The sequence below is a fragment of the Candidatus Caccoplasma merdavium genome, assembly GCA_018715595.1.
Lineage (GTDB): Bacteria > Bacteroidota > Bacteroidia > Bacteroidales > UBA11471 > Caccoplasma > Caccoplasma merdavium.
Genome location: DVLI01000007.1, coordinates 57,672 through 141,407, shown reverse-complemented (window position 1 = coordinate 141,407; position 83,736 = coordinate 57,672). Strand labels below are relative to the sequence as shown.

Genomic DNA, 83,736 nt, shown 5'->3' with positions numbered 1-83,736 from the left:
ATCGGGAAAGCGGGTGCAAAGATAGAGGCTTTTTTATTCCCCTCCAAATCTTTTTGCCACTTTTTTTGAAACTTTTTTCCAACCTTCCCCCTTCCCCCTATCCGTCAGCCATTTACACGCGAAACTTTTTTCGCCTTTTTTCAACCACTCTCTGCTCCCAAGGGCTTTTTGCCCCTCTTTTGCCCCGCACCCGCTTCTTTTTCTTCTCCCCAAAAGGGGTGTTCCTCCCTTCCCTCCCCCTAAAATACGCCGCAAATTGGTCGGATTTCTGAGAAATCCATCAAAAAAATATTGCTCTTGGAGGCGATTCGGGGTAAAAATCGTATCGGAGTGGCCGAAAAATTCCGGAGCGACAGGGTACTTATTTTCGTCCGGAGGTGAAATTTTCGAGAAAAAGCGTGATTTTCGCCCAACGGTGTTTCAAAAAAAGGAAGGACTCGGCTCTAAAAAAAGCGGAGCCGCCAAGAATTTGCAGCTCCGCCCAAGAGAGGGATTCATTTTTCCCCGTTTTCGAGGTACTCGGTGATGTAGCGGGCGACAGACTCCATGAGCCACTTGGGGGTGGAGGTCGCCCCGCAGATTCCTATACTGTCGGGGCCGATGAGCCAACGGGTATCGATTTCGGAAACGTCACTGACCAAATAGGTATTGGGATTTTCCTGGCGGCACTCCTCATAAAGCACCTTGCCGTTTGACGATTTGCGTCCGCAGACAAAGAGCACCAAATCGTGCCGCCGCACGAAATTGCGAATGTTGGGTATGCGGTTGGCCACCTGCCGACAGATGGTGTCGTGATATTCGGGGGGTACATTGCCGTTGCGGCGGGTGATTTCATTGACAACGGTTTGGAGCCCTTCGACCGACTTGGTGGTCTGTGAATAGAGGCGAATTTTCTTGGAGAAGTCGATGCGGTCAAAATCTTCGACCCCTTCTATCACTACGGCATGGCCGTCGGTCTGTCCCACAAGGCCGTTCACCTCGGCATGGCCGCGCTTTCCGTATATGACGATTTGTTCGCTATCGGGATTGCTCTGCTCATAGGATTGCTTGATCTTGCGCTGCAACTGCAACACCACCGGACAAGTGGCATCGATAATCTCGATGCGGTTTTCGCGGGCGATGCGGTAGGTCTCGGGGGGCTCGCCGTGTGCCCTGAGGAGCACTTTCACATCGTGCAGGCGGGCAAAGGTTTCATGGTCGATGGTGATAAGCCCCTTTTCCTGCAATCGGGCCACCTCGCTGTTGTTGTGCACGATGTCGCCCAGGCAATAGAGACGACCGCTCTTGGCCAGTTCTTCCTCGGCTTTGCGTATGGCATTGACCACCCCGAAGCAGAATCCCGAATTTTCATCGATTTCTATGCGTGCCATAACAATTTCATTTGTCGAGACCGACGGCCCGGCGATATGCCCGCAGGAGCCACTCGTCTTGTTGTTGCAGGGTCATCGCCGAATTATCTAGCAACAGGGCATCATCGGCACGACGCAGGGGGTCGACCTCACGGGTCTCATCGATGCGATCGCGTTCCTTGACATTGTGCAGCACCTCTTCATAAGAGACCGTCTGCCCCCTGCCCCGGAGCTCATCGACCCGGCGCTGCGCGCGCACCTCGGGCGATGCCGTCAAGAATATCTTCAACTCGGCATCGGGGAAAACGACGGTTCCGATGTCGCGGCCGTCCATGACAATGCCCTTTTCTTTTCCCATCGCCTGCTGCAAGGCGACCAGTTTACTCCGCACAAAACCGACAGCGGCCACATGGCTCACCTTGGAGGAGACGGCCATGCTGCGAATTTCGCGTTCGACATTACGACCGTTGAGATAGGTCTCGGGACGGCCGGTCCCGGCATTGAGACGGAACGAGATGTCGATATTGTCGATGCGACGACGCAACGCGTCGAGTTGCAACGCATCGCCCTCGAAGAGACCTTCTTCGATGCAATACAATGTGACGGCGCGGTACATGGCACCGCTGTCGATATAGACATATCCTATTTTGCGCGCCAACTCCTTGGCCATGGTGCTTTTACCGCACGAGGCATAGCCGTCGATGGCAATGACAATTTTCTTGGGTGAATCCATTCTTATATTATATATAGATTATCGATGGAGGAATTGCGAGATATCGGCCGTGAGATTGGTCATGAAAGTGAAACCGTTGGCATGGTGCTGGGCCATGGAGACTCCGATGCCAAACATCTTGACGCGTATGCCGGCTCCGGCCGTGAAGCCCGACAAGATGCGACGGCCGGCGGTCGCCATGTCGCTCTTGCGCTTGTAGTCATACCCTATGGCCAGGTAGAAATTGCGGCTGGGTATGTAATCGACGCCAAAGACCAGATGGCGGAAAAGGTTGGAAGCAAAGTTGTCCTTGACTTCGAGCTCTCCGGCATCGTCGACCGTCTCAAAGGGCAGATGCCAACGGGTCAGGTGTTGTGCCGTGAGCGAAAAGCGGAACGGGGCATGCCGGAGGGTCTTGGAAAAGCCGAGCTGTATGTCCCAGGGCATGGCGATATTCTCGGTATCGTATCTCTTCAACTGTCCACCGAGGTTTTTCACCACCAGGGAGAGTGAAAATTCTTTTTCGGCATGGTAATAGTTGATACCCAAATCGACAAACATAGCCAAGGCCGTATAACTCTCATAGGTGGAATAGAGCATCTTGGCATAAATGCCGCCCCGCAACGAGGAGGTGATGTCGTGGGCATACAGGCCGCCGAAGAGAATATCCTTGGGGTTGAATGTCCCGGTTATGGTACCGGCGGCGTCGGTCTGCCGCATCGTCCCGTAACCGGCAAACTGCAATCCGGCCGCCCAAGTACCGTGCGCGCCCGCCGCTTGCGCATACGACACGCCGCCCAGGTTGATGCCGGCCACATAACGCATATAATTGGCCGCCATCTGCATGCTCATTTCCTGCCCCACGAGCGCCGGATTGTGATACATCACGGTGATGTCTTCTTCGACAATGGAGATGTTATTCCCACCCAAGGCATTGATATGCGACGATACCGGCAGATTGAGAACGTCGAACGAACTCTTGCCCTCTTGCGCCACCACGCAACCGAGGGGCAACAGGGCCATTGCCACAGCAAAAATTCGGGCATAAAGGGAGTGGGAACGTGCGTTCATCATGCGGTCAAAGATACACAATCTTTTTGGTATAACGGGAAAATGGCTTCGGAAGTATGAGGAAGGTAATTTTTATAGGTTCTTTTTTTCGTTGACTTTTACCGTTGAATCGGAAAGAAAGATGTACTTTTGGGAAACTGTTTATTCAATCGTATTATACTTATATGCACACACCGGAAGAATTCATCGCCATTGTACAAAAAACGCTCGATGCCGTTGCCTACCCGCCGGCACCGGCCGAACTCTATAACCCCATACGCTACGAACTGGCTTTGGGAGGGAAACGCATACGCCCTGTCCTGACGCTCTTGTCGTGCGAACTTTTCGACGGCGACTACCGCGAGGCCCTCGATGCCGCCGCCGGCATCGAAATCTTCCACAACTTCACCCTGCTGCACGATGACGTGATGGACAAGGCCGACCTGCGCCGCGGGAAACCCACCGTGCATGTGAAGTGGGACGAGAACACGGCCATTCTCTCGGGCGACGCCATGCAAATCCTGGCCTTCATGCAAGTGGTGAAATCGCCTGCACCAAGCCGCAAGGCGGTGTGCGACGTGTTTCTGAAAACCGCCCTCGAAATATGCGAAGGCCAACAATATGACATGGAATTTGAAAGCCGCAGCGATGTGTGCGAGGAGGAATACATCGAGATGATACGGCTGAAAACCGCCGTACTGCTGGGCGGCGCCCTGAAAATCGGCGCCCTCATTGCCGGAGCGACCGACAACGACGCCAAGGCGATATACGACTTCGGCGTGAACTTGGGACTGGCATTCCAATTACGCGACGACTTCCTCGATGTGTATGGTGACGCACGGGTTTTCGGGAAAAATATCGGGGGCGATATTCTCAACAACAAAAAGACCTACATGCTCATCAATGCCCAACGTCTCGCCCAGGGAGCCGATCGCGAAGAACTCGACCGCTGGCTCTCGGCCACAGACTACGACCCGGCCGAGAAGATCGCCGCCGTCACGGCACTCTACAACCGGCTGGGCGTCGACCGGCTCTGCCTCGAAAAAATCGAGCAATACGACACCTTGTCCCTGCAACAGCTCGACTCGCTGAGCGTCCCGGCCGACCGCACGGCTCCGTTGCGTGAACTGGCCGCCCGCCTCATGCAACGCAACTTCTAAACGGGAAGACGATGATTTTCGACACCCACACCCACATCTACCTGCCCGAGTTCGACCCCGACCGCGACGCGGTGGTGCACCGCGCCCTCGCAAACGGCATCGGCCGCCTCATGCTCCCCAATGTCGACCTCGACACCGTCGATGCCCTGCACCGCACCCTCGACGCCTACCCCTCCTTGTGCATCGCCGCCATGGGTCTGCACCCCACCTCGGTGACCGAACATTATTCTGAGGCGCTCGACCGCACGTTCGAGCTTTTCGACCGTTACCCCTATCGTGCCGTGGGAGAGATAGGACTCGACCTGTACTGGGACAAAAGCCATCTGCACGAGCAACTCGACGCACTGGAAGCCCAAGTGCGCCTTGCCACCCAACGGTCATTGCCCGTCATCATTCACTGCCGGGAGGCATTCGAGCCCATCATTTCGCTCCTGGGCCGGCTGTCGCACCTCGGCCTGCGCGGCGTTTTCCACAGTTTCAGCGGCGACATCGATACCCTGTCGCAGATTTTTGCGCTGGGCGACTTCTACATCGGCATCAACGGCACCGTCACGTTCAAGAAAAGCACCCTGCGCGAAGTGCTCCCGGCTATCCCGTCAGACCGACTGCTGCTCGAAACCGACGCCCCCTACCTGGCGCCCGTCCCCTACCGCGGGAAACGCAACGAGCCGGCCTACATCGCCCAAACGGCCGATTTCATCGCCGCCGAATTGCATCGAGACAGGGCCGAAATCGAAGCCGAGACCTATGCCAACGCCTGTCGGTTGTTCGGGCTCAGCGAGCAATAAAAGCGTCAAGAAGGGAATCGGCAGGGAGAATCGTATTAAAATATGTAAAATTCTTTTGCCGTATTCACAAAACAACTACCTTTGTGGCGTCTTAAATGATGGCGATGTAGTGTAGTGGCCTAGCACGTATCCCTCTCACGGATGAGACCCGGGTTCGATTCCCGGCTTCGCTACAAAACCTTACAATTCCGGTTGTAAGGTTTTTTCTTTTTTATAGCCATTCCCCCCAAACAAGAACCGGCACAATCACATGAAACAACCGCTGCAACTGAGAGACAACGAAGGCATCTCGGCATCGCTGCTCTTTACCATGGCTTGCATGGCCGCCATCTCGGTAGCCAACATCTATTACTGCCAGCCCCTCCTCTCGCTCATGGGCAATGACCTGGGCGTCGACGAGTGGAGAGCCAGCCTCATCGCCATGATTACCCAGGTGGGCTATGCCTGCGGGTTGTTTTTTGTCATTCCCTCGGGCGACATGTTCGACCGCAAGAAAATCGTGGCAGGCAGCTTCACCCTGCTGGCAGCCGCCCTGCTCTGCATCGCCGTGTCGGGACATTATCTCCCGGTCATGGCCGCATCGTTTGCCGTGGGCGTCTGCTCGGTCATGCCGCAAATATTTATCCCCATCGCCGCCCAATATTCCCGTCCCGAGAAGAAGGGCGCCAACGTGGGTCTCATCGTCTCGGGACTGCTTACCGGCATCTTGGCTTCGCGGGTGATAAGCGGACTGGTGGGCGAATGGCTCGGCTGGCGCGCCATGTATGCCATTGCCGCCGGCGCAATAATCATCTGCACCTTTGTCGTGTGGCGCATCATGCCGGGCACCGAGCGCAACTACAACGGCACATACCGCCGGTTGATGAATTCGCTCTTCGCCCTTGTCCGCGAGCACCGGCTCTTGCGCATCTGCGCCTTGCGGGCCGCCTTGGCGTTCGGTTCGTTCCTCACGCTTTGGGCCTCTCTCACCTTCCGCATGGAGCAGGCGCCGTTCTATGCCGGCAGCGACGTCGTGGGACTGCTGGGACTGTGCGGCGTGGCCGGCGCCCTGACCGCATCGCTCGTGGGACGGCTGGTCACCCGCTTCGGGGTGCACCGCTTCAACCTGCTCGGTGCCGTCCTCATGCTGAGTGCCTGGGCCATCGCCTACCAATGGGGAGACACCTACGCCGCCATCATCGCCACCATACTCATTCTCGACATCGGCATGCAGTGCATTCAACTGAGTAACCAGACCGTCATCTTCTCCTTGAACCCCAAGGCGTCGAACCGCATCAACACGATTTTTATGACCGCCTACTTCATCGGGGGGTCACTGGGCACGCTCCTCTCGGGCACGGCATGGAGCCTTTGGGGCTGGGGCGGAGTGTCGGCCGTGGGAGGCATCATGGCCTTGCTCTCACTGGGCTTCACGGTATATACAAAAGAATAGCACTCCTTTTCTCTCGCTTGCTCACCCAAAAAGCAAGCATGGGCTTCTCCTCCGGCGAAACAAGCAGCCCCCCTCCAAACAAAAAATCGCACCGACCCTGACGGCCGGTGCGATTTTTTTGTTTTCGGAGTCGCAAAGCGCTCTGCCGGGAGAATCAATTCTTGCGGTTGGGCAATTTCTCGCCGTTGATGGTAACGTTCTTAATTTTGAGACCATCGATGATGTCTTCCTTCAACGCGGCATTTTTATCGACGGTGAGGTCGAGATTCTCAAACGTGAAATCGGAGAGGAAATAATCGTCCGAAGCGTTCACATCGAAGAACACATTGCAATGGAGCTTGATGTTACGCATCGTAACGTTGTTGGAGTAGGAATAGGGGGTATCTTCGCGACCTTGCAAATCGAAGAACTGACGCCAAGGTTTCACATAGAGGAAGCTGCGGGCATCGCCCTCGATGTCTTCGACGAGGATATACTCATACTTCTGCGGCGTATCGGGACGCATCTTCAACCACAGGAGGCGGGAAGCATTGTTGATTTTGATGCGACGCAAAATGATGTTGCGGTCGTGGACCGACTCACTGCCGCAGGTAAGGGCACTGTGGCAGAAACCGTAGACACAGTCCTCGATAATGATGTTGTAGTTACCGCCGTTGTTCTTGTCCTTGTCGGCCCAGGGACCTTTGCCGCCTTTGAGGGCAATGGCATCGTCATTGACCGAGAGGTAGCACCCCTTGACGAGCACATTGGTGCAAACGTCGATGTCTATGGCATCGGAACTGGGCGCCTTCACGGGAGCCGACGGGGCGAAGATGTGCAGGTTGAACAACTTCACGTTCTCGCATTTGTAGAGATGGGTCGTCCAGAAAGGCGAATTGATGAGGCTTACCCCTTCGAGTTGGACGTCCTTGCAGTTGGAGATGTGCACGAGACGGGGACGCAACTCGTCCATGTTGGTGCATTTGGGAATAACCTTGCGGCGAAGCCAGAACGACTTCCAGTAACGCAACCCGTTACCGTTTATCGTGCCTTTGCCCGTGATGGTAAAACCATTCACGCCATCGGCATTGACAAGTGCGGCAAAGTATTTGAGCGACTGCCCCTCGATGCGGGTGTCGATGATGGGGAAGTTGCTGATGTCGTCACTGCCTTTCAACACGCCGCCCTCTTCGAGATGGAGGTGCGTACCGGGCTTGAAGAAGAGAGCTCCGCTAAGGAACGTGCCGCGCGGAATCACCACCACGCCACCCCCTTCGGCTGCGGCTTTGTCGATAACGGCCTGTATGGCCTGGGTCTGAATGAGATTGCTGTCGTTGGCCACCACGCCGTAATCGGTGATGCGATAGGCTTTACCCAGTGAGGCCACATCGACCGGGTCATACTGGTAGAACCAATCGGGTATGGTCGTACCGTCGGGGAATTTCTCTTTTCCGGCAACATTCATGCACAAGAATATCGCCATAAACAAAAACAGATGTTTCATGGTTTTGGAGATTTGTTGATTCATATATACTTTCTTTCTTGTCATGCGGCGCCGGGTTTCTACCCCGACTCATTGCGCGCATATCGGACAAAGATAATAACTTGACCTGCACGCACCAAATTAAATGCCGCAAAATCGAAAAAAAGCACGCCGCCCGTCCCGTTTTGTTTGGGACGGGCAGCGATTCATCAACGATTATCACAGAATCGCAACAAGCACTCGGGCACATCGAGTTGCCGCATGTCGATGGCATCGAGCTGTGCCCGGCCTTTGGCCGAAAGCGAGAAATACATCTGGCGTTTGTCGCTCTCCCCCAAACGTCGCGAGAGCAACCCCTTTTTCTCGGCCGACTTGATGACCTTCGACATATTCGAAGGAGAAAGGTCGAGCGCCCCGGCCAGCTCGCCGCAAGTCATGCTCGACGGGGCATGCGAAAGCGTGCACAGCAACATGCCCTCGTTCAAAGTCAGTCCGAAAGTCTCCTCAAAGAGGTTCTCAAACCGCATGATACACAGGTACAACTCCCTGATGTTGCATAATGTGTCGGTATCCATCTTTTTCACTTTTTAGAGATTGCCTGCATGCCGCACTGGCGGGCACACTTACCGCACGCGATGCACAACGAGGCATCGATACGCGGCAACGAAAAGTCTTCCTGCGAAATGGCTCCGACGGGACACACGGCCAACAACGGGCACCGATGATTTTGCGGACATTTGGCCGCATCGACAACATAAGCCATATCACTCCGCATTTGCGTTCGACAACAAGACATTCTCAATGGCCTCTTTCAAGGCATGTTTGGGCAAAGCACCGGCAGCCATCTGCGGCCCGCCCTGCATGGGGACAAACAAGAGGGTGGGAATGCTGCGTATGCCAAAGACCGCGGCCAGTTCCTGTTCCTGCTCGGTATTCACCTTGTAAATGACGATGCGGCCCTTGTACTCGGCAGCCAGCTCTTCGAGCACCGGAGCGAGCATTTTGCAGGGGGCACACCAGTCGGCATAGAAATCGACGATGGCCGGCTTGTCGCCCAGGTACTTCCACTCGGTGGGATTGTTCTCGTAATCGACCACTTGTTTCAAAAATTCTTCTTTGGTTAAATGTACTACTTCCATTTTCTTATCCTTGTTTAATTGTTTGTTTTCCTTTCCGACGGCGGCATGCCGGCACGACACCAGCAACACGGCCGCAACGACCAACGGCACCAGCTTACTCATGGCACGACCCTCCCCGTCCGCTGCACGGACGAAAACCGTCGACCAGCAGGCCACCCAGGGCTGCCCCCCATAGCGTACTCAGATAGGGCGACGAGGTTATCATACAGGTGCCCGAGGCACAACCCACATACACATTGTAGAGATAGCCGGCTATCCCGCCGAGCAACAGCCCCACCAGGAGGGGCCAGCGCCGTTGTAAAAATCGCTTGATCATCTTCTGCTGTTTTATGCGTGAGACATCTTTCCTTTTCAGGACAAGACAAAGATATAAATTATTTTCCATTAGAATATATTTCCATAAGAATATTATGATTAAATAAGGAGCTTTTACAAAAAATCACACAGAAGATTCCCGGAGCAAATCACGGCAAAAAATTCCGTGCGATTATACCGCACCACGATGCAGTAAGCATCGATTGTTTGGCAACGCATAACCCCAGATGACTCCTACCCGATAATCTCCGGCAAAGAAGATGGAGTAACCCGAGGAAAGGACGGACTACTACATGTCTCACACAACCCCTAAAAACATGTTATCAAATGTAATAAATCAAGAAATCGCGAAACATTTTTGGGGTATCTTTACATTTATAATTATTGTTTCACTTTTTTCCTTGTGTAATGTGTAAATAGAAGAGGCATGACAGAAAAAGAAATTACATCGGGTTCACTATAAAAAATCGAGCCATTCCCGACTTTTATAAAAGCTTCCATCGGGGGGAGGGAAAGCCCCCCCCCCTCTCAATCTTATTTATTATTCACACTCAATTCGAAGTTACAATCACAATCATGACAGAACAAGAGTTGACAAAACATTTAATCGCCAAACAAAAATTTCTATATCACTCGGCCTACCAGCTGACAAAGCAGAGAGACGATGCCTTGGACTTGGCACAAACGGTCATTCTAAAAGCCTTGACGCAGTACGAAAAAATAACCAACACCTCCAATCTCAACGGGTGGTTATACACGATCATGAAAAACGTTTTCCTCAATCAATGCCGCACTTCTCACGAAGTACACCTCACGACAAAGGATTGCGCGGACGAACCCCGGCATGAAATAACCCTTAAAGCAAGCGACTCGGCCGACTCACGCTGCATCATGCAAGACATCACACACGCCATAGGCACTCTCGAAAAAGAATACCGCATACCTTTCGGCCTATATATTGCCGGATATAAATATGAAGAGATTGCCGCAAAAATAGGGATACCTCTGGGTACCGTAAAAAGCCGCATTTTCGTCGCCCGCAAGAAAGCACAAGGTTATCTAAGAGACGAAAAAAACGGCTCGGGAAACACACCCCGAATTATCGTTCAGAAAGCGCGCTCCTCGATTTTCGACAAAAAAGAGGGCTCGAAATAAAAAACGGAAATTCCGCGGAACAGGAAATCGAAGAGAGCCGCAGCGTTTTCAGCCCCTCCTGCTTGATGAGCGGGTGAAGACGACGGTCTACTGCTCCGCCACCGCACGCTGTTTCTTGGTCTTGACGGGAATCTGGTAATAGACCGAGTAGGTGAAGTCGAAACCGCCGCTACGCTTGCCCATGCCGGGGATTATCCACGGGCGGGTGGTGCCATAATCGGCGGCTTTGAGTAGCGCCTTGTAACGCACCGAGAAGCCCATTTTAAGCCCCTTGTAGAGGTGGACCCGTATACCGGCCAACAGTTCGAGCCACTGCGCCCGGGAGTGACAATCGTAAATGGCGGCCTGGTCGCTGGTGCCCCAGTAGCTCGACGTGAGGTCGATACTGGTGATGTCGTAGGAGAACACCGAGAAACCGTAAAGCAAACCGCCGTAGATATAGCCGGGTGCCGTGGAGTTGTAATTGAAATTGTAAAGCACGCCCAAGCGGTTGTAGAGCGTAGGCGACACCTTATAGGTGAAGTTCCCGTCGTCGGGGGTATCATCGGCCCACCCGATGCCGGTTTCCCATATCGGGAAGAAGCGATTGTGGAAACTCACTTCGAGCGAAGCCTGGTAGTTGGCATATTGCTGGCCAAAGAGAGAAACAACGGGCTGGAAAAGGTCGACCCCGACAATCAGGCCGTCGAGCAGGGGATAGCGATAGCGCGAGCCGTCTTCGAGGCGCTGGCTCTTCTTCTCTTGGGCCGCAAGGGGAGTAAGAGAAAACAGCGACAACAACACCGCCACCGCGACCGACAGGAAACGACTACTCGGGCACATAATAATAGAGGAGAACGTTTTCGACATCTTGATTGTTGAACTCTTGCGTCATGAGGCGGGCATCGACAATCTGCCACGTCGTGTAACGGAAATCGTCGATGACATAATTATACATGGCTCCGCACTCGGCCGACTCAAACTCGATATAGGTGTGGTAGACAAACGTGAGCGTGTCTCTCTTGTAACGGGGATTGAGATTGTGCTGGTCGTAGCGAATGACATATTGGGTCGTATCGCGGTCGCTGCGCAGGGTGGCCTGGAAAGAGGAGATGTTGGCCGTGTCGACCAGCAGGGAATCCTTGTACTGCCCCACGCCATAGACCGACACCGAGTCGATAATGACTTTCACCCCCGAGTCGCCATAGGCATAAAAGGCCGCGCTGAAAATACTGGTCTTGCTTTCGAGGCAAGCCTCGGTGTTGCAGGCCGTAGAGAAAAGCAACGGCAGCAGGCAGAGCGAAAGCGCCACAAAGGCCGCTGCACGGCCCATGGCCGCACGAGGGCGAGTATGGAGTCGACGACGCAGGTTAATCATCAATATCTTTTTCAATATTATAATGGTTGCGGCCGGGAGCATTGCGGGAGATGAGTTCGCCCAAGAATCCCGACAGGAAAAGCAGCGTTCCCAATACCATCATGGTGAGGGCGATGAAGAAATAGGGCGAATCGGTCACCAGCCGATAGGGCATGTCGTGCCACAAGGCATAGAGCTTGTAAGCACCCACGGCAGCCGCGGCAATGAAACCGATGACAAACATGAGGCTTCCCAGCAGGCCGAAGAAATGCATGGGTTTCTCGGCGAACTTGGAGAAGAACCACAGGGTCATCAAGTCGAGATAACCATTGACAAAACGGCTCATGCCGAACTTGGTCTTGCCATATTTGCGGGCCTGGTGATGCACCACTTTCTCGCCGATGCGGGAGAAGCCGGCACTCTTGGCCAGGAAAGGAATGTCGCGGTGCATGTCGCCATAGACCTCGATGTGTTTCACCACCTCGTTGCGGTAGGCTTTCAGTCCGCAGTTGAAATCGTGCAGATGTATGCCCGTAATCATGCGCGCCGTAGCGTTGAAGAGCTTGGTGGGGAGTGTCTTGGAAAGCGGGTCGTAGCGTTTCTTCTTCCAGCCCGATACCATGTCATACCCCTCATCGGCAATCATGCTGTAAAGCCCGGGTATCTCGTCGGGGCTATCCTGCAAGTCGGCGTCCATCGTAATGACCACGTCGCCCTGAGCGCGGGTGAAACCGGTGTGCAGAGCCGGCGACTTGCCATAGTTGCGGCGGAACTTCACCCCCTTGATGTGGGGATTTTCCTTTTTGAGCGACTCTATCACGCGCCAAGAATCGTCGGTGCTGCCGTCGTCGACAAAAATCACTTCATAGGTAAACCGGTTCTCGGCCATCACGCGGGTAATCCACGCCGCCAGCTCGGGCAGCGACTCCGCTTCATTATATAAAGGAACAATGACAGAAATATCCATGTTTGTCATCTATTGGTTCTAAAACGGGAATATATGCGAATGAAAAGAGCTACGAATATCGACACAATCGACCCGAGGAACACCTTGGCCCAAATCATCTGGTAGACCATCTCGATAGGCGTGGGATAATATCCCTGCTCATAGCTGGTGCGTACTATATCTACTATTTCCTGCATCTCGGCCGACCGTATCTCCGCGGTATCGAGAATTTGCAGCATGGCTTCGATTTGCGAAGAGATGAAATCGGGCACGATAAAGGTGCAATAGAGATACTCTCCCAATCCACTGATAAGCGATGCAAAAAAGAAGAGGTATATCCCCAGCAGCCAAAGGACGACAAAGCGCGACGAACCATATTCACTGCGCATGAAGTGACTCATGATGAGATACACGACCGCCGGTATGGCTATAATGGAGAATACCGTCAACGTATTGAATATTGCAGCGTAGCGCGACCAGGCCGAGAAGAGGAAGACTATCAACAGATAGACTCCCATATACACGCCATATTGCATGGCATAGAGGGTCAATGGCTTGCGGGGTTGCTCACTCATGGCGTTTTTCTTTGTTGCATCGTACAAAGGTATGATTTTTACCGTAATTGCATCATTTCGTCGCCATAAAAATATACAACCGAGACTTTTGCCAGGAAGCGAGCCATGTGTCAAGGCGCCGCATAAACGAGTATATATGAGCTCATTAACATCGCATCGACTATTTTTTTGAAAAGAATTGCTTGCCGATACAAAAAAAATATCTACTTTTGCGGCGGGTAAGTCCTACACGGCCAGCTCCCTGTCAACCCCCCCAGGGCTTGACCGCAGCAAGGGTAGCAGGTCGTAGCGGCGCGATGTAGATCGCTTACCCACCTGCCGATATAGCTCAGTTGGCCAGAGCACGTGATTTGTAATCTCGGGGTCGAGGGTTCGAATCCCCCTATCGGCTCAAAAGAAGAGCGGTCGATGTCAAGACATCGACCGCTCTTCTTTTATCATTTACCCGGCACTATTATTCGGCCAGCGCGTGAAGTTGGTTGCGCACGGGATAGGCATACATTTCGAGCAGACGTTCGCGCAAGAAAACCTCGTCTTTGGCGGGCACCTCTATCTTGTCGAGCCGACTTTGCAGATATTTGTCAAAGGTAGCTTTCTCCTCGGGGGTATAGTGTTGCGACATGGCGCCGGCGCCCCACAACTCGTCATAGGCGACATAGTTGCCCGGATAGAGCCGATAATGAGCATGAATCGACCGGTCGATGATATGCCCTACGGCCACGGCCAGCTCGGCGCGAGGGGTTGAGGCGGGGATTTTTTCGAGCAACGGATTGATGGGTGCCGAGGCCTCGAAATGGATACGGCCCTTGTACCCGATGATACCCGTCGCCATATTGGCCAAGTCGTCCGAAGGCTGTTTCTTGTAATCGGGGTCGTCACGTTTGAGCTGCATCTCCTTGGCTTTGAGGTAATCGCAGGGGTCATACTCATAAGAGATGGCCACCGGCGCGAGATTCAAGGCGCGAATGTTGGAAAGGAAATCGCCGCCGCCGCTCAACGCGAACATCTTTACCAGGCTCTCCTGGGTGCGGTCGTCGGAGTTTTTGGAACGGCCTTCGCGCTGGGCAATCCACACCGACTGTTTCTTGTCGTGCAAAGCGTGGTGGATATAGGCCGACAAACGGCAGGAGACTTCGAGCATCTGCCGGCGCGGGACACTGCGATTGACGATAAAACTTTTATTCAGTCGCACGAAGTCGACAATCCAGGGATAGATGAGCAGGTTGTCGCCGATGGCTATTTCGCAAGTGTCGAATCCATTAAGATGCAACACGACATTGAGGAACGCCGAGTCGAGCGTAATATCGCGATGGTTGGTGATGTAGGTATAACAGTCTTTTGAGGAAAGGTCGGAAAATCCGGCCGATGTAATGCCGGCCGATGTATTTTGCACCAGTTTTTGCAAGCAAGGCAACGCCAGTTGCATTTGGAAATCATCGACCGTGCGACAAGCCGCCAGTATGCGGAAAAACGCCTCGGTATCGGGCACGATATATGCGACGGCTTTGCGGAAAAGTTCTTCCTGGCACAACCGGGCGGCAGCGGCCGTCACCTCTTCGCCCTCATAGGGACGTATCGCGCTGAAATCAAATGTCTGTTCCATAATCTATCGGGGGTTTGAAAGTCGGAGTTCTGTCATGAGTAAATTAGCGACGGGCCAATTCGGTCTCTATCAGGTCGGTCAGCACGGTGGTCATGTCGAGACCGGCAGCCCGCACCTGTTGGGGTATGAAACTGGTGGCCGTCATACCGGGCGTGGTATTGACTTCGAGCAGATAGGGCACTCCGTCGACAATGATGTAATCGGCCCGGATAATGCCCTTGCAACCTATCAGGTCATATATGCGGGTCGTCAAGGTCTGTATCTCGCGGGTCAATTCGTCCGAAATGCGAGCCGGCGTAATCTCCTCGACACGCGAAGCCGTGTATTTGGCCTCGTAATCGAAAAATTCGTTTTTGCTCACCACTTCGGTGATGGGAAGCGCGGTCATACCCGCCTGTGTCTTGTAACAGCCACACGACACCTCGGTACCGGCGAGAAACGACTCGGCAAGCACCGCGCCGTCGTCTTCGGCTCGCGCGGCCGCTATGGCGGGCAATATCTCGTCGACGGCCTTCACTTTTGTCGTTCCAAAGCTCGACCCGCCTTGGTTGGGCTTGATAAAACAGGGAAATCCCACCGCCTCGGCGATTGATTGGGGGTCGACCTCTTCTCCGGCGTCGATGCGCACGGCCTTGGCGACATGGAACCCGAGTTGCGAGAGATAGCGGTTGCAGGCAAACTTGTTGAACGTGAGAGCCGCCGCAAAGACATCACAGCAGGAATAGGGAATGCCCAACATGTCGAAATATCCCTGCAAAATACCGTTTTCGCCGGGGTTGCCATGTATGGTGATGTAGGCCAGGTCGAAGGAGATTTTTTCTCCGTCCTTGACAAAGGAGAAGTCGCTGCGGTCGATGTCGATACTTTCGGCGCCCTCCATCTCGACCGTCCAACGGTCAGGCTCTATGTCGACCAAATAGATGGCATACCGCCGGGCATCGAGAAACGAAGCGATACCCTGCGCACTGCGACGAGAAACTACATTCTCGGAAGAATAGCCGCCGAAAACGACGGCGATATTACGTTTTTTCATTGTTTCAATGCTGAATTTTCACACACTATATAAGAGGGTAATTACTGGTTCATTCCATCGTCTCGCGGCCAGACACATAGGTGCGCCAGCGCTCGATGAGCGCCGTCATGTCGGCCGGCAACTCCGAATCGAAGAAAAGAGGCTTTCCGGTCGTGGGGTGCACAAAGCCCAAGGTCTTGGCATGCAACGCCTGACGGGGACACACTTCGAAACAGTTGTGCACAAACTGCCTGTACTTGGCAAAGGTCGTTCCTTTGAGCACCTCGTTTCCGCCATAACGGGCATCGTTGAAGAGGGTGTGGCCGATGTGTTTCATGTGCACCCTAATCTGGTGGGTACGCCCGGTTTCGAGCCGGCACTCGACCAGTGTGACATAACCCAGGCGTTCGAGCACGGTATAGTGGGTCACGGCAGGTTTCCCTTGCGAACCGTCGGGAAAGACGGTCATCTGCAAGCGGTCCTTGGGATTGCGGCCGATGTTTCCTTCGATGCGGCCACCGGGTTCTTCGATGCGGCCCCACACCAAAGCCACATACTTGCGCTGGGTGGTCTTCTCGAAGAATTGTTTGCCGAGGGAGGTCTTGGCCTCGGGAGTCTTGGCGATGACCAACAGTCCCGAGGTGTCTTTGTCGATGCGATGCACCAAGCCGAGCCGCGGGTCGGTAACGTCGAAGTCGGGGTCGTCCTTGAAGCGGTAGGCCAACGCATTGAGGAGAGTTCCCGTGTAATTTCCGTGGCCGGGGTGCACGACAAGGCCGGCGGGCTTGTTCACCACCAGCACGTCACGGTCTTCATACACGACATCGAGGGGAATGTTTTCGGGAAGGATTTCGTTTTCATAAGGAGGCCGGTCCATGACGATGGAGACGACATCGAGGGGCTTGACCCGGTAGTTCGATTTTACCGGTTTACCGTTGACCAGAATGCAACCGGCCTCGGCGGCTTGCTGTATGCGGTTGCGGGAGACATTGCCCGTGCGGGCCACGAGGAACTTGTCGATGCGCAACAACTCCTGCCCCTTGTCGGCGACAAACTTGTAATGCTCATACATTTGCCGGGAATCCCCGTCGTCGAGCTCTATATCTTCATCGTATCTGATCTCGTCTTCCATTTCGGAACGAGTTAAAGCGGGGGTAACAACGAGGGAACCTGAGAGAGCGAATCGACCCTCAGCGAATCGGCCGCCAGGGAGTCTTTCGGTGCAATCATCTTGCGAGTGGGTGCATATATGCCATTGCCCACCGAGAAGGTGATGCGAGCCGTCACGGGCAACCGGTCACCGGCCTCGACGGGACGCCCGTCGGCCATGACGTTCAAGACCAAATCCTTATACTCGGAGTTCCAATAGATAATCTGCGGAGCGGCCATTCCCAAGCCTTTGACAATGGCTTCGGCCTGACGGTAGGAGAGATTTTTCAACTCGGGTATCGTCACTTTGCGGGGACTGAGGGCATTGATGGTGAGGTAGACCGTGCGACCGCTCTTCACCGTACTTCCCGCCCGGGGCACCTGGTCGAGCACAAGACCTTTATCGACCCCGTCGATATACATCGAGTCGATGACCATCGAATGCATGCCGCCCTCGGCCAACGCCACATCGGCATCGAGATAATAGAGGCCACATACATCGGGCACCTCGACAGCATCACCGTGACGGGTGTACCGCCCGAGCCAAAAGAAAAGAGCCACGACAGCCACGACAGCGACCGCCAACATGATGAGGATATGTAATCCGAGCGACAAAAAACGAATACGCACTTTCACAGGGAGTTGTTTTTTTCGAAGAATTGCTGCAAAGATAACATATTTTCAAAGGAATAAAGGGCAACAGGAGTTTTATTTTAGTGAAGAATTTCCTAAAAAGTATTTTTTATAAAAAAAGGAGAGCTGCGGCTTTTTTCATGTAACAGAAGTGATTATCTTTGCCTTGTATTGTCTCTTCCCCCGAGCCATACACGCCTTAAAAATTCCGCAAGCCCCTACGGACGAAGTCTCCGGGAAGATTCACCTGCATCTCAAAACAAGAAAGAATGAAAAAACAGGTTTCTGTCATTTGGCTTATTATCAGTGCCGTACTGATAATACTTATCGGTGCGCTCCTGACCTATGTCTACTTACAACGCTCGGAAATGAAGAACTTCAAGGAGCAGGTGAACATCGAAAAGGAACGGGCCAAACTCGAAGAAGAATATACCGCCATCTTCGACGAATACAGGCAATACGAAAACAATCCCGTGTGGCTCCGCAACGACTCGCTCATATTGAGGCTCGACCGCGAAAAGGCCCGCGTGCAGCGGCTGCTCGAAGAGCTACGCAACCGCAAGAACATCGACGCCATCACCATCGACTCCCTGCAAGAGGTGTTGCACGACCTGCGCAGCAACATCAAAACATACCAGGCAGCCATCGACTCCCTCAACCGGGAAAACCGCCAGCTGCAAGCCGAGAAAAACGACGCCCTGCAACGCTACCGCAAAGCATCGGACGAAGCCTCGAAACTGCAAAAAGACAACCATGAGCTCAACGAAAAGGTATCGCAGGCTTCCCGCCTCGAAGCCATCGACATCGACATACAACCGCTCAACAAGCGCGGCCGCAAAACCGGCGACAAAGACAAAGTGTCGCGGCTGAGGATAAATTTTGCCATCGCCCGCAATATCATGGCCGCGACAGGCGAAAAGAAAATCTATGTGTGCATCGTAAAGCCCGACGGCTCGACCTTGGTCAAAGACCGCAGCAACACATTCACCCTCGACGGCAAAGAGTGTTATTATTCCTTGCAACAAATCATCGATTACACGGGTAACAACGAAAAAATGTATTTCAACTGGAAAGTCGAAGAATATCTGACCGCGGGTCGTTATGATGTAATCATCTATGCCGACACACAACTCATCGGGAGCCAACCGTTCGAGCTCAATGATTGATCAATTTTCACCAAACATCGGAAATTCCAACCCCCAAACACGACACCCAGGGGGTGACGGTTTGTTGTTCAATTTATCGCATAGTATTTTCTTTTGAGGACAAATCTGTAAAAATTTCTGAAATTAGTCGAAATTCGAGGCTAAAATCTGAATGAAAATCACATGCAAATACCTTATATTTGCCTACACGATAAGGTATAAGAGCCTTCACTCAGGAATATTTCATAAAAAACATTCGACAAAAGAGAGCGTCCAAAGCCCCGAAATATTCCTGTTTCGTCAAACAAACAGACCCATAAAATTGTATATAAAAAGACATATCAATATTATTCCGGAACAATGAAAAAACGTATCGTCATAGGAATTCTCGGTCTGCTCATCAGTCTGTCGGCACAACCGCAGCAACCGCTGACCCTTGACTCCTGCCGGCAGATGGCCTTGCACAACAACAAGCAATTGCGTATCGCCGAAGCTAAAATCAATGCAGCCCGCTACAACCGCAAAGCGGCTTTCTCGGCTTACCTGCCCGCTATTGACGCAAGCGGCGGATACATCTACAACTCGCGAGAAATATCCTTGCTCAACGACAACCTCAAAAGCACATTGCCCCAAATGGGTACCGCCCTGCAACAATCCCTAGCTGCGGTCATGGCAACCAACCCCGCCTTGGGACAATTACTGGCTTCCCTCGGGAACATCGACCTGGCCACACCGCTCAACAACATCGGGCAGCAGATTGTCGACGAGTTCCGCACCGACACCCGCAACATGTGGGTAGGAAACATCTCCCTCACACAGCCGCTCTATCTGGGAGGCAAGTTGCGAGCCTACAACAAGATCACCCGATATGCCGAAGAACTGGCACAGAGCCAACAAAGCACCGCCGCACAAGAAATTGTCTATCAGGTCGACGAACTCTATTGGCAGGTCGTCTCGCTCACCCATAAAAAACGTTTGGCCGAAAGCTACGCCGCCCTCCTCGACTCGCTCCAATACAACGTGCAGGCCATGATCGACGAGGGGGTCGCCACCCAATCCGACGGATTGACCGTCGCCGTCAAATCCAACGAAGCTCAAATCTCCCTCACCCAAGTCGACAACGGATTGAGCCTGGCCAAAATGGTCCTCGCCCAAATGTGCGGCATGCCCATCGACCAAGAATTTTCACTGGCCGATGAAACAATGGAACCGGAGACACCTTCGGCCCAGTTGCATACCCCGTTGCCCGACATGGAAAGCGTCTATGCCAACCGCAGCGAGATACAAAGCCTCACACTGGCGGGGAAAATCTTCCGGAGCAAACAAAAAATAGCCCTGTCGGGCATGCTGCCCACCGTTGCGCTCACGGGCAATTACATGATTTCCAACCCCAACCTCTTCAACGGTTTTGAAAAAGAGTTCAAAGGCTTCTTCAACGTCGGCGTACTGGTGCGCATTCCCCTGCTCCACTGGGGCGACAACGTCTACAAATACCGCGCCGCCAAGTCGGAAAGCCTCATCACCCAACTCGAACTCGACGAGGCCAAAGAAAAAATCGAATTGCAGGTAAATCAAGCCACTTTCAAAATCGACGAGGCCGGCAAACGCACCGGCATGACAGAGAAAAACCTCGCAAAAGCCGATGAAAACCTGCGCAACGCTCAAATCGGTTTTGAAGAAGGTGTACTCACCACCGACAATGTGCTCGAAGCCCAAACCGCCTGGTTGAAGGCCCGCTCGGAATATATCGACGCCCAGATAGAACTCCGGCTGTGCAAAGTCTACCTGGCCAAAGCCCTGGGCGAAATGAAATACTAACCTTCACGGAAAAACAAAAAAACGACATACAATGGACACCCCCAAAAGAGACAAAGAAAAAGGCTTAACCATAGGATTGGTTGCCGTCATCATCGTCATCATCATTTTAGCCCTTATCGGATTTTTCCTGCTCGAACCGAAAAGCGAAACCATACAGGGACAAGCCGAAGCCACCCAGGTACGCATCTCGGGAAAACTCCCGGGACGCATCGCCGAATACTGGGTCGAAGAAGGACAACAGGTACACAGCGGAGACACGCTGGTGCGCATCTCTTCGCCCGACGCAGAAGCCAAACTCCGGCAAGCCACGGCCATGGAAAATGTTTATAAGGCAACCAACGAAAAAGTGGACAAAGGCGCCCGCAGCGAAGTCATACAATCGGCCTATGACATGTGGCAACAGGCTTTGGCAGGACTCGAAATAGCCCAGAAATCATTCAACCGCATGGAAGCCCTTTATCTCAAAGGGGTCGTCTCGGCACAGAAACGCGATGAAGCCGAAGCGCAATACAAAGCCATGGTCGCCACCGAAAGCGCGGCCCGCTCACAATATGAGATGGTGCGCACAGGCGCCCAAGTCGAAGACAAAGAAGCCGCTGCCGCCATGGTAACCGCCGCACAAGGCGGCGTGGAACAGGTGAAATCGGTCCTCGCCGACTCTTACCTCACCGCACCCGTCGACGGTGAAATATCGGAGATATTCCCCCATGTGAGCGAATTGGTAGGTACCGGCGCCCCAATCATGAACGTGCTGCAACTCGACGACATGTGGGTGACCTTCAACGTGCGGGAGGAGTTGTTGCAATACTTCACCATGGGGAAAGAGATTACGGCCCAGATTCCGGCACTCGGAGACAGAACCGTCACCCTCAAAATCTACTATATCAAAGACATGGGCTCCTATGCCGTGTGGCGTGCCACCAAAGCAACGGGAGGATATGATGCCCGCACGTTCCAAATCAAGGCCCGGCCCACCCAACCGGTCGAGAATTTGCGGCCGGGCATGTCGGTCCTGGTAAAAAAACCGCTCGATTAAACACTTCTCGTCATGGGAACATTTGCAACAGGGCCTAAAATCTTATGGCAGGTTATCGTCAGGGAGCTTCACCAGCTTGTGTCGCGCCCCATCTACCTGTTCTCCATCGTCATAGCACCGCTGGTGAGCTATGTGTTCTTCCTCTCGCTCATGGCCGGAGGCCTGCCCGAGGAGCTGCCTACCGCGGTAATCGACCTCGACCACTCGGCCACGTCGCGCAACCTCACCCGGCAATTCACGACCGTCAGTTCCCTCGCCGTAACCACAGAATACACCAGTTTTTCCGAAGCACGGGAAGCCATGCAAAAAGGCCAGATCTTCGGATTTGTCATCATTCCGCCCGACTTCGAAGCCGACCTCATGGCCAACCGTCGCCCCGAACTATCGTACTACACCACCAACGCCTACCTGATACCGGGAGCCTTGGAATTTCGCAGCTTCAAGACGACCACCACCCTGGCGGCCGCCGCAGCCGTGCAGCAGACCCTCTTGGCCCGGGGTGAATACGAACGCGACATCATACCGCAAATTCAACCCATCACCGTAGACATGCACCCGCTGGGCAACCCGTGGATAAGCTACTCGGTCTATCTCAACAACACCTTCCTGCCGGGAGTTCTCGGGGTCATCATCTTGCTCACCACGATTTTCTCCATCGGCTCGGAAATCAAACACGCCACATCGCGAGAATGGCTGAGAACAGCCGACGACAATATCCTCTTGGCCGTAACCGGCAAGTTGCTGCCGCAGACTCTTCTCTTCTTTATCATGGGAGCTTTTTGCCTGTCGCTGCTCTACGGGTACTTCCACTTCCCGTTGCAAAACGGCATTTGGCCCATGCTGGCAGCCATGTTGCTCTTTGTCACGGCCTTGCAAGGTGTGAGCATCTTTTTCGTCTGCATTGCCCCGTCGCTGCGCATCGCGCTGAGCATGGGCGGGCTCTTCGGTGTCGTTTCGTTCTCTTTGGCCGGCATCTCATTCCCGGCCGAAGCCATGTATCCGGCCTTCCACCTGCTCACCGACATGCTGCCTCTCCGGCATTACTTCATCATCTATGCCGACCAGGCTCTCAACGGCGTCCCCCTCTATTACAGCCGATTGCACTATATGGTCTTGTTTATTTACACACTTTTGGCACTACCTTTCCTGCCGCTGCTCAAACGGGCATTGCGCCGGCAAGTCTATGTTGCCTGACCTCCAAGAATGCACCGCAATGGAAAACAGACTCTTGAAATCGATAAAAACGGGCCTTGCCGATATATGTTATATCTGGCGCAAGGAATATGTGGCGGTATTCCGCGACATGGGCGCGATGCTTTTCTTCTTTGCCCTGCCCTTTGCCTACCCGTTGCTCTATGCGTTCATATACAACCCCGAAGTCGTCAACGACGTGCCGCTGGCCGTGGTTGACAACTCCCGCACGCAACTGAGCCGGGAAATGTGCCGCCGCATCGATGCCTCGCCCAACACCAAAGTCCTCTCCTACTGCGCCAACCTCGACGAAGCCAAAGAGCTCATGTACCAACGCGACTGCTTCGGTATTTTGGAAATTCCGGCCGACTTCGACAAGAAACTGGCCCGGGGCGAACAAAGTCCCGTCGTTTTCTACTCCGACATGAGCCTGCTGCTCAACTACAAGAATTTCCTGATTACCCTCACCGATGTATCGCTCGATATGGGTCGGGAATTGCAAAGTCGCACGCTCACCGGCGCCACGCCGGCACAAATCGACATGGTAACCGACCCCATACCGTCTTTCTCGTTCACGCTCTACAATCCCACGGGTGGATTTGCCTCGTTTGTGATTCCGGCTCTCCTCATCGTCATCATACAACAAAGCCTCATACTCGGCATCGGCATGCTTGCCGGCGGATTTTACGAGCACGGCAAGCTGCGGCACTATTACCAGACGCGTGAGAAAATCCGCAACAACATACTGCACCTCGTTTTGGGAAAAGCCATTTGCTATTACAGCCTCTACATCGTCACGACCATGTATATGCTGCACATCATACCGTGGTTTTTCGACTACCCGCAACTGGGCGACCAGTGGGAGATATATGCCTTCATGGCACCGTTCCTGCTCGCCACGATATTCTTCGGCATGACCCTGTCGGTATTTGTACGCGAACGGGAAAGCGTCTTCCTCATCATCGTCTTCACGTCGATGATTTTCCTCTTCGTCAGCGGCATCACATGGCCCTATGACCGCATGCCAGCCGTATGGCAGGTCCTGGGCAGCCTGATACCCTCGACCTGGGGCGTTGAAGGTTTTATCCGCATGAATACCGAGGGGGCATCGATTTCCGATGTCAAAGGCCCCTTCCTGCACTTGTGGGGACTCACGATTTTCTATTTCATAACGACCTGCATCGCTTACAGCTACCAGATATGGAAAGACAAACAACGCAAGCGTATGGCAACGACATAAAGCCAAAGCGAGGGGTGAGAATCACGATTCTCACCCCTCGCTTTTCAACCGGGCCAGCCGGTACCTGACCGGCCGCGTTATGGAGCCGATAGCTTTATGCCCACCTCGGTAATACCGGGGAGGCAGTTGTCGCGCATGCCTTGCTGTATGACGATGTGCCACGTCCCCGACCGGTCGAAGCGCAAAGCCGACTTGATGGGGATTTCCTGCTGCAATCGCTCTCCTATGCCCGAACCCAACCAGCGCCCATAGGTGTCGCACAAGGTGGCATTGAGCGTATCGACACGCTGCGCGCCGTCGGGCGAGACGGTAGTGATAAAAAGCCAGAGATTGGCATAGTTGTAGTCATCGGTATGACGCAACTCCAATCGCATATCGTAGAGGGAGAGGGTATCGACGACGGGAAAATCTATCTGCACGAGTGAATCGGCATACCAACCTTGCGGGTCGATATGCCGGTAGGCCTGCACTTCGTTCGGGGCAAAGCGGCAAGCCGTCGCGAGCCCCATCAACACGACCAAACAGAGGGGCAGCCTACTCATTTTTTTCGGGTGCGTTTTTGGGCCGGGGCGCATTTTGCCCGGAGGCCGCCTCATTATTGCGACGATTCTCCCGTTCGGGATTTCCTTCATTGCCCCGGCGGTTGTTGTCCCGGCGGGGGGGATTATTGCGGCGGTTATCGGGTCGACGGTTGTTGTTGGAGCGCGGCCCCTTTTCCCGCTGAGGAGCATTAGGTTGCGACTCGGTGCCCGATGACGAAGGAGCCGGTGACGGAGCCGCACCCGTCTGGTTGGCCGACGGATTTCCCGAGCGGGAAGCGTCGGTCGATGCCGGAGCATGGTTCTCGCCGCCGCCTTTCTTCTTTTTCTTGCGGTTGCCGGCGGTATTCGGGCGGTTTTTCTTGTCAAATCGGGTAACGCTGTCCTGACCGACGACATCTTCAAACTCTTTGCGGACGGGTTCTTTTCCACTCTCGACGAGCAGTGTGTCGGGTTTTATTCCCCGCTTGTTGAGCGCAATCACTTCAAAAGCCCGGCCGGCGTCAATGGTCACGAGATTGGCGGCCACCTCCTTGGACGAGGAGTAGGTAATCTCCCTCTTGAAAATATCGGTCTTGAAATGGAAGAAGGTTCCTTCCTGTGTTTCAAGCGGTATCTCACGCGAGGGCAACCGTTTTTGCGCTTCGACGTAGGCGTCGACCTCGAAGTTGAGGCAACATTTGAGCTTGGCACATTGCCCGGCCAACTTTTGCGGGTTGAGCGAGATGTCCTGGAAACGGGCGGCACTGGTGGCTACCGACACGAAATTGCTCATCCACGACGAGCAACAGAGTTGTCGTCCGCAAGGGCCGATACCGCCGATGCGGCCGGCCTCCTGCCGGGCACCGATCTGCTTCATCTCGATGCGCACGCGAAAGACTTCGGCCAAGACCTTGATGAGCTGGCGGAAGTCGACCCGGTCATCGGCGATGTAATAGAAGATGGCCTTGTTGCCGTCGCCCTGATACTCGACATCGCCGATTTTCATATTCAGATGAAGGTCTTCGGCAATTTTGCGGGCCCGCAGCATGGTGGAGTGTTCCTTGGCCTTGGCCTCTCGGTATTTTTCGAGGTCGTTGGGTTTGGCTTTGCGATAGACCCGTTTGAGGTCGGGATTGTCGATTCTCACGCCGTTTTTCCTCATCTGCAAGAGAACGAGACGGCCGGTGAGCGAAACGACCCCGATGTCATGGCCGGGATTGCCCTCGACGGCGACGATGTCGCCTTTTTCGAGACGCAGGTGCACCGAGTTTTTATAGTATCCCTTACGCGTATTCTTGAATTGCACCTCGACCATCTCGGTGTCATCGTGCGACTCGGGTATATCCGACAGCCAGTCGTAGCAATGGAGCTTCCCGCCGCACTGTGCCACGACAGCGGCCGACTCGTCGGGTGTGGGTTGCTGCTCGGGCAGGGTATGGTTGAGGTTTTCGGGTTGTTTATTGTCCATGTTGATAACTTATATACCCACCTGTGCGCACGGGTCGGTACGCACAGGCGCGGGTGAATGGCTGTTCTTACTTGGCAAAACTTACGGCGCGGGTCTCGCGAATGACGGTGATTTTCACCTGCCCGGGATAGGTCATCTCGTCTTGAATGCGTTTGGCGATTTCGGCCGAGAGGGTTTCTATCTCGGAGTCGTCGATTTTGTCGGCGCCCACGATGACACGCAATTCACGACCGGCCTGAATGGCATAGGTTTTGAGCACACCGGGATAAGAGAGCGCCAGCTGTTCGAGGTCATTGAGACGCTTGATGTATGCCTCGACAATCTCGCGACGGGCACCGGGACGGGCTCCCGAAATGGCGTCGCACACCTGCACGATGGGTGCCAGCAGGCTGGTCATTTCGGTCTCGTCGTGGTGGGCACCGATGGCATTGCAAATTTCGGGTTTCTCCTTGTACTTCTCGGCGAGTTTCATACCCAGCAGGGCGTGTGGCAACTCGGGCTCGTCGTCGGGTACTTTACCGATGTCGTGCAGGAGACCGGCACGTTTGGCCTTCTTGGGATTGAGGCCGAGCTCCGAGGCCATGATGGCGCAGAGGTTGGCGGTCTCGCGTGAGTGCTGCAAGAGGTTCTGTCCGTAGGACGAGCGGTATTTCATCTTTCCGACGAGGCGGATAAGTTCGGGGTGCAGGCCGTGGATACCCAAGTCGATGGCGGTGCGTTTACCGGTCTCGACGATTTCTTCTTCGACCTGCTTGCGTACCTTGGCCACGACCTCTTCGATGCGGGCCGGGTGTATGCGGCCGTCGGTCACCAGCTGGTGCAAGGCCAAGCGGGCGATTTCGCGACGCACGGGGTCGAAGCCCGACAGCACGATGGCTTCGGGGGTGTCGTCGACAATGATTTCGATGCCGGTAGCGGCTTCGAGAGCGCGTATGTTGCGGCCTTCGCGTCCGATGATGCGGCCCTTGATTTCATCGGAGTCGATGTGGAATACGGTGACCGAGTTTTCGATGGCCGTTTCGGTGGCCACGCGTTGGATTGTCTTGATGACGATGCTCTTGGCCTCCTTGTTGGCCGTCATGCGGGCTTCGTCCATGATATCGTTTATGTACGAGGCTGCCTGTGTCTTGGCCTCTTCTTTCAACGACTCCACAAGACGGTCTTTGGCCTCTTCGGCCGAGAGTCCCGAGATATGTTCGAGTTTTTCGATTTCGGCTTTGTGCAGGCGTTCGAGCTCGGTTTTCTTTTTTTCCACGACTTCGACCTGCGAGGTGAGACTGGTGCGAATGGCTTCAACCTCGGTTTTCTTGCGCTGCAACTCTTGTTGTTGCTGATTGAGCTGCATCTCGCGCTGGCGGGCTTTGGCTTCGGCCGATTGCACTTTGGCGCTGCGCACGGCCATCTGCTTTTCGAGGTCGGCTTTCATCGAGATAAATTTCTCTTTGACTTCAAGCATTTTGTCTCTTTTTATCGTTTCGGCTTCGGCTCGGGCCTCATCGAGAATCGAGCGGGACCGGGCATTGAGACGTACCTTGTAGAGTATCAAGCATATGACCACTCCCACAACAAGACCTATCAAGGCACCGGCCGACAGTAATGTTATCATTTCCATCTGTTCGTGTTTTTAGGTTAAAAAAAGCACCGCATCAAGAGCGTATTGTCTTGTTGCAGTGCAGGATAAAGTATTGTTTTTATGTTATCAATCGTCTTCCGGCGAAGTTCCGGCATGTTGCATATAGCTTTCCAGTTCGGTATCGATACGTTCTAATTCCCGCGCCATCAGGTCGGCATCGTGCGTCGACTGCAATTTCAGAAAGTCATAAGCAATGTCCCAAGCGGCCATGGAGACCAAGTCTTGCACATCGAGCTTGGACGACTCTCCAAAACGGGTTTCATATTGACCGGCTCTTTTTCCCACCAACTCGGCGGCTCTCCGCGCAAGAGGTTCCTGCTCGGCGAGCTTGTCACGCTCGACATACAGGGTGTAAGAGCGGTTGGCTATTGTAACAGTTATACGTTGTCTACTTTGTTTATCGTTCATCGCATCTGTTCTATTCGTTCAAGAGAGAGATGCATTTGTCGATTTCCCGCACCAACTTATCAAATCGGCTACGCGCTGCGGCCACATCGGCTTCTTGCGTTGTCACGGCCTGCGCCATCGCCAGACTTCTGTATTTGGCATGGATTTCTTCCAATTCCCGTTGCAGGGTGGCAATCGACTGCTCTCGCTCCTGCAACAAGGCTTCGAGACGCGCACATCGCTCTACCAACGCGGTATGGCGAGACATCAACTCCGCCACATGATTCCGCAAGCTGTCGACTGCATTTCTCGGGCTACTTGCCATTTCACACAAAAATCTATACAAATATAGGGTTTCATTTCCAATAACGCAACTTATTGTCGGCTTTTCTCTACTTTTTTCATTTTATTTTCATTATTTCTCTCTATTATACACACATTATCCCTATCTTTGTCCCGTATTATACAAGGCCGGAAAATCCCTCTTCACGAGGAGTTTTGCCGTGCTTTTTGTTTAAGGCAGTAGGGGTTCGGGACGGCCTCATTTAACAGTTGTTGGCTATACGGAATCCGTCTACTTTGCAGAATGAGACACATCAATGATAAAATAAAGTGCAATTATCTATGAAATTGAAATCATCTATTCAGACTATCGCTTGTGCGATACTGTGCATTTCGTTGTTTTCCTGTGAAGGAAATAATTCACAAGGCATGGGCGGATTTGCCCGCGAATATGCCGTGATGACTTTGCAACCCTCCTCGATGGAGTGGTACACCAGCTATCCTGCCCGCATCAAAGGTAAACAAGACATTGAGATACGACCCAACGTCAGCGGGTTCCTCACCGAGCTTCTTGTCGACGAAGGCTCTCTCGTAAAGAAAGGCGACGTCCTTTTTGTTGTCGATACGATTCCCTACAAAGCCGCTTTGAAAATTGCCGAAGCCACCGTAGAATCGGCCAAAGCCACGGCCGAGACCGCACGTCTCACGGCCGAGAACAAACGGGTGCTGCAACAGAAAGGCATCATCAGCGAATATGACCTGCAAATGGCCGAGAACGACTACGCTTCGGCGCTGGCCCAACTGGCCCTGAGCGAAGCCCAACTGGTGAATGCCCGCAACAACGACTCCTACACCCGCGTGACCAGCCCGCTCAGCGGCATCGTAGGCTCGATTCCCTATCGGGTAGGAAGCCTCGTATCGTCGGCCATGGCCACGCCGCTCACCACGGTGTCGGACAACTCCGAGATGTATGTCTACTTCTCGATGACCGAGAAACAAATCATGGAAATGGCCGCCCAGTACGGAGCCAACAACTTCCTGTCGAAACTGCCGGCCGTATCGCTGCAACTGGCCGACGGCTCGACCTACCCGCTGAAAGGTAAAATCGAGACCGTAAGCGGTATCATCGACACCCAGACGGGCTCGTCGAGCATGCGCGCCACCTTCAAGAACCCCGACCGCTTGCTGCGCACCGGAGGCTCGGGCAACATTCTCATTCCGATGAAAAACGACCACGCCATTCTCATTCCCCAAAAGGCCACCTACGAAATACAGGACAAGAAATTCGTGTATGTACTGAACGATGACTCCACCGTGAAATCGACCGAAGTAGGCATCGCATCGATCGACAACGGCAAAGAGTACATGGTCGTTTCGGGATTGAAAGAAGGCGACCGCATTGTCATCGAAGGCGTGAATTCGCTCAAAGACGGCATGACCATCAAAGTGGCCGGGGCACAAGAGGCTCAACCCGCACAAAAGTAAGCCCCCAAATAACCAATAACACAAACTTCGCAAAATATCCATTATGAAGTTAGACAGATTTATCAACCGCCCGGTACTCTCGACCGTGATTTCGATATTCATGGTCATACTGGGTATTTTGGGGCTCCTCTTCTTGCCCGTCACCCAATATCCCGATATTGCACCGCCCACAATCCAAGTGTCCACCTCTTACACCGGTGCAAACGCCCAAACGATTCTGAACAGTGTCATCGCGCCGCTCGAAGAGTCGATCAACGGTGTGGAAGACATGACCTACATGACCTCTACCGCCACCAACACCGGTTCGGCCAGTATCACGATTTACTTCAAACAGGGCACCGACCCCGACATGGCCTCGGTAAAAGTACAGAACCGCGTATCCCAAGCACAAAACCTGCTGCCCAGCGAGGTAACCCAAGTGGGTGTGACCACGCAAAAGCGGCAGACCAGCATGCTCATGGTATTCTCGTTGTACAGCCCCGACGACCGCTATGACATAGAATTCATCGAAAACTACGCCAAAATCAATATCATTCCTTTGATTCAACGTGTCTCGGGTGTAGGTGAAGCCAACGTCATGGCATCGGACTACTCGATGCGTATTTGGCTCAAACCCGATGTCATGGCCCAATACGGCTTGATGCCCAGCGACATTACCGGCATATTGGCCGAACAGAACATAGAGGCTGCCCCGGGACAATTTGGTGCGCAAGGCGACCAGTCGTTCCAGTATGTGCTGACCTATAAAGGCCGCTTGACCACCCCCGAGGAATTCGGCAACATGGTCATCAGCGCCAACGATAACGGCGAGATTCTTTACCTCAAAGATGTTGCCGACATCGAACTGGGCCGGCTCTACTACAACTTCAAAAACTTCCAGAACGGGCACAACGCCGTATCGGCCATGATATACCAGACCGCCGGCTCCAATGCCACCGCCATCATCGAAGATATTACCGAACTGCTCGACGAGATAAGGCCAACACTTCCCCCGGGTCTCGAAATCGATGTGACGATGGACTCCAATGACTTCCTTTACGCATCGATCTACGAGGTTATCAAGACCCTCATCGAAGCCTTCATTCTCGTGTTCTTCGTGGTGTATATCTTCTTGCAGGATATTCGTTCCACGCTTATTCCCACCATCGCCATTCCCGTATCGCTCATCGGTACGTTCTTTGCCCTGTACCTCATCGGATTCAGCCTCAACCTGCTGACCCTCTGCGCCTTGGTATTGGCCATCGCCATTGTGGTCGACGACGCGATAGTGGTCGTCGAGGGCGTACATGCCAAACTCGACCAGGGTTACCAGTCTCCGCGCAAAGCCTCCATCGATGCCATGAGCGAGCTCTCGGGTGCCATCATCTCCATCACGCTTGTGATGATGTCGGTGTTCATTCCCGTGAGCTTCATGCCCGGCACGTCGGGAACCTTCTACCGCCAGTTCGGTCTCACCATGGCTTTTGCCATCGGCTTCTCGGCCATCAACGCCTTGACGTTGAGCCCCGCCTTGTGCGCCATGTTCCTCAAGCCGCACAATAAAGACGGTAAGCACAAGACGACATTCATCAGCCGTTTCCACACCGCCTTCAATGTGGCCTACAACAATATGTTGGCACGTTACAAGAAGAGTGTTTCCATCTTCGTCCATCACAAGAAGTTCTCGTTTGCCGGAGTCATTGTCGGCATCATCGTGCTTATTGTGCTGATGAACGTCACGCCTACCGGATTCGTGCCCAATGAAGACACGGGAACCATCATGGTTACGGCCGACCTACAACCGGGAACATCCCAAGAACGCACCGAAGAGGTGATGGCCCAAATCGACCGGATACTGGGCGCCCAGCCCGCCATGCAAAGCCGCACCCAGATCATCGGGTTCAGCTTCCTCGGCGGACAAGGCAACACCTACGGTTCGTTCATCTGCAAACTGAAACCTTGGGAAGAACGTACCGGAGAAGGCATGGACGCCAACTCTGTCATCGGCGCCATCTATGCCCAGTGCGCCATGCAGGTAAAAGATGCCCGTGTGCTCTGCTTCGCTCCGCCTATGATTCCCGGTTACAGTATCAGTAACGGTTTCGAACTGAACCTGCAAGACAAGACGGGAGGCTCGCTCGACGATTTCTACCAAGTTGCCCAGGAATTCATCGCCGAGCTATTGAAACGACCCGAAATCGCCATGGCTTCGACGACCTTCAACCCCAACTTCCCGCAATACCGCGTCGATGTAGATGTGGCCAAGTGCAAACAGGCCGGCATCAGCCCCAGCGACGTACTTGCCGCCCTGCAAGGCTACTTGGGAGGTATGTACTCGTCGAACTTCAACCGGTTCGGTAAGCTCTATCGTGTCATGATCCAGGCCGACCCCGAAGCCCGCGTCAGTCCCGAAAGCCTCAACAAAATCAAAATCCGCAACGGAAGCGAAATGGCTCCCATCACCAACTTCATCACCTTGCAGAAAGTGTATGGGCCCGACAACATCAAGCGGTTCAACATGTTCACCTCCATCAGCGTAAACGGTAACCCCGCCGACGGATACAGCTCGGGTGAAGCCATCAAGGCCATAGAGGAAGTGGCAGCCCAGACGCTGCCGGTAGGTTACGGATACGAATTCTCGGGTATGACCCGTGAGGAGCAAAGTTCGAGCAGCGGAACTACCGCCATCATCTTCCTGCTCTGCCTCGTCTTCGTCTACCTCTTGTTGAGCGCCCAATACGAAAGCTACATTCTGCCGCTCTCCGTTATCATGTCGATACCGTTCGGCCTTGCCGGCAGCTTCATCTTCGCATGGATTATGGGTGTCGAAAACAACATCTACCTGCAAATCGCCTTGATCATGCTTATCGGTCTGTTGGCCAAGAACGCCATTCTTATCGTTGAGTTCGCCCTCGACCGCCGGCGCACCGGTATGCCCATCATCAATGCCGCCATCGACGGTGCCGCAGCCCGTCTGCGTCCTATCCTCATGACCTCTCTGGCCATGGTCATCGGTCTGTTGCCCATGATGTTTGCCTCCGGTGTAGGTGCCAACGGTAACAGCACCCTCGGTGCAGGTGCCGTGGGCGGTATGCTCATCGGTATGATTTGCCAGATATTCATCGTGCCGGCCCTGTTTGTCGTCTTCCAAAGCATACAAGAACGCTTCAAACCGCTCGTATGGGACGACCTCGACAACAAGGACGTTATTTCTGAAATCGAACAATATGCGAAATAAGTTCGCCGAAACCCTCTAAAACGAAACGAATGAAACGAATCATCTCCTATACGGTATGCGGCATCTTGTTGGCGACCACGCTCAACAGTTGCCACATATATAAAAAATACGAACGTCCCGACATGGACGTCCAAGGACTGTTCCGCGACACGGTATCGGTTACCGATACCCTCGCGGCCGACAGCCTGAACATCGGCGACCTCCCTTGGACCGACATCTTCACAGACCCCATTCTGCAAGACCTTATCCGACAAGGTCTTGAAAACAACAGCGACCTGAGAACGGCCATGTTGCAAGTCGAATCGGCCCAAGCCAGTTTCCGTGCCGCCCAACTTGCATTCCTGCCATCTCTCAACCTGACGCCCCAAGGAGGGGTGAGCAGTTTCGATGGGTCGAAAGGCACTTGGACCTATAACGTGCCGGTATCGGCCAGTTGGGAAATCGACATCTTCGGCCGCGTGCTCAACTCCAAACGCAACGCAAAAGCCGCGCTGATGCAAAGCCGAGCCTACCAACAAGCCGTGCGCACACAACTTATCGCCACCATCGCCAACGGGTACTACACGCTGCTCATGCTCGACAAGCAACTCGCCATCACCGAAGAGACAGCCCTGCTGTGGCAACAAAGCGTCGAGATGATGAAATCGATGAAAGAGGCCGGCATGACCAATGAAGCCGCCGTTGCCCAAAGCGAGGCCAACTGTCATGCCATTGCCGCATCGATACCCTCGTTGCGCCAACAAATCAGAGAGACCGAGAACAGCTTGGCAACCCTCCTCTACAAAGCCCCACAAACCATCGAGCGGGGCAACTTCGAAGACCAGGTGTTGCCCGAAATTCTGCATGTGGGCGTACCGGTGCAGATGCTCGCCAACCGACCCGACGTACAATCGGCCGAACTAAGCTTGGCTGCGGCCTATTACAGCGCCAACATTGCTCGCTCGGCCCTCTATCCCAACTTGGTCATCTCGGGTTCGGCCGGATGGACCAATTCGGCCGGTAGTGCCATTGTCAATCCCGGGAAAATTCTCCTTTCGGCTGCGGCTTCGCTCGTGCAGCCCCTGTTCAACCACGGTAGCAACATCGCCAACTTGAAAGCCGCCAAAGCCCAACAGGAAATCGCCGCCATCAACTTCCAGCAAACGATTCTCAATGCCGGCAAAGAGGTAAGCGACGCCCTCTATGAGTTCCAAGCCAACAAGGAAATTTTATCCCAACGCACCCGCCAGGTCGAAGCTCTGCAAAGAGCCGTGGAATCGACCGAGTCGCTCATGAAGCTGGGAACCTCGACCTACCTCGAAGTTTTGACCGCCCAACAGTCTCTGCTGAGCGCCCAACTCTCGGAAGTCTCCGACACCTACCAATGCATGGTAGCTGTCGTGAGCCTGTACCACGCCTTGGGTGGCGGCCGTGAAATAGAGGAAAACGCCAAGTAAAACCTTAAAACGTCATACTATGATCAGTCCATTAGCATACGTCGACGCCAAAGCGCAAATCGGGAACAATGTCACCATTCACCCCTTTGCCTATGTCGACAAGAATGTTGTCATCGGTGACAACTGTGAGATACTGCCTTACGCCAGCGTATTGGCAGGAACCACCCTGGGCAAGAACAACCGCGTGTTCCAAGGAGCCATTCTCGGTGCCGAACCGCAAGACTTCCGCTTCAAAGGAGAAACCACTCGCCTCACCATCGGCAACAACAATGTCATACGCGAATACGTCGTCATCAACCGTGCCACCCTACCCGACGGAGAAACCGTCATCGGTAACCGCAACTACCTGCTCAAAGGTACCCGCATCGGCCACGACTGCCGCATCGACGACGATTGCATTCTCGGTATCGAATGCGACCTCTCGGGCGATTGCCACATACACAGCAAAGCCATCTTGGGCGGACGTGTCATCATCAAGGAGAATTGCCGTGTTGGCAGTTGGGCCCTCATCAAGAGCGGCTGCCGCACCGGCAAAGACATTCCGCCCTATATCCTGGCTGCTCACAACCCCATCACCTACAAAGGCATCGATGCCTTTGTGATGCGACGCAACGGGTTCGAAGAAGCCACAATCGAAAACATCGCCTTGGCCTATCGCCAAATCTATGGTTCCGGCACCAGTTTGGAAAATGCCATACTGCGTATCAAGGACGTATGTGCCGCCACACCCGAAATCGATTATATCCTGAACTTTATACAAGAGTCGAAGATGGGTATCATCGCCACCTACGGAGAAGAAGGATTGTAACCCTATCTCCTCCTTCCCTATATCAGCCGCCCTGCCGATTCATCGACAGGGCGGCTGCTTTTATCGAGAGAATACGACTCCCTGTCGAATGCCGTTAAACCTTTCACCCGGACAAATATCCAAACGACAAAACCACTTAACAACAAAAGCTTATGAAAAAAATGCTATTCGCCGGCCTTTTACTCGCCGGCACAATCACATTCTCGGCTACGGCTCAAACTCCCGGTCACGAAATGCGCCGCGACAGAGTGACGCATCAACAGGTCAAACCCGAGACAACGGCTCAAATCAAAACCGACAAAATGAAAGCCGAACTCGGCCTCTCCGACAAACAATACAAGAAACTCTACAAAATCAACTTGAAAGAGGCACAAGAGCTACAAGCCATGCAACCCAGAGGACCGAGAGGGGAACGCCCTGCCAACGGCATACGTCCGGAAGGACCCCGCGGCGAAAGAGGCATGATCGGTGCAAATGGGCCTGCCCGTCCCCCTCGTGAAGGCATGGGACCCGGAGCTTTCGGCCCGGAACGGCTCTCGCCCGAACAGTTGAAAAAGAATGTCGAGAAACGCGAAAAAAAGGTGAAAAAGATTTTAGGCGAAGAGAAATTTGCCCGATGGCAAAAAATCATGCAGGCAGAAGCCCAAAAACAGCATGATCTTCGTGCTCGCAAACAAGGCCCCCTGCCTCTCAAACCGGCAGAAAAACCTAATTCCGACAAATAACCCCACGGCAACAGCACAAACAAGGCGGCCTCCCCCATAAGGGAGGCCGCCTTGTCATTTACATCAACCGACCCGGGCACTATATCTCGTCGGGCTCGTTGAGTTTCTCGCCAATGAAACGAGCCGCGAGCTCCACATAATCGGCACACGGGCGACGCTTGTAATAAGCCTCGGTACGCTCCGACGGCACGGGCGAGTCGGGACCTTTGCCCAACCCCAACAATTCCCGGCAGATGATAGAGCCGTTTTCGCGGCGGAACCGCTCGGCCAACTCCTGCACCGCCGTGTAAGAACGGGTCTTGGCCGCCTTGTCGTCGGGCGTGGGATTGGGATATTTCAATCCCGTAAGCATAAACGCCGCGCTCACGGCTCCACACACTTCGCGCAAACGTCCCATGCCGCCGCCAAGCGGGGCCACCAACGTCGCAGCCACGACCGGATCGAGACCATACAGGTCGGCATAAGCCAAAAATACCGATTGGGAACAGTTATAACCTTCTTTGAAAAGTTCCCGGGCATGACGGGCACGCGCTTCTACATCAATTTTTTCCATATGCAATTACCATAAAACAGGTTCGATGCCGTGAGCCACGAGATATTCGTTGGCGCGGCTGAAATGGCGGTTTCCGAAAAATCCCCGATGCGCCGAGAGGGGCGACGGGTGGGGCGACTGCAACACCAAGTGGCGGGAGCGGTCGATAAACTCGCCTTTGCGCTGGGCATACGCCCCCCAGAGGATAAAGACAAGATGCTCACGGTCCTGTGCCAAACGGTGTATCACCGCATCGGTAAACTGCTCCCACCCCTTGTTCTGGTGCGACCCGGCCTGATGTGCCCGCACCGTGAGGGTGGCATTGAGCAGCAACACCCCTTGATGTGCCCACCGGGAAAGGTCGCCGCTCATAGGGATAGGGGTGCCGATGTCGTCGTGTATCTCCTTGAAAATATTCTGCAACGAGGGCGGAAACGGCACTCCGTCGTTTACCGAGAAACAAAGGCCGTGGGCCTGACCCGGCTCATGGTAGGGGTCCTGACCGAGAATGACCACCTTCACCTTGTCGAACGGACAGGCATCGAAGGCGGCAAACATCTGGCTCCCGGGCGGATAGACACGCGTCGTGGCATACTCGTGACGCACAAAATCGGTGAGTTGGGCAAAATAGGGGGCATCGAACTCCGATTGCAGCTTCTCTCGCCAACTCTCCTCGATACGGACATTCATTTTTCAAAGATTTAAATCGTTTCGTTTGGCAAAGCTACAAATAATTCTTACTTTTGCCAACCGAAAAGGCCCCGTAGTTTAGTGAATAGAACGTCAGATTCCGGTTCTGAAGGTCACAGGTTTGAGTCCTGTCGGGGTCACTACGAGAAAGCGCCTTGCAAGAGCATGCTCTTGCAAGGCGCCTTTTTTACGTCATTTTTCGACAGGCAGCCGGCCACCGCTACACGGAGTCGCCCGCCTTTCGGCTGGCAGAAACGACACCCCCGTCACGGGCAAGGCGACACGTCCCGCTCCCATCACATGCGACAACGGGAGTACCCGACAAGACGGTCGTAACGGGCTCCTTGCGGACGGTGATATACCCGCAACTGGTACTCGTTGCGGGTTTCGTAGAAATTGCCCTCTATGGGTGCGGCATCGGCCTTGGTGCCGGGACGTTGCAAAAGATAGCGGTAATTATAGGCTCCTTGTTTGAGCAACATGACTTTTTCGTAGGCCCGCGTCTCCGCATTATAGGTCATGCGGGTCGTCTCGTCACGGCGTCCGCGGGTAAACTCGCCATCGATATAAATCTCCCCGTCGACCGGAGCTCCCGTCGCCAAGGTGAAATGCACCACGAAGTAATCGGCCTCGGTGTCGGCCTCTTCGCTTTCGTCGGTGCGAATAAAGAAGCGCCCGTTTTGCGTCTCGTCATAAGCGTACATGCCTCCGGCTCTCGGCTCGTCGGGACGCAACAGGGCATGGTAATAGGGGTCGAAATAGCGCATGCTCTCGACACCTATCGTGTTGTAATGCCGCGAGACCGTCTCGAAACGGCGATATTCGTTCCCCGCCGGGAAAATGAGAGCCGGCACATGGGCATACTCGATTTCCTGGTTGCGCACATACAACGGCTGCGGCAGCAGCACGCCGGTCTCGTCGACATTGGCGGTCACATAGGCTTTGACTTCTTCGCGCGGGTTGCGTATCTCATATTGCGGATACATCACCTTGAACGAGAGTTGCTGGTGCGCCTTGTTATAATCGACATCGGTGCGGGTGGTTATTTCACAAGCGATGGCAACGAGGTTCTCGGTGAGAGAAAAACAGGCGGTAAGCAGCAACGAGTCGGGATTCCCTTCGGGATAGACGAGCAAGGCGTAATTGCCCGAGACGCGGAACCGCAGGTCGTCGTTGGGCAAGGCTATGCGGTAGTGCACATAGTTGCAATAGGTATTGAACGAGAGGGCGTAATCGTCGACCGGCAAACCGTTGAAACCGTTAAGATATTCGACCTCGGAGAGCAGCGAAGGCGTCCAGTCGGCATTGCAATGCACCACCCGGTAATAGAGATATTGCGGGTTGTCTTCGAGCATGTCGAAGGAAACCACGACTCCGTTGTCACTGCCCAACAACGCCACGGGAGGAGCAAGGCGGTCGCCCGAGAGGCGCACCTGCAACGTGTGCACGCTGGGGTTGAATACTTCGGTACGATAAGGGCGGGCAGCCGACAGGCCGGTCAAAGCCGCCACCAGAAGAACAAGGGAAAAGATATAACGCATAAGACAAGTTTACTCCGACAGATTCTTGTGCCGGGGACAAGCCGGACGTATAAGACCGGCCTCCGGCGGTAATAAAAAGGCTACGGCGTCACCACTCCACGACCACCGCCGCCTCACCGATTTCACCCGGAATGGGGGGCGTGAGCTTGGCAATGCGCAGACGTCCGCCCGAAACGGCAGGGAACGTGCGAGTGAGCGCCCGGCAAATGCGGCCGGCCACATGTTCGAGCAGCAACGAAGGGGTCGCCATCTCGGCCGCCACAAGCGCATAGAGGGCGGCATAGTCGAGGGTATCTTCGAGGGCATCGCTCTCCATGGATCTTTCTATGGGGCAATCGACGCGCAACGACACCACATAATCATTGCCCACCCGACGCTCTTGCGAGCCGACACCATGATAGGCAAAGAAACGCATCTCATTCAGTTCTATCGATGTTTTCATATTTCCAAGGCATGATTTACTCACAAAGATAAAGATATTATCGAGACAACCATGCAAGCACCCCACCCGTTTATCCTCCCCCACGATAAAAAGGAGGGAAAAGAGCCGCTTTCCCTCACGTCCTGTCCCGGCGGCGCCCGCCCCGGGAGGGGCACGGAGCAATAAAAATGTTTCGAGGCGCAGTTCCTGCAAGGAGTTTGATTACAAAAGGCATAAGACGACTTCACAAATCTTTTTGACGGAAAAGCGTGTTATTCTGTCGGGAAATTGTATTTTTGCATAGAAACTTGTTTTTAGAAAAACGATATGAGCAAAGAGACATCAAACGGAATGGTCCACAATAATTTCTCGGTCAATACCGCCATCGTAGGGAACATCAACGCCGGCAGCGACATACGCATCGACGGTTCATTGCAAGGAAACATCGAATGCGCGGGGAAAGTCATCATCGGCGAACAGTCCCATATACAGGGCAACATCATGGCCGCCAATGCCGAAATCAACGGCAAGGTCAATGGCAATCTCACCATACAGGACACCCTTACCCTGAAAGCGACCTCGACCGTCGAGGGCGACATCACCACCCAGATACTCATCATCGAACCGAAAGCCGTACTCAACGGCAGCTGCAAAATGCAAGACCCCAAACGAGCCGGAAAAGAAAGCAAATAAGTACCCGGAAGACCGGTCTTTTTCCTTGACGGGAACCGGCTCGGGGCACAACGTCACAGAACCATCACCCCCACCAACGGAGACCGTTCTGTTTTTTTAGCCGGCCGGCCGGACCGAGATGCGGGCAATTCCCGGCAACCGAACGCCGACAGACAAGAATTTCCATAAAAAACATCGACCCATGATCGAATACATTCGCGGCGAAGTCGTCGAACTCACCCCCACCCTGGCCGTCATCGATTGCCAAGGCGTAGGCTACGGCCTCAACATCTCACTCACCACATACAGCACGCTGGCCGTCGGCCGGGAAACTCGCTTGTATGTCTACGAAGCCATACGCGAAGACGCCCATCTCCTCTACGGATTCATCGACCGCCGCGAACGGGAACTCTTCTTATTGCTCATCTCGGTCTCGGGCGTGGGTCCCAACACCGCCCGCATGATTCTCTCCTCTCTTTCTCCGGCCGAACTCGAACAGGTCATTGCCTCGGGACAAGTGAACCTGCTCAAATCGGTCAAAGGAATCGGGGCAAAAACCGCCGAACGCATAATTGTTGACCTCAAAGATAAAATAAAAGCAGGGGGTGATACGTTACTTATAAGCCACACGACCCAACAGCAAGAGTTGCAGGACGAAGCCGTCGCCGCCCTGGTGATGCTGGGATTTGCCCAGGCTGCCTCCCAAAAGGTCGTGCAGAAGCTGCTTAAAGAGAACCCGGCCCTGAAAGTCGAAGAGGTCATAAAAACCGCACTGAAAATGCTGTAACCTCTCCATCGGCGGCCGGAAGAGACTAAAAAACGTTCGCCTCACGGCGGCCGCTCGATGATGGGAAAGAGAATTTTTTCGATATATATTCTTTTGGTTATAAGCGGGATAAGCCTTTATTCCGCTTTTGCCGCATCACAGGCTGTCCGTCCCGCCGGCCAAACGCCGGCAAGCGACACCATACCCCGCACGCCGTCTCGGTTCCCGGTGGCCAAGACCTCGATAGAGACCTTCGACGACCTGCACACACTCCCGCCGGCCGACCTGAAAACACCCGAAAACGTACATACCGACTTCGAATACGACGCCAAGACCAACTGCTACGTCGTACGCACCAAAGTGGGCGACATGACGGTCTCGACCCCCTTCATGCTCACAGCCGACGAGTACAGCGACTACACCTTCAAGAAGTCGATGCAGGAATATTATCGCGCCAAGAATGCCGAGAATTTTGCCAAAGGAGACAACGAGTTTGACTTTCTCGACATGCAATTCAACGTGCAAGCCCTCGACAAGGTATTCGGCCCGGGCGGCGTGAGACTGAAAACCAGCGGGTCGATGAGCCTCACCCTGAGCCTCGTCACCAACAAAATCGACAACCCGGCCCTCGCCGAGAGCGCCCGCAAGAAAACCTACTTCGACTTCGACGAGAAGATACAGGCCACCATCAACGCCTCGGTGGGCACGAAGGTGGGCTTCAACATGACCTACAACACCGACGCCACCTTCGACTTCGACGCCCAGAAAATGAGCCTCAAATACGAAGGCGACGAAGACCAAATCATCAAGACCATCGAGGGCGGCAACATCAGCATGACCACCGGCTCGACCCTCATTCGGGGCGGGACCTCGCTCTTCGGTCTGAAAACCACGCTGCAATTTGGCAAACTCACCGTTACCGGCCTCGTATCGCAACAGGAGACCGACTCCAAGACCGTAAGCAGCGAAGGGGGCAGCCAGACCACCGAATTTGAAATCGGAGTCGACGCCTACGACCAAAACCGGCACTTCTTCCTGGCCCACTACTTCCGCGACAACTACGACCAGTTCATCGCGCGGCTGCCCTACATCACCTCGGGCATCACCATCAACCGCATCGAGATATGGGTCACCAACAAACAGGGCTCCTACGACAACGCGCGCAACATCGTTGCCTTTGCCGACTTGGGAGAGACCCAGGCCGGCAACCTGGCCAGCGACCACTGGACGACCAGTGGCGCACAATACCCGACCAACTCGGCCAACTCGCTCTACAACGAAATCATCACCTCCTACCCCGATGCCCGATACATCAACCAGGCGACACAGGCACTGAGCCCCCTCGAAGCCTATGGCATCTACGGCGGAGAAGACTATGCCAAGATAGAGAGCGCCCGGTTGCTCTCGTCCTCGGAATACACCCTCAACAGCCAGCTCGGTTATGTGTCGCTCAACAGCCAACTCACCAGCGACGAGGTGCTGGCCGTGGCCTTTGAATACACCAAGAACGGGCAGACCTACCAGGTGGGCGAGTTTGCAAGCGACATCACCGACACCGAACAGAGCCTCTATGTGAAAATGCTCAAAGGGTCGACCGTCACCAACAAGAAACCCATTTGGCACCTGATGATGAAAAACGTCTATTCATTGGGCGCCTACCAGGTGGAACAAGAGAACTTCCGCCTCAACATCTACTACCAAAACGACTCGGTGGGCACCAACACCGCCTACCTGCCGGTGGGCAACATCAAGGAAAAGACCCTGCTGCAAGTCATGAACCTCGACCGGCTCGACAACAACCAGGAGACCAACTCCGACGGTATCTTCGACTACGTCTCGGGCTACACGATACTCCCCTCGTCGGGGCGCATCATCTTTCCCGTGGTCGAGCCCTTCGGCTCCCACCTGCAACAAGCCATCGGAGGCCCCGAAGGTGCCCGCTACGCCTACCAGGAGCTCTACGACTCGACCCTCACGGTGGCCAAGCAGTTTGCCGACAAGAACAAGTTCATACTCAAAGGCGAATACCAGGCATCGAACAGCGCCGAGATACACCTCAACGCCTTCAACATTCCGCGCGGCTCGGTGCGCGTAACGGCCGGCGGCGTGACACTCACCGAGAATGTCGACTACACGGTCGACTACAACATGGGTGTCGTAACGATTCTCAACCAGAGTTACATCGACTCGGGCACCAACATCGACGTCTCGTTCGAGAACCAAAGCCTGAGCATGCAACGCAAAACGCTGGTAGGTCTCGACCTCAATTACGCCTTCACGCCCGACTTCAACCTGGGGCTCACCCTCATGCACATGAAAGAAAAAGCCCTCACCGAGAAGGTGAACATGGGCAGTGAGGTGCTCAACAACACGCTGTGGGGATTCAACACCTCCTACAACACCGAGTTCCAGTGGCTCACCTCGTGGCTCAACAAGATACCCACCGTGACGGCCACCGTCCCGTCGCGGCTGTCGCTCACCGCCGAGTTTGCCCAGCTCATTCCCGGCGAAAAGAAAAACGCCTCGACCCTCTCCTATCTCGATGACTTTGAAGGGTCACAGACGACCATCGACATACGCACGCCCTACTCCTGGACATTGTCGGCCACCCCGTCGATGTTTGTGGAATCGGCCCTGTCGAACAACCTCGACTACGGCAAAAACCGCGCCCTGCTCGCCTGGTATTACATCGACCGCATCTTCACGCAACGCAACTCATCGGCCACCCCGGCACACATCAAAAACGACCTCGAACAACTCTCGAACCACTATGTGCGCGAGGTCGAATACACCGAGGTATTCCCCAACAAGGAGCTCAACTACGGCGAGTCGTCGGTCATGCAGGTTCTCAACCTCTCCTACTATCCGCAGGAACACGGGCCCTACAACACCGACGCCCAAAACATCGACGAGGAAGGGCACCTGCTCAATCCCGAGAAACGGTGGGCCGGCATCATGCGCAAGATGGACATCACCGACTTTGACAACTCCAACATCGAGTACCTGCAATTCTGGCTCATGGACCCCTTCCTCTACAACGAAGACGGCAGCAACAAGGGGGGCATGCTCTACTTCAACTTCGGCGAAGTGTCGGAAGACATTCTCAAAGACGGCATGAAGTCCTACGAAAACGGCCTTCCCATCAACAACGACACCTCATACCTCTCGACCACGGTGTGGGGACGCGTCTCGCGGCAGCAATCGCTCACCTACGCCTTCGACAACAGCAGCGGCGCCCGCGTGCGGCAGGACGCAGGTCTCGACGGCCTCTCCGACGAGGACGAGCTCAACTTCTCCTCTTACCAAGGATTTGTCGAGGGTCTCCGCGCCAAACTCTCGGGCACGGCACTCAACCGCATGCTGGCCGACCCCCACTCCCCGCTCAACGACCCCGCCCGAGACAATTACCAATACTTCCTGAGCGAACGGTTCAATGAAGAAGAAACCGACATTCTCACCCGGTATAAATACTACAACGGAACAGAAGGCAACTCACTATCTTCCAGCGAAGTCGACGACCGCTACTACCAGTCGTCGCGCAGTGTCCCCGACGTCGAGGACATCAACCAGGACAACACGCTCGACGAGTATGAGCGCTACTACCAGTATGCCGTGAAAATCACCCCCGAAGACTTGCAGGTGGGAAGCAACTACATCACCGACATGCGCACCGTGACGGTACCGCTGCGCAACGGCGAGTCATCGACCGTGCGCTGGTACCAGTTCAAGATACCCTTGCGCGACGACAGCGAAGACGCTTCGCACGAACCGCGCCAGACCGTAGGCTCGATACAAGACTTTTCGAGCATACGGTTTGCCCGCATTTTCCTCACGGGCTTCAACAAAGAAACCCATCTGCGCTTTGCCACGCTCGAACTGGTGCGCGGCGAATGGCGTACCTATGAATACAAACTGCACTCCGACATCAGCGGCAGCAGCAATGCCCCCGCCGAGGGCGACATCGACGTGTCGGTGGTCAACATCGAAGAGAATGCCGGCCAGACGCCCGTCAACTATGTGCTCCCCCCCGGCGTGACCCGCATCATCTCTCCCGACCAGTCGCAGATCACCCAACTCAACGAGCAGGCCATCTCACTCACCATCAGAGACCTGCCCTCGAAAAACGCCCGTGCCATATACAAGACCTCCGGTACCGACATGCGCAACTACAAACGGCTGCAAATGTTTACCCACGCCGAGCAGCTCATCGACGATGATACTGACCTCAAAAACAACGAATTGTCCATCTTCATACGCTTGGGCTCGGACTATTGCAACAACTACTACGAGTATGAGATACCCTTGCAGCTCACCCCGGCCGGCCGCTACAACACATACAGCTCGGCCGACCAGGAAAAGGTGTGGCCCGAGGCCAACATGTTTGACTTCCCGCTCGAACTGCTCACCTCCCTGAAACAGGAGCGCAACGTCGCCCAGAACACCAACGGCTCGGGAGTGAGCAGCACCACCCCCTATTCGAGCTACGACCCCGACAAGCCGACCAACAAGATTACCGTCATGGGTAACCCGTCGCTCTCCAACGTGAAAACCATACTCGTGGGCGTGCGCAACAACTCGGGACGCAAGAAAAGCGCCACCGTGTGGATAAACGAACTGCGGCTCAAAGGCTTCAACGAAGAGGGCGGCTGGGCGGCCAAGGGCAACCTCAACCTGGCCGTGTCGGACATCGCCACCCTCAACATGAGCGGGCTGGTCGAGACCACGGGCTTCGGCGGCATCGACCAGAGCCTGAGCGAACGCCGTCTCGACGACCTCTACCAGTACAACTTCGCCGCCATGGTCGACCTGGGCCGCTTCTTCCCCGAGAAAGCCAAAATCAAAGCCCCCTTCTTCTACTCCTACACGATGGAGAAATCCCTGCCCAAATACAACCCGCTCGACCAGGACATCTTGCTCTCCGACGCCCTCGAAGCCGCCGCCAACGACGCCGCCCGCGACTCGATAAAGCAGCTCTCCATCACCCAGTCGACCGTGAAAAGCCTCAGCCTCTCGGGCTTCAAGGTCGACATCAAGAGCAAAAATCCCATGCCCTACGACCCGGGCAACTTCACATTCAGCTACTCGCAAAACAAGCAGCACGAGAACGACCCGACGACAGCCTATGAGAATACCAACACCTACAACGGGAACCTCATATACAGCTACTCGCCGCTCATCAAACCGTGGAAACCCTTCGAGAAAATAAAATCGAAATCGAAAAGCCTCGACGTCCTCAAAAAAATGGGCATCAACTACCTGCCCAACAACCTCTCGTTCGGCACCAGCATATCGCGTTACTACTACGAACAACAGCTGCGCAGCATCGACGAGAGCGACGTGACCTTGCCGGTGTCGGTGAGCAAAAGTTTCCTGTGGGACCGCCAGTTCGCCATACAGTGGAACCTCCTGCAAAGCCTCTCGATGAACCTCTCGACAGCCACCAACGCCCGCATCGAAGAGCCGTCGGGAGCCGTCAACAAACAGTTGTTTGCCGAAGAATACACCCTGTGGAAAGACTCGGTAAAGAACAGCCTGCGCGACTTCGGAACCCCGTGGGAATACCAGCAGAGCTTCAACGCCACCTTCAACGTGCCGCTCAACAACATACCCTCGCTCAACTGGATAAGCCTCTCCTCGACCTACAACGCCACCTACAACTGGAATCGCGGAGCCTCCATTGACGACACCACCTCGGTGGGCAACAGCATCAGCAACCAGGGGCGCCTCTCGGTCAACGGACGGTTCAACTTCGAGACCCTCTACAACAAATCGAAATTCTTGAAGTCGGTCAACCAGAAATTCAACAACCGCGGCAGCAACAGCCGCACCCCGCAAAAGCGCAACCGCTACCAGCGCACCATCACCCTGCGCGCCGACACCTCGACCCTGGTAAAGCACAACCTCGACAGTAAAAAGCCCATCGTATCGGCCACCCTCAAAGGCAAAGTCTACCCCATCGAATACAAAGTCGTCGACGCCAACACCATACGCGTCGAGACACGATCCGACGAGCGCATCATCATCACGGTGCTCCCGGGCAAGCGACGCGAAGAAAACAAGTGGTACCAGGTGGGCATGTATGCTACCCGTTTCGCCATGATGCTGCGCAGCGCCAACATACAATACAGCAACACCCGTTCGATGACACTGCCGTCGTTCGCGCCCTCAGTCGGCGACATGCTCGGCCAATCGACCGGTTACGGCGCCATGGCGCCGGGGTTGGGATTTGCCTTCGCCACCGTGGGCAGCGACTACATCGACCATGCCGTCGAGAACAACTGGCTCATGACCCAGGACTCGTCGCTCATAAGCCCGGCCATACACAACCGCACCAACGACTTGCAGGCCGACATCGTGCTCGAACCGCTGAACGGGCTCAAAATCACCCTCAACATCGCACGCAGCCAGAGCCACAACAACCAAATCTACTTCATGTACGACAACAAGCCCACCATACAGGGCGGCAGCTTCACCATGACGCACATGGCCCTGTCCACGGCCTTCAAGAAACTCTCGGCCGAGAACGGATACCAGTCCGACGCCTTCGACCAGTTCCTGCAAAACCGTCAGATTGTCGCCAACCGCCTCGAAAGCAACTACCGCAACACCTTCTACCCCGCAGCCGACTTCATCGGCGAAGCCAACCTGGCGGGACAACCCTACAACACCCTGTATGGCGGCGTCAACATCAGCTCGGCCGACGTGCTGATACCCTCATTCATCGCCGCCTACACCGGAGGCGACGCCCGTACAATCGACCTCACCGCCTTCCCCTCGTGGACGCAACTTATCCCCAACTGGAAACTGACCTACGACGGATTGTCGAAACTGAAAAAGATGCAGAAAGTCTTCAAGAGTTTCATCATCTCCCACGCCTACAAATGCACCTACAACGTCAACAGTTTCTCCTCCTACCTCAACTGGGTGAGCATCGGCGGCGATAGCGACATGGGATTTGTCAAAGACTCACAGACGGGCTATCCCGTACCCTCATCGCCCTACGACATCTCATCGGTCACCATCATCGAGAGCTTCTCTCCCCTGCTGGGCATCGACTTCACCCTCAAAAACAACCTCTCGGGAAGCCTGGCCTACAAAAACAGCCGCAACCTCAACCTGAGCATCTCCTCGGTACAAATCGTCGAAGCCGTCACCCAGGACGTGACCGTAGGCATCGGCTACAAAATCACCGGCTTGCGCGGCTTCTTCTCGGGCAAAGGGGGGAAACAAGGCACATACAGCAACGACATCAACCTGCGGGGCGACTTCTCCTTTGCCAAGACCCACTCCCTCATACGCCGCATCGAGCAGGAATATACCCAGGCCACAGCCGGAAACAAAGCCATCAACATGAAATACTCGGCCGAGTACAAACTGAGCCGCTACATCACCCTGCAAGCCTACTACGACCTGCAAATCACCACGCCGCTCATCTCGTCGAGCAGCTACCCCACCCTCAACAGCGACATCGGCATCACCATCAAACTCGACCTCGCCCGATGACGGGAGTTGTCACCCGGCCCCACAGCAACAGACCTCTCCGCTGTCGCGACCGCCTCATACGAAAGAGGGGAGAAACCCTTCCGGGTCTCTCCCCTCCTTGATACCGGCGTATCGGTCAAAGATTGAATGAAAAATCTTTTTTTGCAAGTTCTTGCATATATTGGGCATTGAGCGATTCATAATCGAGAAAATGCACTCTTTGCGAAATGGCGCCAAAAGCAGAGCACCTTATTTTTTGCAAATACTCCTCTTTCCGCCGCTTGTCGGCCACGATAACCATTCTCGCATTAAAATCTTGCAGGTCGCTGTATTTCAACAGCGAATTTTGTATGTCGGTCGAATGTTCCACTTCAAAAAGCGAATCGGGCATGCCCCGGCCGTTTATCCACACGACGTCGACGGTAGAGCATCGCTTTACCATGTGTGGGTATGAAAAAGAGGGCAACCCGCCAAGACTGGAAATCTCACTCAACCGCCGGCCATCGGAGAAACGATGGTTCTTGTCCTGATGAGGAGAGTAGGTGCCAAGACCACGGAGATTGCCTACCTCCAACAACAGTCCTTGGTAATAGGTATGGGTAAACAACAGATACGCTTTCGAGTCTCTGTTTTTATCAGTTTCAACCATGAAGCCATTCTCTTCGTTGATGTGTCTCATTTTTTCCAACCCATACAATCCCGGCTTTATTTTGTATATTCCTTTTGTCGTTTGTACGATGCGCCGAATACTGGCAAAAGGGGTTTTTGTTTCCCACTTGCACGCTTCTATTTTAAAAACTTCTTGATTCAACTGCCCGAGGGTGGCTACTCCACCCAATTTTTCGATGGTCTGTATTACGGCTTCGTATTGTTTCATAATCGCAAAAATATCAAAACTCCCTCCAACCGGAGTCTTTTTGAGAATGATAAGAAGCTCTTATCTGCTTGTGAATAACCTCGCCGGGGTCAAGAACAAATTCTCCCGACTTGTAATTTATGATAGCTGCATCTATGGCACGCTCCATCGACTCGGCTTCAACCTCAAAATCTTTTACCACGGTCTCTTCGATGGTGACTGTATATTTCATGGCCTTGGTCTCAACTCAAATTAAAACGGTAAAAAAGGAAAGAGGGGTACGCTCCTATCGCGGAGCCCCCTCTAAACCTTATTTTTGTGCGGGATAGGGATTGTCGGCGAGCGATTGCAGTACCTGACGCTCGGCGTCGGTGAGCGACTTGCCGCGACGGGCCATCATGCGCTGGGCCATCTCCATGACCTTTGCCACGGGAACGGAGGTGAACCCTTCGGCTCCGCCCTGCACAAAGGAGTCGATGACGGTGCAGGGGAATCCCGGCCCGTAGACGTTGGCGCCTACCCCCACAACGGTGGCGGTGTTGAACATCGTATTGATGCCCGAACGGGAGTGGTCGCCCATGAGCAGTCCGCAAAACTGCATGCCGGTGGGTTTGAAGCGGTGCGAGACATAATCCCAAAGCTTGATTTCGGCATAGTTGTTTTTGAGGTTGGAGCAGTTGGTGTCGGCACCGAGGTTGCACCACTCGCCGATGACGGCGTTGCCCAGGTAGCCGTCGTGGCCTTTGTTGGAATAGGCTTGCATGACGACATTGCTCAACTCTCCTCCCACCTTGCAATAGGGACCAAGGGTGGTGGCACCGTAGATTTTGGCATTCATGTTCACCGTGGCATGGGTGCAGGCGGCAAACGGGGCGCGTATGCACACGCCTTCCATCACCTCGGCGTCGCGGCCTATATACACCGGGCCGTTGTTGACGTTGATAATGACGCATTCGAGCTTGGCTCCCTCTTCGATAAAGAGTCGTGGGGTGCCGTCGGGGAAAGTCGGTTCGCCCACGAGACGGCACGACTCGGGCAGCGGTTGCGAAGTGCGGCCGGCGGTGAGAAGGCGGAAGTCTTTTTCGAGTTCCCGGCCGTTCTCCCTGAAAATGTCATAGGCCGCGGCGATGCGCACGGGCACACCGGTATAGGTGAGCGTGCGAGCGTAACGGGCCGATTGCATGTCGCTGCATGTCCCGCAGAAGGCCAACAGGCGGGCATCGGCATCGAGCAGGGCCATACCGGGCGTCAGAGCCGTCACGGCGGCCAGCAGTTCGGCATCGGGACAGAGGTTCCCGGCAATGAAGAGGGCCTCATCGGGGAGTGCCGGATATTTCACGGCCAAGTATTCGGCCGTGAGAGCCGTGTAGTCTCCCGGAATGTAATGTTGCCATTTTTCCTTGATGGTGAGAATACCCACCCTCACGTCGCTCACCGCGCGGGTGAAGGTGATGGGCAAGCAGGCGCAATGCACATCGCGGGTATCGAAGAGGACGATATTTTTCATATACTACGCATTTATAAGTTCGGTTTTTGTTTTTTGTCACGGGAGGGGAGAGGGCTTTCCGGCCGGGGATTACTCCTCCTCGTCGCCTCCGGGAACGTGAAGGATAAAGGTGGTGCCTCCTATCGAAACGACATCGGCCGAGTCGAGACGCACCTGGTCGCGTTTGCCCAAACGGTCTTGCCGCAAATAAGTGCCCGAACGTGCAGAACAGTCGCGGAGGGTATATACCAACTCGCCATTTTTGTTGCGACGGACATTGATGATGCAATGGCGGCGTTCGAGGTCGGCATCGCTGCTCTCGATGGCAATATCCACGTCGGTGCCCTTGTTGCGTCGGCCTATCACGTTGTCGCCAAGGGCCAGCGGGAATTCCTGCCGCTCGCAACAGTTGTTTTCGAGCACGACAATCTTGCCGCAATCGGCGGTATCGGGCTGACGGACAATCTCTTCATAGGAGAGCGAAAAACTTTTTCCACAATGCGGACAGACCAGGAAGAGCGACTCTCCGGCGCGGCAACGTTGCTCGTCGAAAGTCACATGGCCGTCGCAGCGGGGACATAAGACTCGTTTCATAGGGACATAAACTTTTCTACAAAGTTAGAAGATATTCGGCAGAGAAACAAACGCTCGGCAAAAGAGAAGAAAAAATCGGTTTTTCGTGGCGGAATGATTGTTTTTTTTGCGCTTTGTCGTATCTTTGTCAACAACAGGTGCAATGCGACCGTACGCAACAAGCCGTTGCCCCCATGGTAACCGGGACGGCACGCGGCCCACAACAAGTCGGCACCCCCTGCCGGGCCCGCCCGCAACAAACAACAACCCTCTCCGGAGAGTGGCCGCAACAGCTCCCCGGGCGTATAAAATAGAGTTTTTATGAACGAACAAATCAAACAAATCGCTTCCCGACTGAAAGGGCTGCGCGAAGTACTCGATCTCACGACGGCCGATGTGGCCGCCGTGTGCGGTATCGAACCCCGGGAATATGAACTAATGGAATCGGGCAACATCGACATTCCCGTGAGCATCTTGCACCAAATCGGGACCCACTACGAGATAGACCTCACGGCACTGATGTTTGGCGAAGAACCCCGCATGAACAGCTACTTCCTCACCCGCAAGGGCATGGGCGCCAGCGTGCAGCGGACCAAAGCCTACAAATACCAGTCGCTCGCCGCCGGATTCATGAACCGCAAGGCCGACCCCTTCGTCGTCACCGTAGAACCCAAAGACGATGCGACCCCCATCTACCTCAACACGCACCCGGGACAGGAATTCAACTACATTCTCGAAGGCCGCATGACCCTGCAAATCGGCAACAAGCAACTCACGCTCAACGAAGGAGACAGCATCTACTTCGACGCCAACCGCCCCCACGGCATGAAAGCGCTCGACGGGAAACGGGTACAATTCCTTGCCATCATCTTTTAATCATCATCAACCCCATGTTAGAGAAATTTCTGAAACAGACGAAATTTTCCTCGCAAGAAGATTTCATCAAAAACTTCCACATAAACGTACCCGAGAATTTCAACTTCGGATACGACGTCGTAGACGAATGGGCCCGCATCGCGCCCGACAAAAAAGCCCTTTGCTGGACCAACGAGGAAGACCACCACATCGACTTCACCTTTGCCGACATCAAGCGCGAAAGCGACAAGACCGCCTCGTTCTTCCTGTCGCTCGGCATCAAACGCGGCGACATGGTGATGCTCATACTCAAACGCCGCTATGAGTTCTGGTTCTCGATTATCGCACTGCACAAAATCGGAGCCGTGTGCATACCCGCCACCCACCTGCTCACCGAGAAAGACATCATCTACCGCTGCAACGCGGCCGACATAAAGATGATTGTCGCCGTAGGCGAAGAACCCGTCATCGGGCACATCAACCGCTCGGTCGCCGACTCCCCCTCGCTGCAATACCGCGTGTCGATAGGCCCCACCATACCCGAAGGCTGGCTCGATTTCCATGCCGGCATCGAAGCCGCCGCCCCCTTCGAGCGTCCCGCCCTGGCCAATACCAACGACGACACCTCGCTGCTCTATTTCACCTCGGGCACGACCGGCAACCCCAAAATGGTAGCCCACGACTTCACCTACCCGCTGGGACACATCGTCACCGGCTCATACTGGCACAACCTCAACGAAGAGAGCCTGCACCTCACCCTCGCCGACACCGGCTGGGGAAAAGCCGTTTGGGGCAAGCTCTACGGGCAATGGATTGCCGGTGCCAACGTCTTTGTCTATGACTTCGGGAAATTTGTGCCGGCACATGTGCTTGCCATGATAGAGAAATACCACATCACCTCGTTCTGCGCGCCGCCCACCGTGTTCCGGTTCCTCATACGCGAAGACATCTCCAAGTATGACATCTCCTCGCTGCGTTATTGCACCATAGCAGGAGAAGCCCTCAACCCCAAAGTCTACGAGGAGTTTTACCGCATCACGGGCATCAAGCTCATGGAAGGTTTCGGGCAGACCGAGACCACACTCACCATCGCCACCTATCCCTGGGTCGAACCCAAACCGGGCTCAATGGGCATACCCAACCCGCAATACGACGTCGACCTGCTCACCTCCGACGGCCGCTGGGCCGAAGACGGCGAACAGGGGCAAATCGTTATCCGCACCGACAAGGGCAAACCCATCGGGCTCTTCAAGGAGTACTACCGCGACGAGGCAAAGACCCGCGAAGCCTACCACGACAACATCTACTACACGGGCGATGTGGCTTGGCGCGATGAAGACGGATACTACTGGTTTGTGGGACGTGCCGACGACGTCATCAAGTCGTCGGGTTACCGCATCGGCCCGTTCGAGGTCGAGAGCGCCCTCATGACCCACCCCGCCGTCGTGGAATGTGCCATCACCGGCGTACCCGACGAAATACGCGGCCAGGTGGTAAAAGCCACCATCGTCCTCTCGAAAGAGTACAAGGCCCGTGCCGGCGAGGAACTCATCAAGGAGATACAAGACCATGTGAAACATGTGACGGCTCCCTATAAATATCCCCGTATCGTGGAATTTGTCGACGAACTGCCCAAGACCATCAGCGGGAAAATACGCCGGGTCGAGATACGCGAAAAATCGAACCACTAACCGTCCTTGCCCATGCCCCGTTTCAAGCGCATCACCGTAAAAATAGGCAGCAACGTGCTCACCCGACGAGACGGCACGCTCGACGTGACCCGCATCTCGGCGCTGGTCGACCAGGTCGCCGACCTGCGCCGCCGCGGCATCGAAGTCATTCTGGTCTCCTCGGGAGCCGTGGCTTCGGGTCGCAGTGAACTGGACATCGAGCACAACAAGAAACTCGATGCCGTGTCGGCACGCCAGCTCTTCTCGGCCGTAGGGCAAGCCAAACTCATCAACCGGTATTATGAGTTGTTCCGCGAACACGGCATTGCCTGCGGCCAAGTGCTCACCATGAAAGAGAACTTCGCCACCCGCCGCCATTACCTCAACCAGAAACACTGCATGGAGGTCATGCTCGACAACAACGTCATACCCATCGTCAACGAAAACGACACCGTGTCGGTTACCGAGCTCATGTTCACCGACAACGACGAACTCTCGGGCATGATTGCCACCATGATGGGTGCCGAGGCCCTTATCATTCTCAGCAACATCGACGGCATCTACGACGGGAAACCCGACGACCCCGACAGCCGGGTCATCACCGAGATTGCGGCCGACAGCCGCGCGGAGTTGTCCCAATACATACAAGTGGGGAAATCGTCGTTCGGCCGTGGCGGCATGCTCACCAAATGCAACATCGCCCGCAAAGTGGCCCAGGAAGGCATCGAGGTAATCATCGCCAACGGCAAGCGCGACAACATTCTCACCGACCTCCTGTGCGACGGAGGACCCGTGCTCTGCACCCGTTTCCTGCCGGCAACCAAAACGACGTCGAGCGTCAAGAAATGGATTGCCCACTCCGAAGGGTTTGCCAAAGGGGCGCTGCACATCAACGCCGGAGCCGCCGACCGGTTGCTCTCACACCGCGCCGTGAGCCTGTTGCCCATCGGTGTCACGGCCATAGAGGGGGACTTTGAGAAAGACGACATCGTGCGGATATGCGCGCCCGACGGGAGCCCCATCGGCGTAGGCCGCATCAGCTGCGACAGCGAGAAAGCCCGCACCCTCATCGGCAAGCAAGGTGCCAAGCCGTTTGTCCACTACGACTACCTCTACCTCGACCGAGAGGCACAGAGTTGAGCGAGGCCCAATAACCACCGCACACAAGGCCATATCCCCCATAAAGAGAAAGGCCGCCCCGATGTCGGGGCGGCCTTTCCTGCAATAAACTTAAATTGGAGGATTAGATTGAGCAATCATTATGCCTTCTTGGCTGTCGTCTTGCGGGCAGCGGGTTTGGCCGGTTGCTTGGCAGCTGCCTTCTTGGCAGCGCGTTCCTCTTTGGCTATTTTCAACTCCTTCTGCAAAACCTCTATCTCGGCAGCCTGGTTACGAATGGTCGTAATCAGCGAGTTGAGCTCTTCGTTCTCAATGGTATCGGGATATTGCTCCTGTACCCGCACGATGAAGTCGCTCAACACATTCATGTAATTGGTAAATGCCTCGTAAGCCGAGTCATAGGGGCTGTAATGGCTGTGTATGGCACCATCGGAGAGGAATTTGGTACACATGTAATAGAAGTGGTCGCTGGTCTGCAAGTAAAGCCAGTCCTGTTTGAGGCGACGGTCATCGCAGAGACGCACGCGTTCGGCCACGGAGTAGAGCTTGTCGAACGCCTCGTTTTGCAACAGGTTACCCAACCAGGCGCTGGTATCGCGCTCTTCATCGGCCCACGAGATGGGATAGCTCACCGAGAGGGAATCGACGGGTTTGAGCTTGGAAATGACTTCGGTCGGGGTCGAGAAGGTAATACCCATCTGCTCGGCGAAGTAAGGCAGAGCTTTCATAAACTCGAAAATGCCGCTTTCACGGGGCTGCAACTCACCCAAGGTCTCGTAGTTCATGAAGAGGTTCACCACTTGCTCGGTCTCGGGCAGGGAGTTGATCCAACCCATGTATTTGTCGGCCGTGAGAGGATATTCGTTCCACTCGTAGTTGGAGAAGCGGAAAGTAATATCATCGCTCAACTTGTAGTTTTTGAGCAAAAGTTTCAGCTTGGGAACGGCGGTCGAGCAGTAGAGGTAGTTGGGGCTCTTCCAGCCGAGAATGTGCTTGGCACCTTCGGTGATGCAGCCTTTGAAACCCATGTCGGCCACCATGCAGGCAATCTCGTCGGAGTAAATCAACTCGGTATTGCGGAATACCTTGGGACGTTGCCCGAAGAGTTCCTCGATTTTGTCGTCGTGCTCCTTCACCTGCAAGGCAAATTCCTCGGGATCACGCAGCGAAGCCAGCGAGTGGGCATAGGTCTCCGAGAGGAACTCCACACAACCGGTACGCGCCAACTCCTTCATCGAGTCGATAAATTCGGGGACATAGATTTCGAGCTGTTCGAGAGCGACACCCGAAATGGAAAATGCCACCTTGAACTTGCCGTTGGAGTTCTTTATCATTTCGAGCAAGGTCTGATTGGCCGGCAGGTAAGAACGATGGGCAATGCGGGTGATGATCTCGTCATTGTTGTAATCGTCGTAGTAATAGTGGTCGTTACCGATGTCGAAGAAACGATAACGTTTCAGTCTGAACGGCTGGTGAATCTGAAAGTAAAAACAGATGGTTTTCATATATAGTAATCTTTATTTTCTCGAATAAAACATTTCTTTATCGCTGCATGACTTTGTGGTAGATGTCGATGACTTTTTTACCGGCATATATCCATTTGATTTCATCGACCTCGCGCTTGCCTTCTTCTTTGAGCTGCTGGTACATGGCGGGATAGGTGATGATGGAATATATGGCATCGGCCATTGCATACACGTCCCAATAGTCGATTTTGATGACGTGATTGAGAATCTCGGCACAACCCGATTGCTTGGAAATAATCGAGGGCACACCTACCTGCATGGCTTCGAGCGGGGAGATGCCGAAAGGCTCCGATACCGACGGCATGACATACACGTCACTGGCTTTGAGCATCTCATAGACCTGCTTCCCGCGCAGGAAGCCCGTGAAATGGAAGTGGTCGGAGATGTTGCGCTGGGCGGCCAGCCGTATCATCTTGTTCATCATGTCGCCACTACCGGCCATGACGAAGCGCACCCGATTGGTCTTGCGCAAGACTTGCGCGGCGGCCTCGACGAAATACTCGGGACCTTTCTGCATGGTGATGCGGCCCAGGAAGGTCACCACCTTCTCTTTGGGGTTGTGCGGCATCTGTATGGCCATGATTTCGGGGCTGAGGGGCTCCACGGCGTTGTGCACGGTCGTCACTTTGGAGGGGTCGATGCCGTATTTCTCGATGACGGTGCGCCGCGTCAGGTTACTAACGGTAATGATGTGGTCGGCCCAGTTCATGCCGTCTTTCTCGATAGCGAAAACCGTGGGATTGACATTGCCGCGGCTACGGTCGAAATCGGTGGCATGCACATGAATGACCAGCGGTTTACCGGTAATCTGCTTGGCATGTATGCCGGCCGGATAGGTCAGCCAGTCGTGCGAGTGAATGACATCGCAAGGATAGGTGCGAGCAATCACACCGGCCACAATCGAATAGTTGTTGATTTCTTCGAGCAGGTTGTCGGGATAACGACCCGAGAACTCGATGCAACCCAAATCATTGGTGTGCAAGTAATTGAAGTCGGCATAAATATGGTCTCTCAAATCGAAATATTCTTGCGGGTTCATGCAGTAGCCAAGCCGCCCGGCGACATAGTCCCACGAGACATCGCGCCATGCGACGGGTGTGTTTCCGGCACCGACGATGTGGGCAAAACTTTTGTCTTCATCACCGTATGGTTTGGGTATGACAAAAGTGATATCCATATCGCCGCACTCGGCCATACCTTTTGTAAGGCCATAGCTCGCCGTGCCTAAACCTCCCAGAATATGCGGAGGGAATTCCCAACCGAACATGAGTGCTTTCATGTGTATTTCAAGATTTAATATTACCTAATTATATATGGTTGTATTTTTTCAGCATTCGCAATACCCGCAGGATTTCGCCCACATTGGCGGCCAGGCTGATGCCTCCTCGTCCCGCATAGGGGGGATTGCCGTCGAAAAGTTCCGAAATCGTACCGATGCAGGTATTCGACATCTCCTCTTCATACCCGATAAGCATACGTTCCAGGAACGAAACGCCGCTGATGCCAAAGAGTTTGAGATAGGCGTCGGCATAAGCGCCCATGAGCCACGGACGCGACGGTCCTTGGAAATAGGCATGAGCCCGCTGTTCCTCATTGCCGACATAGATGGGCGAATAGCCGTGGCTCTTCGGACTGAGGGTGCGTATGCCCTTGGGGGTAAGCAACTCCCGCGTAACGACATCGAGGGCTTTCTTGCGCTCGCTCTTGTCAAGAGGAGAATAGTCGAGCGAGAGGGCGAAGAGCATGTTGGGCCGCACGCTCCAATCGGCGAAGTTGGCATCGACATAATCGAACAGATAGCCGTAGTCGTTGAGGAACATCTCCTTGAAAGCCACAGCCGCCTTGGCGGCCAGGTTCTTCAAGCGGTCGGCCTCGGCGGCTTTATCGGGGTCGACGAGTATCTGGTCGGCCGTGAAGAGCAGGGCATTATACCACAAGGCGTTATACTCCGACAGGTAGCCGGTGCGCGGGGTGATGGGGCGACCCGAGGCATCGACAGCGTCGATCCAGGAAATCGCGGTATCACGCCCGTTGGCATACAACAGGCCGTTGTCTTGGAGGAAAAGGTTGGCGATTTTGCCGCGCTCGATGGCCTGCACCATGTCGACGATGAACTCGCCATAACGGGCCCGGCACTCCTCTATCGAAACCATCTTGGCATATTGTTGCAAGGCCCAAATGGCCCACAAGAGGACATCGGGCTTATCGATGTCTTTAATGACCGCATCGCGTTCGCCTTTCTCTATCCAGCAACGCAGGGCTTTCTGTGCCGTGGCCATGATGGAATGGAACATCTCGACATCGTCGACGGCCAAGGTACAACCGGGCAAAGCCACAAACATGTCGCGCGCCGAGACCTTGAACCAAGGATAACCGGCCAGGAGGTAATTTTCCTTGCCCCGCTTGTAATAGAATTGCTGTGCTGAATTTTTGAGGCAGTTATAGAAACTGGTCCGACTCGTGCGTACGCCCATTTCCTTGGTGTAGAGCGAAGTGAGCGAACGGGTCTTTATCTCGCTCGTTCCGGCCGAGAAAATGATTTTTTCGCCTTTCTTTATCGGGAGCTCAAAATAGCCGGGAACATACAGGTCTTCTTTGTAATCATACCCGCGCTCCTGGTCCTTGATATACTCGATGCCTTTGTACCAGTTGGGCTGCGAGACAAATTGCACCGGCTTGTTGAACTGCATATAGAGAGTCGGGTAGCCGGGATAGAGACAGCAGCTGATACCGTTTTCCACGACATCGAAATGGCCATTGAGCTTGTCGTTGGCCATACAGAGGGCGTTGGCATTGCGGAATGCCAGGAACGGGCGGAACTGCAACGTCGTGTCGGAATGGGCATCGAGAAGGGTGTAACGAATAAGGATACGGTTCTCGTGCGAAATGAAAACCTTCTCCTTGGAGAAGATGACACCGCCCACGCGATAGGTCGTCTGCGGCACGGTCTCGCAAGTAAACTCGCGGATATACTTGTGACCGTTGGGACTGAAACAATCGCCTTGATACTTGTGCAATCCCAGATTGAAGGGGGCGCCATGCTGGATAACGGTCTCATCGAACGACGAAAGAAGCACATGGTTATCATCGTCCATCTCGGGAATGGGTATCACCAGCAAACCGTGTTGCTTGCGGGTATTGCAGTCGACTATCGTCGTACAATGGTATGCCCCCGACCGATTGGTGCGCAACATCTCTTTGGGCAGAGACTGCACCAGATTGGTCATCGCATTCTTATCAAACTTTAAATAACTCATATCTTATCTCAAAATATTATTAACTTCCTGACCGAAACAGGTAGAAATTGACTTCCGAATATATAAAATGATTTTTAATATTCCAAATTTTTACAGGAGATATTTATCTGAGAAATAACAATTTTTCAATATTTCTGTCTTTTCTTTCAAAAAAATGGCTTTTGATTGGAATTTTACTTTTTTCTTATTATTTTTGAGCGAAATTTGGTATTCAAGAAAACCCCATTTCATCATCATATTGACAACGTCCGAAAACAGGCCGGAGACATTTCCCGGCCTGTTTTTGTTTTTCAAACGGAACACGGAGCGTTATTGCTGGGTAGCAAAAGATTCGAGCAACTTGGTGAGGTTGCTGACAAACATACGCACCGAAATGGCCAGCAGGATGACGCCGAACAATTTACGCAGCACATAGACAAACGCCTTGCCGAAGATTTTCTCGACCAAGAAGGCATAGCGCAACACGAGGTAGACGATGATGATGTTCAGCACCAACGCGATGAGAATATCGGGCAAGCTATACAGGGCGCGCAACGACAGCAAGGCCGTGAAAGAGCCGGCTCCGGCAATGAGCGGGAAAACGATGGGAACCAGCGTAGCCGACCCGCCGGGGCCGTCGTTATGAAAAATCTCGACCCCGAATATCATCTCGATGGCCATCACAAATATCACCAGCGAACCGGCAACGGCAAAGGAAGAGATGTCGACCTGGAAAAGTTGCAGAATCGCATTTCCCGCAAAAAGGAAGGCCACGAAGGTGATCAGGGAATAAATGGCGGCCTTGGCGGGGGAGATTTTCAATCCCTTGTTTTGGTAATCGATAAAGACAGGCAGCAGGCCGGTCACATCGATGACGGCGAAGAGTACGACAAAGGCACTGACAATCTCCTGCAAATCGAAATAAAATGACGTGTTTTCCATAACAGAAAGAATCATGGTTAAGGTTAAAGCGGTCATAATCCGTATCGACCACAAAGTTAAGAAAAAAGAAAGAACACAATTCTTTCTAAACAAAGAATTTGATTTTATGTTTATTCGTTAGAGATTTGGATAATTCTTGTTATTTTTGAATGACTAAACGAAAAAACTCATGGACAGCATGTATGACGTATTGCTGCAACTCCCGCTCTTTCAGGGAGTAAGCCGCGCAAAAATGTCGGAAATCATAGAAAAGACCCGCTTCCATTTCTTAAAATACCAGGACAATGAAATCATTGCCCGCCGAGGCGAGGAGTGCACGCACATGAAATTTATCGTATCGGGTAGCGCCCGGGCGGAGTTAAAAAACATCAATGGGAAAATACGCGTCACCGAAACCCTGCATGCCCCCAACATTCTCTACCCCAACCACCTCTTCGGTCGCAACACCACCTATCCCAGCGAAGTGACCGCCAAAGAAAACTGCGGCATCATGCAAATCGACAAACAGGCTTTCGTCACGCTCATACAGCAAAGTCCCATCTTCATCATCAACCTGCTGAACATTCTCTCTCGCCACTCGCAAAAGAGCCTCGAAACATTCCTGGCCCTGTCGTCGGGCAGCGTAAAAGAGCGCCTGGCATTCTGGATTCTGAGTTTCACCCAGCGCAGCGCCACCGATGTGCAGATTATCTGCAAGCTCAAAGACCTGTACACCTTCTTCGGCGTACAGCGTTCGGTCTTCATGACGGCCCTCAACGAATTATGCGACGAAGGCATCATAACCTACTCTTCGCAGGGCATCGAGTTGCTCAACCGCCACAAACTGAACGAAATCCTCTCGACCGACACAGACGATTAACCCCTCGCCACCCGGCACCTGCGGCCATGCCACAAGCATAATAAAACAAAAGGAAGGGGGCTCCTCGGGAGCCCCCTTCCTTTTGTTTTCAACGATTGACAATCGCGCGTTGTTCCTATTTCAGTTTGGCCAAAGCCTCTTTGATACGACGCATAGCCTCTTTGAGGTTTTCATCGGAAGTGGCATACGAGAAACGCAGGCACTCGGGGGCACAGAAGGCAGCACCACCCACAGTGGCCACATGGCCTTCTTCGAGGAGGTACATGGCCAAGTCGGCCGAATTGGCAATGACCTTGTCACCGAACTTCTTTCCGTAATAATACGATACGTCGGGGAAGAGATAGAAGGCGCCATGGGGTACATTGACCTTGAAACCGGGTATCTGACGAGCCAGCTCGACCACCAGGTCGCGACGGCGCTCAAATGCCCGGCGCATCTCTTCTACACAACTTTGGTCGCCCGTAAACGCTGCCACCGAAGCCTTTTGGGCTATGGAGCTGGGGCCCGACGTGTACTGGCTCTGCAATTTGTTGCATGCCTTGGCCAGCCACAGGGGGGCGGCGATGAAACCGATACGCCAACCGGTCATGGCATAAGCCTTGGACACACCGTTGATAATGGCTACCCGATCACGCACATTCTCGAACTGGGCGATACTCTGGTGACCGCCGATGTAATTGATATGCTCATAGATTTCATCGGCCAAGATGATGATTTGGGGATATTTGGCCAGAACGTCGGCCAATGCCTTCAATTCCTCGCGCGAATATACGCTACCGGTAGGATTCGACGGCGAGCAGAGAATAATGGCCTTTGTTTTGGGCGTAATGGCGGCTTCGAGCTGGGCCGGCGTTATCTTGAAATCGGTGTCGATGCTCGAAGGCACCACGATGCTCTTGCCCTCGGCCAGTTTCACCATCTCGACATAGCTCACCCAGCAGGGTGCCGGAATGATGACCTCATCGCCGGGGTTGACGACACAGAGTATGGCGTTGCATATCGACTGTTTGGCTCCGTTGGAAACGACAATCTGCTCGGGAGTGAAATCGAGGTGATTTTCATTTTTGAGCTTCGAACAGATGGCTTTGCGCAAATCCATGTAACCGGGCACCGGCGAATAGAACGAGAAATTGTCGTCGATGGCCTTTTTGGCTGCGGCTTTGATGTGGTCGGGGGTAAAGAAATCGGGCTCACCCACGCTCAGGTTGATAATATCGATGCCTTGCGCTTTTAGTTCGTTGCTCTTTTGCGACATAGCCAGAGTCTCCGACGGAGAAAGGCTTGCCAAACGATCTGATACTGGATTCATCTTTCTAAGTTTTTGTATTGTTCGAGATTGCAAATATACAAAGATTATTCGTTATATAAAGAATTTTATTCCCGTTTCGTATCGCTCGCGACAAAAAGAGAGCCGCCTAGACTATTTGACAACAATTTGTCACTCACCGAAAAGAAATGTCTTCATGCCGGGCGTCATGGCCACCGCTGTCGTCGCCGTATCGACGGCATAGATCAGGTAGGCTTCCATTCCGGGGTGACGGGCGGCAATTTCGAGACTCTTCTCGACACCCAGCACCATAAACGCCGTGGCATAGGCATCGGCCGTCATGCAATCCGAGGCCAGCACAGTGGCGCTCAACAGGCTATGTTGCACGGGGTAACCCGTGGCCGGATTGATGGTGTGGGCGACCCGATGGCCGTCGACGATGCGGAAGTTGCGATAATTGCCCGAGGTGGCCAGGGCGGCATCATCGAGCAGCACGACCGCCTCGATTTGCCCGCCGGCAACATTCGACTCGTCGGGGGTGTCAATCCCCACCCGCCAGGCTTCTCCACGGCTGTTGCGCCCACGGGCGGCAATTTCTCCGCCGATCTCGACCAGGTAATTCTCGACCCCTTTCCCGCGCAGGAACGAAGCGACCACATCGACAGCATAGCCTTTGGCTATGGCCGAGAAATTGAGCGTCATGCGGGGGTCGTCCTTGTAAAGGCGCCCGTCGACGAGTTCCATACGCTCCATACCCACCAAGTGCCACAAGCTGTCAACGACCTCGGGTGTCACGGCGACACCGCTCTTGAAGCCGAAGCCCCATGCGTTGATGAGAGGTGAAACGGTAGGGTCGAACGCGCCTTCGGTATCGCGCCATATCTCCTTGGAACGGTCGAAGACCCGCTCAAACCATGCGTCGGCAACCACCGCCGTATCATTGCGGTTGAAGCGGGAGATAATCGAGGTGGGATTGAACGGCGAGAGTGAAGCATCGAAACGCCTCAATTCTTCCTCGATTTGCGACTGATAATCCTCATCGGATTGATAGGTAAAGTGGTAAATGGTATTGAACACCAGTCCTTCGTTGTGCCGATAGGACGAAGCCGCCGGGGCATCGCATTGCCGCCAAAGGGCAATGCCGGCAAAAACCAGCAGACACGCAACACAGGCCAACCAGCCTCTCTTGTTTCTCATACGCTTCTGTTTTTTCCGATCCCGGTGCAAGCACGTCGCTTCCCTCTCTGCATCGAAGGAGAAAAGCCTCCGTCACCCGGGAGAAAAGATACACGAGCAAAGATACAAAGAAGGCCGTGATTTCAAAATGTTTCACGGCCTTCTTTTTCCTATGACCCGAGATTGTCTTGTCGATTAGAAACGTCCATATCCACGAGGACCATATCCACCGGGGCCTTGCGGGCCGCCGCCTCCGCCATTGCCCCGGCCTCCGATGGTATTGAACTGGTAGGCAAAATAGAGCATGCAGTAGCTGCCTATGGCGTTGGTCTCCTGGTCTTGGATATAGGTACCGGTCACCGAACGGCTGATGTTGGTATTCTGTTGCAGAATGTCATAGACCTTGAACCGAATCGTGGCATTTTTCTTTTCGAGGAACGAGTAGGCAATGGAGGCATTCCAGATGACCTTGTGCTGGTTATACCCTTCGGCATAACCGGCGGTACCCCGGTAGCGGCAATCCGAGCCGATGGAAACACCACAGGGGAGGAACCAGTCTATCTCGGCCCGTGCACCGAAATCCATGGTCGTCTGGTTATTGTCGGTCTGCATGGTATTTGTCACATACGAGAGAGCATAGTTTCCGCCGATGCTGGCATTGAACAGTTCCGAAGAGTAGCGCAACGAGAGATTCTCGCGGATATTGGTATTGCGGGAAATGTTTTTCTCGCTGTTGGCATCGCGGTTCAAAGAGACAAAACCCACAGAATTGTCATAAGCCAAACGCGTGCTTGAATTGAAACTGAATTTTTTATTGCGTTTGAACGGCATGTTGTAGAAAGCCCACAACGATGCGTTCCATTCACCGTTGACATTGACAGGAGTGCGGGTGCGGCCTCCATCGGCATTATAGATGGTTTTCTCCACGATACCGTTCTGTGTGGCACGGGCATCGACTCCGATGGAGAACGACTGGTAGGTGTCGATGTTGTAGGAGTTATAACGCATCCAAACCCGGTGAGAGAACTCCGATTTCAACTCGGGATTACCAATATATATATTGAGAGGGTTGGTAATATCGGGTGTCGCCTGCAACTGGCGAGCCGATGGTTGCGAGGTACTGCCCCGGTAGTCGAACCTCAAATTCTTGTGCTTTGTAATGCGGTAACGCAGGCGGAAAGTCGGCGAGAAATTGAGGGCATACTGGGTAATGTCGTTCCCGGTATTCGCGCCGAAGAGGTAACGGGTTTCCCGTTTCTGGTGTTCGAGGTTGACGCCCACGTTGAAATTCATCTTGGTGTAGACACCGCGAATGGACACTTCACCGCGATGCGTCTTGTAGCGGCTGCGGGAAACGTTGCTGTAATTCTCGTCGGCCAACGGCATTCCGAGCGAATCGAGGTCGACAAAAAAGCCATCTTCATCGACATTGTAGGTATAGGCGTCGGAGTTGCTGTTGTTGTAGCGATATTGGTAGACGAAGTTGAGGTAGTAGTGGTCCGACAGCGGCTCCACATAAGTAACGCGCGCATTGTAGGAAGCTCCCGACTGAATGTTGTCGTCGTTTTGCAGGCGGGTAGAGTCGAGGATGCCGGTCCGGTAGAAATTCAAGACATCGTCAGTGTGTCCGTTCTCTTCATAACGGTTGGTGCTGTAATTGAAACTGAAACTGAACCGGCGGCGCGGGTCGCTCTTGAACGCCCGGCTGAAACTGAACCGTCCCGAGAAATTATACCCGTGCGCATCGCTCCAAGAATTGGTACGTTGGTCGTTGACGCTGTCGCGGTCGGCCAACTCTGCATCTCGATATCCGCCCATGGTTTCGGAATAACCGTTATTTTCAAAATGCGACTTATTGAATCCGAAGCGGGGCATAAACTCCAACCTCGTGAGAGTATCGATTTCCCAGCGCAAGCGCAAATTCACCCGGAAGTTATGACTGCGGTTGATGTTCTCGCCTTCGCGTTTGACAAATGACGAACTGTCGTTGGTGAGGAAATTCTGCTGCTCGCTGCGGCTCTTGTAATAACGGTCGTTACCCATATACCCCACATCTCCTCCGATGCGGAAAGTCTTCTCCTTATTTCCCACATTGAAATTTCCACCGACCATTCCTGCCGTTCCGGTTCCCCGGTTTCCACCGCTCATCATGCGGCTGCTGCCCGAGAACATCGAAGAGCCGAGGTCGCTGGCTCCTTGGTTATTGGTATTGTTGAGACTTCCAAGGAAAGAGTACTGGTTGTTGTCGATAAAGCGGTTGGCCATGGCATTGAGCTCATACATGCCTTTGAGATCATTCATCTCGGTACCGCCACCGGCTTGTCCCGTACCGAACCAACCCTGTTTCATGCCTTCTTTCACGGTGAGATTTATCACGGTCTCTTCTTCCCCGTCATCGACCCCCGAAAAACGGGCTTCATCGGATTTGCGGTCGACAACCTGGATTTTCTCCACCATGTTGGCCGGGAGGTTTTTCGAAGCCACTTTGGGGTCATCGGTAAAGAATTCCTCGCCATCGATAAGAATTTTTGTCACCTCTTTCCCTTGCACGGTAATTTTCCCGTCTTCATCGACCTCGACGCCGGGCAATTTCTTGAACATGTCTTCCACGACGGCATTGGGCTGCGTCTTGTAGGAGTCGGCATTGAACTCCAACGTATCTTCCTTGGCCACCACGGGAGGCACGACGGCCGTAACCACGGCTTCGCCCAAGAGTATGGCGTCAGGTTCCATCTGCATGGCTCCCAACGATGCCGAGGGCTGTACCCGCAACAGTTTTACCGGCTTATATATAGGCTTGTAACCCAAGAAAGAGACATTGACAAGATAATCGCCCCGTTTCAGGTTCTTGATGGTAAACTTTCCCATCTCATCGGTCATCGTCCCGGTGCCGTTTATCAACGAACTGTCGGCGGCCGAGAGCAATCGCACCGAGACGGCCACCATGGGGGCGTTTTTCTCGTCATACACCTGCCCCGCGATAAAATATTCCGACTGATTCGGGTCTTCGGCATCTGGGCCACCCCCTTCCATTCGCATGGGAGGACGTCCGGGAAATTGAGCGAAACTCGACACACTTATACAAAAGAGCAAGCCGAGAAGAAGATATTGTTTCATTTGTCTCGCGATTTCTTAAATGTTGTTTTCGATTTTTGTTGCTTTGACGTTTTAAACAGAAAAGGGTTTAATGGCGGAGGTTGTTTTTTGATGGGATTTAACAGATGGTAACACGCCGGCATTCCAAAGCGGTTCCGAGCACAGAATAAAATCACCTGCCCAGCGGCAAAACGGAGAGGCTCCCCGGGAGCCCATGTGTATATAATCGCTGCCGCATGGGAACCGCTCCATAGAGCATGCAAAGATACATCGGCCGGAGAAGAAAGAAAAGAGATGCAAAAAAAATTTTATCCTGCATATTTTATCGTATCTTTGCGGCGCCAAATAAAGACGTAGATGTTATGAAAGAGCTTTTCAAACTCCTGCTGCGGTTTGTCCCCCCCTACAAGAAATACCTGATTCTCAATATATTTTTCAACCTGCTTTCGACCCTGCTGAGCATCTTCTCGTTTATGTTGATTATCCCCATCTTGGAAATTCTCTTCAAGACGAGCGAAGCCACTTACTCTTTCATACCTTGGGGCGAAGGCGACTTGAAAGATGTCGTCATCAACAACTTCTACTGGCTGGTGTCGGAACAAATCAAGGTCCACGGCGCCATCTGGACTCTCATGCTGCTCGGCGTGTGGCTCATCGTCATGACTTTCGCCAAGACCATGACGAGCTACCTGAGCTCGGCCTGCATCATACCCCTACGCGGTGGCGTCGTCCGCGACATTCGCAACTTTGTCTACCGCAAAGTGGTGAGCCTGCCCATCGGCTTCTTCACCACCGAACGCAAGGGCGACATCATGTCGCGCATGACCGGCGACGTGGCCGAGGTCGAGAACTCCATCATGACCTCGCTCGACATGATATTCAAGAACCCCATCATGATTATCAGCTACCTCACCACCATGTTCATTCTCAGTTGGCAACTCACCCTCTTCGTCCTGGTGCTGCTGCCGCTGGCGGGATTTGTCATGGGCCGTGTGGGCAAATCGCTGAAACGCACCTCGCTCGACGCCCAACAGCAATGGGGCGGCCTGATGGCCCAAATCGAAGAGACGCTGGGCGGCTTGCGCATCATCAAAGCCTTCAATGCCGAGAACCGCATCTACCAACGGTTTTCATCGGCCAACAACCTCTTCTACCGCACGACCAACCGCATCGGACGCCGGCAGGCTCTCGCCCACCCGATGAGCGAATTCCTGGGTACCACGACCATCGCCATCGTGCTGTGGTTTGGCGGCGCCCTCATCTTGCGCGGCAACAGCGTCATCAACGCCGGAGAATTTATCTACTACCTCATCATCTTTTACAGCATCATCAACCCCGCCAAAGACCTCACCAAGGCCGCCTACACCATACAACGCGGATTGGCCGCCATGGAGCGTGTCGACAAAATCCTCTCGACCGAGAACCCCATCAAGAACCCCGAAAAGCCGGTAACCGACGTGGTCCTGAACAACGCCATCGAATACCGCAACGTATGGTTCAAGTACAACGAAGAGTGGGTTATCAAAGACGTGAACCTGACCATAAAGAAAGGGCAGACGGTAGCCCTCGTCGGCCAATCGGGCTCGGGAAAATCGACCATGGCCGACCTCCTGCCCCGCTTCTACGACGTCGACAAGGGGGGTATCTACATCGACGGCGTCAACATCAAGGACATGAAGGTATTCGACCTGCGCGCCATGATGGGCAATGTGAACCAAGAGGCCATACTGTTCAACGACACCTTCTACAACAACATCACCTTCGGAGTGAGCGACGCCACCCAGGAGGAGGTCGAGGAGGCTGCCCGCATCGCCAACGCACACGACTTCATCATGGCCACCGAGCAAGGTTACGACACCCCCATCGGCGACCGGGGCTGCCGGCTTTCGGGTGGCCAACGCCAACGCGTGAGCATCGCCCGCGCCATTCTCAAAAACCCGCCCATTCTCATTCTCGACGAGGCAACCTCGGCTCTCGACACCGAGTCGGAACGGCTCGTGCAGGAGGCCCTCGAAAACCTCATGAAAAACCGCACGACCTTAGTCATCGCCCACCGCCTGTCGACCATCAAAGATGCCGACCTCATCTGCGTGATGCAGGAGGGCCGAATCGTGGAGGCCGGCCGCCACGAAGAGCTGATTGCCCTCAACGGCTACTACAAACACCTGGTCGACATGCAACAATTCTGATGTTCGCCCGATGAAGAAGACCCGCCACACCCTGTCGCCCGGGGTCTGTTCACTGCGCTCCTCTTCCTTCTCTTGCCACACATAGGCAAGAGTGCATGGCGTTTGCCGGCCGCCTCTCTTTTCCAATTTTTACACGCGCCGACATGGCGTGCCACCTTTTACCTGCCGACGCAGAAGCAAGCCGGCGGGTTCATTCGACATGGAGCAATCATATTTATTCATCACCCAGACAATCAAATATATACAACATGGAAACTTTACAAAAAAACAACCATAAAAGCCCCTGTATCGCATCGAGAATGCTCTTTCAATGGCAAGAATCAATGTTCTGGTCTTAGCCGCCGCCTCATTTTATGCCGGCACATTCCGGGGCGAAAACTCGGTGGCCAACATGAGCCTATGTCGCTTCCGGTTTCTCAAAGAGCTCCCGCCCCGGTCACAGAGGCGACGAGTTCTTTTCTTTTATTCAAAAATATATAAATAAAGTTAACACAACAAATTACCGCCCCATTTGTACCACGTATCTGAGAAATTAGCTTTAACTTTGTAAACCTTTAATAGAGTGTGTAATATAATCTAAAAACAGGCATATTTCCTTTTACGTTATTTCCTCTATGAAAAAACTACTCATTCCCTGCTGTCTTTTGTTGTTGACAAATTGCGTAGACAACAAATATGACAAGGAAATCGACATGAACGTGACGATTGCCGAGAATGGAATATCAATTCCCATCGGAGAAACCGACAAATTCACATTGTCGAAACTCATCAGCACCGATGACAATTTGAAAATCAATGGCGACAGCGTTTATTACATTTCCGAATCGACCCGTTCCACAACCGAGTTTGCAGCCATACAGAGCGTCGCCATCGACCAAAGCAACGGTTTGGCTCCCAATATCGAACCGACGAAGATTTTACTTCCCGAAGAAGTCATTTCAGCGGTCGAAAATGGTATCAAATTCAACACTTCGATACCCCTCACTTTATCGGCCGACGTTCCGGTCGACCCATCGGAACTGAATATCTCGAAAGAAATCGAACGCATCGACACGATTCTCTTCGATGCTCCCAAAGAGGCCGTTCTCACCATCACCACCGAAATTTATGAAGAGCAAGGCCCGGCCAATTTCGCATTGCAACTCTCCGACATGACCATGTCGCTGCCCCACATGCTGATGCTCGCCCCCTCAGGCAACATCGGTGATGTCACGCTCGAAGACACCGACGACAACGGAAACCCGCTGGCCATCAGGGACCATGTCCTCTACATTCCCCAAAAGAACGCCGAAAAAGGAATATTCACGATCAGCGTCAAAATCTACGGATTGTGTGGTGGTGAAATCCGCCCCGACGGGACCAACGATTTCCTTCTCCTGCCCAGCAGCGAGGACGAAAACATACTCGACATCGTCAATAACAAATTCACGCTCGACGGAAACGCATCGGTAGAAATCGAGTTGAATGGAGCGGGAACAATCCTTGCCGCACAACCCCAAGTACGCACCGACTTCTCCATCGAAGAACTTGAAATAACCCGCATTGCCGGTATCATCGACGCTTCGGCCCACGAATCGTTCTCAATAGAAATCGGGTCGATGCCCGACTTCCTCGAAGGCAACGACATCACCCTCGACCTGTCCAACCCCTACATCAAGCTATGCGCCACCAACCCCATGGGTATTCCCGTAAAGACGCACCTCACTATCGACCCCAAAGACAGTAATGGCGAAAGTCTCAACGCCGAACCCATCACCGTCGACACCATCTACATGGCCCAAGCCACATACGATGCGACAAACCATGTAATGATTCCCAGCGAGAACAACATCTACATTTCTCAACGCGAGCCGACCACAAGTTGGGTCGACGCCGAGAAGAAAACATTCTGGCTCAACGACACCCTCTACACCTGGGCACAAGGCGACCTTCCCGCCCTGCTCAACAACAAGATACCCTCATCACTCGAAGCCACGGTTTCGGCCCAAACCGACAAAAATGTCGAACACATTGCACTGCTCAACAACCAGCCCAGTGAAGTCTCGGTCAGTTGCGACATCACCGTACCCATGGAGTTCGGTGAGAACTTCGCCATCAACTTCTCCGAGATTGAGGGCGGGCTCGACGACATATTCGCCGACTTCTCCATGCAAGAGGCCGCCATTATCGCCAGCTACACGACTACCCTCCCGCTGGACCTCGAATTTACCCTCGAACCACTGCAAAAGATTTCGGCCGAAGAATATCTGCAACTTCCCGCCGACGAGAGAGTCATCGATGATGAAGAGGACAACAATCCCGAATACTACCGCATCATCAAAGGCATCGACCTCGAAGTCCTCAACAGCGATGAAAACGGCAAGGGAATCATCGCCGGGGCAACCGACATGAGCCTCTACGACCCGACACCCTCAACCGGGAAAATCGTCATTCGACTCACCGAGAACAGCAACGGTGCCCTGAAATCGATCACTGACTTGCGATACCGCATCGATGGAAGCCTGAGTGAAGGTCTCGAAAGCGGGGCTCTGCGCAGCACACAATACCTGCAACTGAAACTCAGTGCAAGACTCGCAAAAATCGAAGTCGACCTCGACACATTATAACATCAGTACTGAATACACCTAAAACAAGACAACATGAAATCCTCCATAAAACAGATATTGACGACCGGGTTGTTCAGTTTCCTGATAGCCGGTGCGTCGGCCCAACCCCTGCAAAGCGCCTATTTTCTCGAACGTGCCCCCATGCGCCACCAGCTTAACCCCGCCTTGATTCCCGAAAGAGGTTATTTGGCCATACCCATGCTCGGAAACATCTCGTTCGGGACGTCGACCAATTTCGGATACAACACCTTTATCTATCCCTCCGACGGCGACAAACTCAACACCTTTCTCAGTTCCGAGGTATCGGCAGAAGAATTCGAGAAAAACATCAAAGACAAAAATGCCTTCAACATCAATGCCGACCTCTCGATTCTCTCATTCGGTTTCCACAAATGGAACGGATTCAACACTCTCGACGTGTCGCTGCACACACGCATGTCGATGGCAATCCCCGGCGACCTGTTCCGATTCCTGAAAAACGGTAGCGAAGGAGTCGTCACACAATATGACCTGAAAGATTTCTCGGCGACAGCCAACTCCTATGTCGAGATAGCCTTGGGACACTCCCACCGCATCAACGACCGACTGACGGTCGGTGCCAAGATCAAGGCTTTGCTGGGTGCCGCACAAGCCGATGCACACTTCGACAAGCTCACCCTTACCATGGCCGAAGACCAATGGAAAATCGAGAGCTACGGCGGAGCCGACCTTTCGGTAGGCGGAGCCAGCCTCGAAACCGACCCCGAAACCGGGGAAATCACCGGCTTCGATTTCGACACCGACGGATTGGGCCTTGCCGGCGGCGGTGTAGGGCTCGATTTGGGTGCCACCTACACTCCCGTCAAAAACCTCATCGTATCGGCGGCGATTACCAATATCGGATTTATATCGTGGAACAAGAACTTGCGCGGCGTCACGCCCGATGGTGAAATCATTTACGACGGGTTTACCGGAATCGGCAGCGATGATTACACCGATGAACTGGGAGAATCGAGAAATACGTTCGACGACCAAGTCGACGACTTGACCGACGACCTTGAAGCCCTTGCCAAATTCAACGAAGGAAAAGCTCCGTCAAAACGAAAGGTATGGCTTGCCCCCACTCTCACCGTAGGTGCTGAATATCAACTGCTCAGAAACCACATCTCGGTAGGTCTCCTCTCGACCACCCGTTTTTATGCCAACAACACCCAGACTTCACTCATGGGCAGCATCAACTTAAAACCGGTACGCTGGTTTATGTTGGGAATAAACGGAACCGTTTCGAACTTTGCCAACTCCTTCGGTGCCGTACTCAATTTCGGGCCGCTCTTCATCGGAGCCGACTTCTCCTCCCTGCGTGTAACGCCCGACTACATACCCATAGGTGAAATTGCCGCCAACTTCAATTTCGGCATCTCTATCCCGCTGGGTAAAGACCCCAAACTGAAAGAACAAAAGGTCTACAACAGCGTCCCCGAAAACATGTAACGCAACAACCAAGACCTGTATTCTTCCCATACCAACACAGCGACACCGCCTCAGGCGGTGTCGCTGTGTTTTTGCCTCTCGGCACGACAAAACCCAGCCCGAAGCTGTACACCGGAGGTCAAAGAAGGGATAACCGCCGAGACCCGGAGAAAATGTTCTCAACGCTAATGCGGGAACAATTGCGAAGGCCCCGTTGACGAGTAAACAAGGCAGGCGGAGAAGGTCGAAACGTTGCCGCAGGAAAAGGTTCTGCACGGCCGGGAAGGAGAAGTCCCGACGAGGCAGATGGCCCAGAGGCGAAGACAGGGTATCCCCCGCGAACCCTCTGAGTCGAAATGACTTCCGCAAAGAGAGAGTGTTTGCGGCACGACAACACGGCAAGGGAAAGGCAGGAAATACAAAACCCCGTTCTCTTTCGAAAACGGGGTCAGTATAGAGGGAACAGGGATAGCCTTATCCTCTTTTTTCCTTGATGCGGGCTTTCTTACCGGTCAAGTCACGCAAATAGTACAATTTGGCGCGACGAACTTTACCCACTTTATTTACGGTAATGCTGTCGATAAACGGCGATTCGATGGGGAAGATACGTTCCACACCCACGTTGTCCGACATTTTGCGCACCGTAAAACGCTTTTTCTCACCGCAACCCGAGATGCGAATAACAACACCGCGATACTGCTGTATACGCTCTTTGTTACCCTCTTTGATGCGGTAGGCCACCGTTACGGTATCACCACTCTTGAACGAGGGGTGTTGTTTGCCCGTAGCAAATGCCTCTTCTGCAACTTTAATCAAGTCCATTTTTAATAGCTATTTAAAATGTTTGTATTGAAACGTAATATAAACAGGTAACACTTTTCCCTGCCAGAGATTACGAAAAGCGGGGCAAAGTAACGATTTTTTTACGGGATAACAAAATGAAAACGTGTTTTTTCGCTCCTCCGTCCCATTTTCTGTCGCTTCAAGGCAAAACGGAGAGCGCCTAATAAATGTTAATCGTTACGAAGTATGACATTGGCGAGGCAAAGTTTCGTAATTTCGCTTATACGTTATTTATTGCAAAACCATGTTGCGTTTCCGACCACAGACATTCATCGTGGGACTCTGTTTTTGCCTCCTCTCCATAGGGGCCTACGGAGAAAAGAAAGCCTTGCTGATTGTCCACACCAACGACATTCACAGCCAGATTCTCCCCACCGACCGCCACGATACCCTGCCCGACCTGGGCGGTGCACTACGACGCCAAGCGCTTATCGACAGCCTGCGCCACACGGGCAAGGCCGTGCTCCTCGTCGATGCCGGCGATGCCGTGCAGGGAACAGCGTTCTACCCCACCTACCACGGCGCGGCCGAAATGGCCCTCATGAACCATTTGGGATATGACTTCATCACACCGGGAAACCACGAGTTCGACTATGGCCCGGCATCGCTGGCCGCCATGTATGCAAAGGCGCAGCCCACCATCGTGAATTGCAACTACGGAGTGTCAGGAACGCCGTTGGAGGGTTGTTTCTCGGCAGGAGTCATCAAAGAAATCGGTGGCTGGAAAGTGGGCATCACAGGCGTCGGTGTCGACCTGAAAACGCTGGTCGACCCGCAAAAAAATGCCGGCGTCGTCTATCGCGATGCCATCGCGGCGGCATCACGCACGGCCGACAGTCTGAAACGCCACGGAGCCGAAATCGTCGTGGTACTCTCCCATCTGGGCATCGACGACGACCGGAAACTGGCCCGGTCCAGCCGAGCCATCGACATCATCATCGGAGGACATTCCCACACCCTCCTGCCGGCTCCGCTCCCGGTCATCAACCAAGCGGGGGAGAAGGTACTCATCGGCCAAACGGGGAAAAGAGGTCTCTATGTCGGAGTCATCGAATGCCAGGAAAACAGCCGGCAGGGCTACCTCATCGACCTTTCGGCCCGTTACGACGGGAGAGCCGATTCCACGACAGTCGCCCTCATCGAGTCATACCGTCGCCCGATGGAGGAGCGATATGGAGAGGTTGTCGGGAAATCTCCCGTCACCCTGACACGCAAAAACGACCTCCCCGACCTCACGGCCGAAGCCCTCGTGCAACAAGCCCGGCGGGAAGGGCGGCCCTGCGACTTCGGCATCATCAACCCGGGGGCCATGCGCTGCGACCTCGGCGCGGGAGAAATCACCCGGGGAGATATACTGGCGTGCTATCCTTTTGAGAACCGGCTCTGTTACATCACCCTGTCGGGGAAAGAGGTAAAACGGCTCTTCAAAATCATTGCCGCGGTCGGACGCCAGGGTGTGAGCCGCGAAGTCGAGTGTGTCGTCACCCCCAGTAAGCGGATAAAACATCTCACCATCGGCGGAGAGAAAATTTCACACCGCCGCCTCTACCATATTGCCACGACCGATTACCTCGCCAACGGTGGCAGCGACCTGACGCCCCTCGCCCGTTGCCGTCGGCGCATCGACACGGAGATGCTCCTCTGCGACCTGATGGCCCGGTACATCGGTGAAATCACGGCCAAGAGAGAGGGCTCCTGGAACAAAACCAGTCAAGAATTACCGCATAAAAAATCGCATCGTCCATGAAGCTAAAAATCTTTTTCCTGCTCACACTGGGAGTCTTCTTCCTCGGCCCGATGCAGGCTGCCCAAATGCCCCGACTGATGCGGGAGACCGACCGACAAGCCATGAACCATTGGGTCGACTCGGTCATGCAACGGCTCTCGGTACCCGAACGCATCGGGCAGCTGTTTGTCGTCGGGGTCGAAAACAACCTGACCGACCGCAACAAGGAGCAACTCAAAAATCTCATCGAGCAGTGCCATGTGGGCGGCCTTCTCTTCTCAAAAGGCTCGGCCATCGACCAGGCGACCCTCACCCATCTCGCCCAGTCGCTCTCGCGCGTGCCGCTGATGATTACCATGGACGGCGAGTGGGGATTGGCCATGCGGCTGAAAGAGACGCCTTCCTTCCCCCGCAACATGACGCTGGGAGCCGTTGCCGACGACTCGCTCATCTATGCCTACGGGCGTGAAATGGGTCGCGCCTGCCGCCGCATGGGCATACAGGTGAACTTCGCCCCGGACCTCGACGTCAACAGCAACCCCCAAAATCCCGTCATCGGCAACCGCTCATTCGGAGAGAGCCCCGACAACGTGAGCCGCAAAGCCCGCCTCTATGCCCAAGGGCTCGAAGACGAAGGCGTCATGGCCGTCGGCAAGCATTTCCCGGGACACGGCGACACGCACGAAGACTCGCATCTCACCGTTCCCGCCGTCGGTCGCAACCGCGCACAACTCGACTCGTGCGAATTATCGACTTTCGACCGCTATATCCGTGCCGGCTTTTCGGGGCTCATGGTAGGACACCTTTCCGTGCCGGCACTCGACAGCACAAGCGGCAAGCCGACCTCTCTCTCGGAACGCATCGTCACCGGATTACTGCAAAATGAGATGGGTTTCGAGGGTCTGGTATTTACCGACGCCCTCGAAATGAAAGGGGCGCTCTCGGAAACCCCGGCCCTCGATGCCCTGCTGGCCGGCAACGACATTCTGCTGAAACCGCTAAAACCCCGAGAAGAGTATGACCAGCTGGTGAAGAGCTACAACGAAGGCACCCTGCCGCAAGAGGTCATCGACCGCCACTGCCGGAAGGTGCTGCAATATAAATATGTGCTCGGCCTCAACGCCCGACAAGAGGTGAAGACCGACTCCCTCCTCGAAGAGTTGAACAGCCTCGAAGCCCACCGGCTCATTCGGCAACTCTCGGCACAAGCCATCACCGTGCTCGAAAACCGGGAAGAGATTCTACCCTTCACCGGTCTCGGCCGGCAAACGTTCGGTGTCGTCACCGTCGGCCGGCAAAATGCCGAACCATTTATCGCCCGGCTGCGAGAATATGCCCCGATAGAGCGCACATGCCGCCTGCACGCCCAATCGAGCGACCAGGAGATAAAACAGTTCATCGATGTCCTGTCGAACAGCACCCACACCATCGTCGCCATCTTCTCCTCCAAAGACGAAGATATAAGAGTCGCCCAGAAAATACTGAAAAAAGCCCAAAACAAGGCATTGGTCTTTTTCACGTCGCCCTATCTTCTCGCCGCCTACGACGACCTCATCGATGAGTCCGAAGCGGTAATCATGGCCTATGAAAACAATCGCGTCATGCAGGAATGCGCCGCCGAAGTGCTTTTCGGGGGAAGTTCGGCCGACGGTAAGCTCCCGGTAAGCACAGGCCGCTATCCGATGGGACACGGCCTATATATTCCCGAATGCCGGCTGGGACACGCCTACCCCGAAGAGGTCGGCATGGACAGCCGCGCCCTCGTTCGCATCGACAGCATCGTACACGAAGGCATCGACAGCATGGCCTTTCCCGGCTGCCAAATCATCATTACACGCCACGGAAAGATTGTCTATGACAAGGCTTTCGGCCATTTCGACTATGAGAAAACCCACCCGGTAAGCACCAACGACCTCTACGACCTGGCCTCCATCACCAAGGCCATGGGCACCCTGCCCGCCATCATGTGGCTCAACGACCACGAGCAGGTGAGCCTCAACGCCCCGCTCTGCTTCTATCTGCCCGAGATGCGCGATTACGGACTCTCGGCCATCTCGCTGCGCCAGACCTTGATGCACGAGAGCGGACTGCCCGCCGGCATCTCCCTGCGCCGGTTGCTCATCGACCCCGACAGCTACTCGGCCCCCCTCCTGAAAAGGGGACGCGACAGCAACTACCCGATACAAGTCGACAAAGAGTGGTATGTGCAACAGGGGTGCCGGCTCAAACCGTGGCTCTTCGACAACCACGCACGGCGGGATTTTCCCCGGCTCATCGCCGACAGCATTTATGCCACACCGACCCTTGCTGACAGCATTTGGCACAAAATCTTGTCGGTATCGCGCAGTGACCGCCGCTACCGATACAGCGACCTCAACTTCGTCATTCTGCAAAAGCTCACCGAGCGAGTCTCGGGCGAACCGCTCGACCGCTTTATCGACCGCCGGCTGTTGCAACCGCTCGGCGCCTACCACATGACCTTTCGACCGAGAGAGAAATTTCCCCTATCGGCCATAGCCCCCACCGAGGACGACCGGCTGTTCAGGCAGCAACTCGTCGTGGGGTACCCCCATGACGAACTGGCCTGCTTCCTGGGCGGCGTAAGCGGGAATGCCGGATTGTTTTCCAACGCCCGGGACATGGCCAAAGTGTTGCAGATGCTCCAAAATGGAGGAAGCTATGGCATGGAAGACTACTTCGAGCCGACCACCGTGCAGAAATTCACCACCGAAAAAAGCACGCTGAGCCGGCGCGGCCTGGGCTTTGACAAGCCCGACACCGAAAGCCCGCAGAAAAGCCCTACTTGCGAAGAAGCCCCCTGCTCGGTCTACGGGCACACCGGCTACACGGGAACAGCCTTCTGGGTCGACCCCGACAACGACATCATCTACATTTTTCTCAGCAACCGGGTCTATCCCCACCGATGGAACACCCGTCTTTTCGACATGAATATCCGCACCCGCATACAATCGGTCATCTATCAATCGCTCACGTCCGCCGCTGAGACGAAACACTAACGCTCATCGGCCGGCTCTCCGCAACGGACAAAGACCGACAACCACTCATCGACCTGACGCGTCGCTCCCGCATCATTTCCGGCCTCGGCAAAATGTCCCTCAGGTATGAAAAAGACCTCCACCGGAGAAATGATGCGCACGCACACCGGCCGCAACATACGCCGCAAGGCCGGCGCCAGACTCACCGCCAACGGCACCGATGTCGCCACAGGCACCAACGTCCGCCCCGAAAACGCCGAGACACCGAAATGCTCAAAAAATGCATGCCATTCACCCGGGAGCAACGGCTCGCTCCAACGGCACGAAACCAGCATCAACACCTCGCAGGGCAACAAGCACCCTGCCGAAACCCCGGCCACCGGCCGCACCTGCCGACGTCTCAGCGACAACCGGTCGCGCAACAAGGCAACCACGTCGGCAACACGGGACGAGGAATCATAAATCACACCTACATTCTCTTTCATATCGCGACAGCTACAAACGATTGTTTATAACGAACATCGCCCGATGCGAAATTGTTTAGCCCGGCCATTCGTTACCGCCCGGCGCATCACAAAAAAAGCGGAAGCGCATCATGCACCTCCGCCCATAAACGTCGATACCCGGCAAGGCATCATGTATATTCGTTGCCAAAGCGGGTCTTGGCATCGTTGACAAACTGCCGTATGCGCTGCTCCTCGCTCTTGCGGCAGATGAGCAACACGTTATCGGTGTCGGCCACGATATAATCTTCGAGCCCGTCGAGAATAACCAGTTTCTTCTCGTTGGTCGATATGATATTGCGATGGCTGTCGTAGCAGGTGGCCCGGCCGTGCAGCACCACGTTCTCGCTCACATCTTTCTGGGAAAGGGCAAAAAGCGAATCCCAAGTACCCACGTCGCTCCAACCGAAGTCGGCACACAAGACATACACATTCTTGGCCTTCTCCATCACGCCGAAGTCGATAGAGATATTGGGGCAGGCAGCCAGTTGTTTCTGCACCACAGGTACGCTTTCGTAACGGCCGAAACTGTCGGTACAGGTTTCAAAACGCATCGAAACCTCGGGCAGATATTGACCGATGGCATCGATGATCGACGAAGCCTTCCAAATAAAGATGCCCGAATTCCAGAAAAACTCCCCGCTGTCGACAAAAATCTGTGCCAACTCGCGATTGGGTTTCTCGGTAAACGTCTTCACCGAACGTATGGCGCCCAACGACTCATCGCCTATCTGAATGTAACCATAACCGGTCTCGGCCCGCGTGGGCTTCACGCCCAACGTGAGAAGAGAAGGGTGCGACTCGACAAAATCCATACCCTGGCGAATGGCTTCGCTGAAAACCTCTTCACGCAAAATCACATGGTCAGAAGGCGAGACAATCATCGTCGCCTCGGGGTCGATGGCCCGCACATGATAAGCCGCCCACGCCACACACGGAGCCGTGTTGCGCCGCTGCGACTCGGCCAAGATGCGCTCACGGGGGACTTGGGGCAACTGCTCCATGACCAAGTCGACATACTGCTCGTGCGTCGAGATGAAAACATGCTCGGGCGGCACAATAGCGGAAAAACGGTCATACGTCATCTGCAAGAGCGAACGCCCCATGCCGAAAAGATCGAGGAACTGTTTGGGGCGGTCGGCCCGGCTGAAAGGCCAAAAACGGCTGCCGACGCCGCCGGCCATAATCACACAATATCGGTTGTTTCCCATACCAGAAATGTATATCAAAAGTTGATACGGCTAATATACTACTTTATTTGGACTCTTCCTCCCGCGAAAAGAATTTTTTTAGATAAAAAACAACCTTTTCGACACCCCCGCGCAAGAGCCGCACGCCGCACAACAAGAGCCGGCACGGCAACCCACCGCGTCACCCCATCGACCAACCCGCACAATTACGCCCCACCCTCCCGACACGAGACAAAAGTTCCACCCCACGGCAAGGCAGGGAGCAGCCCTACCGGCCACCCCACGTCGCCATAAAACAACCCGGCGGGAAAGAGAAAAATAAAAAAACGCAAAAACATTTGTGGATTATAAAAGAATCGTTACCTTTGCAACGCTTTACCGGGCCCAGATGGCGGAATCGGTAGACGCGCTGGTCTCAAACACCAGTGGATTCACTTCCATGCCGGTTCGATCCCGGCTCTGGGTACGAAGATAAAGGATAAGTAGTTGATAACAAACGACTTATCCTTTTATTCTTTTAAGAATGTTCCCGTTTTGTTCCCACAGAGCAGTGACTTAGGGGTATTCTAAAAGGAAATAACAATAATTTGATACGAACTAATATGATTAGAAGTTCTGAACTTGTTGATAAATTGGTGGCTGACCTTCACTTCCATAAATTTTTTTATGTAGAAGAAGGGGATAATATGTTTACCGACAGGAATGAAGTTCTGTCTCATATGGAATCTTTTATTTCGAGTTTGGGGCTTGCGAAAGATTTAAATGTCCATACTGATTTCTTTCATGGAGGTTCTGTTGTTAATAGCAGTAAGATTGACCACATTTACCAATATATTGATGATGTCTTTATTGATTATTTCTTTAGGACATATAATTTTAAAGAAATAATATTCCCTAAGGGATTTTGTTATGAGCAGATAACTCCTAAAGGGATTGTCCATCCTGAAGGTGAAATTGTTATTCATTTAAATAACCTGTACGATAGATGCACGTTTGTTAATAATATATGGCGTTTGTTCGGGCTTGATAATTACCTATTTACCGTCTTTCCTAAGAACGGATTTATTAAACAGTTCTATCTTGATAGAAAGGTTTTTGGATTGCATACTGAATGTGGGGTTCTGTTAAATGAAATACCGTTCAATAAGGAATTCGATGAATACTTAGATAGGTATTATACCGGAAAGAGCTATATAAACCCACTATTTCGCGGAATTGAAATCTTTAAGTATGCGAGATTCTTATATGAAGAATGCGAACATTCCATATATAATTGCCACCCGTCATATCAACTTAAAATTCATAATTTCAGCTGTGGATTCTCCCAGATAAGAGAAAATCACCTCTTTGGAGAATACACTATTGAAGACATCTTGTTTATCTACGCTCTACTTACCGATAAATTCATTCTGACTGAAGATGCTTTTCTTTTAAGTATCTGCCATTGTCTTGGAAAGAAGATAGAGAATGATATTCTTGTGGCTTTTATTGGATATGAGGCACTGACTCAAGACTACCATATGATAGAGCCTTATATATGCAGTAAAGATTTGTATCTCCGTTTTGCGAGCCATACCAAGAGTAAGGCTTTTAACTTCATTAATATGAATGATGCTGTTGATTACATACAGTTGTTCCAACAAGAACCTGTACCACTTATCAGAATAGGCAATACCATGCCATTACCTTATTTGTATGAAAAGCTTAATCAATAAACATAAAAACCATGTACGTAGAAATCATCGACAAAGGAGAATGCTTCTCCACAACAATGGAATTTATAAATGGCGTTTATGCCAATAAAACTGAATGGGCAAAATACAATTTTTACCCAAAAAACGGTATGGTGGGCGAAGTCGTAAAGAGAACGCCTTCTGCTTATATCGTGAAAATAGGAGAAGGAATATACGTGCCAATGACAAGAAAAGGCATTAAAGAAATAACTTATGAAGAATACTTGGCAGGCCAACCTAATAATGTATGTAACGGCATGGACGAAAGGCAAAAACGAATAAACGAACAAGTGGATGACTTTAATGTCCAGACTGGATATGATTGGCAGCATTTGCCTGATATGCGTATGTATTTTAAACAAGACGTAATCCAAAACATTACGAAACTAACGTGTGATTTTAAACGCAATATATTCCTGCCTGACCTTGAAAAATCCGCTGTCATATACGCTGTTGATATGTGTTTGGAATATCGTAACAAATCAGGCCGTAATCTTGCACCAATGACTGTTAAGGATATATCAAATCAGGTTTGTGATGTTTATATGGAATTATTTAACGGCCAATTTCTTCAATCAAGTAAGGATAAATGTTTGCAACAAATTTCTGATATGGTTATGAAACCAAACGCTCAAGAAATTGTCGATGAATATTATCAACAAGTTAACATCAGGTATAGTTGGTCATAAATTATCCCCTATTCTTATGCCAATGCACATACACATCCCGTATCGAAATATCATGGTTAAGATATGCCTTACTGATTTCGGTAGGAAGTATATAAGCCGGATAGTCGGCAACCTTGAAATGCCAGTAGATGCCTCTGTTGTCGGGATAAATCCGACAGTTGTGCCGCTCACAGAAAAGGCGTTCACCCTCGGCGGTATAAAGGTAATAGGTATTTGTCACTTTATGTAATTCCGTGGTCTTCTCTTGAAGCTCACATACTTTTGCGGCAAGCTGTTTCCGTGTCTGTTTGTCCTCAATGTACTCCAAGATGACCTGTGACTTGTCGCGCCGGGTACCGCCTAAAAATTGGCGGGCGCAATCCTTGCATTTATATTGTTTTTTCCTGCCTCTCAAGCCGTTCCTGATCACATTGGGAGACCCGCAGAAAAAGCATTTTTTAACCATATCAGTAATAATCTTCGCAAAGATATTAAAATCAGTGCCTTGCAGAGGTTTTATCCTATTTTTTGTCGACTAAGCCAAAGAAATTGGATAGAAAAAGCGGCTCTTCAAGCACAGATATGTAGGCTCTATTGCCAAGCCTTCCAGGTACATTCTCCCACTTCCATGTGGGTAAACTCGGCCGTAAATGTGTGCTGTGAGGGACTGGCTGCATAGATTCCAAACGAGATTTCTCCATCGCCATGAAACAAATGGCACACACGCATCTGCTTGAAATCGATACCGTCGAGGCTCGTTTCGATATAATAATCACTTTCGCGGCGACTCAGGCGATACCATATTTCATGTATCGAAGCGGGAATATCTTGCGTCGCCCAGTCGGAATAACCGTTATTGG

General features: G+C 53.5%; 68 protein-coding genes and 4 tRNA genes (1 of these 72 cut by a window edge). 32 read left to right on the top strand and 40 right to left on the bottom strand.

The genetic code is table 11. From position 1 onward, the window contains the following. Positions 1 to 494: 494 nt before the first annotated feature. The 3 genes from IAD09_02250 to porQ are packed head-to-tail and all read right to left on the bottom strand — an operon-like array spanning position 495 to position 3,084. On the bottom strand, positions 495 to 1,370 hold the full coding sequence (locus tag IAD09_02250; protein ID HIT81052.1) for a 4-hydroxy-3-methylbut-2-enyl diphosphate reductase: 876 nt from the start codon (positions 1,368 to 1,370) through the stop codon (positions 495 to 497). Positions 1,371 to 1,377: 7 nt separating this feature from the next. Continuing rightward, the gene (locus IAD09_02245; GenBank protein HIT81051.1) at positions 1,378 to 2,082 is read right to left on the bottom strand and encodes a (d)CMP kinase; all 705 of its coding nucleotides are present in this window, start codon (positions 2,080 to 2,082) and stop codon (positions 1,378 to 1,380) included. Positions 2,083 to 2,100: 18 nt separating this feature from the next. Further along, on the bottom strand, positions 2,101 to 3,084 hold the full coding sequence (gene porQ / locus IAD09_02240; GenBank protein ID HIT81050.1) for a type IX secretion system protein PorQ: 984 nt from the start codon (positions 3,082 to 3,084) through the stop codon (positions 2,101 to 2,103). Between the two features lie 212 nt (positions 3,085 to 3,296). Here porQ and IAD09_02235 point away from each other — a divergent pair, with 212 nt between their 5' ends. From IAD09_02235 to IAD09_02220, 4 genes are all read left to right on the top strand, one after another. Continuing rightward, the gene (locus tag IAD09_02235) at positions 3,297 to 4,271 is read left to right on the top strand and encodes a polyprenyl synthetase family protein (protein ID HIT81049.1); all 975 of its coding nucleotides are present in this window, start codon (positions 3,297 to 3,299) and stop codon (positions 4,269 to 4,271) included. A 14-nt stretch (positions 4,272 to 4,285) separates the two neighbouring features. Further along, positions 4,286 to 5,059, top strand: coding sequence for a TatD family hydrolase (locus IAD09_02230; GenBank protein HIT81048.1), 774 nt, complete (start codon positions 4,286 to 4,288; stop codon positions 5,057 to 5,059). A gap of 100 nt (positions 5,060 to 5,159) precedes the next feature. Continuing rightward, a tRNA-Glu gene (locus IAD09_02225) sits at positions 5,160 to 5,232 on the top strand. A gap of 77 nt (positions 5,233 to 5,309) precedes the next feature. Next, positions 5,310 to 6,491, top strand: a complete 1,182-nt coding sequence (locus IAD09_02220) for an MFS transporter (protein HIT81047.1) — start codon at positions 5,310 to 5,312, stop codon at positions 6,489 to 6,491. 154 nt (positions 6,492 to 6,645) lie between these two features. Here the strand turns inward: IAD09_02220 and IAD09_02215 are convergent, their stop codons facing one another. The 5 genes from IAD09_02215 to IAD09_02195 form a co-directional block, all read right to left on the bottom strand. Beyond that, a complete protein-coding gene (locus IAD09_02215) occupies positions 6,646 to 7,974 on the bottom strand; it encodes an exopolygalacturonase (protein ID HIT81046.1) in 1,329 nt (442 codons plus the stop codon). Positions 7,975 to 8,162: 188 nt separating this feature from the next. Beyond that, positions 8,163 to 8,528: a MarR family transcriptional regulator gene (locus IAD09_02210; protein HIT81045.1), complete on the bottom strand. Its 366-nt coding sequence runs from the start codon at positions 8,526 to 8,528 to the stop codon at positions 8,163 to 8,165. 5 nt (positions 8,529 to 8,533) lie between these two features. Continuing rightward, positions 8,534 to 8,716, bottom strand: coding sequence for a 4Fe-4S binding protein (locus IAD09_02205; GenBank protein HIT81044.1), 183 nt, complete (start codon positions 8,714 to 8,716; stop codon positions 8,534 to 8,536). A 1-nt stretch (position 8,717) separates the two neighbouring features. Further along, complete coding sequence (gene trxA / locus IAD09_02200) at positions 8,718 to 9,194, bottom strand: thioredoxin (protein HIT81043.1); 477 nt, start codon at positions 9,192 to 9,194, stop codon at positions 8,718 to 8,720. Continuing rightward, complete coding sequence (locus IAD09_02195; GenBank protein HIT81042.1) at positions 9,187 to 9,408, bottom strand: hypothetical protein; 222 nt, start codon at positions 9,406 to 9,408, stop codon at positions 9,187 to 9,189. The genes trxA and IAD09_02195 overlap by 8 nt, the downstream gene beginning before the upstream one ends. Before the next feature lie 575 nt (positions 9,409 to 9,983). On the opposite strand from IAD09_02195, the gene IAD09_02190 reads away from it, so the two are divergent. Continuing rightward, positions 9,984 to 10,562 (top strand): RNA polymerase sigma factor, encoded by a 579-nt coding sequence (locus IAD09_02190; protein HIT81041.1) that lies wholly within the window; start codon positions 9,984 to 9,986, stop codon positions 10,560 to 10,562. An 87-nt stretch (positions 10,563 to 10,649) separates the two neighbouring features. Here IAD09_02190 and IAD09_02185 read toward each other — a convergent pair whose 3' ends face one another. The 4 genes from IAD09_02185 to IAD09_02170 are packed head-to-tail and all read right to left on the bottom strand — an operon-like array spanning position 10,650 to position 13,419. Further along, positions 10,650 to 11,384, bottom strand: coding sequence for a hypothetical protein (locus IAD09_02185; GenBank protein ID HIT81040.1), 735 nt, complete (start codon positions 11,382 to 11,384; stop codon positions 10,650 to 10,652). Continuing rightward, positions 11,371 to 11,919 carry a hypothetical protein gene (locus IAD09_02180; protein HIT81039.1) on the bottom strand — a complete coding sequence of 183 codons (549 nt, stop codon included), beginning with the start codon at positions 11,917 to 11,919 and terminating at the stop codon, positions 11,371 to 11,373. Before IAD09_02180 ends, IAD09_02185 begins: the two co-directional genes overlap by 14 nt. After that, positions 11,912 to 12,865 (bottom strand): glycosyltransferase family 2 protein, encoded by a 954-nt coding sequence (locus IAD09_02175; GenBank protein ID HIT81038.1) that lies wholly within the window; start codon positions 12,863 to 12,865, stop codon positions 11,912 to 11,914. Before IAD09_02175 ends, IAD09_02180 begins: the two co-directional genes overlap by 8 nt. Before the next feature lie 5 nt (positions 12,866 to 12,870). Then, positions 12,871 to 13,419, bottom strand: coding sequence for a DUF4199 domain-containing protein (locus tag IAD09_02170; protein ID HIT81037.1), 549 nt, complete (start codon positions 13,417 to 13,419; stop codon positions 12,871 to 12,873). A 317-nt stretch (positions 13,420 to 13,736) separates the two neighbouring features. Between IAD09_02170 and IAD09_02165 the strand changes: the two genes are divergently transcribed. Next, positions 13,737 to 13,810, top strand: a tRNA-Thr gene (locus IAD09_02165). A 63-nt stretch (positions 13,811 to 13,873) separates the two neighbouring features. Here IAD09_02165 and IAD09_02160 read toward each other — a convergent pair. From IAD09_02160 to IAD09_02145, 4 genes are read right to left on the bottom strand one after another with little or no spacing between them, the layout of a single operon-like run. After that, a complete protein-coding gene (locus IAD09_02160; protein ID HIT81036.1) occupies positions 13,874 to 15,022 on the bottom strand; it encodes an acyltransferase in 1,149 nt (382 codons plus the stop codon). Between the two features lie 43 nt (positions 15,023 to 15,065). Continuing rightward, the gene (locus tag IAD09_02155; GenBank protein HIT81035.1) at positions 15,066 to 16,055 is read right to left on the bottom strand and encodes a D-alanine--D-alanine ligase; all 990 of its coding nucleotides are present in this window, start codon (positions 16,053 to 16,055) and stop codon (positions 15,066 to 15,068) included. Between the two features lie 49 nt (positions 16,056 to 16,104). Next, positions 16,105 to 17,166, bottom strand: coding sequence for an RluA family pseudouridine synthase (locus IAD09_02150; GenBank protein HIT81034.1), 1,062 nt, complete (start codon positions 17,164 to 17,166; stop codon positions 16,105 to 16,107). Between the two features lie 11 nt (positions 17,167 to 17,177). Then, positions 17,178 to 17,819, bottom strand: coding sequence for a PASTA domain-containing protein (locus tag IAD09_02145; GenBank protein ID HIT81033.1), 642 nt, complete (start codon positions 17,817 to 17,819; stop codon positions 17,178 to 17,180). Between the two features lie 266 nt (positions 17,820 to 18,085). Here IAD09_02145 and IAD09_02140 point away from each other — a divergent pair, with 266 nt between their 5' ends. The 5 genes from IAD09_02140 (at position 18,086) to IAD09_02120 (ending at position 24,246) form a co-directional block, all read left to right on the top strand. Beyond that, a complete protein-coding gene (locus IAD09_02140; protein ID HIT81032.1) occupies positions 18,086 to 18,982 on the top strand; it encodes a hypothetical protein in 897 nt (298 codons plus the stop codon). A 339-nt stretch (positions 18,983 to 19,321) separates the two neighbouring features. Continuing rightward, positions 19,322 to 20,779, top strand: a complete 1,458-nt coding sequence (locus IAD09_02135) for a TolC family protein (GenBank protein HIT81031.1) — start codon at positions 19,322 to 19,324, stop codon at positions 20,777 to 20,779. A 31-nt stretch (positions 20,780 to 20,810) separates the two neighbouring features. Then, positions 20,811 to 21,815 (top strand): efflux RND transporter periplasmic adaptor subunit, encoded by a 1,005-nt coding sequence (locus IAD09_02130; GenBank protein ID HIT81030.1) that lies wholly within the window; start codon positions 20,811 to 20,813, stop codon positions 21,813 to 21,815. Positions 21,816 to 21,827: 12 nt separating this feature from the next. After that, positions 21,828 to 23,009, top strand: coding sequence for an ABC transporter permease (locus tag IAD09_02125; GenBank protein HIT81029.1), 1,182 nt, complete (start codon positions 21,828 to 21,830; stop codon positions 23,007 to 23,009). A gap of 19 nt (positions 23,010 to 23,028) precedes the next feature. Then, entirely contained in the window at positions 23,029 to 24,246 is a 1,218-nt protein-coding gene (locus tag IAD09_02120) for an ABC transporter permease (GenBank protein HIT81028.1), read from the top strand. A gap of 77 nt (positions 24,247 to 24,323) precedes the next feature. On the opposite strand, the gene IAD09_02115 is transcribed toward IAD09_02120, so the two are convergent. The 5 genes from IAD09_02115 to IAD09_02095 form a co-directional block, all read right to left on the bottom strand. Continuing rightward, positions 24,324 to 24,788: a gliding motility lipoprotein GldH gene (locus tag IAD09_02115; protein HIT81027.1), complete on the bottom strand. Its 465-nt coding sequence runs from the start codon at positions 24,786 to 24,788 to the stop codon at positions 24,324 to 24,326. After that, entirely contained in the window at positions 24,781 to 26,235 is a 1,455-nt protein-coding gene (locus IAD09_02110) for a hypothetical protein (GenBank protein HIT81026.1), read from the bottom strand. Before IAD09_02110 ends, IAD09_02115 begins: the two co-directional genes overlap by 8 nt. 67 nt (positions 26,236 to 26,302) lie before the next feature. Continuing rightward, positions 26,303 to 27,841, bottom strand: a complete 1,539-nt coding sequence (gene rny / locus IAD09_02105) for a ribonuclease Y (protein HIT81025.1) — start codon at positions 27,839 to 27,841, stop codon at positions 26,303 to 26,305. 93 nt (positions 27,842 to 27,934) lie between these two features. Next, on the bottom strand, positions 27,935 to 28,276 hold the full coding sequence (locus IAD09_02100) for a cell division protein ZapA (protein ID HIT81024.1): 342 nt from the start codon (positions 28,274 to 28,276) through the stop codon (positions 27,935 to 27,937). Positions 28,277 to 28,286: 10 nt separating this feature from the next. After that, positions 28,287 to 28,523 carry a hypothetical protein gene (locus IAD09_02095; protein HIT81023.1) on the bottom strand — a complete coding sequence of 79 codons (237 nt, stop codon included), beginning with the start codon at positions 28,521 to 28,523 and terminating at the stop codon, positions 28,287 to 28,289. Between the two features lie 356 nt (positions 28,524 to 28,879). Here IAD09_02095 and IAD09_02090 point away from each other — a divergent pair, with 356 nt between their 5' ends. The 5 genes from IAD09_02090 to IAD09_02070 all read left to right on the top strand — a co-directional run bounded on the left by IAD09_02090 (position 28,880) and on the right by IAD09_02070 (position 36,208). Further along, on the top strand, positions 28,880 to 30,022 hold the full coding sequence (locus IAD09_02090) for an efflux RND transporter periplasmic adaptor subunit (protein ID HIT81022.1): 1,143 nt from the start codon (positions 28,880 to 28,882) through the stop codon (positions 30,020 to 30,022). Between the two features lie 43 nt (positions 30,023 to 30,065). Further along, the gene (locus IAD09_02085; protein ID HIT81021.1) at positions 30,066 to 33,239 is read left to right on the top strand and encodes an efflux RND transporter permease subunit; all 3,174 of its coding nucleotides are present in this window, start codon (positions 30,066 to 30,068) and stop codon (positions 33,237 to 33,239) included. Positions 33,240 to 33,268: 29 nt separating this feature from the next. Then, the gene (locus IAD09_02080; GenBank protein HIT81020.1) at positions 33,269 to 34,675 is read left to right on the top strand and encodes an efflux transporter outer membrane subunit; all 1,407 of its coding nucleotides are present in this window, start codon (positions 33,269 to 33,271) and stop codon (positions 34,673 to 34,675) included. 19 nt (positions 34,676 to 34,694) lie between these two features. After that, positions 34,695 to 35,483, top strand: coding sequence for an acyl-ACP--UDP-N-acetylglucosamine O-acyltransferase (lpxA, locus tag IAD09_02075; protein HIT81019.1), 789 nt, complete (start codon positions 34,695 to 34,697; stop codon positions 35,481 to 35,483). Positions 35,484 to 35,635: 152 nt separating this feature from the next. Continuing rightward, a complete protein-coding gene (locus tag IAD09_02070; protein ID HIT81018.1) occupies positions 35,636 to 36,208 on the top strand; it encodes a hypothetical protein in 573 nt (190 codons plus the stop codon). A gap of 79 nt (positions 36,209 to 36,287) precedes the next feature. Here the strand turns inward: IAD09_02070 and IAD09_02065 are convergent, their stop codons facing one another. Both IAD09_02065 and ung read right to left on the bottom strand, forming a co-directional pair. Continuing rightward, complete coding sequence (locus IAD09_02065; protein ID HIT81017.1) at positions 36,288 to 36,761, bottom strand: C_GCAxxG_C_C family protein; 474 nt, start codon at positions 36,759 to 36,761, stop codon at positions 36,288 to 36,290. Positions 36,762 to 36,767: 6 nt separating this feature from the next. Continuing rightward, on the bottom strand, positions 36,768 to 37,430 hold the full coding sequence (gene ung / locus IAD09_02060) for a uracil-DNA glycosylase (GenBank protein ID HIT81016.1): 663 nt from the start codon (positions 37,428 to 37,430) through the stop codon (positions 36,768 to 36,770). A gap of 67 nt (positions 37,431 to 37,497) precedes the next feature. Between ung and IAD09_02055 the strand changes: the two genes are divergently transcribed. Continuing rightward, positions 37,498 to 37,570 (top strand) — tRNA-Arg (locus IAD09_02055). Between the two features lie 156 nt (positions 37,571 to 37,726). Here the strand turns inward: IAD09_02055 and IAD09_02050 are convergent. Next, on the bottom strand, positions 37,727 to 38,971 hold the full coding sequence (locus tag IAD09_02050; GenBank protein HIT81015.1) for a DUF5103 domain-containing protein: 1,245 nt from the start codon (positions 38,969 to 38,971) through the stop codon (positions 37,727 to 37,729). An 88-nt stretch (positions 38,972 to 39,059) separates the two neighbouring features. Continuing rightward, positions 39,060 to 39,413, bottom strand: a complete 354-nt coding sequence (folB, locus tag IAD09_02045) for a dihydroneopterin aldolase (GenBank protein HIT81014.1) — start codon at positions 39,411 to 39,413, stop codon at positions 39,060 to 39,062. Positions 39,414 to 39,719: 306 nt separating this feature from the next. Between folB and IAD09_02040 the strand changes: the two genes are divergently transcribed. The 3 genes from IAD09_02040 to sprA all read left to right on the top strand — a co-directional run bounded on the left by IAD09_02040 (position 39,720) and on the right by sprA (position 48,333). Beyond that, entirely contained in the window at positions 39,720 to 40,085 is a 366-nt protein-coding gene (locus IAD09_02040; GenBank protein HIT81013.1) for a polymer-forming cytoskeletal protein, read from the top strand. Between the two features lie 181 nt (positions 40,086 to 40,266). After that, a complete protein-coding gene (ruvA, locus tag IAD09_02035; GenBank protein ID HIT81012.1) occupies positions 40,267 to 40,851 on the top strand; it encodes a Holliday junction branch migration protein RuvA in 585 nt (194 codons plus the stop codon). Positions 40,852 to 40,911: 60 nt separating this feature from the next. Then, positions 40,912 to 48,333 carry a cell surface protein SprA gene (sprA, locus tag IAD09_02030; protein ID HIT81011.1) on the top strand — a complete coding sequence of 2,474 codons (7,422 nt, stop codon included), beginning with the start codon at positions 40,912 to 40,914 and terminating at the stop codon, positions 48,331 to 48,333. Between the two features lie 115 nt (positions 48,334 to 48,448). Here sprA and IAD09_02025 read toward each other — a convergent pair whose 3' ends face one another. From IAD09_02025 to IAD09_02010, 4 genes are all read right to left on the bottom strand, one after another. Beyond that, positions 48,449 to 49,189, bottom strand: a complete 741-nt coding sequence (locus IAD09_02025; protein HIT81010.1) for a hypothetical protein — start codon at positions 49,187 to 49,189, stop codon at positions 48,449 to 48,451. Between the two features lie 13 nt (positions 49,190 to 49,202). Continuing rightward, positions 49,203 to 49,400 (bottom strand): hypothetical protein, encoded by a 198-nt coding sequence (locus IAD09_02020; protein HIT81009.1) that lies wholly within the window; start codon positions 49,398 to 49,400, stop codon positions 49,203 to 49,205. 78 nt (positions 49,401 to 49,478) lie between these two features. Continuing rightward, the gene (locus IAD09_02015; GenBank protein HIT81008.1) at positions 49,479 to 50,675 is read right to left on the bottom strand and encodes a glucose-1-phosphate thymidylyltransferase; all 1,197 of its coding nucleotides are present in this window, start codon (positions 50,673 to 50,675) and stop codon (positions 49,479 to 49,481) included. A 69-nt stretch (positions 50,676 to 50,744) separates the two neighbouring features. After that, on the bottom strand, positions 50,745 to 51,248 hold the full coding sequence (locus IAD09_02010; GenBank protein ID HIT81007.1) for an FHA domain-containing protein: 504 nt from the start codon (positions 51,246 to 51,248) through the stop codon (positions 50,745 to 50,747). Positions 51,249 to 51,548: 300 nt separating this feature from the next. Between IAD09_02010 and IAD09_02005 the strand changes: the two genes are divergently transcribed. From IAD09_02005 to proB, 3 genes are read left to right on the top strand one after another with little or no spacing between them, the layout of a single operon-like run. Beyond that, a complete protein-coding gene (locus tag IAD09_02005; GenBank protein ID HIT81006.1) occupies positions 51,549 to 52,103 on the top strand; it encodes a cupin domain-containing protein in 555 nt (184 codons plus the stop codon). Positions 52,104 to 52,117: 14 nt separating this feature from the next. Continuing rightward, positions 52,118 to 53,773: an AMP-binding protein gene (locus IAD09_02000; GenBank protein HIT81005.1), complete on the top strand. Its 1,656-nt coding sequence runs from the start codon at positions 52,118 to 52,120 to the stop codon at positions 53,771 to 53,773. 12 nt (positions 53,774 to 53,785) lie between these two features. Next, a complete protein-coding gene (gene proB / locus IAD09_01995) occupies positions 53,786 to 54,892 on the top strand; it encodes a glutamate 5-kinase (GenBank protein ID HIT81004.1) in 1,107 nt (368 codons plus the stop codon). A gap of 119 nt (positions 54,893 to 55,011) precedes the next feature. On the opposite strand, the gene IAD09_01990 is transcribed toward proB, so the two are convergent. From IAD09_01990 to IAD09_01975, 4 genes are all read right to left on the bottom strand, one after another. Further along, positions 55,012 to 56,376 carry a polysaccharide deacetylase family protein gene (locus IAD09_01990; protein ID HIT81003.1) on the bottom strand — a complete coding sequence of 455 codons (1,365 nt, stop codon included), beginning with the start codon at positions 56,374 to 56,376 and terminating at the stop codon, positions 55,012 to 55,014. Positions 56,377 to 56,413: 37 nt separating this feature from the next. Then, entirely contained in the window at positions 56,414 to 57,676 is a 1,263-nt protein-coding gene (locus IAD09_01985) for a glycosyltransferase family 4 protein (protein ID HIT81002.1), read from the bottom strand. A 28-nt stretch (positions 57,677 to 57,704) separates the two neighbouring features. Further along, complete coding sequence (locus tag IAD09_01980) at positions 57,705 to 59,654, bottom strand: glycogen debranching enzyme family protein (protein HIT81001.1); 1,950 nt, start codon at positions 59,652 to 59,654, stop codon at positions 57,705 to 57,707. A 309-nt stretch (positions 59,655 to 59,963) separates the two neighbouring features. Further along, the gene (locus IAD09_01975; GenBank protein ID HIT81000.1) at positions 59,964 to 60,575 is read right to left on the bottom strand and encodes a MarC family protein; all 612 of its coding nucleotides are present in this window, start codon (positions 60,573 to 60,575) and stop codon (positions 59,964 to 59,966) included. A gap of 169 nt (positions 60,576 to 60,744) precedes the next feature. Between IAD09_01975 and IAD09_01970 the strand changes: the two genes are divergently transcribed. Continuing rightward, positions 60,745 to 61,434, top strand: a complete 690-nt coding sequence (locus tag IAD09_01970) for a Crp/Fnr family transcriptional regulator (GenBank protein ID HIT80999.1) — start codon at positions 60,745 to 60,747, stop codon at positions 61,432 to 61,434. Between the two features lie 115 nt (positions 61,435 to 61,549). On the opposite strand, the gene IAD09_01965 is transcribed toward IAD09_01970, so the two are convergent. From IAD09_01965 to IAD09_01955, 3 genes are all read right to left on the bottom strand, one after another. After that, positions 61,550 to 62,743 (bottom strand): pyridoxal phosphate-dependent aminotransferase, encoded by a 1,194-nt coding sequence (locus IAD09_01965; protein HIT80998.1) that lies wholly within the window; start codon positions 62,741 to 62,743, stop codon positions 61,550 to 61,552. Positions 62,744 to 62,872: 129 nt separating this feature from the next. Next, the gene (locus tag IAD09_01960) at positions 62,873 to 63,898 is read right to left on the bottom strand and encodes an FAD:protein FMN transferase (protein ID HIT80997.1); all 1,026 of its coding nucleotides are present in this window, start codon (positions 63,896 to 63,898) and stop codon (positions 62,873 to 62,875) included. Between the two features lie 174 nt (positions 63,899 to 64,072). Further along, positions 64,073 to 66,994, bottom strand: coding sequence for a TonB-dependent receptor (locus IAD09_01955; protein HIT80996.1), 2,922 nt, complete (start codon positions 66,992 to 66,994; stop codon positions 64,073 to 64,075). 341 nt (positions 66,995 to 67,335) lie between these two features. Here IAD09_01955 and IAD09_01950 point away from each other — a divergent pair, with 341 nt between their 5' ends. The 3 genes from IAD09_01950 (at position 67,336) to IAD09_01940 (ending at position 73,238) form a co-directional block, all read left to right on the top strand. Continuing rightward, positions 67,336 to 69,162 (top strand): ABC transporter ATP-binding protein, encoded by a 1,827-nt coding sequence (locus tag IAD09_01950; protein HIT80995.1) that lies wholly within the window; start codon positions 67,336 to 67,338, stop codon positions 69,160 to 69,162. A gap of 614 nt (positions 69,163 to 69,776) precedes the next feature. Next, positions 69,777 to 71,768: a hypothetical protein gene (locus tag IAD09_01945; GenBank protein HIT80994.1), complete on the top strand. Its 1,992-nt coding sequence runs from the start codon at positions 69,777 to 69,779 to the stop codon at positions 71,766 to 71,768. Between the two features lie 33 nt (positions 71,769 to 71,801). Continuing rightward, positions 71,802 to 73,238: a hypothetical protein gene (locus IAD09_01940; GenBank protein HIT80993.1), complete on the top strand. Its 1,437-nt coding sequence runs from the start codon at positions 71,802 to 71,804 to the stop codon at positions 73,236 to 73,238. Between the two features lie 453 nt (positions 73,239 to 73,691). Here IAD09_01940 and rplS read toward each other — a convergent pair whose 3' ends face one another. Beyond that, entirely contained in the window at positions 73,692 to 74,039 is a 348-nt protein-coding gene (gene rplS, locus IAD09_01935; protein ID HIT80992.1) for a 50S ribosomal protein L19, read from the bottom strand. A 265-nt stretch (positions 74,040 to 74,304) separates the two neighbouring features. Here rplS and IAD09_01930 point away from each other — a divergent pair, with 265 nt between their 5' ends. Both IAD09_01930 and IAD09_01925 read left to right on the top strand, forming a co-directional pair. Beyond that, positions 74,305 to 75,807, top strand: a complete 1,503-nt coding sequence (locus tag IAD09_01930; protein ID HIT80991.1) for a bifunctional metallophosphatase/5'-nucleotidase — start codon at positions 74,305 to 74,307, stop codon at positions 75,805 to 75,807. Then, positions 75,804 to 78,803 carry a serine hydrolase gene (locus tag IAD09_01925; GenBank protein HIT80990.1) on the top strand — a complete coding sequence of 1,000 codons (3,000 nt, stop codon included), beginning with the start codon at positions 75,804 to 75,806 and terminating at the stop codon, positions 78,801 to 78,803. Before IAD09_01930 ends, IAD09_01925 begins: the two co-directional genes overlap by 4 nt. On the opposite strand, the gene IAD09_01920 is transcribed toward IAD09_01925, so the two are convergent. After that, positions 78,800 to 79,267 (bottom strand): hypothetical protein, encoded by a 468-nt coding sequence (locus IAD09_01920; GenBank protein ID HIT80989.1) that lies wholly within the window; start codon positions 79,265 to 79,267, stop codon positions 78,800 to 78,802. The genes IAD09_01925 and IAD09_01920 overlap by 4 nt on opposite strands. Positions 79,268 to 79,416: 149 nt before the next feature. After that, positions 79,417 to 80,496: a mannose-1-phosphate guanylyltransferase gene (locus tag IAD09_01915; GenBank protein ID HIT80988.1), complete on the bottom strand. Its 1,080-nt coding sequence runs from the start codon at positions 80,494 to 80,496 to the stop codon at positions 79,417 to 79,419. A gap of 361 nt (positions 80,497 to 80,857) precedes the next feature. Here IAD09_01915 and IAD09_01910 point away from each other — a divergent pair. From IAD09_01910 to IAD09_01900, 3 genes are all read left to right on the top strand, one after another. Beyond that, positions 80,858 to 80,941, top strand: a tRNA-Leu gene (locus tag IAD09_01910). Positions 80,942 to 81,077: 136 nt separating this feature from the next. Next, complete coding sequence (locus IAD09_01905) at positions 81,078 to 82,190, top strand: hypothetical protein (GenBank protein ID HIT80987.1); 1,113 nt, start codon at positions 81,078 to 81,080, stop codon at positions 82,188 to 82,190. A gap of 11 nt (positions 82,191 to 82,201) precedes the next feature. After that, complete coding sequence (locus IAD09_01900; protein HIT80986.1) at positions 82,202 to 82,897, top strand: hypothetical protein; 696 nt, start codon at positions 82,202 to 82,204, stop codon at positions 82,895 to 82,897. A gap of 570 nt (positions 82,898 to 83,467) precedes the next feature. On the opposite strand, the gene IAD09_01895 is transcribed toward IAD09_01900, so the two are convergent. Then, on the bottom strand, positions 83,468 to 83,736 hold the final stretch of the coding sequence (locus IAD09_01895; protein HIT80985.1) for a DUF1349 domain-containing protein. It continues 325 nt past the right edge of the window; the window shows 269 of its 594 coding nt (coding positions 326–594); the start codon falls outside the window, past its right edge; its stop codon occupies positions 83,468 to 83,470.

Bases quoted from the DNA above. Each gene is read 5' to 3' on its own strand.
- IAD09_02250 (HIT81052.1), bottom strand. From the start codon at position 1,370: ATGGCACGCATAGAAATCGATGAAAATTCGGGATTCTGCTTCGGGGTG.
- IAD09_02245 (HIT81051.1), bottom strand. From the start codon at position 2,082: ATGGATTCACCCAAGAAAATTGTCATTGCCATCGACGGCTATGCCTCG.
- porQ (HIT81050.1), bottom strand. From the start codon at position 3,084: ATGGCCCTGTTGCCCCTCGGTTGCGTGGTGGCGCAAGAGGGCAAGAGT.
- IAD09_02235 (HIT81049.1), top strand. From the start codon at position 3,297: ATGCACACACCGGAAGAATTCATCGCCATTGTACAAAAAACGCTCGAT.
- IAD09_02220 (HIT81047.1), top strand. From the start codon at position 5,310: ATGAAACAACCGCTGCAACTGAGAGACAACGAAGGCATCTCGGCATCG.
- IAD09_02215 (HIT81046.1), bottom strand. From the start codon at position 7,974: ATGAAACATCTGTTTTTGTTTATGGCGATATTCTTGTGCATGAATGTT.
- IAD09_02210 (HIT81045.1), bottom strand. From the start codon at position 8,528: ATGGATACCGACACATTATGCAACATCAGGGAGTTGTACCTGTGTATC.
- IAD09_02205 (HIT81044.1), bottom strand. From the start codon at position 8,716: ATGGCTTATGTTGTCGATGCGGCCAAATGTCCGCAAAATCATCGGTGC.
- trxA (HIT81043.1), bottom strand. From the start codon at position 9,194: ATGAGTAAGCTGGTGCCGTTGGTCGTTGCGGCCGTGTTGCTGGTGTCG.
- IAD09_02195 (HIT81042.1), bottom strand. From the start codon at position 9,408: ATGATCAAGCGATTTTTACAACGGCGCTGGCCCCTCCTGGTGGGGCTG.
- IAD09_02190 (HIT81041.1), top strand. From the start codon at position 9,984: ATGACAGAACAAGAGTTGACAAAACATTTAATCGCCAAACAAAAATTT.
- IAD09_02185 (HIT81040.1), bottom strand. From the start codon at position 11,384: ATGTGCCCGAGTAGTCGTTTCCTGTCGGTCGCGGTGGCGGTGTTGTTG.
- IAD09_02180 (HIT81039.1), bottom strand. From the start codon at position 11,919: ATGATTAACCTGCGTCGTCGACTCCATACTCGCCCTCGTGCGGCCATG.
- IAD09_02175 (HIT81038.1), bottom strand. From the start codon at position 12,865: ATGGATATTTCTGTCATTGTTCCTTTATATAATGAAGCGGAGTCGCTG.
- IAD09_02170 (HIT81037.1), bottom strand. From the start codon at position 13,419: ATGAGTGAGCAACCCCGCAAGCCATTGACCCTCTATGCCATGCAATAT.
- IAD09_02160 (HIT81036.1), bottom strand. From the start codon at position 15,022: ATGGAACAGACATTTGATTTCAGCGCGATACGTCCCTATGAGGGCGAA.
- IAD09_02155 (HIT81035.1), bottom strand. From the start codon at position 16,055: ATGAAAAAACGTAATATCGCCGTCGTTTTCGGCGGCTATTCTTCCGAG.
- IAD09_02150 (HIT81034.1), bottom strand. From the start codon at position 17,166: ATGGAAGACGAGATCAGATACGATGAAGATATAGAGCTCGACGACGGG.
- IAD09_02140 (HIT81032.1), top strand. From the start codon at position 18,086: ATGAAAAAACAGGTTTCTGTCATTTGGCTTATTATCAGTGCCGTACTG.
- IAD09_02135 (HIT81031.1), top strand. From the start codon at position 19,322: ATGAAAAAACGTATCGTCATAGGAATTCTCGGTCTGCTCATCAGTCTG.
- IAD09_02130 (HIT81030.1), top strand. From the start codon at position 20,811: ATGGACACCCCCAAAAGAGACAAAGAAAAAGGCTTAACCATAGGATTG.
- IAD09_02125 (HIT81029.1), top strand. From the start codon at position 21,828: ATGGGAACATTTGCAACAGGGCCTAAAATCTTATGGCAGGTTATCGTC.
- IAD09_02120 (HIT81028.1), top strand. From the start codon at position 23,029: ATGGAAAACAGACTCTTGAAATCGATAAAAACGGGCCTTGCCGATATA.
- IAD09_02115 (HIT81027.1), bottom strand. From the start codon at position 24,788: ATGAGTAGGCTGCCCCTCTGTTTGGTCGTGTTGATGGGGCTCGCGACG.
- IAD09_02110 (HIT81026.1), bottom strand. From the start codon at position 26,235: ATGGACAATAAACAACCCGAAAACCTCAACCATACCCTGCCCGAGCAG.
- rny (HIT81025.1), bottom strand. From the start codon at position 27,841: ATGATAACATTACTGTCGGCCGGTGCCTTGATAGGTCTTGTTGTGGGA.
- IAD09_02100 (HIT81024.1), bottom strand. From the start codon at position 28,276: ATGAACGATAAACAAAGTAGACAACGTATAACTGTTACAATAGCCAAC.
- IAD09_02095 (HIT81023.1), bottom strand. From the start codon at position 28,523: ATGTCTCGCCATACCGCGTTGGTAGAGCGATGTGCGCGTCTCGAAGCC.
- IAD09_02090 (HIT81022.1), top strand. From the start codon at position 28,880: ATGAAATTGAAATCATCTATTCAGACTATCGCTTGTGCGATACTGTGC.
- IAD09_02085 (HIT81021.1), top strand. From the start codon at position 30,066: ATGAAGTTAGACAGATTTATCAACCGCCCGGTACTCTCGACCGTGATT.
- IAD09_02080 (HIT81020.1), top strand. From the start codon at position 33,269: ATGAAACGAATCATCTCCTATACGGTATGCGGCATCTTGTTGGCGACC.
- lpxA (HIT81019.1), top strand. From the start codon at position 34,695: ATGATCAGTCCATTAGCATACGTCGACGCCAAAGCGCAAATCGGGAAC.
- IAD09_02070 (HIT81018.1), top strand. From the start codon at position 35,636: ATGAAAAAAATGCTATTCGCCGGCCTTTTACTCGCCGGCACAATCACA.
- IAD09_02065 (HIT81017.1), bottom strand. From the start codon at position 36,761: ATGGAAAAAATTGATGTAGAAGCGCGTGCCCGTCATGCCCGGGAACTT.
- ung (HIT81016.1), bottom strand. From the start codon at position 37,430: ATGAATGTCCGTATCGAGGAGAGTTGGCGAGAGAAGCTGCAATCGGAG.
- IAD09_02050 (HIT81015.1), bottom strand. From the start codon at position 38,971: ATGCGTTATATCTTTTCCCTTGTTCTTCTGGTGGCGGCTTTGACCGGC.
- folB (HIT81014.1), bottom strand. From the start codon at position 39,413: ATGAAAACATCGATAGAACTGAATGAGATGCGTTTCTTTGCCTATCAT.
- IAD09_02040 (HIT81013.1), top strand. From the start codon at position 39,720: ATGAGCAAAGAGACATCAAACGGAATGGTCCACAATAATTTCTCGGTC.
- ruvA (HIT81012.1), top strand. From the start codon at position 40,267: ATGATCGAATACATTCGCGGCGAAGTCGTCGAACTCACCCCCACCCTG.
- sprA (HIT81011.1), top strand. From the start codon at position 40,912: ATGGGAAAGAGAATTTTTTCGATATATATTCTTTTGGTTATAAGCGGG.
- IAD09_02025 (HIT81010.1), bottom strand. From the start codon at position 49,189: ATGAAACAATACGAAGCCGTAATACAGACCATCGAAAAATTGGGTGGA.
- IAD09_02020 (HIT81009.1), bottom strand. From the start codon at position 49,400: ATGAAATATACAGTCACCATCGAAGAGACCGTGGTAAAAGATTTTGAG.
- IAD09_02015 (HIT81008.1), bottom strand. From the start codon at position 50,675: ATGAAAAATATCGTCCTCTTCGATACCCGCGATGTGCATTGCGCCTGC.
- IAD09_02010 (HIT81007.1), bottom strand. From the start codon at position 51,248: ATGAAACGAGTCTTATGTCCCCGCTGCGACGGCCATGTGACTTTCGAC.
- IAD09_02005 (HIT81006.1), top strand. From the start codon at position 51,549: ATGAACGAACAAATCAAACAAATCGCTTCCCGACTGAAAGGGCTGCGC.
- IAD09_02000 (HIT81005.1), top strand. From the start codon at position 52,118: ATGTTAGAGAAATTTCTGAAACAGACGAAATTTTCCTCGCAAGAAGAT.
- proB (HIT81004.1), top strand. From the start codon at position 53,786: ATGCCCCGTTTCAAGCGCATCACCGTAAAAATAGGCAGCAACGTGCTC.
- IAD09_01990 (HIT81003.1), bottom strand. From the start codon at position 56,376: ATGAAAACCATCTGTTTTTACTTTCAGATTCACCAGCCGTTCAGACTG.
- IAD09_01985 (HIT81002.1), bottom strand. From the start codon at position 57,676: ATGAAAGCACTCATGTTCGGTTGGGAATTCCCTCCGCATATTCTGGGA.
- IAD09_01980 (HIT81001.1), bottom strand. From the start codon at position 59,654: ATGAGTTATTTAAAGTTTGATAAGAATGCGATGACCAATCTGGTGCAG.
- IAD09_01975 (HIT81000.1), bottom strand. From the start codon at position 60,575: ATGGAAAACACGTCATTTTATTTCGATTTGCAGGAGATTGTCAGTGCC.
- IAD09_01970 (HIT80999.1), top strand. From the start codon at position 60,745: ATGGACAGCATGTATGACGTATTGCTGCAACTCCCGCTCTTTCAGGGA.
- IAD09_01965 (HIT80998.1), bottom strand. From the start codon at position 62,743: ATGAATCCAGTATCAGATCGTTTGGCAAGCCTTTCTCCGTCGGAGACT.
- IAD09_01960 (HIT80997.1), bottom strand. From the start codon at position 63,898: ATGAGAAACAAGAGAGGCTGGTTGGCCTGTGTTGCGTGTCTGCTGGTT.
- IAD09_01955 (HIT80996.1), bottom strand. From the start codon at position 66,994: ATGAAACAATATCTTCTTCTCGGCTTGCTCTTTTGTATAAGTGTGTCG.
- IAD09_01950 (HIT80995.1), top strand. From the start codon at position 67,336: ATGAAAGAGCTTTTCAAACTCCTGCTGCGGTTTGTCCCCCCCTACAAG.
- IAD09_01945 (HIT80994.1), top strand. From the start codon at position 69,777: ATGAAAAAACTACTCATTCCCTGCTGTCTTTTGTTGTTGACAAATTGC.
- IAD09_01940 (HIT80993.1), top strand. From the start codon at position 71,802: ATGAAATCCTCCATAAAACAGATATTGACGACCGGGTTGTTCAGTTTC.
- rplS (HIT80992.1), bottom strand. From the start codon at position 74,039: ATGGACTTGATTAAAGTTGCAGAAGAGGCATTTGCTACGGGCAAACAA.
- IAD09_01930 (HIT80991.1), top strand. From the start codon at position 74,305: ATGTTGCGTTTCCGACCACAGACATTCATCGTGGGACTCTGTTTTTGC.
- IAD09_01925 (HIT80990.1), top strand. From the start codon at position 75,804: ATGAAGCTAAAAATCTTTTTCCTGCTCACACTGGGAGTCTTCTTCCTC.
- IAD09_01920 (HIT80989.1), bottom strand. From the start codon at position 79,267: ATGAAAGAGAATGTAGGTGTGATTTATGATTCCTCGTCCCGTGTTGCC.
- IAD09_01915 (HIT80988.1), bottom strand. From the start codon at position 80,496: ATGGGAAACAACCGATATTGTGTGATTATGGCCGGCGGCGTCGGCAGC.
- IAD09_01905 (HIT80987.1), top strand. From the start codon at position 81,078: ATGATTAGAAGTTCTGAACTTGTTGATAAATTGGTGGCTGACCTTCAC.
- IAD09_01900 (HIT80986.1), top strand. From the start codon at position 82,202: ATGTACGTAGAAATCATCGACAAAGGAGAATGCTTCTCCACAACAATG.